Genomic DNA, 115,343 nt, shown 5'->3' with positions numbered 1-115,343 from the left:
TTGAAGCTGCCGTAATCGCGGCGCCGTCCTGTGGACTGGTTTTCGATGACACTCATGTCGGACCCCCTTGGGTGGTGTGATCCAGATAATCCGATCGGGGTACTCACGACCTAATCGGACCGCGTAGTGTTCTGCGCGTTATGAACGACGAAGAGGCCATGGCGGTTGCCCTCGAAGAGGCCCGCGCCGCGCTCGATCACGGAGACGTGCCGGTTGGCGCGGTGGTCTTGGTTGGAGGCGAGATCGTTGCCAGGCGCCACAACGAACGGCAGTTGACCGGCGACCCCACAGCCCACGCCGAGATCCTCGCCTTGCGCAACGCGGCCTCCGCAGTCGACGACGGGTGGCGCCTGACCGAGGCAACACTGGTCGTGACACTGGAACCGTGCGCCATGTGTGCGGGCGCAGCACTCAACTCACGCATTGCACGCGTCGTTTACGGCGCGGCCGACATGAAGGCCGGGGCGGTGCTGTCGCTGATGGGGATCGGCTCTGACCCGCGCCTCAATCACGAGTTCGAGGTCGTTCACGGCGTGCGTGCCGACGAATGTGCCGACCTGTTGACCTCGTTCTTCTCGGCGGCGCGCGAACAGCGCTAGACCCGATCGGTCAGAAACCGATCAGTGCCGCTACGCCGAACGCGGCGAACAGCAGCGCAGAGACCAGCCGAACGACCCGCGGCGACACCCGTGTCAGCAGTACCCGCCCCACCTGTGCGCCCACCATCGCACTGCACACCTCGCCCAGGGTTGCGCCAAGCCACACCGCAACCGGCTGGCGTTGCGCGGCCAGCGTGGCGGTGGCGATCTGGGTCTTGTCGCCCAACTCTGCGAACGCAATCGCGGTAGCTATGGCGATCACCGCAGAACGCCCCTTCATGGCCTTGGGCTGGTCGTCATCGTCGTCTTCTGGGCGTGCAACGATGGCCACCGCCACCGCCAAGAACACGACCCCGCCGACGATCTGCACCGGGCGCTCGGGAAACGCCACCCCCAAGAGCCCACCGACCAGCGCGGCGAACGCTCCAGCCGTTCCGAACCCCAGTGCCAACCCGGCCACCATGGTGCGTCTCGACACCCTTGCGCCGAACCCGGCCGCCAGCAGCTGCGTCTTGTCGCCGAGTTCGGCGACGAACATCACGGCGAATGCAGCCAGCAGGTCTGCGCCGAACGAATCCATCGCGACATGATCGCTCACGCTGCGCCAGGCGACCGACAGATCCGATGGCAGAAGTCGTTCCGCAGCGGCCTCAGACTCTTGTAGAGTCGTCCCCGGAAGGTTGCCAGAGCGGACGAATGGGGCGGCCTCGAAAGCCGTTGTGGCCTCCGGGTCACCGTGGGTTCGAATCCCACACCTTCCGCCACCAACCCCCACCTCGGTGGGGGTTGTTTCGCGTTTGCGATCCAACGCTCAAGAGCCCGGCAGAATCTGCCGAGACCACCGGAAGGCGATTGTTGGCCTTCAGCAGCCCAATCGGCCGCTTTGTGTGGTGAGACGAATACCACAGGCGATTTATTTCGATCCGCGTTGCGTTTTCGTAATCCTTTCGTCATCCTGACCGTTCACTAAGCAAAGAACAACCAGCGGGTAATCGAGCCGGACCGCAAGATGCGGCGGCCACCCGCGTGAATCCCGAAGCCGCGTCCGGTCGACATGAGGTCCCGAGCGCAGGCAAAGGAGCGTCATGCTGAAACCCACTCGCCCAGCCGTTCGCGCGCTCGCGTTCGTATTCGTGGCGCTCTTGGCCATCACCGGCGTGGCCGGCGTGGCCGGAGCGACGGTCTGGACACCCGAAACCGATCCGGTCACCGAACTCGACGGGGCCCCAGTTTCGGTTGCCGTTGCACAAAGCGGAGGTTCGTGGAGTGTCGACGCCGAGGGCGTCGTCGCTACCAGCGGTGCCGCTGAACACTTCGGCGATCTGGAAGGTGTCGACTTGGCCGCGCCGATTGTCGACATCGCAGCCACCCCGACCGACCGCGGCTACGTGCTGGCGGCGGCCGACGGTGGCGTCTTCGCATTCGGCGATGCCGTGTTCCACGGCTCGGCTGCCCCATACGGGCCCGTCTCGCCCATCGTGGGCATCGCCCTCACCCCAGGCGGCTACTGGCTGGCAGCTGCCGACGGCGGCATCTTCAGCTTTGGTGACGCGCAGTTCTACGGCTCGGGCGCAACGTACGAACTGGCCGCGCCCATCGTCGATATCGCAGCCAGCGACACCGCCGCCGGGTACCTGCTGCTGGGATCCGATGGCGGAATCTTGACCTTCGGCGACGCCCGCTTCGCTGGCTCGCTAGCCCATGCCTCAGACGAAACGGCGGTCTCGATCGCCGAGGTTGGCGACGGCTACTGGGTGCTGAACGAGTCGGGTCTCATAGAGACCGTCGGCGATACGCCCGCTGCCCCGCAGCCCAACATCGAGGTTCCGGCCTTTGCCACGGGCATCGCTGTGTCGGATTCGGGAAAGATCGCCGTGTCGGTCAGCCCCGCCGCACCACGGGTGGCCGAGATGACCCCCGCCGAAGCCTTCGTCGCATCGCTGCCCCCTGAACGGGTTGCGATCTGGGATGCCCTGGCCCACTGCGAATCGACCAGCCGCTGGGACATCAACACCGGCAACGGCTTCTACGGCGGAATCCAGTTCACGCTTTCGTCGTGGCGTGCCGTCGGCGGCACCGGGTACCCCCACGAGCACAGCCGTGAGGAGCAGATCTACCGCGGCGAGTTGCTGCTGGAGATCCAGGGCTGGCGCGCCTGGCCCGGATGTACCCGCAAGCTCGGTTTGCGCTGACGAGGCAACAAAACGTGTAGCCGGAGGCGAAGCGGTGGCATACACTGTCGCTTCGCACTTCGGTGCCCAGCGCCCGTAGCTCAATTGGATAGAGCATCTGACTACGGATCAGAAGGTTGGGGTTTCGAATACCTCCGGGCGCGCTGAGCGATTCTGACTGAGAGCCACCCTTCGGGGTGGCTCTTCTGTTTGTCACACCTCCCTGGAAAGGTCTCGAGAAGTCTGAATCCTCCTGCGCAGGTCGATGCCGAACACGATCCGCCTGTCCCGTAGCCTGGCGGTCGAGGGTCCGGCCGGCGGCCCCCTCCGAAATGAGTTCGTCGATGCGGAAGCCTTCCCGTTCGCTCGGTCCCCGGTTCGCTTTCGTGGTTGCGATCACGGGGCTCGTGCTGTGCGCAGCATGTGCGGACGCAGACCGCTCCACTGCGATCGACATGGTGGAGGATCTCCGGCACGCAAACGTCGACGGTGAGCTGTACGTCGCGACGAGCGCTGATGGCTCCTGCGACACCGACTGTCCGGCCCCTACGGCCAGCCGGGGCTGGCTGGTCGAGTGCGCTGACATCGACTCGGCCGTAGCCTCACTCACTGACGAGTTCAAAACCCGTGGCTTCTCGATGGACGGCGGAGACTCCTTCACGCAGAGCGTCGATGGGGTCGACGTGACCGTGGACGTATTCACCTACACCGACGCGAGCGAAGGACCGTGGCCGACCGAAGAGCCGTTCGTCTCGGCACCGAGCGACCTGGCCGATCGGTGCGCTGTGTTCGTGCTCGCCATGGCCTCGTGATCGGCTGCAGATCGTTCAGCGGTCGTAGCTGGCCGAGTTCATCATCTGCACGCCACTCCCACGAGGCCGATCCGTCCTGCGGGTCGATGCGTAGACCTGGCGGCACCTCGACCACTTCGCCGGTTTTCCTCAACTCGGCGAGACGACCTGCCGAAAGCAGTCGTATGGAGTCAGTAGGTGCCACGGGCGCCTCGACGCCGATTCGACGTCAAGAGCGCCTTCCGATTCAGAGTCTGGATGGTTGACGTCATGAGTACCGAGGAAATCCAAGTTCTTTCCATCACCGGCCCCAGCCGGTGGGCGGCCGACGGTGGCTACTCGGTCCGCTGGCGATACGGCGGGCGAGACCGGGTGCGTTCCTTCGACAACAAGGCCGAAGCTGCCCTGTTGAAGTCGAAGATCCAGGCCCACGCCGCAGGCGGGTCGCAGTTCGATCCCTCGACGGGACTGCCCCGATCGGTTGGCGTAGGCCTGGGGGATGTGATCGACATCGTGGCCTGACGCTGGATCGACCCGGGCTTTAGTCGTCGCAACGATAGTTGTTGTAACGTCTATCTCCGATTGGTTCGGCATAGACACGAGGTACGACGATGACCCCGTCAAGCGGCAACAACTCCACCTTCGACGTTGCCATAGTGGGGGCTGGTCCTACCGGCCTCGTTGCTTCGATACTGCTGGCACAACGGGGCCATTCGGTCGTTGTACTCGAACGCCAACCGGCCCCCTATCCCCTGCCGCGTGCCGTGCACTTCGACGCCGAAGTGGGCCGCATCTTCCAGTCGTGTGGCATAGGCGACGAGCTGAGAACCATCATCGAGCCCGCCGACGTCTACGAGTGGCGCAACGCAGAGGGCGTCACGCTGCTTCGGTTCGGCAACAGCGGCGACACACCGATCGGCTGGCCAGGCGGCTCGATGTTCTCGCAACCCCAGCTCGAGGCCCTGCTCGAGCGCCGAACGGGTGACTTCGACAACATCGTGGTCAGGCGAGGGGTCGAGGTGACGACGATCGAACAGGGCCATGACAGCGTCGATGTCGAAACTGCAACCGGCGACTCGATCGCGGCCCGCTACCTGATCGGTGCCGACGGGGCCAACAGCACCATCCGACGGCTGTTGGGCATCGACATGGTCGACATGGGCTATTTCTACGACTGGTTCGTCGTCGACATCATTCCCAACGAACATCGGGTCTATGACCCGGTGAACCTGCAGGTTTGTGACCCCGCCCGGCCCACCACGCTGGTTTCTGGGGGTCCCGGGCGGCGCCGGTGGGAGTTCATGCGGCTTCCGGACGAAGACCCGGCGACGTTCAACACCGAAGCCCACGCCTGGACGCTGCTGGAACCGTGGGACATCACGCCAGACAACGCGGTCATGGAGCGCTGCGCCGACTATCGATTCCACGCCAGATACGCGCAGCGTTGGCACGAGGGCAGGGTCTTCCTGGCCGGAGATGCCGCTCATCAGACGCCGCCATTCGCCGGGCAGGGCCTGTGCGCGGGCGTCCGCGACTCGGCCAACCTGGCCTGGAAGCTCGACCTGGTGCTCAACGGGCTGGCCGCCGAGAGCATCCTGGAGGACTACGACCGCGAGCGCATAGAGCCTGCACATGAGTTGATCGTTTTTGCGATGGAACTGGGGAAGGTGATCTGCGTGCCCGACCCGCAAGAGGCTGCGAAGCGCGACGCTGCCATGGCCGCAGCGGTGGGCGAGACGCCGACCTCGACGCGGCCACTGCCAGTTCCCAAGCAGGGGTGCCTGGCGACCGATACGGCCCTCGCCGGCCATGTCGCAGTGCAGGGCACGGTAGACGGCCGGCCCTTCGACGACGTCGTGGGCGCGGGGTGGCGCCTGCTGACTTCGGCGAACCAGGAGGTCGACCCGGGCGCCGCCCGCTGGTTCCAATCGATCGGCGGATCGGTGGTGGCGATCGACCCCTCGAACAGCATCCAAGCGCAGTGGTTCGAGGCCCACGGCATCGCGTGGTGCCTGGTGCGCCCCGACTTCCTCGTTTACGGGACGGCCGGCGAAGCCGGAGGTGGCACCGGGTTGATACAGCGACTGCGTGCAGACCTGGGCGCCTGACATGGCGGCCAGACGATCCAGCGCCAGAACCCCCGCCGACGAGCCGCAAGCGGTTCGGCTGGGCCGCGAGGTTCACCTGAACGTATTGCTTCTGGCCAACCGCGCCTATCAATCTATGGACGAGATCTGCCAGCAGGCCGGGATCACCCATCAGCAATACATCGCTTTGTGGGCCCTGTGCCTCGCCGACGACCCCGAGGCCGGAATTCCGATGAACACCATCTCCAACGGCCTCATCAACAGGGCCAGCGACACCACACGCATGGTCGATCGGCTGGTGAAAGCCGGCCTGGCCGAGCGGCGGCCCAGCAAAACCGACCGCCGAAGCGTTCTGGTGCGGGCCACTGCCGAAGGTCGGCGACTGTTCGACGAGGTGACACCCCTGGTTCAGGCCTTTCACGAACGCGAATGGGCCAACCTGAGCGCCGCAGAGACCAAAACCCTGAACGACCTGCTTGCCCGAGCGCTTCGCGGGTCATGACCGCCATCCGCTTCGTCACACGGCTGTTCGGCGCCATCGCAGTGTCGGGCTTTCTGGTGATGGCCGGGGTCGAGCTGTCAATCTCGGGAGGTTTCAAGGCGGTGATGTTGCCGCTGGGAATCAACGAGAACTCGCCTCGCGATCTGGCCATCGCCGAGACCTACAACCTCCGCGACGGCTTCTGGATGCGGTACCTACGGTGGCTGTGGGAAATGCTCGGCGGCGATCTGGGGACGTCGTCTAGATCCGGTCTGCCGGTCACCGACATGATCGTCCCTCGCCTGTCGATCTCGGGCGAGTTGATGCTGGTGGCAGTGATCGGTGCGGTGGCCCTGGCCATCCCGCTGGGGCTGTTGGCAGCGGCCAAGGCAGAGACTCCCGCCGGCCGAGCCATCGATGCGTTGCTCGGCATCTCCCAGACCGTTCCGGTATTCATCACTCCGTACTTCTTGATGTGGGTGTTCGCCCTGAAGCTGCAGTGGCTACCGGCGTCTGGCTGGGTGCGGCTGACCAACTCGTTCGGCCTGCATCTGCAGCACCTGGCGCTGCCCGCGGCGACCCTGATCTTCGCCGAGTTTGGTCGCATAGGCAGAACGGTACGTGCCGACACGGTCGAGGTCCTGAAGAGTGACTTCATCACCGCAGCAGCCAGCAAGGGCCTGAGCACGCGCTACCTGCTGCTGCGTCATGCGTTGCGGCCCGCTTCGCTGGGCTCGCTGAACGTCATAGGCATGAGCATCGGATCGCTGCTGTCCGGCGCGGTGATCGTCGAGCTGGTGTTCGGCATCGGCGGCCTCGGAATGCTGCTGCTGGAGGCATCACTGTCCAGGGATCTCTACCTGTTGCTCGGCCTGACCACCTACATGGTGGTGATCTACGTGTGCCTCAGCGCGGTGGTCGATGTCGCCATGAGGTGGGCCGATCCGCGCATCACGGTCTCCCGGCGGCCCAGCATGGCCGAGCGACTTTCTCGCTTCGGGTTGAGGCCGGCGACATAGCTAGTGTCGCGCCAAACGGGGAGGGCGCTCGAAGTGAGCTTCGAAACACTGCTGTATGAGGTCCAAAGCGGGCTCGCCCGCCTCACCCTCAATCGACCCGATCAACGCAACGGCATCACCAACCGGATGGTCAGGGAGATGACCGAAGCCCTCGAGACAGCTGCCACCGACGACTCGATACGTGTGCTGGTGCTGACCGGTGCAGGTCGATCGTTCTGCCCAGGTGCCGATCTGAACCACTTCACCGATGGTGGACCCGACGACACACTGCGGGCACAAGACTTCAGGGTCACTGCACTGTTGCACGAGATTCCGGCGGTGACGGTCGCCGCCATCAACGGTGCCTGCGCTGGTGCCGGCCTGGGTTGGGCGCTCGCCTGCGATCTGCGTGTGATGACCCAATCGGCCAAGTGCAATACGGCATTTCTGGACGTAGCGGTCGCAGGTGACATGGCGATCCCGTGGTCGCTGCCCCGCCTGATCGGGGCATCTCGTGCCAAGGAGCTGTCGTTCCTGCCGAGGCGCGTGACAGCAGACGAAGCTCTGTCGATCGGCATGGTGGCCAGGGTGTTCCCCGACGACGTGTTCAACGAGCAGACCGAGCAGCTGGTCCAGGATTTGATGGACAAGTCACCAACCGCCCTGAAGGGTCTGAAAGCCAACTACCTGGCGGCCGAACGAATGGGCCTGGCCGACTTCGTCGATTACGAGGCCGAGCGCCACCTGCGCATCGCGGCCAGCTCGGACACCAAGGAAGCCTTCCGGGCGTTTGTCGAGAAGAGAAAGCCGAGGTTCAGCTGATGACCTGGATACGTCTGCGCCAGATAGCACTGGTCGCCCACGACCTGGAACCCGTCGCCCAGGCACTGACCGATCATCTGGGCATAGAGGTGGCCCACAGAGACCCGGCGGTCGGCAAGTTCGGGCTTCACAACGTCGTCATGCCGCTGGGCTCGCAGTTCGTCGAAGTCGTCTCACCGACCCAACCGGGAACCGCCGGCGGCCGCCAGCTGGAACGTATGGGCGGAGACGGCGGATACATGGTGATCTGCCACACCGACGACCATCCTCCACTGCGCCAGAGGGTCGACGAGCTGGGCGTACGGGTGGTGTGGGAGAGCACGCACGAAGACGGCTACCGCCTGCTGCAGCTGCACCCTTCTGACACCGGCGGCTCGTTCCTCGAGATCGACTATCAGCCGGGCGGCGAAGACCCCATGGGGCCCTGGCACCCTGCCGGCGACGATTGGCAGCGCGTCTTCAACACCACCAAGGTGTCGGCGATGGTTGGCGTCGAGCTGAGGGTCGAAGACCCCGACGCGGTCGCTGCGAAGTGGTCTGCCATCACCAATCTGCCTGTTGAGCAGCGCACCATCGCACTAGACAACGCGACCGTGACCTTCGCCGAGGGCACGGGCGGGTTGGTTGCCGTGGACTGCGTCGGCGTCGACCCCGCCGTGCACACCATCGGTGGTGTCGAGTTCCGGGTCCGTCGAGCCTGAGGTACCGGGCCCCGTTGGTGGGTCAGGGCGTGAGGCCCAGCGAACCCGACAGCCTGTCGACAACTGCCGCATCGCCGGTGAGCAGGTCGGCTCGAGGTTGGCCGCGGCCACAAAAGGCCATGGTCAGCGCGTCGAGGTCGCCTTCGATCCTGGCAACGACCTCGCCACCGGACCCGATCTGAATCGGCTGGGTCGATTCGGTCGACCCCGTCCGCGCCACCTCTACAACGCCGTCGACACCCTCGAGCAGCTTGGGGATGGCCCTGCTCCAACCCAGAATCGAGCGGTCTAGCGCGATCTCCGCGGCCAGGCAGTCGACCCTGGCTGTCATGCCCAGAGCCCGCCTGATGTCCTGCTCGTGAGCCCACAGGTCGAACACCCTGATGGGCAGGGCCTGCGACAGAGGCGACTCGCCGAAGGGCCCTCGCACCATGGGGTCGCCCCCGGCTACAGCGGCCCTCAAACCCTCGATGCGCCGAGGCAAGAGACCCGCCAACTCATCTGCGATCGCCGAAACGGGCAAGCCCCGACGGATGTGGATGTGACGCTCCATGTACGCGTCGAAATCCTTCTTGACGTGGTCGAGCGGCGGCAGTTCGACGTCGGGTTCGGGGGCTCCGTTCAGCACCTGTTCGAGACCCACCATGTGGGCCAGATTGTCCTTGACAGTCCAACCCGGGCAATCGGTCGGCAAACGACCCTGTTCCTCGGTGATGGTTCGGGCCAGGGAAAGCGTCGACGACAAGACGTCTTCGACGCCATCGACCAGGTCGGCGTTGGAGAGTTCGGTCATCGGCCCATCTTGACACTCACACCGGCTCGACGAGCCAGTGGGCGGCCTCCTCGGTGCCAAACATCACGACATCGCCGACAGGAGTGGCCAGCGTGGTCGCTTCGACGTCGCGACCATCGACCCTGGTCAAGCGAATCATCTCGTCAGCGGGTGGGTATCCATAGACCGACGCCCCGTTCACCGACACAAAGCCGGCCAGATAATCAAGAGCTCCGCGCCGGTGGAACACCTCGGCCACGACCTCGAGGCCATAGGCCGCGTTGAAGATGCCGGCCGCGACCGTCGGCGCATATTTGGCCTCTTTGGTGTGAGGTGCAGAATCTGTGCCCAAGAAAAAACTCGGGTCGCCGCTGGTGGCCGCGGCGACCAGGGCATCTCTATCGGCGGCGCTGTTGATGACCGGCTTGCAGAACAGGTCGGGTTTCATGCCGTTGGCCAGCAGGTCGCCCCGCTCGCGCGCCAGATGATGCGGCGTGATCGACGCGACGACCTGGGGATGCTCAGCCACGAAAGCGATACCGGCCGCCGTCGATACGTGCTCGACAGTGACCTTCAGCTGCGGGTGGCGCCGACACACGGGCGCCAGCTCACGTTCGAGGAACGCGGCCTCACGGTCGAAGATGTCGACATCTGGATCGGTCGACTCGGCGTGCACCAAGAGCCTCATGTCGAGCTCGACCAGCGTTTCGAACAGATCGTCGAGCGTATTGAGCGTGCCCTTCGCCTGATCGGAGTTGGTGGTGGCACCCGGCGGATAGAACTTGACCGCCGAAACCAGCCCGTCGGCGTGCCCGGCCCGAAGATCGTCGAGGTCAAGTTCGGGCGAGGCAAACAGGGTCATCAACGGGACGAACGAAGTCTGTGGCCCCATGTGCTCGACGATCCGAGCCCGATAGGCGGCGGCCATGGCCACCGAACCGATCGGCGGGCGCAGGTTTGGCATAACCAGCGCGTACCGGAATCGCCTGGCCGTATAGCCCACCACCGAAGCCAACATCTCGTCGTCTCTCAGGTGAACGTGCCAATCGTCGGGCTTGGGAATGTCGATCGTGGTCACCAGCCGATCTTCTCACGGCCAAACCTTGAATCCGACCCCCCTTCATCCGTAGGAGAGGATGTGCTGGCAACCGCGCCAGAACAGACCTAGGAGCTTGAGGACCAGTGGGACGTAGGCCTGACCCAGAACGACGTGCCGAGTTGCTCGGCGACGTCGTGGGCTACCTGCTCGAACATGGTGTGCACCAGACCTCGCTCCGCCCGCTGGCGACCGAACTGGGGACCAGCACCTACACGTTCGTGTATCACTTCGGCTCCAAAGAGGAGTTGCTCGCCGAGGCGCTCGAGGAGATAGCGACCCGTCATGCAGCCGCGGTCGAGGGTCTACGCAAAGGCACCCTCGACGAATTCATCCTCAACTATTGGACGTGGAACCTCGAGGCCGACCGACTTCGCACCATCAGCGTCGTCACCGACGCCAGAAGCCTCGTGCGGACTCAGGGCGAGCTGTTCAGGCCCTTCGTGAGGGCTGTCACCAACGCTGTTCAGAGCAGCATCACCAGTCGCCTCGAAGCCCAAGGCCGATCGCCTGCCGAGTCGGCCGTGATATCGGTCGCCCTTCTGGGCGCCCTTGCCGAGTTGGCCACCGAGGACACTGAAGAGTTTCGGGTCGAGGCCGTGCAGCGCCTTGTAGAGCGGGTCGCCTGAGCTTCCTAGGAGGCTCAGCCGAACGCGATCAGACGTTCGGCCGGCGGCAGCGGGTTGTCGTCATCGGCCCACATCTGGGCGTACAGGACCGAGCCGTCCTGGCTGACCGAGTAGTTCCGAGGGCCGTCGATCTCGACCAACAGGTCGCCTTCGGGCGACAGCATCGACATCTCTGTGATGCGTTGCGAAAGGGTTTCGAGCTGTGTCTCGGCGGCCGTCTCAGACGGGTACACCGCGGCGACCAGCACGAATCGTCCCAGCTCGTCCACGCCGTCGCCCACCAAGACGGCCTGGGGGCGCTGCAACAGGTACTGGTCGGATCGCTGGCGGGCCAGATCGGGCACGAACGCCGCCAGCGAGGCGGTGAGCACGCCCGTGTACAGAAGCTTCTCGTCGGCCAGCTCGGCCAACACACGCAGTGGCGTGGCGTCGGCCAACGAATGATCTCGACCATCGATCGCGTCCAGCGCGTCGGTAATGCCGTCGCTCCAGCGAGCCCAAAGGATCTCGTCGGGCGTCACTGCAAGGCGCCGATGGTGGCCGACCGGACGCACCGGCGACATGCGCTCGAGGTCGATCCCGAAATCGCTTCCCCAGCCGAAGACCTGAACCCCCGCCACCTGCTGCGCCTCGAGCAGGTCAGACCACAACGGGTCTTCGGCAACCGCGCGTCCGATCGCCTCAGGATCGAAACGACCCCGGGCCACAGTCAGGTGGTGGCCGGCCACCCCGGCGCTGGCCACCTGGGCGAACGCGCGGTGGTCGAACCCCAATTCGGCGCGCATCTGGTCGGGATACGCACTGCGACCGAACTCGGCCAGTGGCCCGGCCGGAACTATGCCCGCCTCGGCCGCCAGATCGCCGAGGTACGCCAGCACCCGGGCGTCGGACGCCGAGGGCCCAGGGCGCTCGATGCCGAACGTCGAGATGGCCCTATCGAAGTCGACGACTGTCAGCGCGGCCCAACGTGTGTAGGACCGCAGCGGAAACGAAGCCAACAGCCCAAGCCAACTGTCGGCAGGCACCTGCGACCAGTCGCCGATGTCGCCGGCCGCTTCGGCCAGGGGCACCGCAGGGCTCGTTTCGAAAACCGCCCCGTCTAGCCCGGCAAAGGCTCGGCGGTAGCAATCGTCGAACACGACCTCGTTGGCCTGGTCGTAGTCGTACACGAACAGGCCGGTCGACGAGTCGTAGGCGGGCACGGTCATAGCCGCGCCCTCCGAGGCCATACACGACGCCAGGTCGGCCACTGCAGCCTCGTATTGCCCGAACGGCGCCCGCTGGTCGGTCGCATCCAGGGTCAGATCGGGACCCGACGGAGCCGACTGCCCGCTTTCGAGCCGCGGTTCGGTGGTGGGCACCGGTGGCGCCAACGAGGCACACGAGGTTGCCAACGCCACAAGCGCGACAAGCATGGGGATCGCTGTAGGGCGCGGCGCGTTCACCTCTGAACCGTCGACCACGTATGCGTGCAGGCAAGTCCGGCGACACGCCGCTACCGTCTGGCGCGTGAGCAGGGGCCTTGCCTACTACACCGCCTTGGACCCGACCCGGCCGTGGCCCGGCATCGAGCGCGACCCTCGGTTGGTCGCCGGTGCGCTGCAGTCGATGGCTGGCGCCGGCCGGGTCGTCCGACTCGACGCCCGGCTTGCTCGCCACCTGACCCCGGAGGCCTCGGCGGCTGCGGTGGTGGCCCTGGACCCGTGCCTGCTGACGACTCTTGGGGTGCGTGACGTGCTCGACACCGCGGTGCGCCTTGTGTACCCGGGTGGCCTGGTCGTCTACGAAGAGCCGATACAACCGGAGTCGGCCGGGCCCGAACCGCTGTTGGTCGACAACGAGCGGGTGCTGTTGTGGTCCAGCAATACACGAAGCGATCACGACCTGCGAATAGTCGAGTTCACCAACCGGGCCGCCGTCGAGGCGATTCCAGTTGTGCCAATCGACCTCGGCGAGGTCGGGCGGATCGCTGGCTTGCTGGGGTTGGAAGAGGCCGGTGCGTGGTCGAACTGGGCGTTCGAGCCCGAAGACGGCCGGTGGCGCATTTGTGCCCTACGTCGCGTGGCCTAATCACTACACAGCGTGATATTTCTTGCCTGCTGGGAACCGCAGACGACTGGACGAACGTCACAGAGGTCGACAACACAGTTTCGACCGATCGTCGGGAGGTCCGGCCATGCGCCGTTCTCACAGAATTCTCGCCGCAACGTTCCTTGCGTTCGCGACGGCAACCGCAGCATGCACCAGCGACGGTGAACCGTCGAGCGACGGCGACGCGACCCCATCCACCATCGACATCGGGACGCCTGGCATAGACACCCAGCTCATCTCGGCCCTGGCTGCGTTCGATTCGTGCGACGCATTCCTCGACCACATGAAGACCAACGCCCTCGAGGTCGTAGGTCCGTGGGGTCTCAACAACGGCTGGTTCGGTGGGCCGTTCATGGCCGTCGACGATGTGGCGATGGACGCCGCCGCTTCGGGCGAGGCCACCGGTGCGCCGTTCGCAGAGTCGGCTACAGAGACCACAGCAGCCCGCCAGGAGGGTGTCGATTTCAGCGGCACGAACATTCAAGAAGCAGGCGTCGACGAACCCGACCTGGTCAAGACCGACGGCTCGCGAATGCTGGTCATCGCAGATGGCACCCTTCACCTCCTCGACGTGACCGGCGACGTGCCGGTGCTGCTCGACTCGCTCGAGCTGCCGGCCGAAACCTGGGTATCGGAGATGCTGTTCGACGGCGATCGGGTGCTGCTGTTGGCCAGCGCCAGCCAGTACGAAGTGATGCCCATGGCCGACGTGCGCATAGGTATCGTCCCGACGGGCAGCCCCATCTCGACACTGATCGAGGTGGACATCGAGGGCACCCAGTTGACGACCAGCCGACGGCTCCACCTCGACGGCGCCCAGCTCAGCTCACGCCTGATCGACGGAGTCGCCAGAGTGGTCGTGCAGTCGGGCCCGGTCGGTTTCGAATGGAACTACCCCGAATACGGCGGCGACGGTCTGGAAGCCCAGCGCGACAACGAGAACGCCGAGCAGGTCGCGCAGGAGGCCAACCGAGAGCTGATCCGCAACTCGACCGAGGCCAACTGGCTGCCCTATTTCGTTCTGGAGGATGGTTCGGGCACAGTCATCGAAGAAGGCACCCTGGTCGACTGCAATCGTGCCTATCACCCCACCGACTTCTCGGGGCTGAACATGCTGAACGTCGTCACCATCGACCTCCGCGGTGGCGGCCTTGCCGCTCCTGACGCCGTGTCGGTGCTGGCCGACGGCCAGACGGTGTACGCCAGCACCCAGTCGTTGTATGTCGCAACGACCGAGTGGATCGACTGGTCGCAGTACTACGACGACCGTGGCGAGCAGATCGGCGAACCGCCTCGTACCTCGACGGCGATCCACCGCTTCGACATCTCAGACCCGACCCGCACCGACTATGTCGCCAGCGGATCGGTGCCGGGCACCGTGCTGAACCAATACTCGCTGTCAGAGCACGATGGCCGACTGCGAATCGCGACAACGCACGACGGCATGTTCTGGAGCGATGGCGACACCTCGTCGAGCTCGCTCTATGTGCTCGAAACCGTCGAAGGCCAAGACGGCGCCGAGCTCGACGTCGTCGGTCAGATAGACGACCTGGGCAAGGGCGAGCGCATCTTTGCAGTGCGCTTCATGGGTGACCTGGCGACGGTTGTGACATTCCGCCAGACCGACCCGCTGTACACGATCGACCTCAGCAACCCCACCGCACCGGTGCTGTTGGGCGAGCTGAAGATCAACGGCTACTCGGCCTACCTGCATCCGCTCGGCGACGGCCTGCTGCTGGGTGTGGGCCAGGACGCAACCGACGACGGGCGCACCACCGGAACCCAGGTTTCGCTGTTCGACATCTCAGACCGGGCCAACCCCACCCGGATCGCCCAATGGACGCTCGATGGCTCGTACAGCGACACCGAGTGGGACGCCCGGGCATTTCTCTGGTGGCCGGCAGAGCAGCTGGTCGTGCTGCCGGTGAGCTCATATGGCTGGAACGCCGAGTCCGAACAAGACGAGTCGTTCTTCGGGGCGATCGGTCTGCGGGTCAGCGATGGCACCATCACCGAGCTGGGAAGGGTGACCATGCAAGAACCCACCCGCATGCGTGAGTGCTATGGCCCAGAGGGCTGGTCAGTCGAACGGATCTACGACGACGGCCGCACCGAGTTGGTCGAGGCCTACGACCAGAACGGTCGCCCGGTAGACGAGCCCGTGGTGGGCGCGACGTCCGCAGGCGCCACCGGTGGCAGCGCAGACGGCACAGACGCACCCCCTGCCGACGAAGCCGCTGCCGCCGAAGAACCCCCAGCAGCCGAAACCGAGCCCAGACTCCCCGACGAAGAGCCGCCGATCAGCGACTGCTACACCTGGATCGAGAGCGACTGGCGGGCCCAGATTCAGCGCACCGTGGTGGTCGGCGACCAGCTGCATGCCGTAGCCCAGAAGGGCATTCTCACCGTAGAACTGGGTAGCTTCGAGGAAACAGGCCGGGTCGAGTTCCCGACCCGCCAGTTCTAGGAACTTCGCAGCAACAACAATCTGGAGGCTTCGATGGTCGGCGTCGGAATGTCCCTGGCGTCGACCTTCGGCGCAGCCCCTGCCGAGTTGCAGGTCGAGCGCATGCTGGGTCGCACCCGTGCGGGGGCTGCGGCCGGCCTCGACTTCTTGACCGTGGGCGATCACCACAACACCGCTCACAGCTATGTCCAGAACACGCCCATCATGGGCCGACTGGTCTGCGAGTGGGCCACCGATTCGAACCGGCCCATCGGGTGCCTGTTTCTACTGCCACTGTGGAAACCGTTGCTGGTGGCAGAACACGTTGGGACCTTGGCCGCCATGCATCCCGGGCGGTTCATAGTGCAGACGGGCATCGGCTGGGGTGAGGGCCAGTTCCGAGCAATGGGTGCGGTGTTCAACCGCCGAGCGGCCGACCTCGAGGAGTCGATTCGGGTCATCTCGGCCCTGTTCGACGGCCAGACCGTGTCGTCCCAGCGCCTGGGTATAACCGAAGCCAGCCTGGCCATGCGACCACAGAGGTCCGTGGAGTGGTGGATGGGCGCTGGGGTCGACGCAGCCCTCGAGCGGGTCGCACGATGTCGAGCCAGCCTCTATGTCTCGCCCGGTTCGCTCGAGAAGGCGACCGACACTATGACCCGCTTTGCCCGGGTCTGCGCCGAACGGGGACATCAGCCCGAGCGTGTGGTGGCGCGCCAAGACGTGATCGTCGCCGACGACGAAGCGTCGGCAAATCGACTGGTGAACGACCTGTTCGACAGGGGCTATCGGGGCATGACCCCGTCCGACGTCACGTTCGGCACGGTCGAGCAGGTCGCCGAGCGATTCGCCGAGTTGGGCCGGGCCGGAGCCACCGATATCGCAGTGCGCCAGCTCGCGGTGCCCGAAGAGCAAGCCCTGAGGTCGATCGAGTTGCTGGGGCACGTCAGGCGGCTGCTCGCCTGACCCGGCGAAGCAGAGCCCAGAGTAGGTACAAGCCATTCGGTCGGGCATGCTGTTCGCGTGACACAGGTCGATTGGCACGAGATACCAAGCCTGCGCCGGCCCCTGATGCTGGTTGCCTTCGAGGGATTGTTCGACGCCGGCGACAGCGCAACGTCGGCCCTGCGATGGCTCGCCGACCGCTACGACGCAGACCTGCTGGCCAGCATCGATCCCGAAGAGTTCTTCGACTTCCAGGAAACCCGACCCGAGGTGGCGGTCGGTCCCGGGGGCAAGCGCGAGATCTGGTGGCCGGCCAACGAGATATTGATGGCCCACACAGACTCGGCCCACGACCTCCTGCTGCTGGCAGGCGTCGAGCCACGCCTGCAGTGGCGTTCGTTCGCCGAATCGATCCTGGAGGTCGTGGTCGACACTTCGACCGAGATGGTCATCACCGTCGGCTCAAATGTCGGGATGGTGCCCCACTCGCGTTCGGCCCCGGTTCAGGGCAGCGCCACCGACCCCAAACTCGCTGCTCGGCTTGGCCTGTCGAAACCGACCTACGAGGGCCCAACCGGCATCGTTGGTGTCATGCACGACACCCTCGATCGGGCCGATGTTCCCGTCATCTCGATTCGGGCGTCGGTGCCGCACTATGTGTCGGGTCCGACCAACCCGAAGGGCCAACAGGCGCTGTTGCGCCGGCTCAAGGGGATACTTGGCCTCGAGACATGGCCCGAACGCCTCGACTCGACCGTCGGCGAATGGGAAGACCGCGTCGACGCAGCGATCGCCACCGACGACGAGGTGCTCGAGTACGTGAAGCGTCTGGAACTCGATGCCGACATGCGCGCACGAGATGAGGCAATTTCGGGCGACGATCTGGCCGCCGAGATCGAAAAGTTCCTGCGCGGCCAGCAGGACTGACCGGTTGGGCTAGCCCAGCACGTCGGTGGCTTGCTGGCGCAGCCAGTGATCTGCCAGAACCAGCAACACCATCGCCTCGACCATTGGCACAGCGCGAGGCAAGACACAGGGATCGTGGCGCCCCTTGGCCGCCAACTTGACGGCATTGTTCTGCCGATCGACGGTGTCCTGCTCGCTGAAGATGGTTGCGGTGGGCTTGAACGCCACCCTGATGACGATGTCTTCGCCGTTGGATATGCCGCCCTGCACCCCGCCGCTGTGGTTGGTGGTGGTGTGAGGACGCCCATCGGGGCCGGGCACGAACGGATCGTTGTGACTGCGTCCCGTCATCCGCGCGGCCGCAAATCCCGAGCCGATCTCGAAACCCTTGGAAGCCGGCAGCGACATGACCGCCTTGGCGAGTTCGGCCTCGAGCTTGTCGAACACGGGTTCACCCAGCCCGACGGGAACACCACGGGCCACACATGTGACGATTCCCCCGAGTGAGTCGCCATCTCTCCGGGCCTGCTCGATGGCCTCGGTCATGGCCGCTGCAGCTGCAGGATCGGGACATCGTGTCGGGTCTGCCTCGACCTGGTCCAGCGTCACCGCGCCCGCATCGACATCGGCGTCGACCTGACCGACGCTGGAGACCCACCCCAGAACCTCGACACCGCCGACCTGGGCCAACAGTTGGCGTGCGATCGCGGCGCCCGCTACACGGCCGATGGTTTCGCGGGCGCTGGCGCGGCCTCCGCCCTGCCAGTTGCGAATGCCGTACTTCGCTTCTGTGGTGTAGTCGGCGTGAGAGGGGCGATACACGTCCCTGACGTTGTCGTAGGCCCCCGATCGAGCGTCCTTGTTGCGCACCAGCATGGCGATGGATGTGCCAAGCGTGCGGCCCTCGAAAACACCGGAGAGGACCTCGACCCGATCGGCCTCGTCGCGCTGGGTAACCAGCCGGCTCTGCCCAGGCCTGCGCCTGTCGAGGTCGAACTGGATGGCGTCGAGATCGAGGGCCAGGCGGGGCGGGCAGCCGTCTACTACGACGCCGACGCCACCCCCGTGACTTTCGCCGAAGGTGGTTATCTTGAACCGCTGTCCGAACGAGCTTCCCGTCATCGACTGTGACGGTACCCGACGGTAGGGTCGACGAGATGAGCCATTGCTATTACTGCGGCAACCCGGCCCCACCCGACATGGGCTTGGGTGGTGTGGCGTCCTGCCCGACACACGGGCCGCTTTGGAAGCTGGTTCAGCAGGGCCCCACGGCGAACGTGATCGTCGAACGCGACGGCAAGATCTTGATGGTCAAACGAGCCCACGACCCCTACATCGATCATTGGTGCATTCCCGGCGGCTTCTCCGACTATGGCGAGCACCCCGAAGACACCGCAAGGCGCGAACTGAGCGAAGAAGCGGGTGTCCAGGTCACCCTTACCGGGCTGCTGGGGATATACGTCGCCCCCTATGCCCGACCCAGCGAGACCGACTGGATACAGACCACCGTGTATCTGGGCATCACCGACGACGATCCCACCGTGGGCGATCACGAGACGTCTGAGGTGGGCTGGTTCGACCCCGCTGACCCCCCGACTCCGACCGTGCCGTCCCACCTGGTGAGACTCGACGACTACTTACAGGGCAGACTGTGGCGGTGGACACACCAGACGGCAGCGGGCTCGATGGAGCCGGGCTGAAGCGGGCCTGAGCCTCGTGAGCTCGCCGGCGCGGACACCGATGGTGCTCGACACCGAGCCTGCTCAGCATCACGAGCTAGCCCCCGACCCACGAATCCGTCGCGGTGTGGTGGCCGCCATCATCCTCACGGCGGCGCTGGTGCTGTGGGCGATGGCCGCAGGCGGGAGCCACGAATCCGGCGCGGACGCGCCGACACCCACCACGACGGTCTCGACGACCACCTTTCCAAGCCAACCAGGCGCCGAACCGTCGCTGGCGGCGCCCGCGCCCGAGACCTCGATAGCCGACGCCGCAGTCGACGATGGTCCGGGCGCTGCCAACAGCTCGGCACCAGTCAACGCCGAACTGGCGGCCACGGGCAGCCCCGAGCTGCTCGCCGAGCATCCCACAAACAGCATCGTCGTCTTGTGGACGTTCGAGCAGACCGAGGTGGCAGTGGTGAACCTCGACGACGGTGCGGCGGCAACGCTGGACCTGACGACATTTGGCATCGACTCGGTCAAGACGCTGGTGGGAATGGCCACGGGCTTCGGGGTCGAGACCCGCACCGGCGTTTCGTGGTTCGACCCTGTCAGCGGCTCGTTTGCCGAGCTGACCCGGGGCGGCTCAGTACTGGCGTGGGGTGACGACGAGGTCTGGATATCGGGGCCCTACAACCAGGCACGGTCGTTTACCCCGCTGCGGGTCGGCCTGCAGGGCGACATCACCGAGCTGAGCACAGTGCCCGCAGGTGCGGGCCCCTTCGGGTTCGTCGGTGACGACCTGTTGGTAGGGGCCGGTCAAGCCGGAGGCGTATATAGGTCGACTGGCGACTCGTACCAGCGCATCTCCGACGGAGCACTCGTCGCCTGGGGCACCGACGGCGTGGTTGTCAGGGTCTGTGGCCAGACTCTCGAGTGCAACCTAGAACGCATCGACCTTGGTACCAGCGCCACGACGAGCTACGAAGTGGCCGAAGGGCTTGACCTCGACGGGCTGTGGTGGGTCGATCGGCCCACCTCGCCCGAACTCGACGCCCACCTGGCCATCTCGTCGGGTGCAGGGTCTCCGGTGATCTACGAGGTGGGCGAACGAACCGTCACCGAGCTACCGATCACCAGTGCACGTTCCGTCGCGTGGAGTGCCGCCAACCAGTGGCTGCTGATCGGGGGCGCCAACGAACTGCTCGCTTTCCACAGGCCCACCTCCACCATCACCCGGTTCGAAACCAATCTGGGTCTCGACCTACGGAGCACCATGCAGGTGGCAGTAGCTCCGGCAGCGTGAGCCGCGCACCTGTACCGTCAGAACTCGTGGATGCATTCGAGCTGATCGAAGAATGGCCGGTGGAGAACGTCGCTTCTGTCGTCGTGCACCGAGACGGCCGACGGTGGTCAAGCGGAGACATCGACAGGCCCTTCGCCCTGGCCTCGGTGACGAAGGTGTTGACGGCCATGGCGGTCATGGTCGCCGTCGAGGAGGGCACGGTTTCGCTCGACCAGGCGGCGGGGCCACCGCGCTCGACCGTTGCCCATCTGCTGGCCCATGCCTCAGGCCTGGCGCCCGACCAGCGGAGGCTGCTGACAGAGCCGGGCCGCCGCCGCATTTACTCCAACGCCGGCTTCGAGATGGTGGCCGAGGTGGTCGCCGAGAATTCTGCGATGGAGTTCTCCACCTACTTCGACGAAGGCATTTGTGAACCGCTGGGTCTCACGAACACGCGAATGGCAGGTTCGCCCGCACACGGGGCGACGGCCTCGGCCAACGACATCGCCGCAGTGGCGGGCGAGTTGCTCGGCGTCACCTCCAGGGTGCTTGCGCCCCAGACCATCACCGAGATGACCCAGCCCGCGTTTGTGGACCTGCCGGGCGTTCTGCCCGGCTACGGCATCCAGGATCCCAACAGTTGGGGTTTGGGGGTCGAGATTCGCTCGACCAAGAGCCCACACTGGACGGGAGCTCACAACTCGCCCGCTACCTTTGGTCACTTCGGGCGAGCAGGAACCTTCGTCTGGGTCGACCCCGAGGCAACCGTCGCCTGCGTGGTGCTGACCGATCGCGAGTTCGGCGAGTGGGCAATGACCAGGTGGCCCGCGTTCAGCGATGCGGTGCTGGCCCAGTCCACAGCCTGAGGCAGTGCGCGCCGACACATTCTTTACGAAATGATGTCGAAATCATGACGTAGCTGCTCAAGTCGACCAGGTGTCGGGCCGATTGATCCTGTGAACCAGGGGATTCAGGCCACAAGCCGCACCCGCGCAACACACGACGAAACTGCGAGTGTGTTACGTTTGGGTGACGGCGCGGCCTTTACCCGGGATGTTCCCGAGGAGGTGACAGTGGACCGCGCCGACGCCAGACACCTGTTGAGGCGCACGGCATTTGCCGTGAAGGCCGAGCAGATCAACGAGATTGCCGGCCTCAGCCGCAACGCCGCGGTAGATCTGCTGATGGACTTCGGTCCCAACCCGCCCGCCATCGCCCCACCCAGCGTCCTCGACCCCGAGGGCCGTCGCTGGGAACAACACCGCGATCTGGCCCTGTGGTGGATCGAGCGGATGCGCACCGTGCCCCGACCGCTTCAGGAGAAGCTGGCTCTGTTCTGGCACGGACACTTCGCAACCTCTGCCGAGGACGCCTACTACGCCTTTCACACCTGGGACCAGAACCAGCTGTTTCGCAACCATGGCATGTCCGACTACCGCCACCTGGTTCACCAGATGGCCATCGGCCCCGCGATGTTGGCATACCTCGACAACTACCGGAACAAGGCGGGCAACCCCAACGAGAACTTCGCCAGAGAGCTGCTGGAACTGCACCTGTTGGGGGTGGGCAACTACACCGAACAAGACATCGTCGAGGTCGCCAGGGCGTGGACCGGCCACATGCTCGACGACGAAAAGCACCACTATCAGTTCCAGGCCTACCACCACGACTATCGCAACAAGACGATCTTCGGCATCACCAAGGACTGGGATGGTCCCGGCGTGATCAACGAGATCCTCGACGGCTCGAAGAAGCAGACCGCAGCGCGCCACATCTCAAAGTCGCTGTTCGAATTCTTCGCCTACCCCAACCCCGAACCCGCTGTCGTCGATCGCCTGGCCAACGAGTTCATTGCAGGCGGGCTCCAGATCTGGAAGCTGGTGCGGGCGATTCTGCAGAGCAACGAGTTCTGGTCGGCCCAAGCCAGAGGCGCCCTGGTGCGCACTCCCATCGACTTCGTCGTTCAGTGCATGGTTGGCGCCGGCAGCAGCACCGACGAAGCCAGGCCCGACTGGTGGCTCGAGACGATGGGGATGGCGCCGTTCTACCCACCCAACCCTTCGGGCTGGGGCGCCAACGAATACTGGGTGTCCTCAACAGCGGCGTGGGCCAAGGCCGACTTCGTACGCCACCTGACCTGGAAGACCACCAAACGAAACCATCTGGCCGAGGTAGCCCAGATCGGCGCCAAACAAGCGGTCGAGCTGATGCTGTCATTCTTCGGCATCGAAGACGCGTCGGCTCAGACCAAGGCGGCCCTCGAGAACTACCTGTACGCCGAGCGCGCCACCTGGGAGTGGCCACAACACGCCAACCTGCTGACCCTCACCATGCTCAGTCCCGACATCCAGGTGGCGTGATGGCGACTACCCAACAACCTCGATCATCCCACCACCCCGGAGAGCCACGATGAACGCCGAACCCGAGTTCGAGGACATCCAGGCCGCCCTGTCGGCGCCGCTCGACACCACCCCTTCGGGGCTCAGCCGTCGCCGATTCCTGCAGATGGCTGCCGTGGGCGGCGCCATCGCAACCGTCGGCCCAACACTGGGTCGATACGAGGCCATGGCGGCCGCAGCCCAACCCCTCGGTGCCGGCGAGGGAGTGCTGGTGCTGGTTCAGATGGGCGGAGGGAACGACGGCGTCAACACCGTCATCCCGGTCAGCCAGAGCGGCCGCTATCGCGATATCCGCGGGCAGCTGGCCATCGACGAAACCACCATGCACCACATCGGCGGCGGGGTCGCTCTGCATCCAGCCCTGTCGAACATCCGCTCCCGCTGGGATTCGGGACAGGTCGCCATCGTGCAGGGAGTCGGCTATGCAAACCCGTCGCTCAGCCACTTCGACTCGATGGCCCACTGGATGCACGGCAAGGCCGGCAGCGAACCCAACGAGGCTCCCAAAGACGGCTGGATCGGTCGCTGGCTCGACGGTCTGGGCAACCAGCGTTCGGAACTCGAGGCGGTGACCTTCGAGAGCTCGGTGCCTCTGCACCTCCGCGGCCGCCAGTCAACGGCCGTCGGGTTGTCGGCCGGCGGGGTCGACTTCGGCATCAAGACCGCAGACGACCACCTGCGGATGTACGACGCGCTGCGCGAGATGGCCCAGGGCAACTCGTCGCGAGGCGCGTGGGCCGACACCATCGCCGACTCCACGATCAGCTCGCTCGAACTCGCCAGACAGCTGGCGCCCGCGTACGAGGGCAACGGGGGCGGGTCTGGATTCGAACGCCAGATGGACAGGGCGGCAAGGCTGATCAACGCCGATGTCGGGGTGCGTGTTCTGTCGACGTCGCTCGGAAGCTTCGACACCCACTCGAACCAGGCGTGGCAACACAACGACCGCCTCGGCGACCTCGATCGCGGAATCCAACGCTTCTTCGACACCCTCGACCCTCGGTTCGCCAGTCGTGTCACGGTCATGACCTTCTCGGAGTTCGGGCGCCGACCCGAAGCCAACGGATCGATCGGAACCGATCACGGCACCGCCAGCGTGTCGTTCGTGATCGGTGCCAACGTCGCCGGGGGTCTCGTCGGGGTCTACCCGTCGTTGTCCGACCTGGACAACCGAGGCAATCTCAAACCCTCGGTCGATTTCCGCTCGCTGTATGCAACCGTTCTCGACTCGTGGATGGGAGCAGACAGCAACCAGGTGCTGGGCGGTCGCTTCGAGTCGCTGCCCCTGTTCTTGTCGGGGCCGGGCTCGGCCTCGTTCGAACGCCCCGCGCCCACGCCAGGAGCCTCACAGGGCTATCTGATGGTCACCGACACCGGCGGGGTCTACAACTTCGGCAACAAGCCCGCCTTCGGCGGTTCGCTGGGGGGCACCACCACCGGGCTGGCGCTGAAAGCGGCGGGTGACGGCTATTGGCTCTGCCGCCAGGACGGTTCGGTTGAAGCCTTCGGAGCGGCGAAACTGCACGGCTCGATGGCCGGCCACGACCTGGCAGCGCCCGTGGTCGACATGGCCGCCCATCCATCGGGCGAGGGTTACTGGCTGCTCGGTGCCGACGGAGGTGTGTTCGCATTCGGAAACGCCCCCTTCTACGGCTCGACCGGCAACCTGCGTCTCAAACAACCCGTCGTCGGAATGGCCGCCCACCCCAACGGCAAGGGCTACTGGTTCGTCGCAAGCGACGGAGGCGTGTTCGCATACGGACAGGCCGGCTTCCACGGCTCGACCGGCGCCATGACACTGCGCAGACCGGTGGTCGCCATGGCCCCCACCAAGAGCGGCCGCGGATACTGGCTCGTCGCCGACGACGGCGGTGTGTTCGCATTCGGCGACGCCGGCTTCTTCGGCTCGACCGGCGCCATCAACCTGGCCAGGCCCATCGTGTCGATCCAGCCAACCCCGACCGGCAAGGGCTACTGGCTGGCCGGCGACGACGGCGGAGTGTTCGCATTCGGCGACGCCGGCTTCCACGGCTCGCTCGGAAACCGGACCATCCCAGGCCGCGTCATCGGCATCACCGGCTGACCGCACAACCCACGGGAGCAGACCTACAGGTCTGCACAACACCCACGGGAGCAGACCTACAGGTCTGCACGACACCCACGGGAGCAGACCTACAGGTCTGCACGACACCCACGGGAGCAGACCTACAGGTCTGCTCCGACTCTGAAGATGGCGGCGTCGGCCTCTCGCGGCGCACAGTTCGCCTGCCGACAAACAGCCTCCTGCAGATCGGTGCCCTGCAGCCCCTGATTGCGGAACCGTATGGCCGTCCAGTGAAGCTCGTGACGGCGCGACCGACCATTGCCCATCGAAGACATGCGTTGTACACGGCGCGCTCTCTCGACGATCACCGCCAGAGCAGCTACCGCAACGGCCCCGAGAACGACCACACCCAATACAACGCTGAGGGTGGTTGAAGTACCCATAGCGCCCTAGGTTCTAGCACGCGCAGTGGTCGAGTGGCCAGAGGCAACGTATTGGGCCACGATTGGGCCCCATGATCGAGATAGCCCCCCTTGAAGCCCTGCAGAAACGACCCGGAGTCAAGTGGCAGAAGTTCAGCCCCGATGTGCTGGGCATGTGGGTGGCCGACATGGACTTCGCGGTGGCCGAGCCCATCATGGCCGCCCTGCGATCCGTTCTCGACACCGGCGACCTGGGCTACACGGTTCCGGCACTGTCCCAGAGCATCCGCGACGGCTTCGCCGATCGAATGGCCGGGCGCTATGGCTGGAACATCGACCCCGCCGATGTCGTGTTGACCCAAGACGTCATCCAGGGCATCCAACTGGTTCTGCAGAACTGCCTCGAGCCCGGCGCCGGCGTGGCGATACAGACGCCCATCTACCCGCCCTTCCTGTCATCGCTCGAGACCACCAACTGCCGGCTGGTCGACAACCGGTGGATCCGCAACGGACAGGACTGGGTGCTCGACGTCGACGCACTCGAAGACTCTTGCCGCCGCGGAGAAGTGCAGGCGATCTTGTTGTGCAACCCCCACAACCCCATCGGGCGCGCCTTCCGCAGAGCCGAACTGGAAGAACTGGCCCGGCTGGCGAACCAGTACGACCTTCTGATCCTCAGCGACGAGATCCACGCCGAACTGGTTCACCCAGGCAACGAACACATCCCCATAGCTTCATTGAACGAAGACGTTGCCAGCCGTACCGTCACCTACTCGTCGGCCAGCAAACCTTTCAACCTGGCCGCGCTGCGACTGGCGCAGATGCACACCACGTCGCCGCGCATCCGAGCCGCCCTCGACTCGATGCCAGACCACAGCCTTGGCGGCATGAACGTCTTTGGCATGGTCGGCACTGCTGCGGCCTGGAACCACGGCGACAACTGGCTCGAATCGGCGATGGGTCAACTGACCGCCAACCGAGATCTGCTGAGTGACCTGCTGGCACAGCACATACCAGACATCGACTACGTGAAGCCCGAAGCCACCTATCTGGCCTGGCTCGATTGCACAGCCCTGGGGCTCGGCGACGAGGTGTCGAAGTTCTTCATCGACCACGCTGGGGTTGCGTGCAACCGGGGCCTCGACTTCGGCCAACACGGCGCCGGCTGCATGCGTATGAACCTGGCCACGTCACCCGAGGTGATCAGCCTCGCTGTGCAGCGCATGGCCGAGGCCCTCGATAGGCACAATCAAGACGCTCGCTGATCGGGGGCCGCCCCGACCACCCCCTTCGAGCGAGCCTGCCAACGCAACACCAGCGGGTAGCCCACCAACCCCACGGCTGCGAAGGCGAACCACTGGACGGCATAGGCCATATGCGGGCCTGGGTCGAGTGGAGGCGGCGCCAGAAGCCTTGCCGCAGGGTCTGGCGGGGCCGTGTCGACGATCTCGACATAGACCGGAGCCAGCTCGATATCGCTCTGCTGGGCGATGCGCGGCACGTCTACGCGGTTGAGGGTCGTCAACACGCCCTCGGATGGGTCCGTTGAACCCCAACGGCCACGCTGCTGCGAGGCTCGGATGCGCCCCAGCACTTCGGCCCGTTCGGCCGGAGGTGCCACCGGGGTTCGGTCGACTGCCTCGCAGCTGGCCAGGTCAATCCAACCCCGGTTCACCACCACAGCGAAGCTCTGGCCGTCTGGCTGCAACAGACCCAACACATGACATCCCGACTGGCCATTGGACGACCGGTTGCGAACCGCCAGCGGTTCGCCCAGCCAGCTGCCCGAGAACAGAACCGACCGATACTCGGTGTCGTCGGGGTCGGCCGTTGCCAGATCGGCACCCGTCAAGGGGCTCAGGGCAGAGCGAGCCTCGACGTTGCGGTTCAGGTCGGCGCGCCACTGATGGCGCGACAGCTGCCAGAAGCCGGCCGCAACGAATCCGACGATCAACACCAGTGCGAGTACGTGGCCAGCGATCCACCGGGGAGTCAAGGCAAACCGATACACGGCCAGACGGTACCGGGCCGCGTTCTCGCTGCAACCGCTAGCTTTCGGCGATGTGGAACCCGACGTCGTCGCCCAGTCGCTTTGCGAGGTGTGGGAGAGGCTCGTCTCGTGGATGCCGGGCGGACGATTCGACCGCTTGGCCGCAGGCTCGCTGTTCTCCACCGACTCGCCGGCGCCCGACCTGCAGGGCCCGCTGGTTCCGGTTGCAGGTGCGGACCTGACGACAGTCGAATCCGCCAGGCGGCTGGTGCGGACCCAGCACCGGCCTCTGGCCATCGAACTGGTCATCGGAGCCACCAGCCTGGACGACCATCTCGAATCCGAGGGCTTCGAGCGCATCGCAAGCAGAGCGCTCATGTGCACCGACGCCGCCATTGGTTCGTCGCATCCCAATGCTCGTCGCGCCACCGACGCCGACCTAGACACCGCTGTGCAACTGCAGGCGGCCGCGTTCGAGATGAGCCTCGACTCCGCAGCCTCGTTGTACGGACCCGGCTGGATCGACACTGCCTCGAGCCACATACTGGTCGAGGTCCAGGACCGTCCGGTGGCGATGGCGACGGCCCACCCCACCGAATACTCGATAGGCATTTTCGGCGTGTGCACCCACCCTCGACATCGACTCAGCGGCCACGCCACGGTCGCGGTTCGGGCCGCCGTGGCCAGCGTCGCTCGACACGACGACCCAAGACCTGTATGGCTGCACTGCGACCCGGGTCTGATCGGCGTCTACGAAACCATGGGGTTTGCGACAACCGGCACCTGCGACGTATTCGTCGAGACCCATGTCTAGGCGCTCGGGCATGCGAACCCTGGCAGCGCTGGCCGCCCTGACAATTGCCGCAGCCTCATGCTCGGGCGGCACCACCGTGCTCGACGCCTCGGCCGCGCAGACCACCACCACAGCTGCACCAACGACCACCACCACAGCGCCGACGACTACAACCACAACGCAGGCTCCGACAACGACCGAGCCGCCCACCACGACCACCACCGAACCGCCGCCCTTCCAGTGGACGCTGATGGCCGGCGGCGATGTGCTGATGGACCGCACCGCGCCTGCCGGCATCGACCCGTTCGTAGGTCTGCAACCACAACTCGCTTCTGCGGACCTGGCCATGGTCAATGTCGAGATGGCCATCTCCGACCGAGGAACTGCCATCGCCGGCAAGCAGTACACGTTCCGTGCCCCACCGGCCGCGGCTCAGATCATCGCCAACGCCGGAATCGACCTGGCGACCGTCGCCAACAACCACGCCCGCGACTTCGGCACCGACGCCTTCCTCGACACCATGAACCTGCTGACCGACGCGGGAGTAACCGTGTTGGGCGGAGGCCAGAACGACACCGAGGCATACACACCCAGGGTCGTGACCCTCGGCGAACCCGGCCGCGAGATCGACGTGGCTTTCATCGCCGCGTCGCTGATCATGCCGTGGGGGTTCGGCGCCACACCCAGCCGCGCTGGTATTGCCGATGGCAACGACCGCAACCGGGTGCTGGCCAATGTCAGGGTTGCGGCCGAGTCGAACGACATCGTCATCGTGACGCTGCACTGGGGCATCGAGCGAAACACTTGCCCAGAGCCCACGCACCAGACCTTCGCCCAGCAGCTCCTAGAGGCCGGTGCCACCGCGGTGATAGGTCACCATCCCCACGTGCTGCAGCCGGTCGAGTTCGCCGACGGCAAGCTGATCGCTTACTCGCTGGGCAACTTCGCTTGGCATCCGCGCACTTCGATAACCGCGGACACGGGAATCCTCGAGCTTCGTTTCACCGACACCGAACTGACCGGCTACGAGTTCCACCCCCACGTCCTGGGGGCAAACGGGGCGCCCGAGCCCGTCGACAGCGGGGTCAGGTTCGACCGGATAAACCAGATCGTCTCGGGGCAATGCGAGCTGCACGACCCGCCGCCTGTGACAACCGCACCCAACACCACGACCACCACGGCGGCCAGCAGCACCACGACCACCGTCGACACAACGACGACGACACCGACTACGACGACCACCACTGCGCCTACCAGCACCACGGCCGTGACGACCAGCACCGCCCCCTGACCGGCAGCGGGCCTAGCTGACCAGGTCTACGGGGGCGAAGTCGCCAGATGGTTCGATACCGAAGATCTGGCAGGCGAACACATACTCGGCCTCGACGGCCCTGATGATGGTCTCGGCACGGCGGAACCCGTGCGACTCGCCCTCGAACATCAGCAGTGCATGGGGAATCGAACGCTCGGCCAGAGCGTCCGCCATGGCTCGGGCCTGATTCGGCGGCACCACCGGGTCTTCGTCGCCCTGAAGGATCAGCATCGGGGTAGTCAGCAGATGGGTGTGGTGAATGGGCGAACGCTGGCGGTACAGGTCGGCACGCTCGGGATAGGGCCCCACCAACCCATCGATGTACCGGGCCTCGAACTTGTGGGTGTCGTGGGCCAGCGCCTCCAGGTCGCCGATGCCATAGCGGCTGATGCCCGCGGCGAATGCGTCGTGGAACGTGAGTGCACAAAGTGTGGTGTAGCCGCCGGCGCTGCCGCCCTTGATGACCCACCGCGCTGGATCGACCAAGCCGTGGTCGGCCAGGTGGCGCGCCGCGGCGATGCAGTCTTCGACATCGACCACGCCCCATTGACCGTCGAGAGCCCGCCTGAACTCGGTGCCGTAACCGGTCGAGCCGCCATAGTTGACGTCGACGACGGCAAACCCGCGCTGGGTCCAGAACTGTATGGCCAGATTCAGCCCTGCTCGAGCTGCGCTGGTGGGTCCGCCGTGGCTGAGCACCACCAGCGGCGCGAGCTCGCCCTCGGGTGCCGAGGCAACCGTCGAGCGAGGCTCGTAGAACAGTCCGTGAGCCGTGCGGGTGCCGCTGGTAAAGGTGATGTGGCGCGCGGGCGATACGTCGCCCGGGCCCAACACGGGGTCGACCCGCACGACGGTCTGCGTTGCCCCCGCGGCATCGATCACGAGGACCTCGCTGGGCCGCAACGCCGAGGACGCACACACGACTACCCGACCGGCTCCGGCTGGAGCCATCGAATCGAACGCAAGCCGATCACAATCGACAAGCTCGAGGTGGCCGTCGACGATGCGGGCAAGGCGCTCTGTGCCTTCGATCTGGGCGATGACGAACAGCTGGTCGCCGTCTGTGCAGATGGTGCACATACCGAACACCCACGGCGGGACCCCGAGGTCGCACTCGACGTCGACCAGGGCCGAGTAGCTGTTGGGGGCGTCGATACGGTGCGGCAGCCAGTAGCCGGTCGGGTCGGTGATGGCGTGTAGCTCGCCGCCTATCCAGATCGGCTGCTGGGTTGACCACCCGGTCAGCATCACTGTGTCGACCAGGCCTTCGCCCGACAGGTCCATGACCCGAAGCTCTGTCTCGTCCCAGGGCATGTTCGGATGGTCCCAACAGATGTACGCGATACGTAGACCATCGGGGCTGGGGCGGGGGCTCGAGTAGAAGTCTCTGCCCGATGCCAGCGAGGTGACTTCACCGGAAGCGGTGTCGATAACCACCAGATCGTTGACCGGCTCGGTCCCGCCTGCGCCGTGCGTCTCACGAACGGCCAACAGGCCCGTGGGCGCAGGCGTCAGATCGCCATAGCGGACCGTGTCGTCGCCCTCGGTGAGCTGAACAACCGTGCCGTCGAGGCCCGCGAGGTAGATGTTCTGATCGGCGTTGTTCACATAGGCCACCGACGAGTCGGCCAGGACGGTCCACGACCCCCCGTCGTACTCGTGCACCCGCGACCTGACGTTCGACCCAGGGGGCGTCACCTCGGTGGTAGCACCGTCAGGTGTGCGGGCAACCACGACTCCTCGGCCGGCCTCCGCTGGGCGACCTTCCCACCACAACACCCGCCCCGACTGGTCCAGACGAGCTCCTCCCAGCCTTGTTCCTGCTGCCGCTACCAGCCGAGGGGTGAGGTTGGAGGGCCAACTTCCGTGAGGTTCGATGGTCTTCATGGGACCTCTTTCCGGCAATTTTGAATACTCATTCAACTATGACGCGCGTGCAAAGGATTTTCTCGTTCGACAGGTTGACGCTCTGTTGAAGACTCCGTATGCTGCGACCCGTACGCATAACGAAGCCGTCAGGTTTCGTGCCGACACAGGTGTGCGCTCCGGATTTCCCACCGGTCCGAGAGCGCCCGCAGGTGGGCGGAGGGAGGACCCACCGACTCCCTCCGCCCACCGCCTTTTTCGGCCGAGTTCGAGGCAATCAGAGGCCTCACTGGTCGGTGCGGGCCGCCAGGTCCGACACCACCTTGTCGACCTCCACCCGTGCCCGCTCGATGCGATTCCTGCACACATCGATGAGGGTCGCGGCACGGGCCACCTTGTCCGACAGCCCATCGATATCGAGCTGATCGCCCTCCAGCGCTGAGATGATCGCCTCGAGCTCGGCGACCGCTTGTGCGTAGCTGACCGCCTGGTCGTCGGGGCCGTCGGCGGCGTCGATGTCGGTCATTGGTCCTCCGGTTGTGCGGTGTGCTTGTTCCTGGGCGCGGTGCTGACCGTCTGGGCGGTCAGGTGGCCATCGAACAGCTCGACGGTCACAGCCGAACCTGTCTCGGCCTGATCTATCGACTTGATTACCCGGCCCTGCTGATCGCGCACGATTGCGTACCCCAGAGCCAGGGTTCGATCTGGGTGCACCGCGCGCACCAGGCTGGCGGCGTGATTCAGATTGGTCGACGCGGATTCGAGCTGGCGCCGAGATGCGGCTGCGAGCTGGCCGGCGCTGCGTTGGACGTCGACGGTGGCTCTGTCGAGACGGCCCTGAGCCAACACCTTGACCGTTCCGGCGGTGCGAGCTGTTGCAATGGCAACCGCATCGAGCACGCGGGCGCTGCTGCGCTCGAGCCGACGAATCTGCGAGTCGAGGTCGGTTCCGGCTCTGAGCACCGTGGAACCCGCGACACGTCCAAGCCGCCTGGTGTCGGCTTCGAGTCGCTCTTGTTCGCGGCCCAGGCGTTCGTCGAGCGCTTGGCGCAGGCGCACACCCGCGTTGTCGATTCGGTCGAGGAAGGCCCGTACGTGGCCGACAAGAGCGCCGGCACACGCGGTGGGGGTCTTCAGCGAACTGTGAGCGACCTCGTCGGCGATCGAACGATCGATCTCGTGACCTACCCCCACCAGCACGGGCACCGGGCAGCCGGCGATGGATCTGGCCACGTCGCCGTGGTCGAACGCGATGAGGTCTCCCTTGGCTCCGCCACCACGCACCACCGCAACAACGTCGACGTCCATCTGGGCCACGTACTCGACCGCTTGCGCGATGGCGACGTGGGCGTCGGCTCCCTGCACCCTGGTGTGGGCCAGCAGCACCGAGAAGCGAAATCCGCTGGCCTCGAGCTCGTGCACGAAGTCGTGGTGAGCTGCGCTGTCTTGGCTGGTCACCAGCCCGATTCGCAGCGGCACCAGCGGGAAGGGCCTGGCCTTGTTGGCCTCGAGCAGCCCTTCGGCAGCGAGCTCTCGCAGCACCGCATCGCGGTCGGCGGCGAGCTGACCCAACGTGTGCCTGGGGTCGATGGCGTTCATCAGGAACTGCACCCGACCCTGTGGCGGGTAATAGTCGAGGCGGCCCCGAACACGAACCTCGAGACCATCGACAAGGCGCAGGTCGCCTACACGTTTCAGCACGGCCTCGATGCCGCGCAGAGGTCCGCGGAAGGCGACGATGCCGAGCTTTGCGTCGGTTCCCGTGCCCCTGGCGCCCGGCTCGATCAGGTCGAAGTACATGTGGCCCGCGGGCGATCGGCGCAGGCCCTGGATCTCACCGCGAATCCATAACTCGTCTGGGAAGCAGGCCTCGAGGGCTGCGCCCACCCCAGAGCAGACCTGATCGACCGTCCAAGTTCTGACCGTCACGCGGTGGTCCTCGACACGAACATCTGGACAGTCTGCACGCTGGGTGAGACGCCGACGGGAATCACACCGGTTTCGGCTCGGAGCGCTCGAGCGTGCGGTAGAGGTCCTGATAGAGCCCGCCTCGCTGCATCAGTTCTTCGTGCGAGCCACGTTCGACGATGCGCCCACCGTCGACCACCACGATCTGGTCTGCGGTCCTGACGGTCGACAGGCGGTGGGCGATGATCAGCGAGGTGCGTCCGGCCAGGGCGGTTTCCAAGGCCGTCTGAATCAGCTGCTCGTTCTCGGCGTCGAGATGGCTGGTGGCCTCGTCGAGGATCACGATGGCCGGGTCCTTCAGAAGTGTCCTGGCGATGGCCAGTCGCTGCTTCTCGCCACCCGACAAGCGGTAGCCCCGCTCGCCGACGACGGTGTCGTAGCCATCGGGCAGGGCGGCTATCACCTGATGGATCTGGGCCGCCCTGCACGCCGATTCGATCTCGGCGTCGGTGGCACCTGGCCTCGCATAGCGCAGGTTCTGGGCAACCGATTCGTGGAACAGATGTGGGTCTTGGGTCACCACACCCACAGCCGAGCGAAGGCTGGCCTGGGTCAGATCGCGAACGTCGACGCCATCGATCGACACCGAACCCTCGGTGACGTCGTACAGGCGCGGCACCAGCGATGCCAGGGTGGTCTTGCCTGCGCCCGACGGCCCCACCAGGGCCACCATCGAGCCCGGGGCGACATCGAGGTCGATGTCGTGAAGCACCTGGGCACCAGCGGCGCCGGGTCTCGCCGCCTGCATCAGCGAGTTGGGGGCCGATCCGGCCGACTCGTAGGCGAAACCAACCGCCGAGAACGAAACTGCGCCCTTTGGGCTCACCAGGTCGATGGCTCCGGGGCGATCATCGATGAGCCGGGGCATATCGAGCACCTCGAACACCCGCTCGAACGAAACAAACGCCGTCATGATGTCGACCCGAGCGCTGGTGAGGGCGGTCAGTGGGCGATAGATGCGACCGACCAAGAGGGCGAAGGTGACCAGGGTGCCCGGCTCGAGCGAACCCGAAATCACCAGCTGCCCGCCAATCCCGTAAACCAGCGCCGTCGCAATCGAGCTGACAAGCCCCAGCGCCAGAATGAAAGTACGGCCGTACATGGCCGATGTGACGCCCAGGTCGCGAACCTTGGCCGCACGGGTGGAGAACCCCTGAACCTCGGCATCGGGGTCGCCGAACAGCTTCACGAGCTGGGCGCCGGACACGCCGAACCGTTCGGTCATGATCGTGTTCATGGCCGCGTTCTCGTCCATCTGTGCCCGGGTCAAGCGCTGTTGAACGCGGCCCACCCGCTTGGCGGGGGCGATGAACAGCGGCAGCAGCACCAACGACAACAGGGTCAGGCGCCACTCGATGAGCGCCATCGTTATGACCGTCGAAGTCACCGTGACCACGTTCGACACGACCTGTCCCAGGGTGCCTGTGACAGCCCGCTGAGCGCCTACGACGTCGTTGTTTAGCCGCGATACCAGCGAGCCGGTCTGGGTGTGGGTAAAGAAGCTGATCGGCATTCGCTGGACGTGATCGAACAGGGCGACCCGCAGGTCGTGGATCAGGCCCTCGCCCACCCGTGCCGACAGCCACCGCTCGACCAGGCTCAGCGCCGCGTCGGCGATCGCTGCCACGACCACGATGATCGAAAGGGTCGTCACCAGGCCCCGATCACGGTTGCCAACGCCCTCGTCGATGATTCGGCCGAACAGGATGGGCGGCACCAGCTGAAGCAGGGCTGCCGCGACTATCACGATTACGAAGCCGATGATCTTGGCCCGGTACGGGCGAGCAAACACCCATGATCGACTGGCCAGCGACCGATTGAAGCGGTGTCCCTGGACGCCGGCCGGGTCGTGACCCATCGCGTGGTGTGGTCCCATTCGCATGCCACGAAGGCTAGGGACTGATAGCTGCGCCCCTCACCCTCAGGGCTCCTGACCTGCTCGCTTGGCCTCGTACATGGTCTCGTCGGCCGCTCGCCAGGCATCGTCCAGGGTCGAGTGCTCGGATCTGATCGCGACACCCACTGCCGCATCAACTTCGGCGTGTTCCAAGCGCTTGCCGAGAATCTCGGTGACCCTCTGGGCCGAAATGCCCTCGGTGTGGGTCATCAGCACGCCGAACTCATCACCGCCCAGCCGCGCGACGAAGTCCGACTTGCGAAGCGACGAACGCAGCACGGCCGCAGCGCGCACCAGATACTCGTCGCCGGCGTGATGGCCGTGAGCGTCGTTGATGTCCTTCAGGTCGTTGATGTCGACAACGGCGACCGCGGCCTCCAGACCGTGCCTGGCACACCGCGACTCTTCACGGCCCAACATCTCGGACCAGTAGCGCCGGTTGCCCAGGCCCGTCAGGTCATCGGTCAGCGCCAGGCGCTCGACCTCGCGCATCTGGGCTTCGAATGCCAGAGTCGTGGCCAGCATGTCCGCGTGGCCCGTCGCCAGTTCCTGGATCATGGGCAGATCGCGACGCGGCACCGGGTCCAGAACCACCAAAGCCCTCTGTTGACCCTCGACCATTGGCAACGCGACCACAACCGCACACGAAACCGCGAGCGACCTTCCAGACAGGGTTGTCAGACGCTCTGGGCTGTTGCGAATGTCGGACAAGAGCCAGCGAGACGGCTCTTCTATGACCTCGCCGGGCCGCAGCCGAAAGCCGAAGTCTTCTACGAACTCGACCTCGGCTCCCTCGTCGACCAGCCTGACCGCGGCTACCGTCTGCACGTCGGTGGCGACGCGCAACTGCCGAAGCAGTTGGCCACAAGCCTCGTCGAATCGTCGAGCCTGGGCATCTCGGGGCCGGTTCTGGCGCATTAAGAATCTGATCGGCACTGCCGACGGAACTATGAAGCAACACATCGCGCCGGGTAAGGGTGAATCTCCTCCCGACACAATGCGATCGGAGTGAATTCGGTGGGACTCGCACAAGGCTCTGTGGCCAAGATCTCGATTCGTGTAGCACTGCTTGCTGCGGTGTTCTCGGTCTTCGCGGCCACAGTGAGGTCGTCTACCCAAGACGTTGCGGCCGCCAACGGATTGCAGGTAGACGCCAGCTACGTGTACCGCCTCGACACCGAGGCGAACCTCACGGTCGAGGCCACGTTCGACCTGAAGAACGTCAAACCCAACAGCCGTTCGGGCAACACGATTTACTCGTACTACTTCGATGGCTTTGCCGTTCCGCTGCCCGACAACGCCGTCGACGTGGCCGTCACCGACGGCACCAACGACCTCAGCTTCGAGGTAATCACCGAAGAGTTCGAACCCGAAGACGGCGACGAGTTCGACGACGGAGGCGAGTTCACCTATGCCAGCGTCAGGTTCCGCCGCAACCTGAACTATGGCCGGACCACGAAGATCGTCGCCACCTACCGAATCGAGGGCTCCGAACCCCGCGCCGAGTTCATCGATCGGCTGAATCCGGCCTACGCCCTCTTCGGAGCCTGGGGGCTGGCCGACCCTGGACGACTCGACGTCACCATCGAACTGCCGGCCGGGTACGAGATCGAGACTGTCGGCAACTACATGCCGATGAACACCACCGAGGACGGCGGCCGTCGATATGTCGCAGAGGACATCGAAGACCCAGACGACTTCTTCGTGACCGTCATCGCCCGCAACAACGAAGCCCTCGTCGCGACCCCACTCGACGTGGCCGACTCGCAGGTCACCATCCGGTCGTGGCCAGGCGACGACGAGTGGCAGCAGTTTGCAGAGCGCAACGTCACCGAGGGCATACCGGTTCTCGAGAAGCTGGTAGGGCTGCCCTGGCCCGAGGACGAACAGTTCGAGATCCTGCAATCTTCCGAGCCGAACTTTCACGGCTATGCCGGCTGGTACGACTCCGAAGAGGGGCAGATCATCATCGACGAGAGCCTCGACACGCCCATCTTCTTGCACGAGCTGTCGCACGCTTGGTTCAACGACAAGCTCACCGAGGATCGCTGGATAACCGAAGCGATGGCCGACGAGTTCGCCAGGCTGGCTGCCCTCGAGCTCGACGAGGATGCCCCGGAACCGGACAGGCCCAAGGATGGCTACAAGAACCGCTATCTGAACACCTGGTCGACTCTGACCCGCGGCGAGGACGCCGAGGAGTGGGGATACACGGTCTCGGCATGGGTCATGTTTCAGCTGAGCGAAGACGTCGGCGCCGAAGCCATGGACGACATCGCGGTGGCACTGTTCGAGGGCACGGCGGCCTATCCCGACGAAGACGGCGACGGACGCTCGCTGGTCGACGTCGACTGGAAGCGACTGCTCGACGTGGCCGAGAACATCGCGGGCGCAGAGGGCTTCCAGACCGTCCTTTCCGACTGGGTATTGCTGAAGGCCGAGGAAGACCTACTCGCCCAGCGCAACGAAGCCCAGGACGAGGTCGAACGGCTGGCCGAGGCCGGCGGCGACTGGTTCGTTCCCAACGGCCTGCGCAACCGGCTCGAGACCTGGGAGTTCGACGACGTCGAGCGACTGGTCGAGGAAGGACTGGCGGTCCTTGCCAGCCGCGACGAGCTGGCCGACCGGTCGATCGCTGCTGGGTTCGAAGACCCTGCGGTCGCCGAGGGCCTGTACGAGCGGGCATTCCACAACTATTCGGCATCGGAGAAGAAGCTGGCCCAGTGGCTCGAGGCGATTGGGGTGGTCGAGTCGATCACCGAACGGCACGCCATCGAGCCTTCGCTGGTCGAGCAGATCGGCCTGTGGGGACAAGACCCCGACGCCGAGTTGCTGGAGGTGCGCGACGCGTACGAGGCAGGCGACCTCGACCTGGTCGACGCCGAGGCCGCTCAGCTGCGCTCCCTGCTGGACGACGCCGACGAGGTCGGGGCCTTCCGGGTCAAGGTCGCGGCCGCGATCGCTGGCGCAATCCTGCTGCTGGTCATCATCTTCATCGTTCGCAGCGTGCTCAAGCGTCGCCGCCGCAAGCGCTTCGACGCCTGGCGTCGCGAGCTCGACGAAAAGCTGCCAGATCTGGAGCTGACGGGGGTCTAGGGTTCGGCGGTGCCGACGCCACAAACCCTGTTTCTGTTCTCGGGTGCAGCCCTGCTGTTGTTGCTGCTGCCCGGTCCTGCAGTGCTGTACGTCGTCGCCCGCGGCGCCACCCAGGGCCGCAAGGCGGCGTTGGTGTCGGTCGCAGGCATACACGTCGGCACCCTGGTGCATATCACTGCGGCCGCCGTGGGGTTGTCGGCGCTGATCGTGGCTTCGGCCAAGGCCTTCGCAGCCATCGAACTCGCCGGCGGCGCCTATCTGATCTGGCTCGGCATCAAGTCGCTTCGCAAGCGCCCTGGCTCAGAACACGTCACCGTCGCAACACCGTGGAACATGCGCAGGGTGTTCACCGACGCCGTCGTGGTCAACGTGCTGAACCCCAAGACGGCCATCTTCTTCCTGGCTTTCGTTCCCCAGTTCGTCGATGTCGAAGCCGGCCACACAACGGTGCAGCTGCTGATGCTCGGTGCGACCTTCATCGTGCTCGGCGTCATCACCGACGGGGCCTACGCGCTGGCGGCGGGTTGGATCAGCGGGCGTATCTCGACGTCTCCTCGCGCCGAACGGCGCAAGGACGTCCTGGCCGGCACGTCGTACCTGTTCCTCGGAGTTCTGGCGGCTGTAGGCGGCGCACGCACCGCCACTTCGTGATGCGCTTCGAAGACCTCACCCGAGACGACGTCGAAGAGGTTCGGGAGCTCATCTTGGCCGGCCTGGCCGACCATTGGGGCGAGGTCGACCCAGCACTGAATCCAGACCTCGACGACATGCTGGCGTCGTACTCGAACGGGCGCACTGTCGTCGCTAGGTCAGACGACGGGCGCATCATTGCGACGGGTACTGTGATCCCCCGCGACGACACGGCGGCCGAGATCGTGCGAATGTCGGTGGCCACCCACGCCCGGCGCACCGGACTGGGTCGAGCGCTCGTCGAAGAACTGGTCGCGACATCCAACGGCTGGGGCGTCGCAAGGGTGATCCTGGAGACGACTTCAGCGTGGACCGACGTGGTGGCGTTCTACCTGTCCTGCGGGTTCCACATCACCCACACCGCCGACAGCCCATTCGGCGAAGACACCTGGTTCGAACGCCCCATCGCCTGACGTCTCGGCAGGCCGCAGCGCCTCAGCGATCGGAAAGCTCATGTGCTACTAGAACGACCCGCTCGGGAGGGCCGCTGATGATGTCCCGAGCACTGATCACGACATCGTCCGGAGGGTTCCGATGTCCCGGAGACATCACATGGCGGAAGTGATGCGATGGCCTTCGAACCTGAGCTGGTCCGACCGGACGATGGGGCTTCGGCAGCTCTGGGCATCACTCCGTGGTGGTCGGCGTGGCGAGCTCGACCGGAAACGTTTGGAATTCACTGACAATAGGGACAGTGGCGAGTCCGGCTTGGTATGAGCCGCCGTCGATGTAGTCAGGGACTTCGATTCGAAGTTCCAGTCGGGGATCCGATCGCGGACCGAGCGTCGCGCGGGCGCTCACATTGCCTTCGTCGTCAGCTAGTTCGAGCCAGGCTTGGATCACATAGGAGGATCCATCGAACAGCTCGCCGGTTCCGACCGCGGTAAGGGTTCGTCCTTCAACGGCGACCATGTCAGGGCCTGGAGGGGTCGGGACTGGCAGGTCTGTCTTGGTGAGGGTGGTGGAGAGCATTGATTCGAGGACGTCGCTGTGCCCGCAGTTGACGTCGAGCTTGTAGTTGCCCGCAGGTGCTGAGTCGGGTATCCACAGACGGATCGTGCGTCCGGCCATGTCGTTGGGGTAGGAGTGGGAAATGGCAAAGTACATGCCGTCGGCAGGCTCTCGTAGCGACACTCGGGCTCGGACTCCGCCGCCGTTGCGGTCGCGACAGAGGGTGCCGATTTCGATCTGGATTGGCTGGCCGTTTGAGATGGTGGCGCCCGAAGCGAGTCGGGTCTCGGAAGCATCTGGTTGGGTGGTTGTGACGGTTGCCTGGTCAGTTTGATCTGAGGTGCACGCGACACAGACCATGCTGATCGCTGCGAGCACTGTCCACCGTGCGTGTTTCATGGCAGGACGGTAGCGCCGACGCGGTCAACGGGCCGGTCGCCGGCCGCGCCGAACGCGCCGAACGGCGCAAGGACGTCGTGGCCGGCACGTCGTATCTGTTCCTCGGAGTTCTGGCGGCTGTAGGCGGCTACACCCCCCGGGACGGCAAAGTCAAGGCACCCCAAGACCCGAGTTCGAAAGAGCAACAACCGCCCCACCTCGTATCCAGCACCCCAAAACGTCAACTGACCAGGGGTGAAGACCCCTGGTCAGGACGTGGCGGAAGTCATGAGATGTCTTTCGAACATCGCGTGACCGCTGCGTGGGCTGATTCCGAATACGCGGATGGCCGTAGGGCGGCGATGGGTTCAGCTGGAAGGTTCTGGTTGGGCGGCGTCTTGGTGGAGCGTTTCCCAGTCGGACCGGATGAGGGTCATGCTTGAGTCTGTCTCGGTGGATTCGAGGCGAACGGAGCCTTCGGTTGTCGTCACGGTGAGGCGTTCGGTCATGAACGTGTTCACGACGTCCTCCTCGTTGTTCACCACCTCCCCGCAGTCCTCAGCCTCGGTACTTCCACGTTGGTCGATGATCGACGGATCTTCGTTGGCGCGAACACTATGAGCCTCGTTGCATCCGACGCCCCAGCGCATCGAAAGGCCACTCTGCATTTCGACTCGGAGCTCGCGTCCGCCGGCCGGTGACCACGGCGCGCCGTTGATGATGACCTGCTCGACTACGTATCGGTGGCCCCACACTGATGCTGCGTCCGCGACCCTCGAGGTTGATAACGACGGCGCCGGCGGATCGACCTCGGGTTGTGCCGAGTTTGAGGTGCAAGCCGCCAGCAACAGGGCTACTGCCAGCGCCAGGCCTCGGTTCATGAACAGGGGCCCCATTCTTGGTTCTGGCGGGAGATGATGCGCACGTTGGTCTCGGACACGTTCTTGAAGTAGTCGACGACCCACGTCCACTCGGCTTCTCGATCGGAGGCGTTGTGAACCCGGTTCGACCAGTAGGACAGCCCGTCCGGATCGGCAGCACGCCCGAATGCTGACCAGTACAGCCGTCGCACTCGGCGTTGCGCCGCGGTAAGGGTTGTCAGGGGAATGTCGTCGCGCAGCTCATCCGACTTCATGAAGAACTCGATCTGGAACTTGGCGTTCGAAGTGCACGAGCCTGACGAGTACTGGCTGACCCATCCGTTAATCTCGCCGACGTTCGGTCGCCGCTGGAGTGCTGTCTGGTAAAGGCCGGCGATGAAACTCTCCCGCAACGTTATGGTGAAGTTGCCTGTACGAACCGCCCAGCCGCCGTAGTACAGCGGGATCCGATCAACCCGAGGGAAGAACCCCCATCGTTCGCCGAAGCTAGCCAACGGTGAACCGACACTTATGTTCGCCACGGTCGCTACGGCCCGGCTGGAGTCGTTCCGCTCGGTCACCGAGCCACCCGAGTCGCCTGGTGCCACACCAACTTGGTTGCCGTTGTGGGCGAAGTCAATCTCCAGCCACCCGAACGTGTTGTTGTTGGTGAACGCAGCATCAGTGATGATCCCGCAACGCCGTTCCAGCCGGAGGCGCGCGGACACGCACACTTCAAGACCCTGAGGCGGGCTCACCCGAAAGCCGGTGACGGGGCGGTTGCCGTAGTTCTGATCGCGAAAGTAGGTCGGGACGAGCGAGTCACTGTCAGCGTTCTCCGTGGCCCAAATGTCGTGGAACCCGTCGTTTCGTTTCGCGCGTGCAGAGGTGAAGTTCGGAGCGACGGCTTGGTTGCCGGACGTGATGGTGTCGGGACCGATCAGTCCGAGCCGGATGAACGTTCCCGAACAGTGTCCCGCTGTCGAGATCGCACGATTGTTACCGTTACGGAGCACGAACCCCGAAGAACATCCATTGTTCAAGATACGCATCCCACCCTGAACGTTCGGACACCGGTCTCTGCTCAGGCAGTACGCATCAACCACAGCCCGGTATTCGACGGCGCTCAACTCGACTGGCACACGATCCATTGGATCGGTGAGTGATCGACGTGCTGTTTCAACGGCCGGGCCGCCTCGACTCGCAGCCTCGCTCGCAACCTCCATGCCGTCGGGGGATGACAACTCCACGCGGACGCCGTATTCCCCGACACGGATCGCGTCAACCTCGACACCGCGACCAAACGCCTCAGCGGGAAGCTTCTGAATCGCCTCCACGAGAGGCACCAAATCACTGCGACTAAACGCCGATTCATGCACGGAGATTCCTTCGCCAACCGCTCCGAACCATCCCTCGCGCATCCACACGTCAAGAGCAAGCCGGCGCTCATCTATACGACCCACCAGGTAGGCGTCATCGGCAGCCAACCTCGTGTGTTCGTCAAGCAACCGCTCCCGCTGCACCTGCCACCGCTCATAGTCACCAACCTCGTGGGCCAGCAACGGCATATCAAACCTGGCTTCACGAGCCAGAACCTCAACCCTCTCCTTCAAGCTCAGATCCTCAGCCCGCAACGGAGGCAGATCATGCTCAGCCCGCCGCTGCGACCAAGCCTCCCAGTCGATGTCGGCGACGAGCTCCTCGTACACCTCATCTTCAGACATGAAGATGTCCTCCGGGACATCTTCCGGCTGCCGTGCGTCGCTCGCAACCTCAGCAGCCGTCGACGGCACGGCCAACACAGCCGCTCCCACCAGACAAGCCACCATCACCACACCAGAACGCAACCACCTCATAGTCGACTCCCTCCGTAGACGATCTGTGAGGCGGACCGTACACACTTCGTTGCAGAAGTCCAGCGCAATCTACGAAGCAGCAATCAACAGCAGTTGACCTGAGACCCGTGAGTTGATCCGGTCGCTATCGGAGTTCTTGCCCCATGATGGGGTGGAAGGGAACACCGAGATCATGACCAGCAGGAAGCGGCGTCGCCATACGCCTGAGCAGATCATCCGAAAGCTCGCGGAGGGCAACAAACTGTTGTCGGGCGGGATGACGATCGAGGACGTGTGCCGCGAGTTCGGTATCGCCGAGTCGACGTGGCACCGCTGGCTGTCCCAGTACGGCGGGATGAAGGCCGACGATGCGAAACGCTTGAAGGAGCTCGAGTCTGAGAACGCTCAGTTGAAGAAGCTGCTGGCCGAGGCCGAGTTGGACAAGGCGATGCTCAAGGAGATCGCGTCGGGAAACTTCTGACCCCGAACCGTCGTCGTGACGCAGCTCAGATGTGTCAGGACCGGTTCGGGGTATCCCAACGCCGTGCATGTCGTGTGGTCGGCCAGCCTCGTTCGACCCAGCGGCTTGCCAAACCGGTGCCCTGCGACGAGGAGGCCGAGCTGCGCGAGTGGCTTCGTGCGTTCTCCAAGCGTCGGCCCCGTTGGGGATGGCGAAGAGCGGCCAAGCAGCTACGCCGCGACGGCCACCGGGTCAATGACAAGAAGGTCCGGCGCCTGTGGCGAGACGAGGGCCTGCGGGTCCCTCAGCGTCGCCGCAAGAAGCGTCTGACCGGTATCGGCACCCATGTCGGGGCCATGTGTCCAATCGTTCCGAACGCTCTGTGGGCCCTCGATTTCCAGTTCGACACCACCGTGGATGAGCGAACCATCAAGATGCTCAACGTGATCGACGAGTACACCCGCGAAGCCTTGTCGATCACCGTGGACCGCAGCATCGATGCGGACTACGTCGTGGCTGTCCTCGATCGGCTGGCTGTCGAACGCGGTACCTCGCCGGCGTTCGTGCGGTTCGATCACGGCCCCGAGTTCGTCGCCAACGCGGTAGCGGACTGGTGCCGATTCACCGGAACAGACTCCGTGTTCATCGACCCCGGATCGCCATGGCAGAACGCCTGGATCGAGTCGTTCAACGGACGCTTCCGTGATGAACTACTCAACCTGTGGCACTTCGACAGCCTGCTAGAAGCCCGTGTCCTGATTGAAGACTGGCGCAACGACTACAACGCAAACCGGCCACACACCGCCCACGGCGACCACACTCCAAACGAGTTCCACCTACAGTGGACCAACCAACACCAGACCACCCTCCGATAGCGACTGGACCAACAAACGGGTCCCTTTCACAGTCACCGCGGCCGAGGATCGGGTTCGAAAGAGCGACAAGCACCCGCACGCGTCCGAGCAGTCCCAAAACGGTCACTGACCAGGGGCGAAGCACCCCTGGTCAGTGCGTGGCGGAGAGGATGGGATTCGAACCCACGGTGGCTTGCACCACAACGCCTTAGCAGGGCGCCCCATTCGTCCACTCTGGCACCTCTCCGCCTAACAGCCTGGCACAAGATTCGGCCGATCGAAACCAAGTTCGAAATTCATCCGACCAGTCTTTTGGCGGCATCGACAGCGATGCCGACGGTGGTCGCCTCGACGTTGGCGGCCGCGTGTTCGTCCGGGGTCTCTTCGCGGGTTCGGTTGACGAGAACACCCGCGACGCAAGCGGCGCGCAACCCCGAGCTGGCGCACATCGTGAACAGGGTCGCCGCTTCCATCTCGTAGTTCAGGACGCCCATCGACTGCCACTCGGCCAGGCTGCCTCTGAATCGGGAAACGACCCGGCCACTGAACGTGTCGTACCGCTCCTGTCCTGGATAAAAGGTGTCAGACGAAGCCGTGACACCGACGTGGGGCTCGATCCCCCGGGCCCTGGCCGCCGCGACCAGCGCGGTTACACACTCGAAATCGGCCACCGCCGGGAACTCGAGGGGGGCGAAGTGCTGGCTGGCCCCGTCCAGGCGAACTGCGCCCGTCGTGACGATGACATCGCCGGGCTCGATGTTGGGCTGGATGCCACCGGTGGTGCCAACCCTCAGAAAGGTCCGCACGCCGAGCTGAGCCAGCTCTTCCACAGCGATGGAGGTCGACGGGCCACCGATACCGGTAGAGCAGATGACTATCGGCGTGTCGCCCAGCCATCCGAGCATCGAGTTGAACTCACGAACCGACGCCAGTTGCTCGTAGCGGTCGGTGTGGGCAGCGATTGCGGGCACTCGAGCCGGATCGCCTGGCAAGAGCGCCAACGTCGCCCCCTGCAACATCGATGCGGTCAGTCCGAGGTGGAATACGTCTGCCATGAACCGAACGGTAGTCCCAATGGCCCGCTGACTACTCTCGGACGGGTGAGCGATGTGTCTGGCCTTGGCGTCGACTGGGCTTGTTCGATCGCCGTCGATGTCGGCGGCACCTTCACCGACATCGTGGTGTCGGACGACAGCGGTGCTCTTCACGTGGCCAAGAGCCCATCTGTGCCGAGCGACCCGTCGCGGGGCGTGCTGGACGCCGTGACCCTGGCCGCCGATCGCCTCGGAATCGATGCGACCGAACTGCTGGCCGGCTGCAAACGATTCGTTCATGGCTCGACGGTGGCAACCAACGCCGTTCTCGAGGGCAACCTGGCCAAGGTGGGGCTGATAACCACCGCCGGCTTCAGGGACGCGCTGGAGATCCGGCGTGGACTTCGCGAAGACCAGTGGGATCACAGGGCACCATGGCCTGCCGTGCTGGTGCCTCGCGACCTGCGGATCGGCGTCGGCGGTCGCGTCGACAAGGCGGGCGAAGAACTCGAGCAGCTCGATATCGCCCAGGTGGAGGCAGCACTCGATCGCTTCGAAGGCGGCGACGTCGAGGCTGTCGCCATATGCCTCCTGCACAGCTACTGCAACGACCGCCACGAGCGCACTGTCGCCGAGATGGCGCGCACGCGATGGCCGGGAGCTCTCACCACCGCATCACACGAGCTCGTTCCCCTGATGGGCGAATACGAGCGCACCTCGACCAGCGTGGTGAACGCGGCCCTGGTTCCAAAGGTCGGTGGCTATCTTCAACGCCTGGCCGACCGGTTGACGGCGATGGGGCTGCGCGTTCCTCTGCTGTTGATCCAGTCGAACGGCGGCACCGTGCCAGTGGAGGCCGCGGCCCGTCGCCCGGTAGATCTGGTGCTGTCAGGGCCAGCAGCGGTGGGCGGAGCCCTCGATCGCGCAGCCAGGGGAATCGGTTCGGGCGCGGCCGTCAGCATCGAGATAGGCGGCACTTCGTGTGACGTGGCGGTGCGGGTAGAAGGTTCGATTCCCGTCGTCGATGGCCTGCAGATAGGCGGCTATCACCTCAACATTCCCGCCGTCGACGTTCACACCGTGGGCGCCGGTGGCGGCACCATCGCAACCGTCGATGCGGCAGGTCTGCTGCGCATGGGCCCCCAGGGTGCTGGTGCCGACCCCGGACCCGCCTGTTACGGGCGTGGCGGCATCGCACCCACGGCAACCGACGCCCACCTGCTGCTCGGCAGGCTGCGCCCCGGCCCCTATGCAGGAGGCTCGATCGAACTCGATGCAGACCTTGCCCACCAGGCCATCACAGCTGGCGTCGCACAACCGCTGGGCACCAGCGCCGAGGTGGCCGCCCAGGGCATGCTGACCCTGCTCGAACAGCACATCAAGCACGCTGTCGAAGTTCTCACCATCGAACGCGGCCGCGACCCGCGCTCGATGACACTGGTTGCCGCAGGCGGAGCCGGCGGCCTGCACGCCGTCGCCGTGGCCCGGGCGTTGGGCTGCGCTCGGGTGGTCGTGCCGGCTGAGGCCGGCGTGTTCTGCGCCATCGGCATGTTGCACACCGACCTGCGCCGCGACAGTTCGCGAACCCTCACCGGTTCGCTCGACACTCTGGGCGCCGAAGGCATTGCAGCCGCCCTGTTGGCACAACAGGCCCAAGCCGAAGATCTCGCCTCGACCGAGTGGGGTCACGACGTCGAGCGAGCGTGCGACTGGTTCGTCGACCTCCGCTATCCGGGCCAGCTCTGGTCGTTGCGCGTCGCTGTGGGCGCAGACTCCTCCACAGCCGACATCCGGCGCTCGTTCGAGACCGAGTACGACCGCCTCTACGGACACATCCAGCCCCAGGGCGTGCTCGAGGTCACGTCGATAGCGGTCGTGGTTCACGGGTTCACGGCTGCGCCCGTGGGCGAACCCGAACCGTCCTCACCCTCGGCGGCCCCCAGGCCGGCCGGGTTCCGTCGTTGCTGGGTCGACGCTTCCACAGGTTGGGCCGACCTGGCCGTCTATGAGGGCCACGAGCTGGTGCCCGGGGTTTCTCTCGATGGCCCGCTGATCGTCGAGGCGACGACCACCACGGTGCTGGTCGGCCAGGGCGACAGACTGAACGTCATGGCGGGCAGTGACCTGGAGATAGTGCTGCGATGAACGATCCCGTCCAGATCGCGCTGGTTCAGGCCCGCCTCGACCATCTATGTCGCCACATGGGTTGGGTCATGACCCGCACGGCGCGCAGCCCGATCTTCAGCCAGAGCCACGACTTTTCGTGTTTCGCGACGAATCGTCACGGCGTGCTCGTGTCCACCGCAGACGGAATACCAATCCACACCGGTGGTGGTGGGTTCGCTGTTCGTGCCGTCATCGACCACTTCGGCGACACCATCGCCGACGGCGACGTGTTCTTGCTGAACGACCCGTACGAGGCCGGCGGCAACCATCTGCCCGACTGGGTGGTGGCCAGGCCGGTGTTCACCCAGGGACAGCTGATCGCGTTCTGCTGCAACCGGGCCCATCAAAGCGACATCGGCGGCGGCGCGGCGGGCACCTACAACCCCGAAGCCCGCGAGATCTATCACGAGGGCATCCGCATACCCGTGGTGCGCCTGGTCCACCAAGATCAGGTCAACGACGATCTGTGGCGCCTGCTGCTGTTGAACTCACGCACGCCCGAGCTGCTCGACGGAGACCTCAGGGCGATGCTGGGATCTACCCGGATCGGCGCCGGACGGGTCGTCGAGCTGGTTGATGATCTCGGTCTCGATGTGGCTCTGGCGGCCTTCGACTCGGTGTGCGACCACGCCGACAGGGTGTTCCGGACGCTGATCTCGGCCCTCCCCGATGGCACTTGGACGGCAACCGAACACTGGGAAGACGACTGCTTTGGCCCAGCAGATCTGAAGATCGAGATGGCGTTGACCATCGCCGCCGACCAGGTCACAGTCGACTTCACCGGTACAGACGACCAGATCGCTGGGTTCAAGAACAGCGGCTGGGTCAATACGTGGAGTGCGGTGTCGATGGGGCTGGCATCGTTCTTCGACCCCGATCTGCCGCGCAACGAGGGCACGTTCAGGTGCGTCGAGATGATCGCCCCCGAGGGTTCGATCGTCAACGCCAGGCCCCCTGCCCCGATGACGATGAACACGGTGATACCCGCGCACGAAATCGTGCACCTGGTGTGGCGCTGCATGGCTCAGGCCGACCCGTCCAGGTCGCTGGCAGGGTGGGGCAAGAACATCTTCGGCGTGACCGCGGGACACGACGGTTCGAAACCGTTCGTGATGTACCACTGGAGCGCCGCAGCCGGAGGCGGTGCGACGCCAGCGCGTGATGGGTTCAACCAGATCGGCCACCTGATAGCGCTCGGAGGTCTGAACCTGCCCAACGTCGAGTTCGCCGAGTCTCAGTATCCGGTGATCTTCCGACGCCAAGAGTTCCGCTGCGACGGCGGTGGTCCTGGCACCTTTCGCGGCGGCACGGGCATCGAGTACGAGGTCGATGTCCTGGCGCCCGCCAGATGGTCGTTTCGCGGTGAGGGTGTGGGTTCGCCCACCGGTTGGGGCGTCGACGGGGGCGGCGAAGGCGCGGGCGGCGAGATCCTGCTGTACCCGTTGGACGACCTCGAAAGCGAGCCGTTCGTGGCTCCGAAGTACGGCTTGCAACAGTTCGGGCCTGTGCGGATGGTGTCGCGCTCGCCGGGCGGCGGCGGTTGGGGCGACCCGAAAGGGCGAGACCGCGAACTGGTCGAACGCGACCTGCGCGACGGTGTGATCTCGCCCGAGGCGGCTCGAGACGTCTACGGCCTCGACAGCTGACCCACAGCCGACACGGCGTCGATCAGGCGGTCGACCATCTCGTCGAGCTCGACGTCGGTGACCGACAGCGGAGGGCCCAACATCACCGCGTCGCCGGTGTGACCATCGACCGCCGAGGTGCACGGGTAGATGGTCATCCGCCGCTCGAAGCAGGCTTCCACCACCGCCTCGGCGACGCGCTGCGACCGGTCGAATGGTGCCTTCGTTGACCGGTCGGCCACGAACTCGACACCGGTCATCAGGCCGATGCCACGTATGTCGCCGACGTTGGGATGATCGCCGAGGGCTTCGCTCAAACGCATACGGCACCTGTCGCCCTTGGCAGGAACCTGTTCGACCAGCCCTTCGGACCTCATCACGTCCAGCACGGCCCCGGCGACCGCCGCACCGATCGGGTGATGAGACCACGTGAAGCCGTGCACGAAGTTGCCGGCGTCCGCGACGGCGTCGTAGACGTCGCCCGAGGCCAGGCACAGGCCCAGCGGCCAATAGCCGCTGGAGGCGCCTTTGCCCGAGGTGACGATGTCTGGTCGCAGGCCCCAGTGTTCGGCGGCGAACCACCGACCGGTGCGGCCGAATCCGGTCATGACCTCGTCGAGAACCAGCAAGATGCCGTGGCGCCTGCACATGTCGGCGATGGCAGGCCAATAGTCGGGTGGCGGCACCGAGGCCGCCAGGGTGGCTCCGCTGACGGGCTCGGCGATGAACGCGGCCACGTTGTGGGCGCCCGCCTCGACGATGATGCGCTCGGTTTCGGCGGCGATCTCGGCGCCGGAGCGGTCGTCTCGGTACGGGTGTGCCATAGGCACGCGCAGGGTCTTGCCGATCCACGGTTCGTATCCACTGGCCAGGGCGCGCCTGTCGGAGGCATCGAGCACCCCCCTGGTGTTGCCGTGGTACGCGCCCTCGCGGGCAGCGATCAGGTGCCGGTCTTCGCCCCGGGCCAGGTGGTACTGGCGCGCCAGCTTCAGTGCCGTCTCGTTGGCCTCGCTGCCGCCGCTGACTGGGAAGACGCGCACCCCGTCGACCGGGGCGATCTGGGCCACGGCATCGGCATAACGCTCGAGGCTGGGCGCCGCGAACTGTGTGGCGTGTACATAGTCGACGCTGGCCGCCTGTTCGGCCATGGCTGCAACCACCGCGGGGTGGCCGTGGCCGACCGAGTTTGCGATGGCACCGGCGGCGCCGTCGAGGTACTCGTTGCCGTCGGCGTCGGTGATCACACACCCGCGGGCTCGCACCGCCTGGGGGCGACCGATCGCCCGCTCGAAGACGTGTCCGGTCACGAGAACTCCGGAGTGCGACGCGGGTTGTTCATCGCGCAGATGCTACGACCCGAAGGTCGCGTAGGCCCTAACGGTGAAGGTCCCTGCCCCTTCGATCTTGGGCGGAACCGCTGTGAACGTGAAGCCGGCGGTTGGCAGCGCGTCCAGATTCGTCAGGTGTTCGACGATCGGTATGCCCGCCCGCAGCAGCGTCGTGTGCACCGGCCGCCGCCGGTCGTCGGTGCTGTCGATATTCAACGAGTCGATGCCCACACAAGCGACTTCGGCGGCGACCAGTGCCTCGGCAGCCGAGGCCGTCAGATACGGATGGGTCTCGGCGTATGCCGGGGTGTTGAAGTGGCGCGAGTGACCGGTGCGGATCAACACCGCATGGCCGGCGAGCCCGTTGAGTTGTGAAGGGTCGAGATCGATCTCTCGACCGGTCGTATGGCTGAAACACACCGCCGGAACAGCTGCCACTCGCTCGAGGGCTAGTCCCGTCAGGTCGTGACCGTCGGCGAATCGATGAAACGGCACGTCCAAGTAGGTGCCGGTGTTGGTGCAGATGTGGATCATCCCGATCTGGAAGGTCACACCCGGGCCGTAGGCCTCCTCGGCCTGCTCCCTGCTCAAGTGGGTTGCGATCTCGGGCGTCGGCAGTCCCGGGTAGGTGGTCATGCCGTCGCTGATCACGTGGCTCAAGTCGATGTGTGATGCCATCTGCGAAACCCTACGGGTCGACTCGACGTGGCTGCGGCATCAGCGCTTTCGAGGGCGAGCATCAGGTCTTCTGGCTCGGCTTAGTAGCCTCCGGCAAAGGGGGAAGACGATGACGACCAACGGATTCGCTGGGTTCTATCTCGAAACACGCAGCTATGCCGAGACCGCGGCCTTCTGGGCCCGACTCGGCTTCGAGAATGTGTTCGAAACCGATCACGGCTCGGGTCAGTGGGCCCATCCGTCGGGCGGTCCCTACGTGTTCATCTCGGAGCAGGCCGAGGGCGAATTGGCGACACATCCAATAATCGATGTGGCCGATTCAGCTCAGATCGGCACAGGTTTCGACTACGTGCGGCCGTTCACGCCGCAACACTGGAACGTCACCGAAGCCATCGTGCGCGACCCGGACGGCCGCAACGTGAGCCTTCAAGCACCACTGCCAGCGGGCGAGGCCGCTCCCGATGCCGAGGCTCACCACGCAGAGAAGTACGGATCGCACTAGCGCACCGCATTTCGCTCGGTCGCGGCGCTCCCGTCCGTATCGGAGACCTGCCGGGTCTTAGCGCGGCCGAGCGCCTCGAACTGGCGTCGGCAGACCTGGATAGGTGGTCAATGCCGTCACTGTTCACGTGGCTCAAGTCGATGTGTGATGCCATCTGTGAAGCCCTACGGGTCGACTCGACGTGGCTGGGCGTCCGCGTTTTCGAGGGCTCGCATCAGGTCTTCTACATCAGCGACCTGCAGCGGCACCTCGAAGACAACGGGACGCAACTCGAAACGCGCTGGTTCGCCACGTGAGGCCATCACCATTTCGGCGATGACGGCTGCTTCGTCGGGCCCCGTCATGCCCGAGACCACCATCTCCCCACCGAAGCTAGTCGCATTAATGGTTGGCGCCATACGAACCACGCCGTCGAGCACAAGCGCTATCTGATGCCCGAAGTAAGTCTCAGCCATCGCGTCAAGGGCTTTGGCACCTTCGACAGTCAGGCTCACCAAAACGAACCACTGACCGTTGTCGGCGGCCTCTGCGTCGGCGATGATGCGCCCATCCAACTCTGTAGGTGCGAGCGCGTATACGAGGTTTCCGTCCGCGGAGATCGCTATTGCGGGGTCGTCGGGACCGTATTCGCCCTCCAACAAAGCCGCAAGCTCGTCTGAGGCGACGCCAAGCGACGCCGGCGCAGGCACCATCGGATCGGCGGATGTCGTGGTGACCAACGTCGTCGACGAGGATGTTTGAGCCATCGTCTCGACCGAGTCACCGCTAGTTGCGCACCCGGCGAGCGCCAGAGCCGACCACACCCCCACCCACACGAGTTTTGAGAAGCGCCCTTCCGAAGCATCACTCGCCCACCGCACACATGTGAGTGTGGCAGACAGGGAGCGGGCCCATCCAAGCAGGTGGTCCCCCGGCACAACTCAGGGCTCGGCAGTTGCGCCCAACGAGAAATCCTCATGTCCGAACCACAGGGGTGGGCCAGACTCTGCGCTATGACTCTCGCCGATCACTGGCCTTTGTTCGGTCTGCGGATCCGCACGCCGCGGCTGGAGCTGCGCGTGCCCAGTGATGAAGACCTCGTGGAGCTGGTGGAGTTGGCCAAGGCAGGGATTCACGACCCGACGACGATGCCATTCACCACGCCGTGGACCGACGTGCCTTCTCCGAGGTTCGAGCGAGAAGCCCTTCAATACTGGTGGCGCTGCCGAAGTGACTTCTCCCCCGAGAGTTGGGATCTTGCTCTGACGGTCGAGCACGATGGCGAATTGGTCGGCATGCAGAACCTGAAAGCCAAACGCTTCCCCACCCTTCGAAGCGCAGAAACGGGCTCGTGGCTGGGCAGCACTCACCAGGGCAACGGAATTGGCAAGGAAATGAGGTTCGCCATGCTGCACTTCGCCTTCGAGCATCTCCAGGCCGAAGAGGTGACCAGCGCGGCCTACGTCGACAACGTGGCCTCGCAAAGGGTGTCGCTCGCCACAGGCTACGAACCCAATGGCCGGACGCTCGAGGTGCGACGTGGCGAACCCAGCGAGCAGATCCGCTATCGGATAACCCCGCAACGGTGGGAGCAACACAGGCCCCACTTCGCAATCCGAGTCGAGGGTTTCGATGAGTGTCGGGAGATGTTCGGACTCGGCGGGGTCGCTCGCTGATTGCTGTCGGGGCGTCCAACTTCGCCCTAGCCGAGGTAACTAGTGCGCATGTGGGTAGCTGGCCCCGTGGCGTTTGCGGTGGCATGGGATGCAGCGGAGGTCTAGTTCGTCGGTGTGGGTGCGCCGTGTGTGTTCCCAGGCTGGGTTGTGGTCGTATGTGAGTAGTTCGTTGCGGCCGCAGTCGATGCAGGTGCGGTCTCGTTCCTTGACTACGCGTTTCTGTCGTTTGGTGGGGAGGCGGCGGCGTGTCGAGGCGTTGACGGGGTTGCGTTGTGCGTCGTGGATGAGGAGTCTGATGAAGGCTTTGTCGAGCAGTGCGGCGATGGTTGATTCGGTGATTGGTGTTCCGTCGTCGAGGGCGCAGCCGTCGCTGCGGGCGTGGAGTACGACTTCGTAGTGGACGCTGTTTTGGGTGGTGCCGCCTGTGCCGTTGATGATGCGGGCGAGGGCGTCGTGGCGTTGTTGTGCGACGGTTGGCCAGTTGCCGTCGGGTTCTCGTCGTAGCTTGCCTCGCATCAGTTCGGCGTCGATGGCTGCTTGGAGTGCCCCGCCGATGAGGCCGTTTGTCCGGATTGTGGTGGTGCGGGTTCCGTCGGCGTGGTTGCGTATTCGAACTGAGCGGTCGCGTTGGTGTCGTGCGTCGATGACCTCGCCTGGTTCGTTGGCCATCGTCCACGCGGCGATCGCTTCGGGGAGGCTTGCGGCGGGGACCCGTTGGGCCAAAGCGAGTAGGTCGGTTTCGTTGTCGGTGGTGAGGTAGCGCGTGACGACTTGGATCTTTGCGTAGCTGAGTCGGCCTTCGGCGAATGCATTCGCGGACGGATGAAATGCGCGTAGAGCGCGGCCGATGCGTATCCATTCACGCACAGTGGCCGCGGCGACATCGAGGCGGTCAGCGAGCCAGTGCGCGGCTGAAGGCGCGCCGTGGGCGATCCACACTGGCCCGTCGGCGAAGTCGGCGGCGCCCATACAAAGGTCGAAGTGGCCGCGTGAGATCCGGCGGCCCAGTTCGACCAGCCCATCTGCCGCTCTTGTCTGTGTTGCCAACTCTTCGACATCGACGATCATTTCACTGCTCCCACCCGTCGTTGGTGACCGCTTTTGGCGTACGCCAAAAGCGTATAGAGGGGGTGGGACAGTCACGAGAAGACCAGAAACGACACGGGTAGTGGTGTTGTGGCCTCAAAGGGTGCAATCCATCCGTCCGCCAACGTGTCTGCCTGCCAAGGGGCTCAACGGCTCGGCAACTTGTCGTGGCACAGCCCCGGTCGACTAGCTGAACGGTTCCGCGATCGCGAGTACCACCGAGACTGCGAGTAGTACCGCAGGCCACACGCGGAGCGGAATGAAGAAGAACGAGCTGGCCGAGGGGTGAATCGCGAACTCTTCCAGGGTGTCGACATCTCGTACGCGTCGACTCTTGGCCGGTTCCAGCTTGTGCCGCACCATGAAGATGATTGCTGCGGCGGCCGCACAAGCGACCGCCATCGGCCATCGATGATCCTGGTAGTAGCCGGAATCGTTCGTGAGCGCCTCGCTGGCAAACTCAGCGAGAACCAGACAACTGAATCCGACCACTGCGACGACCCAGCCCCGTCCTTGCCAAATGATCATGCCCGAACCCCAAGCGCCCTCGACGTGGCAAACACCTTGGCGGAGAGAGGGGGATTCGAACCCCCGGAGCCGTGAGGCTCAACGGTTTTCAAGTTCGTGCCCGCACTCTCGCCGAGATGGCTCGCTGGCAGCGTCTGCCCAGGTCAGCAGCTATTTCTGTCGAACTCGAACATAGCGCCGATCGACCGCTGATGCCCGCTATTCGCCCTTGGCAGTGTTAGCCCAGTGTTATCGGCGGTCCGGGGATGGGGGTGCACACTGTTTGTGCACCGCACTAGTGGCTACTCACCCGATGCACCATCCACTGCACCGTCACCCTCCAGGTCGCGGAGTTGCTGTCGGAGCGCTGCCACTTCCTCGACAAGCTTTGGAACGAGTTCTCTCGCCGCAGCGATGAACATCGCGTTCTCGTCCCACCGGTCATCCTCGCAGGACACGTACCGGGGTTCCTGCACGAGTGTCGCAGCAATCATCTTGGCGCTGTCGTAGCCATCGCTGAACGCCCTGGTGCCATCGACCGAGCGCTCGGTGGCTACACCGATCAGGTTCATGAAGTGCGTGTCGTCGGCGTTCACCTGGAACCAGGGTCCAGGCGTTGCTCGATCACACAACCACAGAGTGTCAGCCAGGTCCCGATCCACCGGCATCCCCAATCATCGTGTTTGAGAAACTGTGGCCGGTTCAGCGACGCCAATCAACTGAGTTGCCGCCTTCGCGTGGTCGAGCACGCCGATATTGGCGGCCGCAGAGGGGTTGGTCGCCCGGGGTAGGTTGCGAGATGTTCGATCTAATTCCGATCAAGTCTGGAGCCTTCTGATGGAAGACGAGGCAATGGTCACTGCCGCTGACGAAGTCGCCAGGCTTGTGGTCGGCGAAGAAGACCGTCGAGAGATGCGTCGGGATGCGTCCCTCATGCTTGCCCTCAGGTGGCCGACTTGGCGCGCATGGCACCGAAAGCCGCCGAGCAGAGATTCCCCAAGTTGAGCAGGCACCGCTCCCAAGCGACGCGACGAGTGATTCGCTGGCTGCTGGTTCTTGCCGCGGCCCTGCTGCTCGTTCTTGCAGCAGGCGATCTTCTTCGGGTCGCGGAGCACAACTGCCCACTTCCGCTTAGCTTCGAGGTCAGTCGAACCGAGCTCGTCTCTCGACAACCCTGGCCGCCCCGAGCCACCTGCCGCTATTTCTACGAGGACCCTGACGGTGTGGCGTTCCTCCCGCCGTCAACACACGAATTCAACGCAATCTGGGGCATCAGGTTCGGCGCCGCGGCGGGCGTCATGCTCATCATCGCTCTTGCTCTCGGCAAGGGCAGGGCAGAAGTGCCGGATACTCAAGCCCGCGCTACGAAACCACGAACCGAGACTTCGGGCTAGTGGCCGAGGCGAAGTAAGCACACGCAGCGGAAAGGGGGCGATGGCCGAGACGGCCTCGGTGCAGACCCCAAGCCTGGCTGATAGACGGCCTACCTCTCGATCGTCTGAAATACGCGGGGGTTCCAGTAGAGGCGGTCGTAGTTGGCGTCGTTGTAGGGCTCGAGAAGGCCCAGGTCGACCAGCGCGGTTATCGCGTTGCGGTTTGCCTGGTTCGACCTACCTGTTCGACGCTGAGCATCTGCTACAGACAGGATTGGGTATGCGATGAGATCGTCAGCGATTTCGACCGCGAGGCGGGCTCGTGGGCGGGCGGTGCGGACGGTATCGCCGATCTCGTCCCGCAAAGAGAGCAACCGCATGATGCGATCATGCCCTGACCGAGCTTCGGAGGCGACCGCCTCGGCAAAGAATTCGATCCATGGTGCCCATTCCCCGGTTTCACTGACCGAGAACAGGTGATTGCGGTACTCGTCGGCTCGTTCCTCGAGCCACGGAGAAACCGCCAGGACTGGTGACCGAAGCGCCTCCTCCCGAAGCATCTGGAGGACAGCAATGAGACGACCCAGACGACCGTTGCCGTCGGTGAAGGGGTGCAACGTCTCGAACTGGTAATGGGCGAGGGCGACCCGCGCTATGAGCTGAATCTTCGCTTGTGCGGCCGAATCTGTTAGCCAGTCGATCCACCGTCGGAACATCGCATGTAGCTGGTCTCCGGGGGGTGGCGGGACGAACCGGGCTTCGGAGACCCGACGATGTTTCGCGCCAATGAACACTTGGTTCTCACGGATCGAGCCGGCCTCTGGTCCGTCCGATGGCGTTCCTCGAACGATCTCGGCCTGTAGCCCACAGATCATGCTGAGTGTGATCGGACGGTCGGCGACCCAGGCGAAAGCGCTGTCTGCCGCTCGGGTGTAGTTCATTACTTCGCGGACGGTGGGCGTGATCGCCGGGCCGTCGGCGGACTCCGGGATCGTCTCGGCGGCGAACAACTCCGTCAGCTCGGCGTAGGTTCCCTCGAGCGCCGACGTGCCGATTGCCTCTCGCCTGGTCGCGACGCGGACAACGAGCTGGGGCCGGGGAATCAAGCTGGCTGCTGCATCAAGTCGACCTAGTTCGGCTGCTGCATCGCTGACAGCCATCCACGTGCTGCCCGGTAGGTCAAGCTCTACCGGAAGGTCGTCGGGGATGAACGCCTCGACCTCGTAGTCCTCGCCGAAGCGAGCGTCGTGACCAACGATCGGTACAACGCTTCCGATAGGTGAACCACCTAGCGATCTCATGAGACTTGGATTGTAGGATCCCAAATCCAAGTTTCGCGCGCAAAACTAGGAATTACAGCGACGCAATCCTAGGTTGGTGTTGTCGATCCGGCCCGGTGCTTCGCTGGCTCGGCGATCCGGAGGATCTCCAGCTGTATCTCGGCGCTTTCGGTAGTTACCGGAAGGTGGGTGCCGTCGTCGGATTCGGATGGGAGGGCAAGGTCGGTTCTGCGCCGTCCATCTACGCCTGGCAATGCCGTGGTGGATGGCCGAGGATGCTCTTGAGGGTTCGACTGTGATCGGAGGGAGGGGGAATTGTCGTGGGTGAGGTCGTGTTCTTGTATGTCGATGAGCATCATTCCAGGGCTCGGTCTGGGGTGACGGCACTGATTCTGTCGCCTTCGGACGTGGTCGCTGTCCGTGAACGAGTGCTAGCGGTTCATCCTGCCGGTCCACTACCGGAGGTGACGCAGCGAGACCGTAGGCTCGCTGTTCCCGAGGAGCTTCACCACACATCGTTCCTGCGATCGCATCCTGACTCAGTGAAGCTCAAGGTGTTGAGCGACCTTGCCGACGTCGTCATTGACCTGGGCATCGACGCTCTTCACGTCAGCTATCGCAATGCCGGCAGGATCCACGACGACCGTTCTGAAGCGGGCAAGATCAGTATCGGGGCCGGCATGCTTCACATGCTCGACCGGTGTCTGCGCTCGAGGCCAAGCGCTCTCGTGTTCCCGGTGATCGATGCGGGACTTGGAGCAGATGGCCGCTTGAACCCCGGATTCGCCACTGCTGCTCCACGGATGGCAATAATGCTCCTTCATGTCACGGTGGCTTCAAGACTCGTCGATCCGGCCAGTAGCTCGCTCTTCGAACCTCAGCGACTTGGGGACTCGATGTTTGTCGACAGCGCCGAATCCCCGGCGATGCAACTATGTGATGTCATCGGTGGGCTGCTTCGCGTTGCTGACACCGTCCAGGGTCAGACCTCGGCGAGTCCGTTCATGCAGCGCCAAGCCGAGATCGCGGATCGGCTTGTGTCCGCTGGTCGAGTTGATGCCCACAACATCGAATGGTCAGCAGACACCAATCTCGGGTAGCGAGCTCCGGCCTGTTGTGTGGGTAGGGTCGAGCCTGTGAGCTTTGACCTCTACTTCGTCGAAAGGCCCAAACCCGGCGCCGGATGGGGCGACGTCATGGATGGCCTCGAGGCGGCAGCTGCCGAGGATCGGGACCCAACAGCCGAAGACCTCGAGCTGTGGGATCGCATCGCAGCCGCAGTGTTGCCCGTGGTCCCCGAGGCAGAGCTCTTCGAGCAGGACCGGTCGAGATTGCTCGACGACGGCAATGCCGTGCAGCTGCACATGGCCCCTGGCGAGATCAGCCTCAACACGCCCTATTGGTTCGAAGGTGAACAGGCCAAGCAGGTCATCGAAACGCTGCGAACCGTCGCCATGGCGATCGAGAACGCCACCGGTCTTGTCGCCTACGACCCCCAGGCCGATATGGCCTTCCTGGACGGCGGCGCCGAGGCCGCCAGCCAGTCGTTCGATCAGGCGCATCACTTCATCCGCGACGAGCTCGGTGCTCGGCCACCCGACTCATCGAAGAGGCCATGGTGGGCGCTCTGGAAGCGCTGAGCCAGCAAAGGCACGCAACCGATGAGTCCATAGTCGTGTCCGCAGAAACAGGCGTCACGGGCCTCCAAGAAACGACGCGGCGTGAACCCGAACCAGTAGAAATCGCAGGGGAGACGTACTGAACTTCACGTGCTGGACGGGCCGGGCAGGATTCATGACACTTTCGTACTTGGGTTCGATCGGGTGCTCGATTCGACAGCTTCGCTGGATGCGCTTTGCGCAACCAGCAAGTCTGTGCCGGTTATTTCGAGCTGGTTTGGTGCACTGTCCTCGTACCGATCCTTCCGGTGGGCGGGCAGGAGCGCTGGCCATCACCTTGCGGCTGTAGGGCTGGCCAGGTCGATACTCGTCAAAGAGCGCATGCTCCTTGTCGCGTCTCGTCTCACGGATGCACCTACCAAAGGTAGGGTCGCCCGACGCGCGCACGATGACCGACTTCTGACGATCGCTGACGTAGCCGAGGTGCTCGCCGTCGAACCCCGGTTCGTGCGCAGGCTCGTTCAAGAGCGACGCATCGCGTTCCACAAGGTCGGTAAGTTCGTCCGGTTCGACGCCGGCGACGTCGCCGAGTTCATCTCCGGGGGCCGGGTCGCCGCCGCCAGCGATGTCGACCGACCCAGCAACTAGGTCGCCGCTCAAATCAGCTCAGCCGCAGCGTCTCGATCACGATTAGTGACCCTGTAGCCCTCGAATCCCACAGTGATCGATCCACCATCCATCGCGTCGGCATGGCCAACGCGAACGGGCCTCGACTCAGCTCGCAGGATCCGAACTACAAGACCGATGGTGACTGCAGTGCACCCTTGCCAGTGTTGAGTCAGTGTTATGGGCCCTCCACCGGCGCCCTCGACGTGGCAAACGCGTTGGCGGAGAGAGGGGGATTCGAACCCCCGGAGCCGTGAGGCTCAACGGTTTTCAAGACCGCCGCATTCGTCCGCTCTGCCATCTCTCCGTCGACGAGGCTACCGAATCCAGCACCACCCGCCGAGCCCCTTTCTCGACAAGCTCACCCTGCCGGGCGCACTACTCTGCGCCTGGTGACCGCTCCCCGCAATCTCGTCGTCGTCGGCGCCGCGGCCGGCATCGGCCGTTGGCTGTGTCGTCACGTCTTCGCGTCGATGCCGTGGCAGCGGGTGATCCTGATCGACACGGCCCAATCGCTGGCCTCGATGCAGAACGACGACTGGGAGTTCGACCAGGCGCCGACTCTGACCAGCATCGCCGACGCTGTGACGGTGGCCGACCTCGACATGCCCGCGACCGCGGTGTGCCTGGCCGTTCCGCGCACCGAGGTCGAGTCGGTCGCGGCCCGAATCGTGCCTGCCGTCGGGTCCGATGCGGTTGTGTTCGACACATCGTCGGAGAAGACCCAGGCACTGGGCGACATCCGCTCTCACGCCGCGAACCGAACCGTCTTTGGCACCCACCCGTTGTTCAGCCCGCAGGTTCGCACGCTGGATGGGCAGACCATCGTCATCACTCCAGACGCCGAGCAACCAGAGGCCCACTCCTGGCTGGCCGAGGCCATCGAGGCCGCCGGCGGCATCATCAAGATCGCCACGCCCGACGAGCACGACCGAGTCATGGCCTACGTCGAGACGATGTCTCAGCAGGTGCTGCTGGGCTTTGCGGGCGCCCTCGCCGACTCGGGCCTAGACCTCGAAACCGACTTGTGGCCCAACCGCACACCACTGTTCGAAACCCTGCTGGGGCTTGCCACCACAGTGCTCGCCGAGTCCCAAGAGGGCTACGTGCATTCGCGCCAGACATCCGGCGATGCCACCCGAATCCGCAGCGAGCTCGGCGCCGCCATCGAACAGATAGGCACCGACGACATCCTCGAGCGTGTGGCCAGAACCCGTGACGGCTTCTCGGGTTCGTTGTTCGACACCGTGCAGTCGACCTCGACCGCGGCCCTGGCCGCGGTTCAGGCCAAGAAGGCCGAGCTGTCTCGCCACCATCGCACCCAGAGCCTCGTCGGCATCATTCCGGTCGAGCGCCCAGACACCTTGCGGGTAGGCCGCATCGAAGCCCTGAGCCCCACGATGGTGACGCTTGAGGAGCTGATGTTCGGCGACGCCGGCGAAGCCGTGCTGCTGGACGGCGTCGGCGAGGCCAACGCCGCCAAACTCGGGCGAAGCGGCAAACCCAAGACCACCCGTTTCGGGTTGGGCCGCATAGACGTGGTCGCGGACATCGAGCTCGACGCCGTGCTGAACAGGTGGCTGGCCTTCGTGCGACGAGACGTGCGGTTCCTCGTTCCAGAGTCGATCGCGGGCGCCGGTGTGTTGTCGGTGGTCGCCGAACAAGGTCACGTTCGCAACTGCGAGGTCGTATCCGAGGTGGTGCGAACCGGCCAGCGAGCGGTGGTGATACGGCTCGAGGTGCGCGCGGACAAGGACGTCGACGCCATGGTCGAAACGCTCCGCGAGCGGGTCAGCATCGCCTACGCCTGGCCACGAGGACTGGCCCTCACCGCGGGCGACCTGGCCGACGACGCAGTTCGATACCTCGGACCGACTGGCACCTTTTCAGAGGCCGCGGCCGAGCAGAGCATCGAAGCGCTTGGGCTGGTGGGGGCCACGACGGTGCCCGTGGCGAGCTTCGACGACGTGATATCGGCAGCGGTCGAAGGCCGGTTGGGAGTGGTGCCTGTAGCCAGTTCGGCCTCGGGCCTGGTCGAACGCACCGCCACCGCGCTTCTGGAGGCAGGCCCCGAGGTCACCGCAGCCGGCGTGGTCGACGTCGCCGTGCGCTTCGACGCATACGTACCTGCGAGCCTCTACCTGAACGAGATGCGCGGCGCCCGCGTGTTCAGCCACCCGCAAGCCTTGGAACAGTGCAGCCGATTCATCAAGCGCTGGGGACTGGAACCCGTGCCGGTGGGCTCGACCGCCGAGGCCTGCGACGCGGCGGCCACGGCTGGCGACGCGGTGGCCATCGCCCGGGCCGGCCTCAAGCTGCCTCCGGCGTTGAAGGTCGCCGAACGAGAGGTCGACGACATCGCTGGCGCCCTGACCCGCTTCCTCGTGATCGGGCGCAACGGCTCGTTCGGTGACCTCATCGGCGGCTCTGATCCGACGCTGCGAACGTTGTGGATCGCCCGCAACCGGGCACTCATCGACGGCCTCGTCGACGATGTGGGCCCTGCATTCGACGAGGTCATCACATCGCCCAGCGGCCAGGTGCTGCTGGTGACCAGCCGCGAAGAGCAGCCCGACGGCCCGATGCCAGATGGGCTGCGCACGCTGGGCCGGGTGCCGTGGACGCCACGCACACCGCTGGTGCGCCTCGGCGGCGAACTGCCAGGCGTGCGCCACGACATCAAGAAGGGCTGAGTTCAAGCGGTACGAGGCGGTCCGGCGCTGGTGAAGTTGGTGCCCTCAGGATCGACCGCCCAGGCCGCTTCTGCGCCCCAGGCATCGTCGTAGACGACCTCGTGCAGCGGACGCCTGCGCACCGGACCATGACTGCCGGCCGGCACGCCGAGTGTGATGGTGGCCGATATGACCGTCTGGTCTGGCAGGTCGAACAGCTGATGCAGCTCGTCTCGAACCACCCCGTGCCAGCCGGTTAGCACCCCGCCATAACCAAGCGCCCGAGCGGCCAGCAACAGGTTCTGGCACGCCGGGTACACAGACGCACCCTCGAACGGTGTGGCCTCGCGATAGCGGTTGAGGCAAACCAGGATCACAACGGGAATCTGTTCGAAGTTGTCGACGTAGTGCTGCATTGTCGCCGCCATGCGGGCCTTGGGCGACGAGCGATCGACGCCGCTGCCGGCGGTGTACCCGTCGGTCGAGCGCTTCTCGTTCCAGCCGGCCCTGAACGACTCGCCCAGCAGTCGTTTGGCTTGGACGGCCTTGGGACCATCGCGCAACACCAGGAAGCGGAACGGTTGTCTGTTCGAGCCGCTGGGAGCCCTGGTTGCGTACCAGAGGATCTTCGAGAGGTCTTCGGCCGGAATCGGATCGTCGGTGTATCGGCGTATGGCTCGGGTGGTGGCCATGCCCTCCAACAAGCCGAGTTCGTCGGGTGAGTCGCTCATTGGCCGCTGGTCTCCTCGAGTATCTCGTCGAGCTTCAAGATGTCGTCGGATAGCACAGCGCCGACGAAGCGGCCGCTGCCATCGGTGACCGGAATCTTCTCGACGTCTTGCTCCTCCATCACCTCGGTGGCCTCGCGCAATGTCATCGACAGGCGCGCCGGCCTCACCCGCCGCATGATGGCGGACACCGGCGTGCTGTTCCATTGGTCGCGTTCGATGGTCGATGCGTCGTGCACGCTGCACATGCCCAGGTATCGCTCGTCGTCGGCGACGACCACATCGGTCTCCTTGCGGAGCAGGGCGTGGTTCCAGACGAAATCGTTGATGGACGTGTCGGGGCCGATGGTGTCGACATCGGTGCGCAGCGCCGAGGTGACCGGCAGGCGGAACCGGCGCTCGAGGTGACCAGACCGGGTCGCCCGCTGATACGACGAAACCGAGGCGCCACCAACAAATACCTGCGACACCGCCACCGCGACGAGGCCCGGCACGACGAAGGCCGTGTTGCCCGTGGACTCGGCTACGAACATCACCGAGGTGAGCGGCGTGCGATAACCCGCACCCAGGAAGGCGGCCAGACCGATGAACGGGTAGAGGCTGATGGCGGTGGGATCACCCAACGCCTCGCCGACGATACGCCCCGAGATCAGGCCGAAGATCGCAAGGGGGATGAACACCCCGCCCACACCGCCCGCGCCGAGGGTGACGGTGGTGGCGACCATTCTGATGCCGAGCAGCAGCAACAACAGCCCGATGCCATGGTCGGGTTCGAGGACCCAGTCGAGGATGTTCTCGCCCGCCGATGGCCCCATCGACATGGGTCGCTCGTAGAGCCAGTCGCTCAGCAACACCAAGCCGCCCAAGATGACCGCACCGCCCGCAACCCGCAGGTACCACGGCTGTTCGGCCGAGATCTTCTTGGCCACCTTGACCATGCGCGAGAAGATCAACGCTCCGGCGCCGGCCATCAACCCGACCAGGGCCGCACCCCACAGTTCGGTGCTGTCGAACCTCAACAACGTCTCGGCTGCCTCGGGGTCGCTGACCAGGCCGGTGATGCGGTCGGCCGAGAAGATCTCGTCGGTGCCGAAGAAGGCCACGAAGGTCACATAGCTGGCGGCCGAGGCGATGAGTGCAGGCAGCAGGGCACGACGGGCGACGTCGCCCTGGTAGGGCGACTCGAGGGCGAACAACACGCCGGTTGCAGGCGTCTTGAAGATGGCGGCAACACCAGCTGCTGCACCTGCGACCATCAACGCCTTGCGATCCTTGTCGCGGAACAGGCGCCGCAAACGGTGCTGCACGGCGGCGCCCACGGTTGCACCCGCATAGATCGAGGGACCTTCCAGACCCAGAGCACCACCGCCGCCGATGGTTGCCGCGCCCGCCGGAAGCCGAATTGGCAGGTGCTTCGAACGGATCCGCGGCTTTCGGTCGTGGTAGGCCGCGATGTACTCCTCGGAGGTGGCCGGCGACAAACCTCCGCCCACGACCCTGAGGATCAGCACCGCCACCAACAAGCCGGCGCCGGGCGAGACCGTTCTGACCCACAAGGGAGCCTCGAGCACGCGGTCGAAAAGGAGGTGAACCGCGACGAACTCGAGCCCAGAGACGATCAGACCGGTGAACACGCCAACAGCGGCGTATGCGGCGAATCTGAATATTCGGTCCTTCACGAACGGCTCCTCGACGGAATCGGCCCTGAAGATTGTCGCATTCCGCCAGTGTGGCGGCTGCACCGTACGATCAACGCCATGAGCGAGGATCGTTTCTATTTCCGTCAGCTGCTGGCCGGCAGAGATTTCGCCACCGACAATCCGCTGGCGGTTCAGATGGTCAACTTCATCTATCTGATCGGCGACCGGGCCACAGGCGAGGCGGTAGCTGTAGACCCGGCCTACGACATCGACGGCCTGCTCGACATCGTCGACGCCGACGGGATGCAGCTGACCGGTGCCCTGGCCACCCACTATCACGCCGACCACATTGGCGGAGCGATCTTCGGCCACGAGATCCAGGGTGTCCATGAGCTGCTCGAAAAGCGCGGCGTGAAGGTGCACATCCAACGCGACGAGAAGGAGTGGGTGAAGAAGTCGAGCGGCCTGAGCGACACCGACCTGGCCCTGCACGACAGCGGTGATGTGCTGAAGGTCGGCGAGGTCGAGATCGAGCTGATCCACACGCCGGGCCACACACCCGGAAGCCAGTGCTTCCTGGTTCGTGGTCACCTGGTGTCGGGCGACACCCTGTTCGTGGACGGCTGCGGCCGGACCGACCTACCTGGTGCCGACCCCGAGCAGATGTACGAGAGCCTGCACCATCGCCTGTCGAAGGTGCCAGACGACTGCGTGCTGTTCCCGGGTCACCGATACTCGTTCCCCTCCAGTTCGACGATGGGCATGACACGCGAGACGAACTTCGTGTTCAAACCAAAGACGAAGGAACAGTGGCTGATGATGTTCGGAGCTGCGTGATGGCGCCGACCATTGCCCCCATCGTGTCCCCGGACGACATCCCACCCGGCGCGGTGATGTGCGACGTGCGCTTCTACCTGGACGGCACCGACGCCAGGGCGGCCTATCGGGCCTCGCACATCCCGGGCGCCATCTTCGTGGACATGGACGCCCACCTGGCGTTGCCGGCATCGCCAGAGTTGGGCCGCCATCCCATGCCGTCGGCCGAGGCCTTCGCCCAGTCGATGGGCGGCTTGGGAATCGGGCACGACACCGTCGTCGTGGCCTACGACGACCGCGACGGAATGGGTGCCGGACGCCTCGTGTGGATGCTGCGGATTCTGGGATCGCCCGCCGCGCTGCTTGATGGAGGGCTGCAGGGCTGGAGCGGCCCGCTGGAATCGGGCACCAACCAGCTGGACCCGGTCGACCATCCGCCGCGGCAGTGGCCGCAGGCCAAGATGGTCGACGCCGACGAGACCGCCCAATTGGCCCTGGCCGACAACGCCGTGGTGCTCGATGCCAGAGCACCCGAGCGCTATCGGGGCGAGACCGAGCCGATCGACCCGAGGGCGGGTCACATACCGGGGGCTGTCAACGCGCCCTTCTCGGCGAACCTGTCGGAAGGCCGTTTCAAGGACGCTGCCGCGCTGGCGGACGGTTACGCACGATTGGGCGTCGAACCTGGTGCCGACGTCGTCGTGTACTGCGGATCGGGCGTCAGTGCCTGCCACAACCTGCTGGCACTCGAGAGCATCGGCATCGATGCCCGCCTCTATCCCGGCTCGTGGTCGCAGTGGTCGAACGACCCCAACCGGCCTGCGGCGACGGGCTGAGCCCGGCGTTCGCTAATCGGCGTCGTCGGGGCGCTCGGCCCGGATGATACGAAACGACTGCGCCATCACGGTGCTGTTGGGAATGAGCCGCGTGTTGTCGCCGGTGTCGAGCTCGACGGCGGTGCTGTGAACCGCGACAACCCGGCCCGAGTATTCGTCCAGTTCGACGAAGTCGCCCTCGTTCAGCATCGAGCGCAGGGCGCGGGCGGCCGCAACCTCGCCCGAAACCGACCGACCACCCAGCCCCACCAAGAGGGCAGCGGCGAGGCCGATGCTGAACAAGCCGGCAGCCACCGCCAGGTTGACGATGGTCGTGTCCAGACCGATCTGGCCGGCGGCCAAGATCACGGTCATGGTGAGAATTGCAGCCTTGACCACGCCCGGAACCACTCGCTGCAACGAAGCTGACGCGCGAGCCAGGGCGGCAGACACAGCCGAGGCGGCCAGCCCAGCCGCCGTGTTGCCGACGATGAAGACGATGAGACCGGCGATGAGCCTGGGCAGATAGTCGACGGCGTCTTGGGGCAGGGTCTCGAGCGAATCTGGATTGACTATGCCGAGCGCCGTGATGAGCCCCACGACGACAGCGATCCAGAACGCAAGGTTCGCAAGCGGGTCGGCCAGCCGTCGCATGAGTTCGGGGCGCGATTCGGATGCAAAGACCCGGCGAACGACGATCGCAGCAAGGGCGCCGACGACGAACCCGCCAACTATGGCGATGATCACCGCGATCCATTCGTTCATCTGATTCTCCTGGTGCAGCCGCCGGTCATCGGCGCGATTCGGGGTCGGGTGGGTCGATCAAGATCTTGGCAGTGCGGAAGCCCGAGCCCAGCACCTCCAGCAACAACTTCAGGTCGCGCTTGGCCAACATGGCAGCTTCGATGCGTGTCTCCATACGCCGTTCGAGACCCGGCTCGGGTTCCAGCACAGCGGCCAACGCCGAGCCGACATCGATCTGATCCTCGGCAATACGCTCGATCTCGTCAGAGCAGCGCATGCAGCTCTCGACGTGGCGCTCGAGGTCTTCGTCCAACTCGTCGTGGGTGAACCACTTCTCGAGTCGCGACCGGGACGGATGGAAGAGGCTCATGGCTTCCACTCCCCTAGCGCCGAAGCCAGCGCTCTCCTCGCCCGCAACAATCTGGTCTTCACAGTAGGCAGCGGAACACCCAAGGCTTCCGAGATCTCGTCGTAGGAGAGTTGTTCTATCTCACGCATGACGACGATGGAACGTGACAGGTCGTCGAGGCCGCCCAGGGCGTCCTCGAACTCGCGCAGCGCCTCGCGGCCCTGCACCCGACTTTCGACCGTCTCTCGGGTCGGTCGCTCTGGCAGCTCGGTCGGCTCTCTGAGCACGTCACGCCTGCGCCTCAGCGTGCTGATGGCGGTGTTGTGGGCAATGCGCAACACCCAACTCTTCAGCGAAGATTCCCCTCGAAAGCTGGGAAGTGCCTGCCACGCCTTTATGAGGGTGTCCTGGGTTACGTCTTCGGCCAGGGCCGCATCGCGCACGATCGACAACGCGACCCTGTAGATAGCCGCCGAATGCTCGGTGACCAGGGCCTGTAGGTCTGCGGGTGCCGGGACCCCAGCCGCGGTCGCTGGAGCACTCTCACGATCGCCTTTGGCATCGGGGGTGACCTTTGACACTGATCTCTTCTCGACCTTCCCCAGCAGGGGCTTCGGCATGGGCGCCAGGCGTACGAACATCATCGCCTGCACGTGGTTGTGACGTCGAGCATCGGTGAAAAGTCGCGTTTTGCCGCGACTTCTCCAATCGACGGCGAGTCCTCGCCTTCGAGACACGCAACCACAAAGGAGCCACATCATGTTGGCAATCAGTTTCACCGAGGGCATCGAGGATGCCTGGAACGACGTAGCGACGTTCGTGCCGAAGCTCGTCTTCGCTCTGGCGATTCTGCTGGTCGGGTGGTTCGTCGCGAGGGTCATTCGCAAGATCGTTCATCGCGCTCTGACGAAGATGAACTTCGACGGAGTGGTCGACCGCAGTGGGCTCGGCACCTACATCGAGCGTGCGGGCTGGGCCGACTCGGGCCTGCTGCTCGCCAAGATCATCTACTTCGGTGTGATGATCATCGTTCTGCAGTTGGCCATCGGCGCCTTCGGTGACAACGCGGTTCAGGATGTCTTGAACGACCTGCTGGCGTTCATACCCAAGGTGTTCGTGGCGCTGATCATCATCGTGTTGACCGGAGCGGTCGCAAACGCGGTGAAGGGCTTCGTCAGCGGCGCCCTCAGCCACCTCAGCTACGGAGGGTTCGTCACCCAGGGCATAACGATCGCCATCTGGGTCATCGGCGGATTCGCGGCGCTGGACCAGATCCAGATCGCCGAGGACATCGTCGACACCCTGTTCACCACCGTTGTCGCATCGCTCGGCGCCATCATGGTCATCAAGTTCGGCGTAGGCGGTATCTGGGCAGCTCGCGACCGCTTCTGGCCAGCCGTCTACGACAAGGTCAGCGAAGCCAACGACGACTGAAGTCGCCGCGGTGGGCTCGGCCCCACCCGACACGCCCGCGAACGCCTCGGCACCACCCCCGGCCGGGGCGTTCGCCCGTTTTGTGGGCGGCTAGCGTGGAACCCCTACGACAGTGAACACGGACATGAACTCGATGCGCATCATCGGGCCCGGCAGGGCTGGTCGGTCTCTGGCCTTGGCGATGACCGAAGTGGGCTGGGATGTCGCAGACATCGTCGGCCGCGGCGGCCCACTCGCGTCTGCTGCCCAGGGGGTGGACGTTCTGGTGGTCGCCACGGGCGACGATGCCGTGGCGACCGTGGCCGGATCGGTCGACCAGGTGGACACAACCCTGGTGGTTCACCTGTCGGGCTCGCTGGGCCTCGACGTGCTGGCTCCTCACAAACGCCGTGCGTCGATGCACCCATTGATGACGCTGCCCGACCCCTACACCGGCAAAGGTCGGCTGCTGTCGGGCATCGCATTCGCCGCAGACGGAGACCCCGCGGTAGCCCAGGTGATCGCAGCGCTGGGGGGCGAAACGCTGAACGTCGACCCCGCCGATCGGGCGCTGTATCACGCCACGGCTGCCATAGCGTCGAACCATCTGGTCGCCCTGGCAGGTCAGGTTGAGCGGCTCGCCGCATCGATCGGTGTTCCGCTGCACGCGTACCTGGCCTTGATGGCCGCTTCGCTGGAGAACGTCGAGCTGGCCGGGTCGGCGGCCCGGGCCCTGACCGGCCCTGCGGCGCGGGGAGACCTCAATACGATCGCTCGACACTTGGCCGCTTTGCCGGCCGGCGAAGTCGACACCTACAAAGCAATGGCTCGCGAAGCGATGAGATTGGCCGGACGCGACCCAAACCTCTTGGAGGACACACAGTGATAACCGTTCACACCATCGCCGAGGTGCGCGAGCTGCTGGACGGGCACCGTGCCAAGGGGCGAAGCATCGGGTTCGTACCGACAATGGGTTATCTCCACGACGGTCACGCGTCGCTGATGCGCGCTGCGGCCCAGGACAACGATGTGGTCGTCGCGTCGATATTCGTCAACCCCTTGCAGTTCGCCGCCAACGAAGACCTGTCGGACTATCCCCGAGACATCGAACGCGACAAGGCGATATGCGCCGAAGCCGGCGTCGATCTGGTCTTCGCCCCGACGGTCGAAGAGATGTATCCGGCACCGGTTCAGACCGTCGTGGAGGTACCGACCATGGCCGCCCGATGGGAGGGCGCAACTCGTCCCACGCACTTTGCGGGCGTGGCGACGGTGGTGACGAAGCTCTTCTCGATCGTGGGCTCCTGCAGCGCGTACTTCGGCGAGAAGGACTTCCAGCAGCTACAGATAGTGACGCGCATGGCCGCCGATCTGTCGTTGCCGGTGCGCGTGGTCGGCTGCCCGATCAGGAGGGAAGATGACGGTTTGGCGATGTCGAGCCGCAACATCTACCTGGGCGCCGACGAGCGAAGGGCAGCGACGGTTCTGAGCCGGGCACTGCGCCTGGCTGTGGAGGCGTTTCGCAACGGTGAGACGAGCGGTTCGGCGCTGGCTCAGCTGATGGCGGCCGAAGTCACCGCAGAACCCCTGGCCGAGCTGGACTATGCAGCCGTGGTGAATCCAAACGACATGTCGCCGGTGTCTGAGGTTGGCGAGGACGACCGGCTCATCATCGCCGCCAAGGTCGGGGCTCCCCGCCTGCTCGACAACATGTCCCTGCGCGGCTGACACTGCGAATTACATTCCTGTGGTTTGATTCGCCGGTTTGGTAACTTCCGGACATGGAAGGGGCTGTTGAGCTGGGCGCCGCGCGCTGGGCTCAGCCGTCGTTGTTCGACGACCAGACCTCCGCCCCCGAACTCGACGGGTGCACGTGGCGACAACCCCAGTCTTTCCAGGCACGAACCCTCTTCTCCGAGCGCGCAGATGCCGAAGAAGAGCACATGAGTTCGGACCCTCAGCCGCAGAACGAAGTGAACGAAACCCCTAATCGGTTCCCCTGGGTGGGCGAGTCGAAGGGGCGGCACAGCGAACTGCTGGAGGTCGATGAATCGTCGCCGTTGCTGGCGCGTGCCTTCAGGGCGAGCCGCGCCGGCTGAGACTCAGCGGCCGAGTCGGCGTTTGGTGATCGTGATGGCCGTGGTGCCGTCTTCGGCCACAGCGCGATCGACACGATCGCCCAACAGGTGCAACATCAGGTCTTGTTCCCCCGACTCGTGCTGATCGGCGACCATGGCCGTCGAGCTGTGCACACGGAGCTTGATCTCGTCACGATCGATCTCGAGCCCCACCGAGATCTTCGCATCGGGTCGGCCGCCGGTTCGGGGTGTGGTCAGTTCGGCGAACGCCAACACCACATCGCGCGCTATCGCTGAGTGAACACCCTCGGCGTCGAGGTGATCGGCGATGATACGACGCGCCGACGCCAACTCTTCGTCCGAGGTGCCGCACGTAAAGTCTTCGATCACCGCCACAGTCTGCAACCATACGACGTTTGACGCCACGGTTTCAGCCAATCGACACCGTGCGTACACTCGACCTGTGGGTCAGGTGCTGAACATCGTCATAGCGGTGCTGTTCTTCGTGATGGTCTACACCGTGGGCGTCAGAATGATGGCCTCTTTCAGCCGGGCCCAGCCACCACCTCCGCCCATCGGCGAGCTGCGCAAGGTGAAGATGACCTTCCAGTGTTCGGTGTGCGGAACCGAGGTTCGCATGACCCGAGCACCTGTGGACGAGCCCATGGGCCCCAGCTGCTGCATGCAAGAAATGGACCTGGTCAGTCGTTCTGACGTCTGAGAATGGCCAGGCCGAACCGGCTCAGTTATCCACAGGATGTGAGTAACCCTGTGGGGTAACTACATCGGTGTGATTTCGGCCGGGCGACGCGACAGCAATCAGCGCCAGCGGGTGGCCAACATGATGCCGGCCAAGACGAACCCAAGCCCGACCAGGAGCCACCAGGTGCTGGCCGCGCCCGGCAGCCAACCCAGGTAATTGGAGAAGATCACCGCCACACCCAGGGCAAGGCTGATGCCCATCGCTACGGGCAGCCAGCGAGGGCTTGGTGGAGACGCGGCGGGCTTGTGGCCCACCTCGTAGTCGTAGCCGGCAGGTCGCGTGCCCTTCGGGGTCACCCGCCCGGGCTTGTCGAACGATCGAGACATGGGTTCGAGGATACGCGAAGACCGACGACTTGCCGTTCGCTCAAGGAGCGGTGGTGGTCGTTGTTGTCGTGGTCGTGGTGGTGGTGGAGGTCGTCGAAGTGGTGGTGGTCGAGGTAGTCGTGGTCGTAGGTGGCTCGGTAGCCGCCTTGCCGATGAGGATCACGACCTCTTGACCTACGAACGACTCGGTACCCGGTTCTGGCCTGATCTCGACGACCTGGCCGTCGTTCTCGTCGCCGAACTCGAGCGGGGTCTCTTCTCGGCGAACCTCGAAGCGAGCCTCCTCGAGACGGGCCTGGACAACGTCGGGGTTCGTGCTGCCGATCTCTTCGAGGCTGGGGATAATGACCGGCTCGGGGCCCTTCGAGACCACCAACTTGACCAGCGAATCTCGCTCGACCGAGGTTCCTTCGGCCGGATCGGAGCGGATGACCACCCCAGACTCGACGTCTTCGGAGAACTCCTCTTCGATCTCGTCAGTGAGTTCGGCACGAGCTATGGCAACCCTGGCGTCACCCACCGTGAGCCCAACCACGGGCGGCACCTCTACCTCGCCGACGCCCAACGAGACGACGATCTCGATTGTTGAACCGCCGGGTCGCTGCTCGGTGGCAGAGGGTGACTGGCTGATGACCTTGTCGACCTCGATCTCTTCGTCGGTGCGCTCGGTTATGAGCACATCGAACCCGATGCCGCGCAGCTGGTTCTCGGCCTCGATGCGATCGAGCCCCACCACGTTGGGGACATCGAGCAACGTCGCCCCAGCCGAGGCCAGGATGACGATCTCTTCGTCCTTGTCGATGACCAGACCCGAGCGCGGATCCTGGCTGAACACGATGTTCTCTTCGACACCGTCGCGCTCTTCGAACTCGACCCTGATGTTCTCGAAACCCAGTTCTTCGAGCTGAGCCTGCGCTATCTCCCAGTTGGAACCGATGAGCGAAGGCACCCTGGCCGTGTCGACGGTGGTGGTCTCGGACGACTCACCGGGCTCACCGTCGTCGGTGCCCAGCAATGCCTGAGCCAGGAAGAACAGCACCACTGCCAGGCCGATGAGGGTCAGCAGCAGGATGGCTATCCACAGGCCGGTGCGCGGGGGCGAATCGTCGTACGACGAATAGCCGCTGCCCACAGGGGGCATCTGAACAGGTGGAACCTGTTGGGTCATCGACGGCGCGGCGGCCACCGGCATCTGAGGAACGGCCACCGTGGCGTCGGCCGGTGGCGGCGTCGGGTTGTTGGGCAGCGCAACGGGCGCTACCGCCGGCGCTCCGGACGCCACGACCCGCGGAGTCTCGCCCGTGCGATAGCGGCGCAGGTCTGCGCGCAGCTCTTCCGCGCTGGCGTAGCGATCGTCGGGCTGCTTGGCCAGGCCGTGTAGGACGATGGCCTCCAGCGCCGGGGGCACATCGGCGTTGTACTTCGCCGGAGACGGCACAGGCTCTTGAACGTGCTTGTAGGCAATCGACACAGGCGTGTCGCCGGTGAACGGAGGCCCGGCGGTGAGCATCTCGTACAACACGACCGCCAGCGAATAGACATCGCTGCGAGGGTCCGCGGGGCGCCCCTGGGCCTGCTCGGGCGACAAATAGGTTGCCGTGCCCATGACGTTGCCGGTTTGGGTGAGGCTGTCGTTGGCGTCGGCGCTGAGAGCCCTGGCAATGCCGAAGTCGGTTACCTTCACCTGCCCTGACGAGTCGATCAGCACGTTTCCCGGCTTGATGTCGCGGTGCACGACGCCGTTGCGGTGCGCGAAACCGAGGGCTGCGGCGATGTCGATGGCGACATCGGCGGCGCGGTCGGGATGAAGCGGACCCTCGGACCGGATGATCTCGGCGAGCGAGCGGCCTTCGACGTACTCCATGACGATGTAGTACGTGCCGAGCTCCTGGCCCCAGTCGTACACACCGACCACGTTGGGGTGGTTCAGGTTGGCAGCTGCCTGGGCCTCGCGGCGGAAGCGCTCGACGAAAGCAGGATCGGTGGCGTACTCGGGGAACAGGACCTTGACCGCGACCGGCCGGTCGAGCAGCTGGTCGCGCGCCAAGAACACCTCGGCCATGCCACCACGGGCAATGCGCCGATAAAGCTCGTATCTCCCGCCGAAAACGGGCCGCTCGGTGTTGCTCATCGTTTGTTCTCTGTGCTGGCGGGGCCTGGGCGACAGTTGAGCGAGCCTACCGGTGCAGGTTCGCCCATCAAGTGCAGCCCCAAGGATGCCGCATCGGGCGGCGAATGTAGATCAATTGGTCAATTCCGCGGTGTCGCGCGCGCATCGAGGGCCTCCAGGGCGGCCCTCAGCACCTCGCGTGCTATCGGTCCGGCGTCTGCCCCACCGGTCAGTTCACCTGTGGTTTCGTCGCCCTGGAGGAACACCGCCACGGCTACGCGAGGCTCCTCGACGGGTGCAAAGCCGATCATCCACGCATGGGTGAAATCGCCGTCGCCGGCCTCGGCCGTGCCGGTCTTACCCGCGACCGTGACCCCCTCTATCTGCAGATTTCGGGCCGACCCGCTGGCTGCCACCACCGCCATCATCTGCTCGAGCTGCACAGCGGTCTCGAACTCGATGGGCGTCGCAGCCACCTTGGGACGGGTTCTGGAAACCACGGTGCCGTCGCTGTCGATCACACGATCGACGATGTGGGGCTCGAGCATGACCCCGTCGTTGGCGATGGTGGCCGCGACCAGTGCCATCTCGAGAGGGGTCGACGCGACCTCGAACTGACCGATGGCCGACTGTGCCAACAGCGGCAGGTTGTCGTCGTAGAACCCGGCGTCGGGAATGACCGACTCGACCACGCCATCGATCTCGAGGTGGGGCGTGGAGTTGAACCCGAACGCCTCAGCCATGGCCACCAGGGCGTCTGCGCCCAGCTGGATGCCCAGCTCGGCGAACCCGGTGTTGCACGAAACCCTGAGCATCTCGGTGAGGTTGCCGCCGCAGGTGCTCTGGCCGAAGTTGGTTATGGGCCGGTCGGTCTGGGGTGCCACGTACTGGTCGGTGACCGCGAACTCTGGTTCGGTCGGCGTTACCAGGCCGGTCTCGAGCGCCGCAGCCGAAGTGACGACCTTGAAGGTCGACCCGGGCGGATAACGCTCTTGGAAGGCGCGCGACCGCATCGGGTTCTGGGGGTCGGTCACCAGTGCGAAACGGTCGTCGGCCGCCTGCGACAGGTCGTGGGTCGACAACAAGCCAGGGTCGTAGGTCGGCCACGAGTACATGGCCAAGATGGCGCCCGTCTGGGTGTCGATGGCCACCGCGGCGCCGTTGCGTTCGGCCATGGCGGCTTCGGCGATGCGCTGGACCGAATGCTCGATAGTCAGGTGCACGTCTGCGGTGCGGGTGCGTTCCACGAACAGGTCGGACAGGCTCTTGATGTCGATCTGGCGATCGGTGCCGGCCAGCTGAGAGTTGAAAGCCGACTCGATTCCCGTTGCACCGTAGTTGAGCGAGAAATACCCCGTGATGTGTGAATAGAGCTCGGCGTACGGGTACTGCCGCAGGCGCTCGAGCTGGGTGTCGACATCGACCGTCTGGGCCACGACCACACCATCGGCGGTGACGATCGATCCGCGCGGCTCGCTGAACTGGCGCACCACATCGCGGGTATTGGCGGGGTTCGACCGGTATTCGTCGTCCTTGACGAGCTGCACGAAGTTGAGCTGGATGAACAGCAGGGCATAGAGCCCCAACAGCACCCCGGTGATGCGTCGGATGCGTAGGTTCACGACGCACCCCGTCGTGACAGCCCGGGAAGCCGACGGCGCGGCGAGGGTTCGCTCGACGATTCGTCCGAAATTCTCAACAGCAGGGCCAGCAACACGTAGTTGGCCAGCAGCGACGAACCGCCATAGGAAACGAACGGCAAGGTGATGCCGGTGAGGGGCATCACCCTCAGTACGCCGCCGATGATGATGAACGCCTGAAGGCCGATAATGACGGTGAGGCTGGCCGCCAGCAGGGTGCCGAACTCGTCACGGGCGCGAACGGCGATGCGCAGCCCAGCACCGATGAACAGCAAGAACCCGATGATCACGGCGGTGGCCCCGACAAAACCCAGCTCCTCGGCGATGACCGCGAAGATGAAGTCGGTTTCGCGTGCCGGTATCCGGTCGGGCGAGCCGAGCCCCGGACCCGTGCCGGTGAGCCCGCCCGACGCCATCGCAAAGGTGGCCTGCACCAGCTGGTAGCCCTCGCCAGTGGGGTCTTGCCACGGGTCGAGCCAGATGCGAACCCGCGACTGCACGTGGTCGAACATCGCCCACGAGGCCAACGCACCGCCCACGAACAGGCCACCGCCGACACCGAGGTACCAGCCCCTGCCCGTACCAACCCACACGATGACGACGAATGTCGAGAAGATGAGCAGCGACGAACCCAGGTCGCGCTCGGCCACCATCACCATCAGCGAGGCGCCCCAGGCGACCAGCAGAGGACCCAGGTACTTCAGATCGGGCACGACTATCCGCCAGATCCGTCGAGTGCCCGTGGCCAGAAGCTCGCGCTTTTCGACCAGATAGCTGCTGACGAAGATGGCCAAGGCCAGCTTTGCCGCCTCGCCCGGCTGCAAGCTGAACGGGCCGAGCTTCACCCACAGCCGGGCCCCGTTGATGGTTCTGCCCAGCCCGGGCAGCAGCGGCGATAACAGCAACACAAGCCCGGCCAGCGCGAAGGTCCAGCGATACCGGGCCAGGACGTTCGTGTCGTGTACCACGGCCAGGGTTGCGACGAAGGCGACGATGCCCAGCAAGGTCCACTGGGCCTGGTTGGCGGCGAGATCGGGGTTGAGCCTGACGATCATCGAATAGCCCAACCCGTTTAGCAGCGCCGCGAGCGCCAGCAGGGTGCCATCGGCCGAAGGCGCAAACCATCGAACAGCCAGGTGCGCAGCCACCAGCAGCACCAAGACCTGGGCCAGGAACGGGATAACCGTGGACGGGGCGGGGGTGTCGCCGGCGACGGCCAATGTGTATGTACCCGCGGTGATGAGGACGGCGAGGAGGATCAGCCCCAGCTCGGTGGTGCGTTGTCTGCTCACTGGCCCTGTGGCCGTACGCCTTCTATGAAGGCTCGCGCGGCTTCGAGGCTGCTGACCTCGACCACGTCTTCGATTTCGGCCACCGTGGCATCGGGAAGCTGCGAGCGGTAGATGCCGGACCCCTCTTCGAGGGTGCGGTCGAACCACAACACGCCGCCCTCGCGTCCCTGATAGATGACGACCTCGTCGCCCGCGAACCCCACGTGGTACGCGCTGCGCGCATACCAACCGGTCAGCCCAAGGCCGCCGCCAATGATCAGCAACACGAGAGCCACACCGGCGAGGTGACGCCACGTGACCGCCAGCGGGGCGTTCCAGCCCTTGGCGTCGGCGCCCTGGGGCTGGGACGGCTGGTCGTCGGGAACCGAGAAGTGCAAGCCGGGCTCGGGGCGCGGCACCGGAACCACTTCTGTGGGGTCGGGCACGGTTGGCTCGGCGAGACTCGACCCGTCGGGAACTGCGGGCGCCTCGGCCGTCTCCTGTTCGACCGCCGTAGGCGCCGGCTGCCCGCCGGACCAGGGCAACGGCGAAGCGCCGTCGTGTTCGGGCAGGTCGAAGGTGGCCAGGGGGTTGGATCGCTCGGTGACGATAGGCAACTCGTCCTCGCTGACGGGCGCCGAGAACAAATCGTTGGTGGTTGGCACGTCAGCGGGCGCCTCGATCGGCAGTTCGACGGTGGGTTCGCTGCCCGAGACCGGCACGAACACCCCGGTATCGAGCGAGTTCGCCGAGCCACTGGACTCACCGGCGATCGGCTGGGATTCGACCGATTCGCCCTGGGCGGCGTCGCCTTCGTCGACCGCGGTTGCGGGGGCCGGTTCGGCATCGATGTTCACCACTACGACTGTGATGTTGTCTCGGCCGCCGGCGGCATTGGCCTGCTCGATCAGCAGCTTGGCCACCTCGGAGGGGTCGGCGTTGGAGGCGACGATCGAGCCGATCACCGGGTCGCTGACCTCGTTCACCAGACCGTCGCTGCAGAGGATGTAGCGATCGCCGGGCTCTGGGCTGATCTCCCACGAGTCGACGTCGACTTCTTCGCCCACCCCGATGGCCCTGGTCAACATGTTGCGATACGGATGGGTCTCGGCCTCCGTCGGGTCGAGCTGCCCTCGGCGCACCAGCTCGGCGACGTACGAGTGATCGTCGGTGAGTTGCGACAGAGTGCCCTCGCGCCACTGGTAAACGCGCGAGTCGCCGACGTTGACCAGGGCGAGCTTGGGATCGGCGCCGCTTCCGATGACAGCGATGGCGGTGACCGTTGTGCCCATTCCCATCAGCTCTGGATTCTTTTGGGCGTACTCCCACACCGCTGCGTTGGCCCCGACGACCCCCTCGACCAGGTCTTCGAGCTCGGCGTGCTCGAGACCCGACATGGCCCGCACCGCAATTCGAGACGCGACCTCGCCGCCTTGGTGGCCACCCATCCCGTCGGCGACGACAAAAAGACCATGGTCTGCGAACAACGCATCCTGGTTGGCCGACCGAACCCGGCCCGCATGTGTGGCACCACCCCACGACAGCCGCAGCCGACCGCTCACTGTTTCGTCCTCTGGGTCATCGACTCACCTCGAATACGGTCGCACCGATCTGCAACCTGTCGCCTTCCTTCATCACCGTTGGTCGACTCACCTTCTCGCGGTTCAGGTAGGACCCATTGGTGGAGCCCAGATCTTCGACGAACAGTTCACCGTCTCGGCGAAAGATCCTCGCGTGTCTCTGCGACGCGTAGGTGTCATCCACGGTTATCTCGCAACCGGCCGCCCTGCCGAGGTGAAGCTCGTCGCCTATTACATGCACCCTGCCGGCCTGATCGGCCGGAGCGATGATGACCAGCCGGCCAAGGCTCGAGCGCACCTTGCGCTGGCGGGGAGTCCGCTGTTTGGGCGCCCTGGCGGGCCTCACCTCTGTCCACACGGCATGCACCACCCTGAGGAAGAAGATGTAGATCAGTGCAAGCAGGCAGATGGTGAGGATGCGGATGAGCGTGGGCGACATCAGCTGGCCTCGAACCGGATCTCTCGGCCACCGATCTCGATCACGTCCAGATCGGAGAGGAGATGATCGACCACCGCGTAGTGGTTGACCCTGGTGCCATTGGTCGACCCCAGGTCGGTCAAGCGATAGCCCGAGCCGCTGGGCCTGATCTCGGCGTGGCGCCGACTGACCCTGGGGTCGTCGATCTGGACCTGGCAGCCGGCCTCACGACCGATCGTCAAACCGGCTCCCAGCGCCACCCGGTTTCCGTCGGCGAACATCAGAGAACCGGGCCCGTGCTCGTGGGCGGCCTCGAACGCAGCCGTGACCTCGAACCGGCCCTCGCGGTACCCCTGGCCCTGAACCAGCGTCACGACGACGTTGCCGACGAAGCGGTAGCCACGTTCGCGGGCGTGGGTGCGAGCCAGCTCGGCCAGCTCGGCGGCAAGCGCCGCCTGCATCATGGCGAAGCGATCCAGATCGGTCGTCGACAACCACACCGTGAAGGCGTTGGGGGCGGTCATCGTGCCGTTGACATCGAGCGTGCGTTCGTCGTCGACAACCCGGATGAGCCTGCGCCCGATCTCGACGGGCTTGACCGAGCCGCGAAAGGCGCGGGCGAACCCACCCTCTACGAGCCTTTCCAGGCGTCGCTCGAAACCCCGCATGACCATTGGCTGGAGTGTACGCAGCCATGACGCCTCGACCGGTTGCGCCTGATCGATGCGAATTCGCCGAAACCGTGTTCTCAAACGCCGACGAAGGCGCTACTGTTTGCCCGCACTCGCGCGAGTGGCGGAATTGGCAGACGCGCAGGCTTCAGGTGCCTGTGCCCGTAAGGGTGTGAGGGTTCAAGTCCCTCCTCGCGCACCACCGAGATCGGTTTCATATCTCCGACGCCCGAACCTGCTTGGTTCGGGTTCTGTCGTTTTGGGCCGAAATCGGCCGCAACGGGCGCCCGCTGGCGGCGAAACTGGTGGCGATGGAACGCCCTAGCGACAACAAGCCCTCCAACGCCGCAGTCGCCGAGTTCCTCGGGCGCTATCACGGCCGGCCAGTCGACGGCCTGGAGTCGTTGGGTGGTGGATTCTGGTCGGCCGCATACGGTTATCGCGTCGGTCTCGACGAGTTGGTTCTGCGGATTGGCGACACGCCAGATGGCTTCCTGGCCGATCAGAGGGCCATGGCCTGGGGTTCCGAAGCCCTGCCGGTGCCCGATCTGATCGACGTCGGGCAGGCCTTAGGGCGCTGGTTTGCAGTCTCTCGACGACACCACGGGCGATTCCTCGAAGAGGTCGCCGCCTCCGAAGCCGCTGTTCTGGGGCCGACGGTCGTGGGGTTGCTGGCGGCACTGCGGGGCGTTCGCCGCGATCAGGCGGAGCAGACGCAGCCGGCGAAGACAACGTTGTGGCATGACTGGCTTGATTCCGGGTTGGCCGACAGGCCAGGCAGCCACACCGCCGGATGGCGAGACAAGCTCCTGGCCAAGCCTGCCGCAACCGACGCGCTGGTCGAAGCCGAGCGGCGAATCGTCTCGTTGTTGGAGGCATGCCCCGACCGGGGACAGTTGGTCCACTCGGATCTGCTTCACTACAACGTCCTGGTCGCGGATGGCGCCGATGCGGTCACTGCCGTCTTCTCATGGAAGTGCTCTACCTGGGGCGACAGCGCGTATGACCTGGCCTGGTGCACCTTCTGGGGCCGCTGGCACGAGGGAATCGGCGCCCTAGACCTGTGGGATCGCGTCGTACCATCGTTGGGACCGCTCGAGGCTGCCGACATCGAAGCACGCCACCACGCCTACGAACTGCACATCGGCGCCAGCCACCTGGGCTGGTTCGCGACACTCGGCGACGACGAGATGCTGGCCTGGACCACAGCCCAGCTGGACGAGATATTGGAGCGGGGACCCTTGCGGGTCAGGCCCTGACGCCTGGTCGCCCTACCCAGACCAGCGCCGCCGATATCAGCCCATAGCCGAGGTAGGCCACCGCCATGGGCGAGACCGTGTCGACGATGCGGGCGTCGAACACCGCGGCCAGCAACGATCCACCGGCCATGGTCATCAGGCCGATGACGCCCGAAGCCGTGCCCGCCTGGGCCCCCATGGGCTCGAGAGCGATGCTGAAGACCGCTGGGCCGAACGGCACCGCAACGAGGTTCATCACCCCGACCCCGACGGCCCACACCCACCAATCGGGGCGCCCGTCGGCGGCGAACACCACCATCAGGTTGACCAGGGCCACAGCCACGAACGCCATAGCCGACGCCTCCAGCACCCGGGCGGCTCCAAACCTGGCCATCAGTCGGTCGGACACCACGAACCCGGTCGCCAAGAACAGGCCCGATACCGAGAAGACCCACACGAACAACTCTTCGCGCTCGAAGATGACGTCCATGATCGGTTGGCCGCTGCCCAGGAAGATGAAGAAGGTTGCCTGGTTGAACACCAGCGCTAGCGCGGGCACCACGGTGGCCCTGGTGGACACCACTGTTCGAAAGGCAGCGATGGTGGGACCGAACTTGAGGGGCCTGCGGTTCTGCTCGGAAAGTGTCTCACCGAAGCGCCTGGTCCACCCGAGAACCAGCACTGCGGCCACGGCGCAGACGAGGAACACTGATGGCCACGGGGCTACGGCCAACAGCGCAGCTCCCAGCAGGGGTGCCGCTACTGGCCCCACCATGAACACGGCCATCACGATGGACATCACCCGAGCCATCTGATCGCCGGTGTAGAGATCTCGAGCGATAGCCGAGCGCAACAGGGCGGGCGCAGCGGCGCCGAGTCCCCAGACGAATCGGGCCACCAGCATCACGCCCAAGGTCGGCGACATGGCGCTGGCCAAAGCCCCCAACGAGTAGAGACCCAGCCCGGCTGTCATGGCGGGCGCGCGACCAAACCGATCGGCGATTGGGCCCCATAGGGGTTGACCGATTGCCATTCCCAGGAAGTAGGCGGTGATGACGAGTGTGATGTCGTTGGATGCGGGATCCAAACCCAGGTCGGGACGCATCTCGTCGAAGGCGGGAATGATGATGTCGATGCCGAGTGCCAGCAGCGATCCCGTGAGCGCCAGATAGGCGATGACGTGAGAGGTCGATCGCTGATGTACTGAACCGGTCGAGCGCAAGAGCCGAAGGGTAACTGGCGCACCAGCCGGGGTGCCTTGAATTCGACCCCACCCGGTGACACCTTGGAGGCTCGTGACCACAGTCCGTCGCTCCCGATATCTACGACTGCTACGTCATGTGGTCGCACTTGCAGTGCTCGTCGCATGCGTCGCAGGCGTCATCGGCGCGCCAGCCAGAGCCGACGAGAAAGACCTCGAGGAACTGCGCAAAGAACGCGAGGCCCTGGCCGAGCAGCGCGCCGTGCAGGCCGCGTCTGTCGACGCGGCGGCCGCCGAGTTCGAAGAGGTCACCGAAGCCCTCGACGTTCTGAACAACAACGTCGAGAACGCCGAGGCTCGCTTGGCGGCGGCCCAGCAGGCGCTCGATGACAGCAAGCTTGCCCTCGAGTCGATCGAGCAGCAGGAAGCCTTCGTCAAAGAACAGATGGCGCTGACCGAGGACGGGCTCCAGGAGCTGGCGGTGCAGTGGTACGTCGCTGGCCGCGACACCGAGGAGCAGAGCGCCTATGTGGGGCTCGATGCCGCTACGCCCACACAGGCTGCGGTGAAAGAAACTCTCTTCCGCGTGCGGCTCGGCCAAGAGACCAACCTGTTCGACCGCATGCGCGAGCTGACCGACGATCTCGATCTGCTGGTCGAGAACCGGGCCAGGGCGGTCGAGGAGGCGGCCCAGCGTGAGGTCGTGATGGAGGAGCGGCTGGTCGAGGTCGAAGCGTCTCGCGACCGGCTCGAAGAGTTCGCGGCCGAGGTTGAGGCCCGCCTCGACCAACGTCTGGCCGAAGCGGCCTCGCTGGAGGCGCTCGACGCCGAGTTGGCCCGCAAGATCCGGGCCGAGGAGATCGAGATCGCCCGCAAGCTAGAGGAAGCGCGTCGGCGCGAAGAGTTGGCACGACGGGCGGCCGCGGTGCCCAACATCGTCGGCGAGGGCGAAATCGTCACCGTCGGAGGCATTCGCATCCACCAGTCGATCTCCCAGAATCTCGCCAACCTGCTGCAGGCCGCAGCGGCTGACGGCATATTGCTGGGCGGCGGTGGCTATCGCACCTCGTCATCGCAGATAGCGCTGCGTCGGGCCCACTGCGGCTCGAGCGACTATGCGATCTATCAGATGCCGTCTTACCAGTGCCGGCCGCCCACCGCCCGACCCGGATTCTCCAACCACGAGCGCGGGCTTGCCGTCGACTTCACCGCCAACGGCCGAGCCATCACCAGCCGCAGCACAGCGGCCTTCCAGTGGCTTGCGGCCAACGCGGCCAGATATGGGTTCTACAACCTGCCTTCAGAGCCCTGGCACTGGTCGGTCAACGGCCAGTAGCAGCCGGTCCCGGCTACGCCGTACCTGTCAACGGAGCAGGCTCGAGGGCAGCAGCCGCGCAACGGCCGACAGCACGCCGATGGCTCCAGCACCGGGTTCGTCGTGTCGTTCGAACGTGCCCACGGGCGAGTACGACTCGCTGTCTGTGGGGTCGTGGCCGTCTTCGAGCTTGAACGAGCCCCACCACACGTTGTCGGGAGCTATGACGGCCCCGGCGACACACGCATAGTCGAGGTGGCGCCCGGGCAGGGGAACTATCTGGTGCCCGGTCACCTCCTTGGTGAAGCCGAACCGCCGCCTGGCGTCGATCTCGGTGACAGGACAGATCCCCGCCGCCTGCAGCACTGCATCCAGGACGGGAGCCAGATGCTGATCTGGTACGCCCGCAAGACCGGCGCGCGACAGGCTCAGCACAACCTGCTCGCGTACGGCGGCCAGGGTCAGGTCGAGGCCTATGACGCGAAGGTCGACCTCCAGGGACATGCCCACCCGCCGGACGTCTGCCCACACGTTGCTGGCCCACCACAGCGCCTCCAGCAGCGGTCCGCGCCGGCCACGTTCCATCGCGGCAGCACGGCTTCTGGACTCGTCCATTTCGCGACGCCGCTCGAGGCCCAAATCCACCAGTGCCTGCCTCTCGCAGCCCGGGCACAGGTTGGTCGAGTCCTCAGAACCCGCCACTTCGGCCAGCCGGAACCCGGCCTGGTGGACCTCGCACACCGCCTTGCCGCAATTGGCGCACGGCACGGCGTGGGGCCGCCGGCAGTAGGCGCATGCCAGCTCGGGAAGTGCTTGGGAGAACGGGGTGTAGTCGATGGCAGAGCCGAACACGCAGTGGCTATCGGCAGCTGTGCCGGGTGCGTTGCGTGACGATCTGGTGACGATTGATCAAGGACGCGGGCAGATCAGGGCTTGGCACGCGTCTTGCGCAGCAATGGTTCTGCGATGCCGAGAGAGCGGTCGGCAAGGCGGAAGACCCGTCCCGCAGCACCGGGTGTGTTGCCGTCGACAAGATTGCCCATCACCTGCAGGGTGACCTTGGCGATGGCGTCGGTGCCGACGGCCATTCGAAGGCCCGAACGCAGTATCCACGGATGGCCGATCAGCAGCGAGAACCGGCGCCCGGTTCGCAAGAAGGCGTCGAAGCGCTGACCCACCTGCCGGTCGTAGCGTTCGAAGCAGGTCACCGGGTCTTGTGCGAACAGGTCGGCGGCGAGCATTCCCGATTCGAGGGCGTAGTCGATGCCCTCGCCGTTCATGGGGTTGACCAGGCCTGCAGCATCACCCACCGCAACCCAGCCCGGTCCGTGCCGGCGCTGGACGCTCATCGGCAGCCGCCACGCGCGCGGCCTTTCGAGAAACTCGCCGATCTGCCATGACTCTCTGACCAGGTCTGCGTACGAGTCGACGAGGTGGTTCAGGTTGAGTTTCTTGAACCCCTTCATGGTCGACAAGGCTCCGACACCCAGGTTGACGGTGCCGTCGCCTGCGGGAAACATCCAGCCATAGCCGGGTACGGCGACGCCGTGCCGGTCGCGCAGCGTAAGGCACGCCTCGATGTGGCGATCGGTATGGCGCGGCGACTCGACATAGGTCCGAATGGCCAGCCCGAAGGTCTCGTCCTGGACCCGGACGGCGCCAAGCATGCGGCCGGCATCTCCGGTGGCACCGGCCGCAAGAACGACCATGTCGGCGTCGACCGAATCGGCGCCGAAGCTGACCCCGACCACACGCTCGCCCTCGAAGCGTGGCAGGGCCTCGGTGCCGTACCTGATGTCGGCACCGGCCTTGGCCGCGTGCTCGATGAGGGTCGCATCCAGCCGTCGACGAGGCCACACGGCTCCGTGGTCTGGAAACAGGCCGCCGGGCCAGTCGAGTTCGCGCTGAACCTTGCCGGCGATCATCCGCAGACCATCGATGTGGTGCGCATCGGCGTATGAGATGTCGAGCTCTTCGAGGGCCGCGATGGCCCGGGGGGTCAGGCCGTCGCCGCAGACCTTGTCGCGCCCGTGCAGGCCCTTCTCGAAGACCACCACCTTGAGACCCGCACGAGCGGCACGCAGCGCGGTCGCCGCTCCACCGGGGCCGCCTCCGATGACGGCGATATCGACCTTGTTCACCCTCAAATCCTGCCCGGGTTCGGGCCGATCCGAAACCTGCTCAGAGGAATCGCAGTGGATCGATGGTGACCGGGTCGAGACCGGCCTCCACCGCATCTCGAGGCACACCATGCCCCAGCAGCAATGACACCGCACAGGCGGCGGCTCCGGGTGCGCTCTGGATGCCGGTGCCTCCCTGTCCGCACATCCAGAAGAATCCTTCGCGGTCACCCCATCCGATGACCGGGTGCTGATCGGGGGCGAAGGTGCGCAGCCCGGCCCAGGCGGTGCGAACCGTGCGCAGTTGGGGCAACAGGTAGGGCTGGGCTATTTCGATAGTGCGCGCGACGTCGATCTCCTCGTGGCGGACATCGCAGGGTTCGACGGGTGTCTTGTCCATCGGCGACAGCAGCAACTGCTCGCCCGACTCTGGCTTGGCATAGAAGTCTGCGGCCGAGGTGTCGATCATTGGCCCACCCCGCACTCCTGGCGCGGCGACGGTGAAGGCGGTGCGGCGCTTGGCGACCAGGCCTACCTTGCTGACGCCTGCAAACTCGGCGACGACATCACCCCATGCCCCCGCTGCGTTCACGACCGTCGGCGCCGAGAACCGTCTTTGCGGGGTGTCGACAGTCCATGTCTTGCGCACGGTGTCGAGGGTCAGGGCCTCGCAGTTGCGCACGATCTCGACACCGTTACGGCGCGCCTGGCGCACATATGCCTGATGCAGGCCGGCGACGTCGAGATCGAACACCTCTTGCTGGTAGCGCCCTGCGATGATGAGGCGGGGATCGACCCACGGAACCAGCTCGACGATCGCGTCGATATCGAGCTCCTGAACCTGGGTGAGGCGCGAGTTGGCGATGTCGGCGCTGACGTCCTCGGGTTCATGACCTTCTACGTCCAGCGTCACCAGCCCGCGGGGCTCGATGAACGGCACCTCGGAGAAGTCAGGGTCGGGCTGGGCAAGCGTAGACACCCCAACCGAGGTCAGCGCCGAGAACGCCGAGCCGCCGAGCCCCTCGAGCAGGACGGCTGCCGAACGGCCGGTCGAATGGTGCGTGAGGCTGGACTCGCGCTCGATGACAACGACCTTCAACTCTGGCGGCAGCGTCGCCGCGACGCTGATACCGGCTATACCGCCACCGATGACCACAACGTCGACTGCACTCACCGATTTCTGCCCCTCTTGCCGGTCGGGTAGCTTCGCGAACCGTACGCCAGAGAATGAGGATGCGCCATGACAGGGCTCAAGACGGCAGGACCGGGCGATTTCGATCTCCGCATGTCCGACGAGGTCGTTCCGCTCTATGAAGCGGTGAAGAAGTTCATCAAAGAGGTGGTCGACCCCGGGTCCGAGGAATTCCACAGGCTGGGCGAGAATCGACCCGAACGCTGGAGCTACACCGACGAGCAGCTTGCGGTGCTCGAAGGCATGAAACAAAAGGCCCGCGACGCCGGCCTTTGGAACTTCTTCCTGCCTGACGCCCACACCGGCGAAGGCCTGTCGAACCTCGACTATGCCTACATCGCAACCGAGTTGGGCAAGAACCCGCTGGCATCCCAGACCATGAACTGTGCAGCCCCCGACACGGGCAACATGGAGGTTCTCGAGCGGGTAGGCACCCCAGAGCAAAAGGAGCAGTGGCTCAAGCCGCTGTTGGCCGGCGAGATCCGTTCCGCCTATGTCATGACCGAGCCCGACGTCGCCAGCTCCGACGCCAAGAACATCCGCTGCAAGGCAGTTCTCGACGGTGACGAGTGGGTCATCAGTGGTCAGAAGTATTTCTCGTCCGGCGCCGGCGATCCGCGATGCAAGATCATGATCGTCATGGTGCGCACCAACGAAGACGCCGCACCCCACCTGCAGCAGTCGCAGATCCTGGTGCCCAAGGACACGCCCGGTGTCGAGATCGTCGGGCCCATGACCGTGTTCGGTGACGACGATGCTCCGCACGGCCACATGCACATCAAGTTCCACGACGTGCGAGTTCCCAAGGAGAACATCCTGCTGGGCGAGGGGCGCGGCTTCGAGATCAGCCAGCTGAGGCTGGGCCCGGGCCGCATCCACCATTGCATGCGTTCGATCGGTGCCGCCGAGCGGGCCCTCGAGTTGATGGTCGACCGGGCCACCAAGCGCGAGGCGTTCGGCAAGAAGCTGGCCTACCTGGGCGGCAACATGGAGATGTTCGCCAAGGCCCGTATCGACATCGAGGCCATGCGCCTGATGGTTCTGCGTGCCGCCAAGGCCATGGACGTCCTGGGCAACCAGGAAGCTCGGGTGTGGGTCAGCGCCGTCAAGGCGATGGTGCCCATCCGCTGCGCCCAGATCGTCGACCAGGCGATCCAGATCCACGGTGCCACCGGCATCACCCAGTGGACACCGCTGGCCGACATGTACAAGAGCCAGCGCACGCTGCGCCTGGCCGACGGCCCAGACGAGGTCCACTGGTTCGTGGTCGGCCGCGCCGAGGTCAACAATCACGTGCCGCTGGACTGGGTGCCCGGCGAAGAGATCATGCACAGCCAGGTGTTCAGCGGGCCCTGATCCGACCTGGTCGGCTCGCCGACTCATCCGCACGAAAGCCGCGGGCATCGCGCCCGCGGCTTTCGCCGTTTTCAGGGTCGATCAGCCGGCTACGGCAGCGATCGCGACGATCGGGGTTTGGGTTTCGGTATCGCCGAGCGAGCCGAAGAACGGGTGATCCGAGAAGTTGAACACCCCACCGTCGGAAGCCACCATCAGATACCCATCACCGAATGCGACCATGCCATTGACGGGTTCGTTCAGATCGACTCCGGGCAGCACCTGCGGTATCGAACCTCTGAACGTGGCGTCGCCGAATGCGAACACCCCTCCGTCGGATGCCACGAGCCAATAACCCGAGCCCGTCGGGGTGGGCACGACACCGACGACAGGACCATCGAGTGTCACTCCGGGCAGCACCTGCGGGACCGAGCCGTGGAAGCGGGCATCGCCCAGTGAGAACACCCCACCGTCGGAACCGAGCATGTAGTACCCATATCCACTCGGTGTCGGAGTCGAGTCGATCACCGGACCATCGAGTTCGAGGTGCTCGACACCGCCGGCATCGAACGCGTCTCCGAAGACAATCGCTCTGCCCCTGTCCGTGAACACCCAGTAGCCCAGGCCTGTCGGTGTGGCGCTGATCGCAGAGACCGTCTCGCCCGGAGCGAGCGACTCGAGAGCCACATCGCCGATCTCGGGAGCGTCGCCGAACTCGCCGATGGAACCGTCGGAGTTCAATGTCCAGTAGCCACCCAGCGTGGAGGTCATGGCAAGGTCCACCACCTCTGCGCCTGTCGCAGCCTGCGACAGGTCGACCGCGTCGCCAAAGCCATGGGTTTCGCCGCTCGATTCGAGCATGAGATAGCCGTCGACGGGCGCACGATCGACCGACAACCAGAGGGCGGCGGGAGTTTGCGCGGAGCCGGTGGACCAGGTCGCAAGCAGATCCGGGCCAGACCCGGCCGACAGGGCCGGCGCACGGGCGTCCGAGCCGTCGTCGTTGGCCAGGTGCGACACCTCGACAGGAGTCTGAGCGACACCGTCGCTGACGGTGTTGACCCGTACCTCCCACTCGGTTCCCCACGTGAACAAGTCGTCGAAGGCAGAACTGCGAGACCCTGACCAGGCGATGACAAAGCTGCCCGTGTTGGGCAGCCAGGCAGCCACCGGGTCCTCGGCATAGAGGTCACCGTTGTCTGCCGTGTCGGTCGAGACGGCAAACGGATCGCCGATCGCCCCCCAATCTCGATCGAAAACGCGGGCGAAGATGTCTTGGGGACCGGTCGTGCTAACGCTGTCGTCGAAGGCGGAATAGGCCACCAGGTATCCGCTGGAACCCACGGCGACAGCCGGGGACCCGACCGCGGGCCCGCCATCTCCGGTCGGACGCACATCGGTGACACGGATGGATGGCAGATCACCGACTCCGTCGGTCGCGAACGTGCGCGAGAAGATCTGATGCTCCCACGCCTGATGGTCGAACTCGGGAGGCTGGTCGATCAGGTCTTGGGCCGACCAGACGACCACGAAGACGCCTCGCACCGGATCGAAGGCGACATCAGGGTCAGCAACGGTGTAACCCAGGTCGGTTTCGCCATCGGGACCGGTGAAGCTCACCTGGAATGCGGGCCCGAGAGCAACCAGGCCCGAGTCGACGATGCGGGCGAACACCTCAGCGTCGGAACCCGCGATGGTCGGATGGTCAGCGTTGGCCACCCACACGATTGCGATTGTGCCCGTTGCCGAGTCGACGGACATCGAGGGCACGCCCTCAACCGAGTGAACCGTGTCCGAAGCCGGGAAGTCGGGCGATACCTGGACCGGATCACCGGCCACCGCACCCGAACGACCGACGGATCGGGCCCACACGACCTCGCCGTCAGACCATGTCAACACATAACCCTCACGGGTCGAAACCACATCGAGTCCACCAACCGCCGAACCGGTCGAGATTGCCTGAATCTCTGCGAGTTCCGAACCGCGAATGATGCGCCCGCTCACGGTGCCATCCTCGTCGAGCCAGACGACAAGACGGTCACCGGTGATCGGATCGACCGCGGTCTTCGGGGCAGTCGCCGTGGTGGCGTCGCCTAGGGCAAACTCGTCCGAAGAGGGAGCGATGCCGGCTGCCCGGGCACCGCCGAGCACGAACACCACCGCTAGGGCCAGAGCGAGAATCGCCGATGGAATCCCAGCGGACCTCGGGCTGCGGTCGGTGCACCTCATCTGCGACCTCCTCGCTTCGTGTGGAGGCTGTTTTCCGCCCTGATCAAACAACGAATCGAGCCAAGTCGTCCAGGGTCGAACGTCTGGTCAACACACAGAGTCGCGAGACGATCGGCCAAAAGCCCTCATGTTGACCACACTGGCCGTCGACCAGAACATCTGGCCCGGAACTGGAGCCACGAACCGAGTCGGGAGACCAAGCAATGCGCAAGTTTGCAGCGATCATCACAGCCGGAGCCCTGGGGCTGAGCCTCGCGGCATGCGGGGACGACGGCGGCGTCGATACCGACGCTCTGAAAGACGACCTCATGACCGACCTGCAGCTGAGCGCAGAGCAGGCTGACTGCGTCATCGAGGAGATCGGCAGCGATGCGGACGTCCTGTTGAAGATCATCCAGGACGAGAGCTACGAGCCGAGCGAGGCCGACATGACGAACCTGGACCGCGTCGGCGACGAGTGCGGCCTCAGCTGAACCAGTAGAGGGGCTCGCGCATAGGTTGTGGGCCATGAGCCGCCTTCAACCCGTAACGCCAGACGCCGCTACAGCCGAACAGCTCGAGGTGTGGAACAGCATCGTTGCCACACGCGGCAGCGCCGATGCTCTGACGGCCGCCGATGGCGGCCTGATGGGCCCGTTCAACGCCATGGTCTCGAGTCCGGTGATCGGCCGCCAGATCGCCTCGTTGGGCGCGGCGGTGCGACGCAAGAGCAGCTTGCCCGAAAATCTGCTCGAGCTGGCCATCTGCACGACGGGTGCCCACTGGCGGGCGAACTTCGAGTGGTGGGCGCACCGGCGCCTGGCGCTGCAGGCCGGGGTTGGCGACGACGTGCTCGACTGCATCGAGCGTGGCGAAAGCCCCCGGTTTGCAGACGACGCCGAGGCGGCCGTGTATGGGTTCGCCAGCGAGATGCTGAGCAGCGGACGGGTCAGCGACGACGCGTGGAGCGCCGCGCGACAACACCTCGAAGAGCAGCAGGTCATCGATCTGGTCTCGACCGTGGGTTACTACTGCCTCATCTCGTGCATGCTGAACGCCTACCAGGCCCCCTTGCCCCAGGGCGCAGAGCCGGTGTGGCCCTACTGACCGGTATCCGACCGACCTGTACCCAGCAGGTGACCGAGGGCCAGCTCCACGACCACCCCTGGCCTATCGAACAGCACGCCATGACCTGCATGTTCGACGACCTTTAGCTCGGTCGCGACCGCGCGGTGCTGGAAGCCCGCCAGCGCCCGGCGACTAGAGGCCAGGTTGGGGTCGTGGTCGCCGGTGATCAGACGCGTCGGCGCTGTCACTCGCTCGACGAAGGGCATCAGGTCGTGGTGCAACCTGGTGGCGGCCATGGCTCTGAGCATCTCGTCGGGGTCGTCGTGGTCGAACGAACCTTCGGGTTTGGGCGTATCGATCAAGCCTGCGGCCGCCCGCATCTGCCTGGCGGCCAACACTCCGGCCCGTTGGGCATCGGGGTCTGCGGGGTCTATGCCCAGGTCGCTCAGCACCAGGCGCCCTACCAGTTCGGGCTGCAGGGCTGCCGTTACGAGAGCGACCCGAGCCCCCCACGCCATTCCCCACATCGACACGCGATCGAAGCCGTGGTCGGCGCAGATGTCGCCGATGTCTTGGCAATAGTTCTCGAACGTGTACTGATCGGCCGGTCCGGCCGGACTGCGTCCTGTGCCCCTGATGTCGTGACGCACCACGGTGAAATGCCTGGCGAGGTCGTCCACCACGTGGTCCCAAGACCGCACCGTGCATCTGGCACCGTTGATCAGCAAGAGGGGTGGGCCCGAGCCATCGAGCTCGACGTTGAGCTTCATACCCGGGTTCTAGTCCAGCGGGGGCGCTGTGTCAGACTCCACGCATGGGGGAACTGGACGGTAAGACGGTCGTCGTAACCGGAGCGGCCAGCGGCATCGGCCGATCGACGGCGCTGGGATTCAACAGTGATGGGGCCACCGTCGTGGCCTGCGACATCAACGAAGACGGCCTGTCTCAGCTGGACGACGGAATCATCACCGCCCGCGCCGACGTCAGTGTCGACGCCGACGTTCGGGCGGTGGTCGACCTGGCGATGGCTCGCACAGGAAAGATCGACGTGCTGATCAACAACGCCGGCTATGGCTTTCGACGAAACATCGAAGACCACGCCGACGGCGAGTTCGAGCACCTGGTGGCAGTACACCTCTTCGGGTGTATCTACGGGATGCGTGCGGCGATTCCGATAATGCGAGCGCAAGGGCACGGCCACATCATCAACGTGATATCCCGGGCCGCCGAAGCCGGCGCGCCCGCGAACGCGGCCTACGGCTCGGCCAAGGCGGCCATGTGGGCCGCCAGCAGATCGGCGGCAGCCGAACTCGAAGGCACGGGTGTGCGGGTGAACATGCTGTTCCCCGGCATGACCAACTCGTCGATCTGGGGCAAGGACATGCCGGGCATGCAGCACCCCGATGAGGTTTACCCCCACGTCCGCTACGTGGCGACACTGCCCGATGACGGGCCCACCGGAACCGTGTTCTACAAGAGCCAGCCCTATCAGATGTTCGGCGACAACTCGGCTCTGCTGGAGGCCGATCGTGCTGAAGTGGCCAGTCGTGCCTCGCAAGCGGGAGGTGCCAGATGACTTCGTCGACCACAGCCTTCGACGCGACCACGCAGTGGTGTGGCTCGGTCAACACCCGCCAACTGCTTATCGAAGTCGACGACGAACTGGTCGTAGAGCAGTACTGGCAGGGCGCAGACGCGACATCCACCCAAGACTGCGCGTCGATACAGAAGTCGGCGACCGCTGTGGTTCTGGGACAACTGGTCGCCGAGGGCATCGTCGACCTGGGCGCACCTGCGGCCGATTACCTCGGATCGGGCTGGACACGCCTGGAGGGCGAGGCGGAACAAGCCATCACCGTTCGCCACCTGATCACCATGTCGACCGGTCTCGACGAGTACTTCGACTTCGATGCCCCGCCCGGCACCCACTGGTACTACAACAACAATGCCTACCACCGGGTCAGGCGACTGCTCGAGCTGGCGACCGGCCTCGACTCGAACACACTGTTCACCCAGCGGCTGTTCGGCCCCCTGCAGATGACCAACTCGTCGTTTGTGCCACGGCCGGGCAGCGAAGATGCCGACGGGTGGCCTCAGTCAGGTCTTCACACCTGCGCCCGCGATCTGTGGCGTTTCGGGCGTGCTGTTCTGGATCGCGCCGATCTGGGTTGCAGCGACGCGTTCTTGGACGAGATGTGCTCGCCTTCGACGACCATGAACCCTTCCTATGGCTACCTGTGGTGGAGGCTGGGCGGCTCCAGCGCTGTAATGCCGGGCAACCCGCCAGGGCGACCCGTCGATCCCAGGCACTCGTTCGGACGCATCGAGATCGATCGTCCGATCGCACCAGAGGCACCCGCCGACACCGTCGCCGGGTTCGGGATGGGCGACCAACGCCTGTACCTGATTGCGTCGGCCAACGCCGTGGTGGTGCGGCTGGGCCTACCGCACACCGAAGACCCTTCTGGTGGCTCGTTCGATCGCGAGTTCTGGTCGCGGTGCCGACCCGAGATCGAGTCGTACCTCCCCTAGGGTCGAACTCGTGACGTCAAGGGGGCGACCATGTTCATCATCCGGTTTCTTCGGGGTCTGTTCTCGAGCAAGGGCCAGGTAAGCACGAGTTCGCCCGTGGCGAAGCGGCTTCGCGAAGCCATCGGGCCGCTGTCCGGCGGCAGCGCGGCCGGCGGCAGGATGACGGGCAGCGCCGTGTACAGACATCTCGAGCGCAATTCGGCCACACCCACAGCAGACGAGAAGGTTCGGCGCGACGACTAACGTCTCGGGCATGGCCCTCGACCCAGACATCCTCGAAGATCTCATCGCCACGACACGCAGGTTCGTCCGCGAGCGGATCGTTCCGCTCGAACTGCAGGTGGCCCGCGAAGACGCCATACCCGAGGACCTCATCGACGAGATGAAAGAGTTGGGGATGTTCGGCCTGACCATCCCCGAGGAATATGGCGGCCTGGGCCTCAACACCGAAGAAGAGTGCAAGGTGGTCATGGAGCTGGGCTGGACGTCGCCGGCCTTTCGCTCGGTCATCGGCACCAACAACGGCATCGGCTCTCAAGGGCTGGTCATGGACGGCACCGAGGAGCAAAAGCAGGCGTGGCTGCCACGCCTCGCCGCAGGCGATGTCGCTTCATTCTGCCTGACCGAACCCGAGGCCGGCTCCGACGCCGGCAGCGTCAGGACCAGAGCGGTCGCCGATGGCGACGGGTTCGTCATCAACGGCTCGAAGCGCTACATCACCAACGCCACCAGGGCCAGCCTGTTGACGGTGTTCGCCCGTACCGATCCTGATGCGCCCGGGGCGCGCGGCGTGTCGGCGTTCCTGGTTCCTGCTGATGCACCCGGCGTCAGCCTGGGTGCACGCGAAAAGAAGATGGGCCAGCAGGGAACCCATGTGTGCGACGTCATCTTCGACGATGTGCACGTGGGTCCCGAGGCCCTGCTCGGCGGGCCCGACAAGCTGAACAAGGGCTTCCTGACGGCCATGAAGACGCTCGACCGCGGCAGGCTGCACATCAGCGCCCTGGCCTGCGGCACCGCCGAGCGCCTCATCGACGAAAGCGTCCGCTATGCCGTCGACCGCAAGCAGTTCGGCCAGCCAATAGGCGAGTTCCAGCTCGTGCAGGCCATGTTGGCCGACTCGCGGACCGAGGCGTACGCAGCCACCTGCATGGTTCTCGACGCCGCTCGCCGCCGCGACCAGGGCGAGAACGTGCAGACGCTGGCCAGCGCATCAATGCTGTTCGCCACCGAGATGGTGGGCCGCGTGGCCGATCGGGCCGTGCAGATCTTCGGCGGCGCCGGCTACATGGAGGAATACGGCATCGAGCGCTTCTACCGCGACGTTCGCCTGTTCCGCCTGTATGAGGGCACCAGCCAGATCCAGCAGATCATCATCGCCAGGAACATGCTCAAAGAGGTCGGCTGACCCGGGCTGAGACCCTAAACCACTAGAAGTGGCAGAACCTCACCCAAGGCGATAATTTCGTCTGCTGCGGTCGAGGCGGTCACCTCGGGTGCGGCACTGCACTATCTAACGATTCGTCTTTCCCATGCCGACGGATCGCGGTGAGCACAATGCCAATCGCGCGCTGGAACCACGCCCAGGTCGACAGCAGCCAGCCGAGAAGAGGCCTGATAGCCCTCATCTGCGTCGCCGTCATGGCGACCCTGGTTGGCGCGCACGATCTGCGAACTGCGTCGGCGGCCCCCGGGCTGGTGCCAGAGCAGGTACGCACCGATCTTCCTGTGGTGGTCGACGGAACGGTCACCGACATCGAGCAGGTAGGCAACCGGATCGTCGTTGCCGGCACGTTCACCCAGGTACAACCGCAAGCGGGCGGGGCGACCGTCGACCAGCGCTACCTGTTCGCGTACGACATCGACACGGGCCAGTTCGACGAAGGGTTCCGGCCCCAGTTCGACAAAGACATCGAGCAGATCGCGCCCGCGCCCGACGGATCGGGCATCTATGTCGTCGGCAGGTTCTCGACCATCGATGGTGTCACGAAGCGCAAGATCGCAAGACTGAACGCGGACGGCTCGCTGGACCAGACGTTCACCGCAAACGCCGACGCCAAGGCCACCGCGCTGGCTCTGACCCCCGACGGCTCACGACTGTTCGTCGGTGGCCAGTTCACACAGATCAACGGCGAACCAAGGGCCGGTATGGCAGAACTGGATGCCACCGACGGCAGCGTCGACCCCGGTTTCACGCTGGGCATCGAGGGAGGCATCGGCGTTGGTGGTGCCCTTTCGGTCAAGGGCATGGCGGTCACCCCCGACAGCCGCTCGCTGGTGGTGCTGGCACCGGCCCGATTCATCGGCGGCGAAGAGCGCTACGGGCTAGCCAAGATCAGCATCCAGGGTGACGTTGCCAAGATGCAGAAGTGGCGCACCCGGCTGTTCGAAGACAACATCGGGCGTGCAGGCGGACAGTTCTGGCTGCGCGGTTTCGACATGTCGCCCGACGGGACGTTCTTCGTGGTCACCACCTCGGGTGGCGACCGGCCTCCCACAAACGACGTGGCGATACGTTTCCCGGTGCGCGGAAACGGCTCCGACGACGTTCAGCCCGATTGGATCACCCGCAACTTCGACTCGACCTACTCGGCTGCAATCGACGACGACGTCGTCTATATCGGCGGCCACTTCCAGTACACAGAAGCCCCCGGCGCCACCGATCCGTACCCCGGCGACCCAGACCGCTCTTACGGCTTCGGCGGCGACCAGGACGCCAGCGTCCCGGGCGACCAGGTCATAGCCCGCAAGCAGGTGGCCGCCCTGGACCCCGACACCGGTCAAGCGTTGGGCTGGAACCCCGGTGCCAACGGATTCAACGGCGTGTACGCCCTAGAGATCATCGACCGTGGGTTGCTGTTGGGCCACGACGGCAACATCGTCGCCGACCGAGCGGTGGGCAGACACGGCTTCTTCGACCGGGCCCAACTGCCAGACGACGACGTCGAACTCGACACGACCATCGTTTCGCCGCTGACCGGCCAACAGTTCGACCAGGGATCGACGGTGACCATCGGCGGGCTCGCATCGTCGCCCGCCGGGGTCGACCGGGTTCAGCTGACGGTTCTGGACCTGAACCGCGACGTCTGGCTGCGGCCCGATGGCACGTGGGGGTCATGGGCAGGGCTCGACGCCACGCTCGGCGCGGCCGGAGACAACCAGACCGGTTGGACCATCGACATCACACTGCCGGAGACCGGCACCTACGAACTGAAGGCCAAGACCTTCGACCGGGCAGGTGACAAGGACCCGACGGCCCCGACCATTCGTCTTCGGGCCGTGTCGGTTGCCCAGGACGAACGACCCGAAACCCGCGTGGTCCAGACGGTCGTCGCCGACCCTCCGGGCAACGTGATCTCGTACCGTGGGACGGCCACCGATGACCGGGGTGTGCAGTCGGTCCGGGTAGAGCTGGTCGACCTTGACGACGGCCGCTATCTGCAGCCCGACGGCACCAAGGGCAACTTCCACGCATTCGACGCTGTGGTGGACGAACCTGGCGCGACGGGAGTCAACTTCACGTTCGAGGCCACTGTGCCCAACGGCAACTGGAGGGCCTACTTCATCGCCATCGACAGCGCCGGTCAGCGCGACCTGTCGGCGGCATCGTCTACACAGCGGATCGCTGTTGGGGACGAGGCGCCCACGCTCATCTCCATCGACAGCCCAACCGCCAACGAAGAAATGACGACCGGCTCGCCGTTCACCGTCTCGGGCACTGCCGTCGATGACAGAGCCATCAAGCGGGTACAGGTACGGGTCCTCAACGTCACTACAGGCCAGGGTCTGCGAAGCGACGGCACCATCGGTGAGCCCGACGGCACGGTCACCCACGTCGGAGCCGTGGTGGCAAACATCGACAGCCCCGAAACCACATGGTCGCTTGCCGTGCCGGGGCTTCCCCCTGGCCGCTGGCAGATCAACGCCTACGCAGAGGACGCCTCGTTCCAGAGAATCTCGATCACGCAGTACATCTATGTGACGGTGCCAGGCACGGCTCTGCCCGACGTCTTCATAGCCACGCCGACCGCCGGCAACATCGACGGGCCGGCCCTCGGCGCAGCAGGTCGAGCAACCGACGACCGCGGCGTCGAGCGCGTCGAGGTCGGCCTGTACTTCTACGGCGACGACGTCAACCGTGCCGGCTGGCTCGATGCCGACGGCTCGTTCGCCAACCTGCCCCGCTGGAGCGAGGCCGTGCTTGCCGAGCCCGGCAGCACCTCGACCGATTGGTCGTTCAGCCGCACACTGCCCTTCGAAGGAAGGTGGCAGGTGCGGGTGCGTTCATGGGACGACGCCGGTCAGCCTAGCTGGAACTATCGCACGGTCGTGGTTGCATACTCGCCAAACGACCTGCCCCCGACGCTCGAGTTGGAGAACTTCGCAGACGGTGCCGTCGTAACACCTGGGCCTCTGCTGCTGAACGGGGTGGTCCACGACGACGTGGCCATCGACTGGGTGCGCTTCTACGTCAGGCGCGCCTACTGGAACGAAGGCCCCAACCCCAACGACCAGTTCACCTATGCCGGCTGGTTTAACGGCTTCGTCACCCAGCCGGGCGGCACGAGGTCTAACTTCACCATCTCGACAGAGGATCTGCCCAGTGGTGCTTGGTTCATCCTGGTCGAAGCTTTCGACGCCGCAGGCAACCAGTCCGAACGGCTCAGGGTCAACTTCACGGTCGAGGTACCAGACAACCAAGCACCCCAGGTGACGGTCAGCAGCCCGGCTCACAACAGCATCGACACGCCGGCTCTCACGTTCGAGGTCGGCGGCACTGCCAGCGACGACCAGGGCGTCTCGGCCGTCGAGTACGTGGTGTACGACTACCAGCAGACCGGATACCTACTGGATGACGGATCCGTCACCAACGAGCCGCGCCTGGCCGTGCGCACGCCGACCCTCACAGATCCCGGAGCAGGCACGACCGCGTGGTCAGACACGGTCACGGTGCCGGCCGACGGGCGCTATTACGTGCAGTCCTTCGCCTATGACACCGACGGTCAACGCAGCCTCACCCAGCGATGGGGTGGCAGCCTGTCTTCGTTCTGGGTGACTCCGGGCGACGCACGACCGAGCGTCGCAATCGTGTCTCCGGCCAACGGAGCAACGGTCGATCCGCTGGTGGTCGATGCATCGGCCAGCGACGACCGCGGGGTCGATCGGTTCGAGGTTCTGATCCGGGATGCAAACAACTCGACGGTGGGACTTCGCCTCGGAGGAGAGATAGGCCAGAGCCCCCAGTGGATTCCCATGACCAACGCAACCGGTCTGGGAACAACAGCCGCAAGCGCAACCTTCGAGGTCGACCGTCCCGCAGGGTCCTGGCGGGTATTCGTCAGAGCCTGGGACGACAGCGGCAAGGTCACACAGACCGGTTCGATAGTGGTCCAGGTTCCGTAGATCCCACGCAACAGATTCGTTGCGGGACATATCTGTTGTGCATATGCTTGTGGCAGGAGGATCCCATGGCCGAAGCTATGCAGTACCAGCAAGATCTCAGCCGTCGGGCTCAGTCGCTGGCCGAGGTGCTGACCCAGTCGGGTCTGGCCTCCATCGTCGACGTCAGCAGGTCATCGGTCAGTCGATGGGTCAGCGGAGAGGACACGCCCAAGGGCGCCAACGCCGCAGCGGTGCTGGATCTCGACTTCATCATCGCCCGCTACGCGCTGACGTATCCGACGGCCACGTTCCGCGACTGGTTCATGTCGCCCAACGCGTTCCTCAACGGCGCAATACCAAAGGACGTACTGCAGCTCGAAGGGCCGGGCCGGGTCATCGACGCGCTCAGTTCGGAGATTGCCGGTTCGTTCGCGTGAGGGCCTATCGCATCGCGCCATGGCCCACCGGTGGCACCACCAAGCACCTGTTCCAGTCGCTCGAGGCTGTGCGAAGTGGTCAACAGTCGGGGCGGTGGGACAACTCGCGCCTGTACGGGGCGCTTTATCTCGCCTTGTCGCAAGCGGGGGCGGTGGCCGAGGTGCTGGGCAACCACACGTTCTGGACCGACTCGTTGTTCGACTCCCCCGCAACCGGCCTTCGCCGCCACCTGCTGACCATCGAGGTCGACGACGCGGTGATGCGGTCGGTGGTCGATGTCGACGACCCGCGTTTCCTGCAGGAACGAGGCCTGCGACCGTCGGAGGTCGCCGGTCGGGCAAGGGCCCGAACACGCACCCTGGCCGCAGACCTGTTCAGCGAGGGCGCCGCCGGTATCCGCTTCTGGTCGTACTACCGCCCCGAGTGGACCAACTTGGTGTTGTTCGTACCCCCGCTGCAGCCGTCGGACGTTCACGTGACACAAGCCGAGCCCATGTCTGTGGACATGCCCTGTGTGGCCGCCGCCTCCGAGATGTTGTGCCGGGTTGTGACCCCGGCGTGATCGCTGGCTAGCGTCGGCGAGATGGCAGGTCCAGACAGCTTCGACGTGTTGATCGTCGGTGCCGGTTTCAACGGCCTGTACCAGCTCTACCGCCTGCGCCAAGAAGGGTTCTCGGTTCGCCTGGCCGACGCCAACGGTGGACTCGGTGGCGTGTGGTGGGCCAACAGGTACCCGGGCGCCAGGGTCGACTCGCACGTGCCCAACTACGAGTACTCGATAGAAGCGGTGTGGCGCGACTGGACTTGGCAAGAGCGCTTCCCCGGTCGCGACGAACTGGTCGCCTACTTCGAACATGTCGACCGGGCACTCGACCTGGGTCGCGACATCGACCTGAACACACGTATCGAGTCGGCGTCGTTTGACCCGGAAACCTCCCGGTGGCAGGTCTCGGCCGGCGACAAGACCTACGACGTCCGGTTCCTGCTGATGTGCACCGGGTTTGGCTCGAAGGCCTACGTGCCCGACCTGCCGGGGTTGAGCGACTTCGAAGGTGCCTGTCACCACAGCGCCCTGTGGCCCGCCGATGGTGTCGACTTCACCGATCGGCGGGTGGGCGTTGTCGGCACCGGTGCCAGCGGCGTGCAGGTGGTGCAGGAAGCGGCGCCAAGCGCTGCCCACCTGAAGGTGTTCCAGCGCTCGCCGGTACTGGCGCTGCCCATGCAGCAACGACGTCTGTCGGTCGGCGAGCAGACAGCCGCCAAGGCCGACTACCCCCAGATCTTCCGTCGGCGCAACGCTCCACCGGCCAGCTTCGCCGACATCGAACGGCGTCCCGAGAGCGCCCTCGAGGTTTCGGACGACGTCCGCAATGCAGTGTTCGAGCAGGCGTGGCAAGAAGGTGGGTTCCATTTCTGGGTGGGTACGTTCAGCGACATCTTGTTGAACGAGCAGGCCAATCGCCTGGCCTATGACTTCTGGCGAGACAAGACGAGGGCCCGAATAGTCGACCCAGAGGTGGCCGAGCTGCTGGCTCCGACCGATCCTCCCTACCCGTTCGGCACCAAGCGACCATCGTTGGAACAGGGCTACTACGAGTGCTTCAACCAGAGCAACGTCGAACTGGTAGACGTGCGGTCGGCGCCGATAGTGGAGGTGAACCGAAGTGGCCTCAGCACCGCCGACGGGCGCTTTCACCCGCTCGACGTGCTGGTTCTGGCGACCGGGTTCGATGCGAACACCGGTGGGCTCACCTCCATCGACATCCGCGACGTCGACGGACTCAACCTCGCCGAACGGTGGGCGCACGGGGTCGACACTCACATGGGTGTTGCCGTGGCGGGGTTCCCCAACATGGCGATGCTGTACGGGCCCCAGAGCTCGACCGCCTTCTGCAACGGTCCCGTTTGCGCCGAACTGCAAGGCGAGTGGATGGTCGACTTCTTGAAGCACATGCGGGCCAACGACATAGACCGCTTCGATTCGACCCCACAGGCGGGCGCTGACTGGACGGCCCACCTGGCCGACGTTGCCGAAATGACCCTGTTCGGCAAAGCCGACTCTTGGTACATGGCTGCCAACGTTCCGGGCAAACGGCGCCAGCTGCTCAACTATCCGGGCCCAGACGCCTACCTCGACCGGCTACGACGCTGCGCGGCGAACGGCTACGACGGATTCGTCTTCTCCTAGGTGCGGTTACGCGCCGCCCGACATCGCGCCGAGCGTCTTGTCGACGATGGGCGTGAAGTCGTCGGGCCAGTCGTAGGGAGCGTCGACGATGACACCAGCCTCGGTGACCGAGTCAAACAATGCCAAGGCGTCGTCGAGGATTCGCCGCTGGTGTACAGCATCGCCCGGCGGCCCGAACGGATTGCCCATCGGGTAGTTGACGAACAACGACCTGGGCGGGCGTACCAGGGCTGTCAGATCTCGTCCGGTCGAGACCAGAACCGTCGGGATACCGGCCTCTTCGACCACACGCGCTACCAGACCCACGGTCTGGTGATCGAGCGGTCAGGCGGGCACCAACAGGGCGAGGTCGACATCGTCTCTCTTGAGTTGCTGTACCCAGGCGGGTGCGACCTCTTCGATCAGCTGGGTGCGCTTGTAGATGCGTCCCATGAACCCGCTCCACAGACGGGGCGCGACCTCGCCGACGGTGCCGTCCGCGGCCGCTTCACGCAGCCGATCGATGGGAAACACGCAGTTGATGTCCTCGCGTGCCGCGTCGACGTCGTAGTAGCTGTCGTGCACCTGGAACGCGCTCGATGCCTCCTCAGCAGAGATGTCGTCGAGGCGGAAATCGTTGCGAGCGTATGGATCCCAGGCCGCATCGCAGGCACGCGACACCCCACCCGAGGTCAGCAACGTCACCCGAGATTCAGACACCGGCTTGGTCAGCGGGGTCAGGGGTGCGGTTTCGTTCACGGTCCACACGTATGGCGGAAACCCCTGTGCCGCATAGCGGGCATTCAATCGATCGACGTAGCGAACAGGCTCCATGGGCCGAGTCTTGCACCCGGGTGCGGGACCGACCGCATCTTTGCGGCGACTAGGCGAACAGAGGCGCAAGCTGCGACGTGTCGGCGTATTCCTCGATGCTGACGATCTGTTCTTCGTCGTCGAATCGCACCACAACGCACACGTCGATGGTCACCTGTGTTCCCGCCGGGTTCGTCAGCGTCACATCGTGTTGTTCGACCGACGCCGTGTCGGTGGTGACCCTGCGGATATTGCCGTACGACACTCGCAGTCGCGGTTGCCAGTAGGCCTGATCGATCATGTCCAGCATGTCGTCGAGCCCAACGGGCGGCGATCCGTTCTGGCGGGCCCAAAAGCCGTCGGCGCAAAGAGCCCGCACGTCGGCGGGGTCCTGGCGGGTGAACGCCCCGAACAGGGCATCCATCTTCGAGTCGAGATCCATGGTCGGACGCTAGACCCACACCTGCGCGAAGTAGCGTCGCGCGCCGCTCAGGTGACGTTGGTGATGGCGCCCTTCTCGGCTCCCTGGGCGAGTTTGGCGTACTTGGCGAGCACGCCGGTGGTGTAGCGAGGCGTTGGCGGACCAGCCCACCGGGCGCGCCGTTGCTCGAGTTCGTCATCGCCGACCAGCAGGTCGAGGGTGAGGGTGGGAACGTCGATGCGGATGCGGTCGCCGTCTTCGACGAAGGCGATGGGACCACCGTCAACGGCTTCGGGTGCTACGTGACCTATGCAGAACCCCCATGTGCCACCCGAGAACCTGCCGTCGGTGATGAGGGCCACGTCGCCGCCGCGGCCTGCGCCTTTCAGCGCACCTGTGATGGCGAGCATCTCGCGCATCCCCGGGCCGCCCTTGGGGCCCTCGTAGCGAATGACGATGACGTCGCCAGGCCGAATCTCGCCGCCCATCACGGCAGCCATCGCGCCGTCCTCACCGTCGAACACCCTGGCCGGACCTTCGAACGACCGCTGTTGTTTGCTGAGGCCGGCGACCTTGACCACGGAACCCCTGGGTGCCAGCGATCCGGTGAGAATGTTGAGACCGCCCTCGTCATTGATGGGGTTCGAGACCGTTTGCACGACGGTGCCGTCGGGAGATGGTGGATCTATGTCGGCGAGGTTCTCGGCCATGGTCTTGCCGGTGATGGTCATCTCGTCACCGTGCAACAGACCGGCGTCGAGCAGATGCTTGAGCACAACCGGTACACCGCCGATGCGGTCGAGGTCGGTCATGTGGAACTTGCCGCCCGGCTTCATGTCGGCAAAGTGGGGCACCCGAGCGGCGACCTTGTTGAAGTCGTCGAGTTCCAGCTGAACGCCTGCCTCGTTGGCGATGGCCAGGAGATGCAGGACGGCGTTGGTCGACCCGCCCAGCGCATTCGCGACGGCGATGGCGTTCTCGAAGGCGCCCTTGGTGAGGATGTCGCGGGGCCGCAGACCTGTTTGCAGCATGTTCATGACCGCCTCGCCGGCCCGACGCGCGTCGTCATCACGGCGGCGATCGACGGCCGGCGGCGAGGCCGACCCCGGTCTCGACAACCCCAGCGCCTCGCCGATCGAACTCATCGTGTTGGCCGTGAACATCCCGCCACACGCACCCTCGCCGGGGCATGCGTTGCGTTCGATAGCGGTCAGTTCGGCCTCGGTGATGGTGCCCGCAGCACATGCGCCCACGGCCTCGAACACCGACGTGATGTCCAGTGCCTGACCGTTCAGGTAGCCGGGCAGGGTCGAGCCGTTGTAGACGAACACCGCAGGCAGGTTGAGGCGGGCTATGGCCATCATCATCCCGGGCAGCGACTTGTCGCATCCACCGGTGGCGACCAACCCGTCCAGCCGCTCGCCATGGACCACGGCCTCGACCGAGTCGGCGATGATCTCGCGCGACACCAACGAAGCACGCATGCCCTCATGGCCCATCGAAATGCCGTCGGACACGGTGATGGTTCCGAACTCCAGAGCCACTCCGCCTGCGCTGCGCACGCCATCTTTGGCCGCCGCGGCCAGCCGCCTGATCGACAGGTTGCAAGGCGTTATCTCGTTCCAAGCCGACGCGACGCCGATCTGGGGCTTGTCCCAGTCGTCGTCGGTGAGGCCGACGGCACGCAACATGGCCCGAGAGGCAGCCTTTTGGACCCCGTCGGTTACGTCACGCGATCGAGGCTTGATGTCGATGGGGGTGTCGCTGGCGTTCATGCATCGAGGCTAACGGCCCCCAGGGGTGCTCGACCGGTCCGCGGCCGAAGCGATCGGCGAGATCGCGGACCCCACCGGCGTGGCACCCCAACGCCCACCGCTGCGACGTTGGCACAGACGATCATCGCCATTCCCAGCCATTCATGAGCCGAGGGAACCTGGGCCAGCAGCACCATCCCGCTGAGGGCCGCAAGTCCTGGCTGCATGCTCATGAGGACACCGAACAGCTTGGGTGGCACGGTTCGCAGCACCGTCAGATCCACCGCGTACGGAACCACCGAGGACAACACCCCAGTGCCGATGGCATAACACAGGGCTGGCCCCCACAGACGCCCGTGCCATGCCAGTTGAACCAGCACGGGCGTGTAGATCACCGCCGAGATTGCGGTGGCGACCGCAGGTGCCTGAAGGCCCTGCACCCGGCTGCCAACGACTCGGTTCAGCAGGATGTACGCGGCCCAGCACCCGGCCGCGAGCACCGCCAGCGCGAACCCCACAATGTCGGAAGAGCCGTCGGGCAGCACCAGTATATAGACACCTGCCGCCGCAAACAGTGCAATGGCGAGGTCGCGCTTGCTTCGCGACGCCAACAGCGACACGGCCAGGGGGCCGAGGAACTCGAGCGTCACCGCCAGCCCCAAGCCGACACGAGAGATCGCGGCGTACAACGAGAGGTTCATCGTCGACAGCACCGCGGCCAGCAACACAACTGGACCGAACTCTCGGCTGGTCCAGCGGGCCACCGGAGGTCTGGCGATAGACCACAGGGTGACCGATGCAACGATCTGGCGAATCCCGACCACCCCGGCAGGGCCCATCACCGGGAAGGCGTGAGCGCCAAGGGCCGCGCCGACCTGGTTGCTCGCTCCGCTGGCCACCAGGCGCACTACTTGGCCCCGCAAGTCACTTCGACTGGGTTCGGTCATCGGGTGAAGTATCGGGTCACCTGATTGATGCGTCCAATGCCTATTCGACACCAATTGATACGGTTGACGTATGGACTTGGAGCTCCGTCATCTTCGGGCGTTCGTGGCGGTGGCCGACGATGGGTCGTTCACGGCTGCTGCCGAACGGCTCCATTTCTCGCAGGCGACCGTGTCTCGTGCAGTTGCCGGTTTGGAGGCCGCTGTCGGGGGCCGGGTTCTGTGGCGAACCACTCGAGAGATCGGCCTGACCCCTCTGGGCCAGCGCATCCTTGGACCTGCCCGGCGCATTCTGGACGAGGCTGCATTCATCGCCCATGCGAACGAGCGCAGCGACGCCGACATTCGTATCGGCTATGCGTGGGCTGCACTGGGCCGCCACACGATCGATCTTCAACGACGCTGGACGGGTGAGTTCCCCGGCTCGGAGCTTCGATTCGTGCAGTCGTCGACCCCGACATCGGGCCTGGCCGAGGGCGAGGTCGACGCCGCTGTATTGCGCAGGACTGTCGACGACGAACGTTTCGAGGCTGTATTGGCCGGTGTCGAGCAGAGATTCGCCGCCCTGTCGACCACCGACCCTCTGGCCAGGCGCCGCAGCATCACCTTGGCCGACTTCGCGGATCGGGTGGTGGCGATCGACGACCGCACAGGCACGACAACGATCGACCTGTGGCCCGCCGATTGTCGCCCCTCACGAACCAGGGTTGTTCACGGCATTGAGGACTGGCTGACACTGATCGCCGCAGGTCCGGCAATTGGCATCACGGCAGAGGCAACAACCCACCAATACCCCCGCCCCGGCGTGAAGTATCGGCCGGTTCGCGACGCACAGCCGATTCCGGTCTGGCTGGCGTGGAGACGCGACGACCCGCCCGCCAACATCGACCAACTGGTTCGCCTGGTGTGCGAGGCATACACCAGGGCCTGAGCGCCGCAGTGTTCAGCGCGGTGCCAGGTCGGGGCGGAATTCCTTGGTGAACTTGCGGCGCTCCTGGTCGGGGATGACCATCGAGCGCCGGCGGGTCATGTCGAAACACAGATCGACACCCTCGATGACCGCCAACACGTCGCCCGTGGAGGTGTCGTAGGCCCAACTGATGTCGCGCTCGATCTTCTCGCCGACTTCGATGGTGGCGCTGAAGCTCTGGATCGGCGTGCCGATCGGCACCGGCTCGGGCCTGACCCACAGACGGGACTCCATCACAACGAAGGCGTAACGGCCCCCGTCTGGCAGGGTTCTGACCCACTCGCTGATCTCGTCGAGGCGCTCTCCGCCCCAAATGAGGTTGTTGGCCAACCAAGTCGGGACCGTGTCTGCGCCCATCGTGTCTTCGAGGTCGACCGTACGTGGACGGCGCACGGCGAGGCCGCTCTCGATCAACTCGTTCAGTGGCGGCGCGCTGGCCAGGCCGTCGGTCTCCAAGCGCAGGCTGCGGGGGCGCCCATAGTCGGGGAGGTCGACTTTGGGACCATCGGGTGACGGATGGTCGAGCTCGTGAACGAACGTGGCTGCCAGGTCGTTGTCGGCCCGGTTGCGAAGCTCGTGATATATCCGCAACCGGTCGCTGCCGCCGATCAGGCCACTGCGGACCTCGAGCTGGTTGCCCAGCATCTGCTCGTGGTGGTGGCGGGTATAGGCACTGCGCAGCTTGGGTTCGTCGAAGCCCATCTGCTGGCACATCGAGCGGGTTGCCGACATGGCGTTCATGCCGTAGTAGCGGACGTTCATGTGGCCGAGGTCGTCGATCTGGTCCTCGATCACCGTGCTGGAGTGGGTGACGGTCAACTGGGCGGGGGGCAGATTCACGCCGCACAGTTTGGCGCCCAAAGCGCACCATTGGCGACGCCGGCACGATCTGGAGGCGGGTTCTCACCCGATACCGGGGCAAAGCAGCCTCCAGATGGCGTCTCCGCGGGGACGCCTTTCTTCAGGCGAGGGCGTCGGCGAAGGTCTCGAGAGCGACCGTTGCGAAGGCGACCATGTTGCGCGATCGGTCGTCGTCGCCGGTGAGGTGGTGCCTGGTGACCGTCGACGGACCCCAGATTCCCACCCAAACGTGACCGGCGGGATCGCCGTAGGGGTTCCCGGAAGGCCCGGTGGCCCCACCCTCACCGATGCCCCACGTGGCACCCAGTCGGCGGGCAACCGACTCGGAGAGATAACGAACGAACGGCTCGCTGGCCCCGCGCAGGCCTGGTGGGGTCTCGATCTCGCCCGAGAGGAACCCCCGCGTCGCGTGCTGGGTATAGATGATCGACCCGCCGCGGAAGTACGCCGAGGCGCCAGGTCGAGCCAGCAGGGCCGTCGAGATCAAGCCCCCGCACGAACCCTCGGCAACGGCGACGGTCTCGCCCCGTTCTACGAGGCGGTCGCCGATTCGAGCACCAAGTTGCAGCAGTTCGGAGATGTCCATCGCCCGAGACTACGCAGCCGACTCTGTCGGCCAGGGAACGTTAATGTTCGCTTCAGGCTCCTGCTTAGACTGCCGAGCTGAAGGGGGCTTCGAACATGACGCGACGCAGGGCACTGGTAGTAGGCGGGACGGGCCCCACCGGTCCGGCCATCGTCAACCGCCTCTTGGCGGCAGGCTACGAGACCACCATCTACCACTCCGGGGCCCATGAGGTCGACTTCGATCGCGACGTCGAGCACTTGCACGGCGACAACCGCGATGGCGACGACATAGCGGCGAAGCTCGCTGGGCGAGAGTGGGAGGTCGCGATCTTGACCTCGGGACGACTGCGGGCCCTGGCCAATGAACTGGCCGGCAGATGCAGTCGGCTGGTTGGCATCACTGGTCAGCCGGTGTACCGGGGCGCCGTGGTCCCTACGCCTGAGGGTTTGATTGCTCTGCCGGTGCCCGAGTGGGCCGAGCGCCAAAGCGACAGGCCTGACTACACCGGGAAGGTCGCCGCGGGTGAGGACCAGCTCATGCAACAGCATGGTCGTGGCGATTTCGAGGCGGCCATCGTCCGATATCCGGGCGTCTACGGGCCACGCGGACCGCTGGCGCACGAATGGGCGGTAGTGAAACGGGTACTGGACGATCGACCCGCCATGATCATGCCCGGGGCCGGGACGTCCTACTTCCAACGGGGCTACGCGGAGAACCTCGGTCAGCTGGTATTCCTTGCCGCGACCCGGCCCGAAGCAGCGGGAGAGGCGTTCAACGGAGCCGACGAGCGAGTGCTGAACGCCCGTCACGTAGCGCAGTTGATCCTCGCTGAGCTGAACCACGAGATGGATCTCGTGGGCGTCCCCGCCGAGTTCTGCCGGGGGTTCTACCCGCTGGCGCAGAAGTCCAGCCTGATCCTCGACATGTCCAAGGCTCGAACCCTGCTGGGGTACCGCGACGTCGTCGATCCCGAGACAGCAACTCGTCTCACCGCCCGCTGGCTTGCCGAGCACCGACCGACCGATGTGGCGCCCGCCTTCGCCGGGAGCTTCGACTATGAGGCCGAAGATCGGATCATCACATCCTGGAAGGCCGCAACCGCCGATCTCGCCTGACTACCGGGCTCAGACGTTAGGGCCTTCGGAGCGAATGCGTTCTACGTCGGCCATGGCATCGCGCAAGCGGTCGATCCAGTCGCCCTGATGCTGGCCGACCAGGCGCACGCACCAAGCCAGCGCGTGTGATCGCGACCTGGCGACCCCCGTCTCTACAAGGGTGTCGAGCACCAGGCGCTCGTCGATGCGAAGCCTTGTCATGACCGGAACCGATGTGGTCGTGAACCGCATCTGAACATCGCCGATCTCAACGGCCCACGAGACCTTGCGCTGCCAGAAGTCCTCGGCCGCGAGGGCTATGGAGATGCGATCGGCCTTGGTATCGGCACGGAACTTGGTGGCCACCGCCTCGTGCTCGGCGCGCCCGGCGTCGCTGCCGGTTGCCAGCGACCCGACCACCAAGATCTCGTCCTTGTCGACCAGCGTTCGCACCGGAGCCGAGAACCAGCCCTCGGGCACTCGCCTGTTGAACCAGGCGGCGACTTCATCTGAAAGCGAGTTCTGCTCGTTCATGGAGGGCCTCCGGGGCTCGGCCAGTGGAATCTTGGCTCGTATATCTACAATTACATGATTACATCATTACTTGGCAAGAGACATTGCCGCGGAAGGAGCCATCCGATGACCTCGACGAAGTCCCAGATTCTTCCCGTCCTTCCCCTCCCGAACGGCGTCGTGTTGCCCGACATGGTCGTCACCGCCGCCCTCGAATCCGAAGAGGCGCGCCTGGCCGCCGAGTCTGCGACCGAAGGCAATCTGTTGCTCGTGCCCCGGATCGAAGGGCGATTCGCTCGGGTTGGCGTGGTGGCCCGCATCGAGAACACGGGCAAGTTGCCGGACGGTACTGCGGCGATCACGCTTCGAGCCGAACGGCGGGTTCGTGTCGGCTCGGGTGTTGTCGGCTCGACCAACGCGCTCTGGGTCGAGGCCGAGACGGTCGAGGACCGACCCATCACCGACACCGACAGAGCGCTGGCCATCAGCTACAAGGCAGCGGCGACAGCCCTGCTCGAACGCATCGGCGGAGCGCGCATGGCTGCGGCGATCGACGGGATCGACTCGCCAGGTGCGCTGGCCGACTCGATCGGCTACTGGCCCGAGCTCAACCTCGATCAGCGGCTTGAGCTGCTGGAGACCATCGACGTGGGTGAACGGCTGAAGAAGGCCCTGAACTGGGTCGAGGAAGCTCTAGCCGAGGTCAAGGTGCGACAGGAGATCAATCAGAGGGTCACCGGTGAGCTCGACGACGCGCAGCGCAAGGCGGTGCTTCGGCGCCAACTACAAGCGATCAGGGCCGAGCTCGGCGAAGACGGCGAAGACGGTGACCAGTTGGGCGAACGCCTCGCGGAGCTGGAACTTCCCACAAACGTCCGCGAGGCGGTCGACAAGGAGCTCGCCCGCCTCGAGCGCATCGGTGACGAATCGATGGAGGCGTCGTGGATCCGCACCTGGCTCGAGGTGGTGGCCGACATCCCGTGGTCCGAAACCGACGACGAGCGCATCGATCTCGCCGAGGCACGCCGCATTCTCGACGCCGACCACACGGGTCTGGAACAGGTGAAGGAGCGACTGGTCGAACACCTGGCCGTACGTAAGTTACGGAGCGAGCGCGGCGTGTCGACCGAGGGCCGCAAGCACGGAGTGATCCTGACACTTGTGGGCCCGCCGGGTGTTGGCAAGACCAGCCTGGGCGAATCGGTGGCCAGTGCACTGGGTCGCAAGTTCGTGCGCATGGCTCTGGGCGGAATCCGCGACGAGGCCGAGATACGAGGTCATCGGCGGACCTACGTTGGGGCACGGCCCGGGCGTCTGGTCAGGGCGCTGACCGAGGCCGGCTCAATGAACCCGGTGATCTTGCTCGACGAGGTGGACAAGGTCGGCGGTGACTGGCGTGGTGATCCTTCGGCCGCACTTCTCGAGGTGCTCGATCCAGCCCAGAATCACTCGTTTCGGGATCACTACCTCGAGTTCGAGCTCGATCTATCAGACGTTGTGTTCATCGCCACCGCCAACGTGCTCGACACGATTCCCGGCCCGCTGCTCGATCGTATGGAGATCATCGCGCTCGACGGGTACTCCGAACACGAGAAGGCTGCGATCGCCAAGACTCATCTGCTGCCGCGCATCCTTCAGCGAAACGCGTTGCGAGAAGACGAACTGGTGCTCGAGGACGGCGTCGTGGGTAGGGTCGCCGCCGACTGGACCCGCGAGGCGGGTGTTCGCCGCCTCGAGCGACTGCTCGACAAGCTGGTGCGCAAGGCGGTGACACGCCTGGCTGCCGGCGAGTCGGCGCCGATCCGGATCGGTGAGGGTGATCTGCGCGAGATCCTCGGCAACGCCGTTCCGCGCGACGAGACGGCCAATCGAATCGATCGGCCAGGAATCGCAACCGGTCTGGCTGTCACGGGCGCCGGCGGCGACGTCTTGCTTGTGGAGACGGCCATCGTCGATGGTGACGGCGAGCCGCTGCTCACCGGCCAGCTGGGCGATGTGATGAAAGAGTCCGCGGCAATAGCTCGCTCCGTTGCGTCGTCAGCCGGCGAGAGCTTCGGTGCCTCTGCTCGCGACGGGCGGCTGCATATCCACTTCCCGGCCGGGGCGACCCCAAAGGACGGCCCTTCGGCCGGCATCACGATGACGACAGCCCTGGTCAGCCTGATGTCGGGCCGCAAGGTGAGGTCGGATGTGGCTATGACAGGCGAGGTGAGCCTGGGCGGCAGAGTGCTTCCGATCGGCGGGGTAAAGCAGAAACTGTTGGCCGCCCACCGATCCGGAATCGGCACCGTCGTACTTCCCGAGGGCAACCGCGGCGACGTCGACGATGTGCCTTCGGAAGTGGCGGAACAACTCGACATCCGCTTCGTTTCCAGGATCGAAGACGTACTCGAGGTGGCTCTGACGCCTGCCACCTAGGCCCGCTGGCCAACCGCAGATGCAGGAGCGTTGCGCGGAACGCAAGACGCCAACGACCGCGGCGAAGGCCTTGGTCGGATTTGTGGAGCTGATGGGACTCGAACCCACGACCCCCTGCTTGCAAAGCAGGTGCTCTAGCCAGCTGAGCTACAGCCCCTCACGGGAACCACGATGGTACCGGACTGTGCACCCACATCGCGCAGATCTGGCTCAGGTCGACGGCGTCAACTTCCGATGGAGGGGCATGGTTCGTCCCGCTCTCGCCATCCGCCGCCACTGGCACCGGTTGACCACGCTCAGCGCCGAGCGTGGGGAGGAGTTCATACCGATCGACCTCGAGGCGATATTGAGCAGCCTCCAGTTGAACCAACGCCAGAACCTGGCGCTGCTGGTGGCCTGCCACCAGAGCGCCCGACCCGTCCGCGTCAGCGCGTACGGGGCCTGAGAGAGGACCTGGCGACCGACCCTAGAGCGGGTCGGCGGCCTTGTCGGCGTCGAGCTGACGCCAAGCCGCATTCCTCAGTTCGGCGTCCGACCAGATGTCGATGACGGTGCGGGCCAACGCCTTGGCCCCGTCGACAACGGCCCGGTCTGCTGCCTCTGACGCCGCCGCAGCTGCGAACGCCCGCTCGTGAATGGCCACACCCTCGGGCGCCAGGGCGATGACCGGGTGAATCGAAGGAAAGTTGCGGCTGACCACACCCATGTCGGTGCTGCCGAACACGTTGCCCGTGGCCGGCCCAGGACGAACTGGGCTTCGACCGATCGACTGTGAGTTGGCCACGTATCGCTCGACCAGCACGGCATTGTCGAGCACCTGCGAGCCGATGCGAGGCTCGGTCATTTCGACCTGGCAACCGGCCGCCATGCCACCGGCCTCGAGGCAGGCGATCATCCGAGGCAACAGGTCCTTGACCGACGAGACCGACGCGCCCCTGCACACCCATCGGATCGAAACCCGCTCGGGAATGACGTTGGACCTGGTGGGCACCTCCTGGAACGCACCGTGAATGCGCTGGTCGGGAGCCATCTGCTGACGCAGCGCGCTGATGTTGTTGTAACCGTTGATCGCCGCGTCGAGTGCGTTGCGCCCGAGCCAAGGTGCTGACGCGGCGTGCGAGGCGTGGCCGTGATAGGTGACCAGCACCACGCCCACAGCCAGGGTGGTCATGCGGTCTAGTTCGCGGTCGCCCGGATGCACCATGAGGGCCGCGTCGACACCCTCGAACGCCCCGTCGTCGAGCATGAGCCCCTTGCCGTTGCCGCCCTCCTCGGCGGGCGTGCCGAGCAACCGCACCCGGCCACCGGCCGCCTCGGCCAACGCGGCCGCCGCCAACCCGGCGCCGAGACCCGCAGTGGCGATGACATTGTGGCCACACGCATGGCCGATGTTCTCGAGGGCGTCGTACTCGCAGCAGACGGCCACGATGGGGCCCTCGGAACCAGCATCGACCCTGAAAGCGGTGTCGAGCCCGTGGGCGTGCCGAACCACCTGCAAGCCCTCGGCCGCGATGGCGTCAGTGAGCACCTGATGGGCATGATGCTCTTCGAACATCAGCTCGGGATGTGCGTGTAGGTCGTGGCTCAGCTCGACCAGCACCGGCGCCAAACGGTCGACCTCGGCGTCGGCCCTGGCCTTCAGTTCTTCGACCGATGCTCCGGCCATGGTGCTAGTCCTCCTCGTAGGCGCGCCAGTCTTGGCCGCCTCCGTGAACGTTGATCTTCTCGCCGGTGACATACCCGGCCTCGGCCGAGACGAAGAACTTGACGACCCTGGCGATGTCTGCGGGCGTACACACATGGCCGAACGGCATTATGCGATCGAGTTCGTTGATGTCGTCGACGCCCACGACCGCCTTGGCCAGCCGCGAGCCCATGTCGGTGGCGACCAGACCAGGTGCCACCACGTTGACGTGCATGCCATGCGGCCGTTCTTCTTTGGCCAACGTGAACGCCAACGACTCCATGGCCGCCTTGCCCATCGAGTAGGGGGCGCCGTTGGCGCCGTGGCTGAGGGTGGCGACCGACGAGATGAACACCATGTCGGAACGTGGGTTCTCACGCATGTACGGAATGGCGACGCTGGCCAGATGGTGTGGACCCAGCGCATGGGTGGCCATGACCCTCTGCAACTCGGCGGCGTCGGTCTTGACGACGGGCAGGCCCCGGCTGGCGATGCCACCGTTCTGGATCAAGATGTCGAGCTTGCCGAAATCGGCAACCACCTGACCGACCATGCGCTCGTTGTCTTCGGGTTCGGTGACCGACCCCTGATAGGCCTTGGCGCGGCCCCCGGCAGCCTCGATGGCAGCCACGGTTTCGTTGGCCGCCTCTTCGTCGCGTCGATAGTTGACAGCTACCGCGGCACCGGCCTGGGCCAGCATCTCGGAGATTCCCCGCCCGATGCCACGACCGCCTCCGGTGACCAGAGCTACGCGCCCTTCGAGACTCATCGACTACCCCCAGACTCGTCTGACAACTGACCGCCGAACCTAGTGGCGTTGGACACATGGGAATAAATGACGCGACCAATCGGCTGGCAGTAGCGTCCCAGCGGGGACCTCACAAGGAGACACGAAAGAAAATGAAAAACCTGCTCGCCGAATTCCGCGAATTCGTTGACAAGGGCAACATCGTCGACGCCGCCGTCGGCCTGATCCTGGCGTTGGCGTTCAAGCCAGTGGTCGATTCGTTGGTAAACGACGTCATCATGCAGGTCGTCGCTGCAATCTTCGGACAGCCCGACTTCTCGGCGCTGTCGATCCACTGGGGTGACCCCGTCAGCGTCGACGAGTTCGGTCGCACGATCTATGACGGTGGCCAGATCTTCTACGGCAGCTTCATCAACACCGTGATCTCGTTCCTGATCATCGCGTTCATCGTGTTCTTGATGGTCAAGGCCTACAACAACTTCAAGCGGTCCAAGGAAGAAGAGGCTGCCG

112 protein-coding genes and 6 tRNA genes (2 of these 118 only partly in view) are annotated in these 115,343 nt (G+C 65.1%); 61 read left to right on the top strand and 57 right to left on the bottom strand.

Features of this window, described 5'->3' with window-relative positions:
• Positions 1-56, bottom strand: partial view of a TauD/TfdA family dioxygenase gene (locus tag R2770_12790; protein MEZ5281334.1) — the 5' end (the start) only. Its footprint begins 820 nt before the window's first position; 56 of the gene's 876 nt are visible here — the first part of the coding sequence; it begins with the start codon at positions 54-56; its stop codon lies off the left edge, out of view.
• A gap of 84 nt (positions 57-140) precedes the next feature.
• On the opposite strand from R2770_12790, the gene tadA reads away from it, so the two are divergent.
• Positions 141-599: a tRNA adenosine(34) deaminase TadA gene (gene tadA, locus R2770_12785; GenBank protein ID MEZ5281333.1), complete on the top strand. Its 459-nt coding sequence runs from the start codon at positions 141-143 to the stop codon at positions 597-599.
• A gap of 10 nt (positions 600-609) precedes the next feature.
• On the opposite strand, the gene R2770_12780 is transcribed toward tadA, so the two are convergent.
• A complete protein-coding gene (locus R2770_12780) occupies positions 610-1,179 on the bottom strand; it encodes a TMEM165/GDT1 family protein (protein ID MEZ5281332.1) in 570 nt (189 codons plus the stop codon).
• Positions 1,180-1,273: 94 nt separating this feature from the next.
• Here R2770_12780 and R2770_12775 point away from each other — a divergent pair.
• The 10 genes from R2770_12775 to R2770_12730 all read left to right on the top strand — a co-directional run bounded on the left by R2770_12775 (position 1,274) and on the right by R2770_12730 (position 8,650).
• Positions 1,274-1,363 (top strand) — tRNA-Ser (locus tag R2770_12775).
• A 321-nt stretch (positions 1,364-1,684) separates the two neighbouring features.
• Positions 1,685-2,791 carry a transglycosylase family protein gene (locus R2770_12770; protein MEZ5281331.1) on the top strand — a complete coding sequence of 369 codons (1,107 nt, stop codon included), beginning with the start codon at positions 1,685-1,687 and terminating at the stop codon, positions 2,789-2,791.
• Positions 2,792-2,860: 69 nt separating this feature from the next.
• Positions 2,861-2,934 (top strand) — tRNA-Arg (locus R2770_12765).
• A 180-nt stretch (positions 2,935-3,114) separates the two neighbouring features.
• Positions 3,115-3,582, top strand: a complete 468-nt coding sequence (locus R2770_12760; GenBank protein MEZ5281330.1) for a hypothetical protein — start codon at positions 3,115-3,117, stop codon at positions 3,580-3,582.
• A 249-nt stretch (positions 3,583-3,831) separates the two neighbouring features.
• On the top strand, positions 3,832-4,083 hold the full coding sequence (locus R2770_12755) for a hypothetical protein (GenBank protein ID MEZ5281329.1): 252 nt from the start codon (positions 3,832-3,834) through the stop codon (positions 4,081-4,083).
• An 89-nt stretch (positions 4,084-4,172) separates the two neighbouring features.
• Positions 4,173-5,669, top strand: coding sequence for a bifunctional 3-(3-hydroxy-phenyl)propionate/3-hydroxycinnamic acid hydroxylase (locus R2770_12750; GenBank protein ID MEZ5281328.1), 1,497 nt, complete (start codon positions 4,173-4,175; stop codon positions 5,667-5,669).
• The gene (locus tag R2770_12745; GenBank protein MEZ5281327.1) at positions 5,650-6,150 is read left to right on the top strand and encodes a MarR family transcriptional regulator; all 501 of its coding nucleotides are present in this window, start codon (positions 5,650-5,652) and stop codon (positions 6,148-6,150) included. Before R2770_12750 ends, R2770_12745 begins: the two co-directional genes overlap by 20 nt.
• A complete protein-coding gene (locus R2770_12740) occupies positions 6,147-7,148 on the top strand; it encodes an ABC transporter permease (protein ID MEZ5281326.1) in 1,002 nt (333 codons plus the stop codon). The genes R2770_12745 and R2770_12740 overlap by 4 nt, the downstream gene beginning before the upstream one ends.
• Positions 7,149-7,181: 33 nt before the next feature.
• Positions 7,182-7,949 (top strand): enoyl-CoA hydratase-related protein, encoded by a 768-nt coding sequence (locus R2770_12735; GenBank protein MEZ5281325.1) that lies wholly within the window; start codon positions 7,182-7,184, stop codon positions 7,947-7,949.
• On the top strand, positions 7,949-8,650 hold the full coding sequence (locus R2770_12730; protein MEZ5281324.1) for a VOC family protein: 702 nt from the start codon (positions 7,949-7,951) through the stop codon (positions 8,648-8,650). Before R2770_12735 ends, R2770_12730 begins: the two co-directional genes overlap by 1 nt.
• Positions 8,651-8,672: 22 nt before the next feature.
• Here the strand turns inward: R2770_12730 and R2770_12725 are convergent, their stop codons facing one another.
• Both R2770_12725 and pyrC read right to left on the bottom strand, forming a co-directional pair.
• On the bottom strand, positions 8,673-9,443 hold the full coding sequence (locus tag R2770_12725; protein MEZ5281323.1) for a maleylpyruvate isomerase family mycothiol-dependent enzyme: 771 nt from the start codon (positions 9,441-9,443) through the stop codon (positions 8,673-8,675).
• A gap of 16 nt (positions 9,444-9,459) precedes the next feature.
• Positions 9,460-10,500, bottom strand: a complete 1,041-nt coding sequence (gene pyrC, locus R2770_12720) for a dihydroorotase (GenBank protein ID MEZ5281322.1) — start codon at positions 10,498-10,500, stop codon at positions 9,460-9,462.
• Between the two features lie 104 nt (positions 10,501-10,604).
• On the opposite strand from pyrC, the gene R2770_12715 reads away from it, so the two are divergent.
• Positions 10,605-11,147 (top strand): TetR/AcrR family transcriptional regulator, encoded by a 543-nt coding sequence (locus tag R2770_12715; GenBank protein MEZ5281321.1) that lies wholly within the window; start codon positions 10,605-10,607, stop codon positions 11,145-11,147.
• A gap of 14 nt (positions 11,148-11,161) precedes the next feature.
• Here the strand turns inward: R2770_12715 and R2770_12710 are convergent, their stop codons facing one another.
• A complete protein-coding gene (locus R2770_12710) occupies positions 11,162-12,562 on the bottom strand; it encodes a hypothetical protein (protein ID MEZ5281320.1) in 1,401 nt (466 codons plus the stop codon).
• Between the two features lie 94 nt (positions 12,563-12,656).
• Here R2770_12710 and R2770_12705 point away from each other — a divergent pair, with 94 nt between their 5' ends.
• The 4 genes from R2770_12705 to R2770_12690 all read left to right on the top strand — a co-directional run bounded on the left by R2770_12705 (position 12,657) and on the right by R2770_12690 (position 17,556).
• The gene (locus tag R2770_12705) at positions 12,657-13,217 is read left to right on the top strand and encodes a hypothetical protein (GenBank protein ID MEZ5281319.1); all 561 of its coding nucleotides are present in this window, start codon (positions 12,657-12,659) and stop codon (positions 13,215-13,217) included.
• A 106-nt stretch (positions 13,218-13,323) separates the two neighbouring features.
• Positions 13,324-15,705: a beta-propeller domain-containing protein gene (locus R2770_12700; GenBank protein ID MEZ5281318.1), complete on the top strand. Its 2,382-nt coding sequence runs from the start codon at positions 13,324-13,326 to the stop codon at positions 15,703-15,705.
• 33 nt (positions 15,706-15,738) lie between these two features.
• On the top strand, positions 15,739-16,650 hold the full coding sequence (locus R2770_12695; GenBank protein MEZ5281317.1) for an LLM class flavin-dependent oxidoreductase: 912 nt from the start codon (positions 15,739-15,741) through the stop codon (positions 16,648-16,650).
• Positions 16,651-16,707: 57 nt separating this feature from the next.
• On the top strand, positions 16,708-17,556 hold the full coding sequence (locus tag R2770_12690; protein MEZ5281316.1) for a PAC2 family protein: 849 nt from the start codon (positions 16,708-16,710) through the stop codon (positions 17,554-17,556).
• Between the two features lie 9 nt (positions 17,557-17,565).
• On the opposite strand, the gene aroC is transcribed toward R2770_12690, so the two are convergent.
• Positions 17,566-18,657: a chorismate synthase gene (gene aroC, locus R2770_12685; protein MEZ5281315.1), complete on the bottom strand. Its 1,092-nt coding sequence runs from the start codon at positions 18,655-18,657 to the stop codon at positions 17,566-17,568.
• Positions 18,658-18,692: 35 nt separating this feature from the next.
• Here aroC and R2770_12680 point away from each other — a divergent pair, with 35 nt between their 5' ends.
• From R2770_12680 to R2770_12660, 5 genes are all read left to right on the top strand, one after another.
• Positions 18,693-19,235, top strand: a complete 543-nt coding sequence (locus R2770_12680; protein ID MEZ5281314.1) for an NUDIX hydrolase — start codon at positions 18,693-18,695, stop codon at positions 19,233-19,235.
• Between the two features lie 16 nt (positions 19,236-19,251).
• A complete protein-coding gene (locus R2770_12675; GenBank protein MEZ5281313.1) occupies positions 19,252-20,502 on the top strand; it encodes a hypothetical protein in 1,251 nt (416 codons plus the stop codon).
• Between the two features lie 26 nt (positions 20,503-20,528).
• Positions 20,529-21,347, top strand: coding sequence for a serine hydrolase domain-containing protein (locus R2770_12670; GenBank protein MEZ5281312.1), 819 nt, complete (start codon positions 20,529-20,531; stop codon positions 21,345-21,347).
• 207 nt (positions 21,348-21,554) lie between these two features.
• Positions 21,555-22,841 (top strand): DUF1800 domain-containing protein, encoded by a 1,287-nt coding sequence (locus R2770_12665; protein MEZ5281311.1) that lies wholly within the window; start codon positions 21,555-21,557, stop codon positions 22,839-22,841.
• 49 nt (positions 22,842-22,890) lie between these two features.
• Positions 22,891-24,963: a DUF1501 domain-containing protein gene (locus R2770_12660; protein MEZ5281310.1), complete on the top strand. Its 2,073-nt coding sequence runs from the start codon at positions 22,891-22,893 to the stop codon at positions 24,961-24,963.
• A gap of 122 nt (positions 24,964-25,085) precedes the next feature.
• Here R2770_12660 and R2770_12655 read toward each other — a convergent pair whose 3' ends face one another.
• Positions 25,086-25,367: a hypothetical protein gene (locus R2770_12655; protein MEZ5281309.1), complete on the bottom strand. Its 282-nt coding sequence runs from the start codon at positions 25,365-25,367 to the stop codon at positions 25,086-25,088.
• 71 nt (positions 25,368-25,438) lie between these two features.
• Here R2770_12655 and R2770_12650 point away from each other — a divergent pair, with 71 nt between their 5' ends.
• A complete protein-coding gene (locus tag R2770_12650; protein ID MEZ5281308.1) occupies positions 25,439-26,611 on the top strand; it encodes a PatB family C-S lyase in 1,173 nt (390 codons plus the stop codon).
• Here the strand turns inward: R2770_12650 and R2770_12645 are convergent.
• Positions 26,596-27,357 carry an SURF1 family protein gene (locus R2770_12645; GenBank protein ID MEZ5281307.1) on the bottom strand — a complete coding sequence of 254 codons (762 nt, stop codon included), beginning with the start codon at positions 27,355-27,357 and terminating at the stop codon, positions 26,596-26,598. The genes R2770_12650 and R2770_12645 overlap by 16 nt on opposite strands.
• Before the next feature lie 52 nt (positions 27,358-27,409).
• On the opposite strand from R2770_12645, the gene R2770_12640 reads away from it, so the two are divergent.
• On the top strand, positions 27,410-28,150 hold the full coding sequence (locus R2770_12640) for a GNAT family N-acetyltransferase (GenBank protein MEZ5281306.1): 741 nt from the start codon (positions 27,410-27,412) through the stop codon (positions 28,148-28,150).
• Between the two features lie 10 nt (positions 28,151-28,160).
• Positions 28,161-29,420, top strand: a complete 1,260-nt coding sequence (locus R2770_12635) for a CapA family protein (protein MEZ5281305.1) — start codon at positions 28,161-28,163, stop codon at positions 29,418-29,420.
• Positions 29,421-29,432: 12 nt separating this feature from the next.
• Here the strand turns inward: R2770_12635 and R2770_12630 are convergent, their stop codons facing one another.
• The 5 genes from R2770_12630 to R2770_12610 all read right to left on the bottom strand — a co-directional run bounded on the left by R2770_12630 (position 29,433) and on the right by R2770_12610 (position 36,090).
• Entirely contained in the window at positions 29,433-31,328 is a 1,896-nt protein-coding gene (locus R2770_12630) for a S9 family peptidase (protein MEZ5281304.1), read from the bottom strand.
• A 265-nt stretch (positions 31,329-31,593) separates the two neighbouring features.
• Positions 31,594-31,833: an exodeoxyribonuclease VII small subunit gene (gene xseB / locus R2770_12625; GenBank protein MEZ5281303.1), complete on the bottom strand. Its 240-nt coding sequence runs from the start codon at positions 31,831-31,833 to the stop codon at positions 31,594-31,596.
• Positions 31,830-33,236 carry an exodeoxyribonuclease VII large subunit gene (xseA, locus tag R2770_12620; protein MEZ5281302.1) on the bottom strand — a complete coding sequence of 469 codons (1,407 nt, stop codon included), beginning with the start codon at positions 33,234-33,236 and terminating at the stop codon, positions 31,830-31,832. Before xseA ends, xseB begins: the two co-directional genes overlap by 4 nt.
• A 61-nt stretch (positions 33,237-33,297) precedes the next feature.
• A complete protein-coding gene (locus R2770_12615) occupies positions 33,298-35,157 on the bottom strand; it encodes an ABC transporter ATP-binding protein (protein ID MEZ5281301.1) in 1,860 nt (619 codons plus the stop codon).
• A gap of 39 nt (positions 35,158-35,196) precedes the next feature.
• Complete coding sequence (locus R2770_12610) at positions 35,197-36,090, bottom strand: GGDEF domain-containing protein (GenBank protein ID MEZ5281300.1); 894 nt, start codon at positions 36,088-36,090, stop codon at positions 35,197-35,199.
• 99 nt (positions 36,091-36,189) lie between these two features.
• Here R2770_12610 and R2770_12605 point away from each other — a divergent pair, with 99 nt between their 5' ends.
• Genes R2770_12605 through R2770_12595 form a run of 3 tightly spaced genes read left to right on the top strand, consistent with a single transcriptional unit; the run spans position 36,190 to position 39,371 of the window.
• Positions 36,190-38,268 (top strand): hypothetical protein, encoded by a 2,079-nt coding sequence (locus tag R2770_12605; protein ID MEZ5281299.1) that lies wholly within the window; start codon positions 36,190-36,192, stop codon positions 38,266-38,268.
• 9 nt (positions 38,269-38,277) lie between these two features.
• Positions 38,278-38,919, top strand: coding sequence for a LysE family translocator (locus R2770_12600; GenBank protein ID MEZ5281298.1), 642 nt, complete (start codon positions 38,278-38,280; stop codon positions 38,917-38,919).
• On the top strand, positions 38,919-39,371 hold the full coding sequence (locus R2770_12595) for a GNAT family N-acetyltransferase (GenBank protein MEZ5281297.1): 453 nt from the start codon (positions 38,919-38,921) through the stop codon (positions 39,369-39,371). The genes R2770_12600 and R2770_12595 overlap by 1 nt, the downstream gene beginning before the upstream one ends.
• A gap of 214 nt (positions 39,372-39,585) precedes the next feature.
• Here R2770_12595 and R2770_12590 read toward each other — a convergent pair whose 3' ends face one another.
• From R2770_12590 to R2770_12580, 3 genes are all read right to left on the bottom strand, one after another.
• Complete coding sequence (locus R2770_12590) at positions 39,586-40,287, bottom strand: hypothetical protein (GenBank protein MEZ5281296.1); 702 nt, start codon at positions 40,285-40,287, stop codon at positions 39,586-39,588.
• A gap of 368 nt (positions 40,288-40,655) precedes the next feature.
• Entirely contained in the window at positions 40,656-40,937 is a 282-nt protein-coding gene (locus R2770_12585; GenBank protein MEZ5281295.1) for a hypothetical protein, read from the bottom strand.
• Positions 40,938-41,164: 227 nt separating this feature from the next.
• Positions 41,165-42,994 (bottom strand): hypothetical protein, encoded by a 1,830-nt coding sequence (locus R2770_12580; GenBank protein ID MEZ5281294.1) that lies wholly within the window; start codon positions 42,992-42,994, stop codon positions 41,165-41,167.
• A 181-nt stretch (positions 42,995-43,175) separates the two neighbouring features.
• Between R2770_12580 and R2770_12575 the strand changes: the two genes are divergently transcribed.
• Positions 43,176-44,317, top strand: a protein-coding gene (locus R2770_12575; GenBank protein ID MEZ5281293.1) for an IS3 family transposase whose coding sequence is annotated in 2 segments (ribosomal slippage) — positions 43,176-43,446 and positions 43,446-44,317 — 1,143 coding nt in all. Because the reading frame shifts where the segments join, the coding sequence is not laid out codon by codon here.
• Positions 44,318-44,455: 138 nt separating this feature from the next.
• Here the strand turns inward: R2770_12575 and R2770_12570 are convergent.
• Together R2770_12570 and udp are read right to left on the bottom strand one after the other, a co-directional pair.
• Positions 44,456-44,543: transfer RNA gene (locus R2770_12570), tRNA-Ser, on the bottom strand.
• A gap of 49 nt (positions 44,544-44,592) precedes the next feature.
• Positions 44,593-45,351 (bottom strand): uridine phosphorylase, encoded by a 759-nt coding sequence (udp, locus tag R2770_12565; GenBank protein ID MEZ5281292.1) that lies wholly within the window; start codon positions 45,349-45,351, stop codon positions 44,593-44,595.
• A 45-nt stretch (positions 45,352-45,396) separates the two neighbouring features.
• On the opposite strand from udp, the gene R2770_12560 reads away from it, so the two are divergent.
• Positions 45,397-47,475: a hydantoinase/oxoprolinase family protein gene (locus R2770_12560; GenBank protein ID MEZ5281291.1), complete on the top strand. Its 2,079-nt coding sequence runs from the start codon at positions 45,397-45,399 to the stop codon at positions 47,473-47,475.
• Positions 47,472-49,142 (top strand): hydantoinase B/oxoprolinase family protein, encoded by a 1,671-nt coding sequence (locus R2770_12555; GenBank protein ID MEZ5281290.1) that lies wholly within the window; start codon positions 47,472-47,474, stop codon positions 49,140-49,142. The genes R2770_12560 and R2770_12555 overlap by 4 nt, the downstream gene beginning before the upstream one ends.
• Here the strand turns inward: R2770_12555 and R2770_12550 are convergent.
• On the bottom strand, positions 49,124-50,428 hold the full coding sequence (locus R2770_12550; GenBank protein ID MEZ5281289.1) for an aspartate aminotransferase family protein: 1,305 nt from the start codon (positions 50,426-50,428) through the stop codon (positions 49,124-49,126). The genes R2770_12555 and R2770_12550 overlap by 19 nt on opposite strands.
• Positions 50,429-50,470: 42 nt before the next feature.
• On the bottom strand, positions 50,471-51,127 hold the full coding sequence (locus tag R2770_12545; protein MEZ5281288.1) for a cyclase family protein: 657 nt from the start codon (positions 51,125-51,127) through the stop codon (positions 50,471-50,473).
• A gap of 109 nt (positions 51,128-51,236) precedes the next feature.
• On the opposite strand from R2770_12545, the gene R2770_12540 reads away from it, so the two are divergent.
• Positions 51,237-51,629, top strand: a complete 393-nt coding sequence (locus R2770_12540) for a hypothetical protein (protein MEZ5281287.1) — start codon at positions 51,237-51,239, stop codon at positions 51,627-51,629.
• Between the two features lie 164 nt (positions 51,630-51,793).
• On the opposite strand, the gene R2770_12535 is transcribed toward R2770_12540, so the two are convergent.
• Positions 51,794-52,375, bottom strand: a complete 582-nt coding sequence (locus tag R2770_12535; GenBank protein MEZ5281286.1) for a hypothetical protein — start codon at positions 52,373-52,375, stop codon at positions 51,794-51,796.
• A 246-nt stretch (positions 52,376-52,621) separates the two neighbouring features.
• On the opposite strand from R2770_12535, the gene R2770_12530 reads away from it, so the two are divergent.
• Positions 52,622-53,284: a GNAT family protein gene (locus R2770_12530; GenBank protein ID MEZ5281285.1), complete on the top strand. Its 663-nt coding sequence runs from the start codon at positions 52,622-52,624 to the stop codon at positions 53,282-53,284.
• Between the two features lie 39 nt (positions 53,285-53,323).
• Here the strand turns inward: R2770_12530 and R2770_12525 are convergent, their stop codons facing one another.
• The 5 genes from R2770_12525 to R2770_12505 all read right to left on the bottom strand — a co-directional run bounded on the left by R2770_12525 (position 53,324) and on the right by R2770_12505 (position 58,354).
• A complete protein-coding gene (locus tag R2770_12525) occupies positions 53,324-54,352 on the bottom strand; it encodes a hypothetical protein (protein MEZ5281284.1) in 1,029 nt (342 codons plus the stop codon).
• 204 nt (positions 54,353-54,556) lie between these two features.
• Positions 54,557-54,898 (bottom strand): hypothetical protein, encoded by a 342-nt coding sequence (locus R2770_12520; protein MEZ5281283.1) that lies wholly within the window; start codon positions 54,896-54,898, stop codon positions 54,557-54,559.
• Between the two features lie 281 nt (positions 54,899-55,179).
• On the bottom strand, positions 55,180-55,473 hold the full coding sequence (locus R2770_12515) for a hypothetical protein (protein ID MEZ5281282.1): 294 nt from the start codon (positions 55,471-55,473) through the stop codon (positions 55,180-55,182).
• Positions 55,474-56,360: 887 nt separating this feature from the next.
• Positions 56,361-57,551, bottom strand: a complete 1,191-nt coding sequence (locus tag R2770_12510; protein ID MEZ5281281.1) for a Fic family protein — start codon at positions 57,549-57,551, stop codon at positions 56,361-56,363.
• A 518-nt stretch (positions 57,552-58,069) separates the two neighbouring features.
• The gene (locus R2770_12505; protein ID MEZ5281280.1) at positions 58,070-58,354 is read right to left on the bottom strand and encodes a hypothetical protein; all 285 of its coding nucleotides are present in this window, start codon (positions 58,352-58,354) and stop codon (positions 58,070-58,072) included.
• Between the two features lie 312 nt (positions 58,355-58,666).
• On the opposite strand from R2770_12505, the gene R2770_12500 reads away from it, so the two are divergent.
• Positions 58,667-59,170: a hypothetical protein gene (locus R2770_12500; protein MEZ5281279.1), complete on the top strand. Its 504-nt coding sequence runs from the start codon at positions 58,667-58,669 to the stop codon at positions 59,168-59,170.
• A 360-nt stretch (positions 59,171-59,530) separates the two neighbouring features.
• A complete protein-coding gene (locus R2770_12495; GenBank protein ID MEZ5281278.1) occupies positions 59,531-59,797 on the top strand; it encodes a helix-turn-helix domain-containing protein in 267 nt (88 codons plus the stop codon).
• A gap of 237 nt (positions 59,798-60,034) precedes the next feature.
• Here R2770_12495 and R2770_12490 read toward each other — a convergent pair.
• Positions 60,035-60,122: transfer RNA gene (locus R2770_12490), tRNA-Ser, on the bottom strand.
• 85 nt (positions 60,123-60,207) lie between these two features.
• On the opposite strand from R2770_12490, the gene R2770_12485 reads away from it, so the two are divergent.
• The gene (locus R2770_12485; protein MEZ5281277.1) at positions 60,208-62,508 is read left to right on the top strand and encodes a prephenate dehydrogenase/arogenate dehydrogenase family protein; all 2,301 of its coding nucleotides are present in this window, start codon (positions 60,208-60,210) and stop codon (positions 62,506-62,508) included.
• A gap of 2 nt (positions 62,509-62,510) precedes the next feature.
• Here R2770_12485 and R2770_12480 read toward each other — a convergent pair whose 3' ends face one another.
• Together R2770_12480 and R2770_12475 are read right to left on the bottom strand one after the other, a co-directional pair.
• Entirely contained in the window at positions 62,511-63,218 is a 708-nt protein-coding gene (locus R2770_12480; protein MEZ5281276.1) for a nitroreductase family protein, read from the bottom strand.
• Complete coding sequence (locus R2770_12475) at positions 63,215-64,894, bottom strand: chloride channel protein (GenBank protein ID MEZ5281275.1); 1,680 nt, start codon at positions 64,892-64,894, stop codon at positions 63,215-63,217. The genes R2770_12480 and R2770_12475 overlap by 4 nt, the downstream gene beginning before the upstream one ends.
• A gap of 78 nt (positions 64,895-64,972) precedes the next feature.
• On the opposite strand from R2770_12475, the gene R2770_12470 reads away from it, so the two are divergent.
• Together R2770_12470 and R2770_12465 are read left to right on the top strand one after the other, a co-directional pair.
• Complete coding sequence (locus R2770_12470; GenBank protein MEZ5281274.1) at positions 64,973-65,692, top strand: MBL fold metallo-hydrolase; 720 nt, start codon at positions 64,973-64,975, stop codon at positions 65,690-65,692.
• Entirely contained in the window at positions 65,692-66,507 is an 816-nt protein-coding gene (locus tag R2770_12465) for a sulfurtransferase (GenBank protein MEZ5281273.1), read from the top strand. The genes R2770_12470 and R2770_12465 overlap by 1 nt, the downstream gene beginning before the upstream one ends.
• A 12-nt stretch (positions 66,508-66,519) precedes the next feature.
• Here R2770_12465 and R2770_12460 read toward each other — a convergent pair whose 3' ends face one another.
• From R2770_12460 to R2770_12450, 3 genes are read right to left on the bottom strand one after another with little or no spacing between them, the layout of a single operon-like run.
• A complete protein-coding gene (locus R2770_12460) occupies positions 66,520-67,251 on the bottom strand; it encodes a hypothetical protein (protein ID MEZ5281272.1) in 732 nt (243 codons plus the stop codon).
• 25 nt (positions 67,252-67,276) lie between these two features.
• Entirely contained in the window at positions 67,277-67,600 is a 324-nt protein-coding gene (locus R2770_12455; GenBank protein ID MEZ5281271.1) for a hypothetical protein, read from the bottom strand.
• Positions 67,597-68,223 carry an RNA polymerase sigma factor gene (locus R2770_12450; GenBank protein ID MEZ5281270.1) on the bottom strand — a complete coding sequence of 209 codons (627 nt, stop codon included), beginning with the start codon at positions 68,221-68,223 and terminating at the stop codon, positions 67,597-67,599. Before R2770_12450 ends, R2770_12455 begins: the two co-directional genes overlap by 4 nt.
• A gap of 115 nt (positions 68,224-68,338) precedes the next feature.
• Here R2770_12450 and R2770_12445 point away from each other — a divergent pair, with 115 nt between their 5' ends.
• The 4 genes from R2770_12445 to R2770_12430 all read left to right on the top strand — a co-directional run bounded on the left by R2770_12445 (position 68,339) and on the right by R2770_12430 (position 71,091).
• Entirely contained in the window at positions 68,339-69,013 is a 675-nt protein-coding gene (locus R2770_12445; GenBank protein ID MEZ5281269.1) for a hypothetical protein, read from the top strand.
• Between the two features lie 124 nt (positions 69,014-69,137).
• Entirely contained in the window at positions 69,138-69,878 is a 741-nt protein-coding gene (locus R2770_12440) for a DUF2520 domain-containing protein (GenBank protein MEZ5281268.1), read from the top strand.
• Positions 69,875-70,720 (top strand): pantoate--beta-alanine ligase, encoded by an 846-nt coding sequence (gene panC / locus R2770_12435; protein MEZ5281267.1) that lies wholly within the window; start codon positions 69,875-69,877, stop codon positions 70,718-70,720. The genes R2770_12440 and panC overlap by 4 nt, the downstream gene beginning before the upstream one ends.
• A gap of 53 nt (positions 70,721-70,773) precedes the next feature.
• Positions 70,774-71,091, top strand: coding sequence for a hypothetical protein (locus tag R2770_12430; protein ID MEZ5281266.1), 318 nt, complete (start codon positions 70,774-70,776; stop codon positions 71,089-71,091).
• 3 nt (positions 71,092-71,094) lie between these two features.
• Here the strand turns inward: R2770_12430 and R2770_12425 are convergent, their stop codons facing one another.
• The gene (locus R2770_12425; GenBank protein ID MEZ5281265.1) at positions 71,095-71,460 is read right to left on the bottom strand and encodes a hypothetical protein; all 366 of its coding nucleotides are present in this window, start codon (positions 71,458-71,460) and stop codon (positions 71,095-71,097) included.
• A gap of 73 nt (positions 71,461-71,533) precedes the next feature.
• Between R2770_12425 and R2770_12420 the strand changes: the two genes are divergently transcribed.
• Complete coding sequence (locus R2770_12420; protein MEZ5281264.1) at positions 71,534-71,791, top strand: hypothetical protein; 258 nt, start codon at positions 71,534-71,536, stop codon at positions 71,789-71,791.
• Positions 71,792-71,889: 98 nt separating this feature from the next.
• On the opposite strand, the gene R2770_12415 is transcribed toward R2770_12420, so the two are convergent.
• The 7 genes from R2770_12415 to R2770_12385 form a co-directional block, all read right to left on the bottom strand.
• The gene (locus R2770_12415) at positions 71,890-72,159 is read right to left on the bottom strand and encodes a cell division protein CrgA (GenBank protein ID MEZ5281263.1); all 270 of its coding nucleotides are present in this window, start codon (positions 72,157-72,159) and stop codon (positions 71,890-71,892) included.
• Between the two features lie 40 nt (positions 72,160-72,199).
• The gene (pknB, locus tag R2770_12410; protein ID MEZ5281262.1) at positions 72,200-74,290 is read right to left on the bottom strand and encodes a Stk1 family PASTA domain-containing Ser/Thr kinase; all 2,091 of its coding nucleotides are present in this window, start codon (positions 74,288-74,290) and stop codon (positions 72,200-72,202) included.
• Positions 74,291-74,409: 119 nt separating this feature from the next.
• Positions 74,410-75,891 carry a penicillin-binding protein 2 gene (locus R2770_12405; protein ID MEZ5281261.1) on the bottom strand — a complete coding sequence of 494 codons (1,482 nt, stop codon included), beginning with the start codon at positions 75,889-75,891 and terminating at the stop codon, positions 74,410-74,412.
• Entirely contained in the window at positions 75,888-77,201 is a 1,314-nt protein-coding gene (locus R2770_12400) for an FtsW/RodA/SpoVE family cell cycle protein (protein MEZ5281260.1), read from the bottom strand. The genes R2770_12405 and R2770_12400 overlap by 4 nt, the downstream gene beginning before the upstream one ends.
• Complete coding sequence (locus tag R2770_12395; protein ID MEZ5281259.1) at positions 77,198-78,742, bottom strand: Stp1/IreP family PP2C-type Ser/Thr phosphatase; 1,545 nt, start codon at positions 78,740-78,742, stop codon at positions 77,198-77,200. The genes R2770_12400 and R2770_12395 overlap by 4 nt, the downstream gene beginning before the upstream one ends.
• 16 nt (positions 78,743-78,758) lie before the next feature.
• Positions 78,759-79,199, bottom strand: coding sequence for an FHA domain-containing protein (locus R2770_12390; protein MEZ5281258.1), 441 nt, complete (start codon positions 79,197-79,199; stop codon positions 78,759-78,761).
• Positions 79,199-79,852, bottom strand: coding sequence for a DUF3662 and FHA domain-containing protein (locus R2770_12385; GenBank protein MEZ5281257.1), 654 nt, complete (start codon positions 79,850-79,852; stop codon positions 79,199-79,201). Before R2770_12385 ends, R2770_12390 begins: the two co-directional genes overlap by 1 nt.
• Before the next feature lie 112 nt (positions 79,853-79,964).
• Between R2770_12385 and R2770_12380 the strand changes: the two genes are divergently transcribed.
• Positions 79,965-80,051: transfer RNA gene (locus R2770_12380), tRNA-Leu, on the top strand.
• A gap of 109 nt (positions 80,052-80,160) precedes the next feature.
• The gene (locus tag R2770_12375; protein ID MEZ5281256.1) at positions 80,161-81,108 is read left to right on the top strand and encodes a phosphotransferase; all 948 of its coding nucleotides are present in this window, start codon (positions 80,161-80,163) and stop codon (positions 81,106-81,108) included.
• On the opposite strand, the gene R2770_12370 is transcribed toward R2770_12375, so the two are convergent.
• Positions 81,098-82,309 (bottom strand): MFS transporter, encoded by a 1,212-nt coding sequence (locus R2770_12370; protein MEZ5281255.1) that lies wholly within the window; start codon positions 82,307-82,309, stop codon positions 81,098-81,100. The genes R2770_12375 and R2770_12370 overlap by 11 nt on opposite strands.
• Positions 82,310-82,382: 73 nt before the next feature.
• On the opposite strand from R2770_12370, the gene R2770_12365 reads away from it, so the two are divergent.
• Positions 82,383-83,624 carry a D-alanyl-D-alanine carboxypeptidase family protein gene (locus tag R2770_12365; GenBank protein MEZ5281254.1) on the top strand — a complete coding sequence of 414 codons (1,242 nt, stop codon included), beginning with the start codon at positions 82,383-82,385 and terminating at the stop codon, positions 83,622-83,624.
• Between the two features lie 27 nt (positions 83,625-83,651).
• Here R2770_12365 and R2770_12360 read toward each other — a convergent pair whose 3' ends face one another.
• The 3 genes from R2770_12360 to R2770_12350 form a co-directional block, all read right to left on the bottom strand.
• On the bottom strand, positions 83,652-84,455 hold the full coding sequence (locus tag R2770_12360) for a hypothetical protein (GenBank protein ID MEZ5281253.1): 804 nt from the start codon (positions 84,453-84,455) through the stop codon (positions 83,652-83,654).
• Positions 84,456-84,529: 74 nt separating this feature from the next.
• Positions 84,530-85,744: a geranylgeranyl reductase family protein gene (locus R2770_12355; protein ID MEZ5281252.1), complete on the bottom strand. Its 1,215-nt coding sequence runs from the start codon at positions 85,742-85,744 to the stop codon at positions 84,530-84,532.
• Positions 85,745-85,784: 40 nt separating this feature from the next.
• Positions 85,785-86,897 carry an FAD-binding oxidoreductase gene (locus R2770_12350; GenBank protein MEZ5281251.1) on the bottom strand — a complete coding sequence of 371 codons (1,113 nt, stop codon included), beginning with the start codon at positions 86,895-86,897 and terminating at the stop codon, positions 85,785-85,787.
• A gap of 66 nt (positions 86,898-86,963) precedes the next feature.
• On the opposite strand from R2770_12350, the gene R2770_12345 reads away from it, so the two are divergent.
• Positions 86,964-88,271 carry an acyl-CoA dehydrogenase family protein gene (locus R2770_12345; protein MEZ5281250.1) on the top strand — a complete coding sequence of 436 codons (1,308 nt, stop codon included), beginning with the start codon at positions 86,964-86,966 and terminating at the stop codon, positions 88,269-88,271.
• Between the two features lie 81 nt (positions 88,272-88,352).
• On the opposite strand, the gene R2770_12340 is transcribed toward R2770_12345, so the two are convergent.
• A complete protein-coding gene (locus R2770_12340; GenBank protein MEZ5281249.1) occupies positions 88,353-90,479 on the bottom strand; it encodes a hypothetical protein in 2,127 nt (708 codons plus the stop codon).
• A gap of 203 nt (positions 90,480-90,682) precedes the next feature.
• Between R2770_12340 and R2770_12335 the strand changes: the two genes are divergently transcribed.
• Both R2770_12335 and R2770_12330 read left to right on the top strand, forming a co-directional pair.
• The gene (locus R2770_12335; GenBank protein MEZ5281248.1) at positions 90,683-90,952 is read left to right on the top strand and encodes a hypothetical protein; all 270 of its coding nucleotides are present in this window, start codon (positions 90,683-90,685) and stop codon (positions 90,950-90,952) included.
• A gap of 34 nt (positions 90,953-90,986) precedes the next feature.
• Complete coding sequence (locus tag R2770_12330) at positions 90,987-91,565, top strand: hypothetical protein (protein MEZ5281247.1); 579 nt, start codon at positions 90,987-90,989, stop codon at positions 91,563-91,565.
• Here the strand turns inward: R2770_12330 and R2770_12325 are convergent.
• On the bottom strand, positions 91,559-92,296 hold the full coding sequence (locus R2770_12325) for an alpha/beta hydrolase (protein MEZ5281246.1): 738 nt from the start codon (positions 92,294-92,296) through the stop codon (positions 91,559-91,561). The two genes, R2770_12330 and R2770_12325, sit on opposite strands and share 7 nt — an antisense overlap.
• A gap of 44 nt (positions 92,297-92,340) precedes the next feature.
• On the opposite strand from R2770_12325, the gene R2770_12320 reads away from it, so the two are divergent.
• The 8 genes from R2770_12320 to R2770_12285 all read left to right on the top strand — a co-directional run bounded on the left by R2770_12320 (position 92,341) and on the right by R2770_12285 (position 102,066).
• Entirely contained in the window at positions 92,341-93,102 is a 762-nt protein-coding gene (locus tag R2770_12320) for an SDR family oxidoreductase (protein ID MEZ5281245.1), read from the top strand.
• Positions 93,099-94,058 (top strand): serine hydrolase domain-containing protein, encoded by a 960-nt coding sequence (locus R2770_12315; GenBank protein ID MEZ5281244.1) that lies wholly within the window; start codon positions 93,099-93,101, stop codon positions 94,056-94,058. The genes R2770_12320 and R2770_12315 overlap by 4 nt, the downstream gene beginning before the upstream one ends.
• 30 nt (positions 94,059-94,088) lie before the next feature.
• The gene (locus R2770_12310; protein ID MEZ5281243.1) at positions 94,089-94,301 is read left to right on the top strand and encodes a hypothetical protein; all 213 of its coding nucleotides are present in this window, start codon (positions 94,089-94,091) and stop codon (positions 94,299-94,301) included.
• 10 nt (positions 94,302-94,311) lie between these two features.
• Positions 94,312-95,466, top strand: coding sequence for an acyl-CoA dehydrogenase family protein (locus tag R2770_12305; GenBank protein ID MEZ5281242.1), 1,155 nt, complete (start codon positions 94,312-94,314; stop codon positions 95,464-95,466).
• Between the two features lie 149 nt (positions 95,467-95,615).
• A complete protein-coding gene (locus tag R2770_12300) occupies positions 95,616-99,461 on the top strand; it encodes an Ig-like domain-containing protein (GenBank protein ID MEZ5281241.1) in 3,846 nt (1,281 codons plus the stop codon).
• 65 nt (positions 99,462-99,526) lie between these two features.
• Entirely contained in the window at positions 99,527-99,877 is a 351-nt protein-coding gene (locus tag R2770_12295) for a helix-turn-helix domain-containing protein (protein ID MEZ5281240.1), read from the top strand.
• Entirely contained in the window at positions 99,874-100,440 is a 567-nt protein-coding gene (locus tag R2770_12290) for an RES family NAD+ phosphorylase (protein ID MEZ5281239.1), read from the top strand. The genes R2770_12295 and R2770_12290 overlap by 4 nt, the downstream gene beginning before the upstream one ends.
• 21 nt (positions 100,441-100,461) lie before the next feature.
• The gene (locus R2770_12285; GenBank protein ID MEZ5281238.1) at positions 100,462-102,066 is read left to right on the top strand and encodes an NAD(P)/FAD-dependent oxidoreductase; all 1,605 of its coding nucleotides are present in this window, start codon (positions 100,462-100,464) and stop codon (positions 102,064-102,066) included.
• 6 nt (positions 102,067-102,072) lie between these two features.
• On the opposite strand, the gene R2770_12280 is transcribed toward R2770_12285, so the two are convergent.
• The 5 genes from R2770_12280 to R2770_12260 are packed head-to-tail and all read right to left on the bottom strand — an operon-like array spanning position 102,073 to position 105,980.
• A complete protein-coding gene (locus tag R2770_12280; GenBank protein ID MEZ5281237.1) occupies positions 102,073-102,372 on the bottom strand; it encodes a hypothetical protein in 300 nt (99 codons plus the stop codon).
• 18 nt (positions 102,373-102,390) lie between these two features.
• Positions 102,391-102,879: a glycine/sarcosine/betaine reductase selenoprotein B family protein gene (locus R2770_12275; protein MEZ5281236.1), complete on the bottom strand. Its 489-nt coding sequence runs from the start codon at positions 102,877-102,879 to the stop codon at positions 102,391-102,393.
• 49 nt (positions 102,880-102,928) lie between these two features.
• Positions 102,929-103,300 (bottom strand): nuclear transport factor 2 family protein, encoded by a 372-nt coding sequence (locus R2770_12270; GenBank protein ID MEZ5281235.1) that lies wholly within the window; start codon positions 103,298-103,300, stop codon positions 102,929-102,931.
• A 47-nt stretch (positions 103,301-103,347) separates the two neighbouring features.
• Positions 103,348-105,054 (bottom strand): dihydroxy-acid dehydratase, encoded by a 1,707-nt coding sequence (gene ilvD, locus R2770_12265; protein MEZ5281234.1) that lies wholly within the window; start codon positions 105,052-105,054, stop codon positions 103,348-103,350.
• Positions 105,051-105,980 (bottom strand): EamA family transporter, encoded by a 930-nt coding sequence (locus R2770_12260; protein MEZ5281233.1) that lies wholly within the window; start codon positions 105,978-105,980, stop codon positions 105,051-105,053. The genes ilvD and R2770_12260 overlap by 4 nt, the downstream gene beginning before the upstream one ends.
• 70 nt (positions 105,981-106,050) lie before the next feature.
• Between R2770_12260 and R2770_12255 the strand changes: the two genes are divergently transcribed.
• On the top strand, positions 106,051-106,908 hold the full coding sequence (locus tag R2770_12255) for a LysR family transcriptional regulator (protein ID MEZ5281232.1): 858 nt from the start codon (positions 106,051-106,053) through the stop codon (positions 106,906-106,908).
• Positions 106,909-106,920: 12 nt separating this feature from the next.
• Here the strand turns inward: R2770_12255 and R2770_12250 are convergent, their stop codons facing one another.
• On the bottom strand, positions 106,921-107,787 hold the full coding sequence (locus R2770_12250; protein MEZ5281231.1) for a thioesterase family protein: 867 nt from the start codon (positions 107,785-107,787) through the stop codon (positions 106,921-106,923).
• A 121-nt stretch (positions 107,788-107,908) separates the two neighbouring features.
• The gene (locus tag R2770_12245; protein MEZ5281230.1) at positions 107,909-108,394 is read right to left on the bottom strand and encodes a CinA family protein; all 486 of its coding nucleotides are present in this window, start codon (positions 108,392-108,394) and stop codon (positions 107,909-107,911) included.
• A gap of 95 nt (positions 108,395-108,489) precedes the next feature.
• Here R2770_12245 and R2770_12240 point away from each other — a divergent pair, with 95 nt between their 5' ends.
• Positions 108,490-109,491, top strand: a complete 1,002-nt coding sequence (locus tag R2770_12240) for a hypothetical protein (protein ID MEZ5281229.1) — start codon at positions 108,490-108,492, stop codon at positions 109,489-109,491.
• A 9-nt stretch (positions 109,492-109,500) separates the two neighbouring features.
• Here R2770_12240 and R2770_12235 read toward each other — a convergent pair whose 3' ends face one another.
• Positions 109,501-110,004 (bottom strand): hypothetical protein, encoded by a 504-nt coding sequence (locus R2770_12235; protein MEZ5281228.1) that lies wholly within the window; start codon positions 110,002-110,004, stop codon positions 109,501-109,503.
• A 105-nt stretch (positions 110,005-110,109) separates the two neighbouring features.
• Here R2770_12235 and lon point away from each other — a divergent pair, with 105 nt between their 5' ends.
• Entirely contained in the window at positions 110,110-112,401 is a 2,292-nt protein-coding gene (lon, locus tag R2770_12230) for an endopeptidase La (protein ID MEZ5281227.1), read from the top strand.
• An 83-nt stretch (positions 112,402-112,484) separates the two neighbouring features.
• Here the strand turns inward: lon and R2770_12225 are convergent.
• Positions 112,485-112,558: transfer RNA gene (locus R2770_12225), tRNA-Ala, on the bottom strand.
• 27 nt (positions 112,559-112,585) lie between these two features.
• Between R2770_12225 and R2770_12220 the strand changes: the two genes are divergently transcribed.
• Positions 112,586-112,846: a hypothetical protein gene (locus tag R2770_12220; GenBank protein MEZ5281226.1), complete on the top strand. Its 261-nt coding sequence runs from the start codon at positions 112,586-112,588 to the stop codon at positions 112,844-112,846.
• A gap of 21 nt (positions 112,847-112,867) precedes the next feature.
• Here R2770_12220 and R2770_12215 read toward each other — a convergent pair whose 3' ends face one another.
• Positions 112,868-114,067: an amidohydrolase gene (locus R2770_12215; protein ID MEZ5281225.1), complete on the bottom strand. Its 1,200-nt coding sequence runs from the start codon at positions 114,065-114,067 to the stop codon at positions 112,868-112,870.
• Between the two features lie 4 nt (positions 114,068-114,071).
• Positions 114,072-114,854 (bottom strand): SDR family oxidoreductase, encoded by a 783-nt coding sequence (locus R2770_12210; protein ID MEZ5281224.1) that lies wholly within the window; start codon positions 114,852-114,854, stop codon positions 114,072-114,074.
• Positions 114,855-114,985: 131 nt separating this feature from the next.
• On the opposite strand from R2770_12210, the gene mscL reads away from it, so the two are divergent.
• A protein-coding gene (gene mscL, locus R2770_12205) for a large conductance mechanosensitive channel protein MscL (GenBank protein MEZ5281223.1) crosses the window boundary here: on the top strand, positions 114,986-115,343 show its 5' portion. 62 nt of this gene lie beyond the right edge of the window; only the first 358 of its 420 coding nucleotides appear in the window; it begins with the start codon at positions 114,986-114,988; its stop codon lies off the right edge, out of view.

Source organism: Acidimicrobiales bacterium (genome assembly GCA_041394185.1).
Classification (GTDB): Bacteria; Actinomycetota; Acidimicrobiia; order Acidimicrobiales; family Poriferisodalaceae; genus JAAETH01.
This window is presented reverse-complemented; position numbering and strand designations above follow the sequence as displayed.

Coding starts and splice junctions, on each gene's coding strand:
- R2770_12305 (MEZ5281242.1), top strand. CDS start 94,312: ATGGCCCTCGACCCAGACATCCTCGAAGATCTCATCGCCACGACACGC.
- R2770_12345 (MEZ5281250.1), top strand. CDS start 86,964: ATGACAGGGCTCAAGACGGCAGGACCGGGCGATTTCGATCTCCGCATG.
- R2770_12505 (MEZ5281280.1), bottom strand. CDS start 58,354: ATGAAGGAGCATTATTGCCATCCGTGGAGCAGCAGTGGCGAATCCGGG.
- R2770_12495 (MEZ5281278.1), top strand. CDS start 59,531: ATGCTCCTTGTCGCGTCTCGTCTCACGGATGCACCTACCAAAGGTAGG.
- R2770_12275 (MEZ5281236.1), bottom strand. CDS start 102,879: ATGGAGCCTGTTCGCTACGTCGATCGATTGAATGCCCGCTATGCGGCA.
- R2770_12255 (MEZ5281232.1), top strand. CDS start 106,051: ATGGACTTGGAGCTCCGTCATCTTCGGGCGTTCGTGGCGGTGGCCGAC.
- R2770_12680 (MEZ5281314.1), top strand. CDS start 18,693: ATGAGCCATTGCTATTACTGCGGCAACCCGGCCCCACCCGACATGGGC.
- R2770_12455 (MEZ5281271.1), bottom strand. CDS start 67,600: ATGAGCCTCTTCCATCCGTCCCGGTCGCGACTCGAGAAGTGGTTCACC.
- R2770_12340 (MEZ5281249.1), bottom strand. CDS start 90,479: ATGAGGTGCACCGACCGCAGCCCGAGGTCCGCTGGGATTCCATCGGCG.
- pknB (MEZ5281262.1), bottom strand. CDS start 74,290: ATGAGCAACACCGAGCGGCCCGTTTTCGGCGGGAGATACGAGCTTTAT.
- R2770_12375 (MEZ5281256.1), top strand. CDS start 80,161: ATGGAACGCCCTAGCGACAACAAGCCCTCCAACGCCGCAGTCGCCGAG.
- R2770_12385 (MEZ5281257.1), bottom strand. CDS start 79,852: ATGGTCATGCGGGGTTTCGAGCGACGCCTGGAAAGGCTCGTAGAGGGT.
- R2770_12695 (MEZ5281317.1), top strand. CDS start 15,739: ATGGTCGGCGTCGGAATGTCCCTGGCGTCGACCTTCGGCGCAGCCCCT.
- R2770_12725 (MEZ5281323.1), bottom strand. CDS start 9,443: ATGACCGAACTCTCCAACGCCGACCTGGTCGATGGCGTCGAAGACGTC.
- R2770_12465 (MEZ5281273.1), top strand. CDS start 65,692: ATGGCGCCGACCATTGCCCCCATCGTGTCCCCGGACGACATCCCACCC.
- R2770_12655 (MEZ5281309.1), bottom strand. CDS start 25,367: ATGGGTACTTCAACCACCCTCAGCGTTGTATTGGGTGTGGTCGTTCTC.
- R2770_12595 (MEZ5281297.1), top strand. CDS start 38,919: ATGCGCTTCGAAGACCTCACCCGAGACGACGTCGAAGAGGTTCGGGAG.
- R2770_12520 (MEZ5281283.1), bottom strand. CDS start 54,898: ATGATCATTTGGCAAGGACGGGGCTGGGTCGTCGCAGTGGTCGGATTC.
- R2770_12530 (MEZ5281285.1), top strand. CDS start 52,622: ATGACTCTCGCCGATCACTGGCCTTTGTTCGGTCTGCGGATCCGCACG.
- R2770_12555 (MEZ5281290.1), top strand. CDS start 47,472: ATGAACGATCCCGTCCAGATCGCGCTGGTTCAGGCCCGCCTCGACCAT.
- R2770_12235 (MEZ5281228.1), bottom strand. CDS start 110,004: ATGAACGAGCAGAACTCGCTTTCAGATGAAGTCGCCGCCTGGTTCAAC.
- R2770_12610 (MEZ5281300.1), bottom strand. CDS start 36,090: ATGCGCCAGAACCGGCCCCGAGATGCCCAGGCTCGACGATTCGACGAG.
- R2770_12335 (MEZ5281248.1), top strand. CDS start 90,683: ATGCGCAAGTTTGCAGCGATCATCACAGCCGGAGCCCTGGGGCTGAGC.
- R2770_12615 (MEZ5281301.1), bottom strand. CDS start 35,157: ATGCGAATGGGACCACACCACGCGATGGGTCACGACCCGGCCGGCGTC.
- R2770_12415 (MEZ5281263.1), bottom strand. CDS start 72,159: ATGTCTCGATCGTTCGACAAGCCCGGGCGGGTGACCCCGAAGGGCACG.
- tadA (MEZ5281333.1), top strand. CDS start 141: ATGAACGACGAAGAGGCCATGGCGGTTGCCCTCGAAGAGGCCCGCGCC.
- R2770_12650 (MEZ5281308.1), top strand. CDS start 25,439: ATGATCGAGATAGCCCCCCTTGAAGCCCTGCAGAAACGACCCGGAGTC.
- R2770_12525 (MEZ5281284.1), bottom strand. CDS start 54,352: ATGATCGTCGATGTCGAAGAGTTGGCAACACAGACAAGAGCGGCAGAT.
- R2770_12390 (MEZ5281258.1), bottom strand. CDS start 79,199: ATGTCGCCCACGCTCATCCGCATCCTCACCATCTGCCTGCTTGCACTG.
- R2770_12630 (MEZ5281304.1), bottom strand. CDS start 31,328: ATGAAGACCATCGAACCTCACGGAAGTTGGCCCTCCAACCTCACCCCT.
- R2770_12330 (MEZ5281247.1), top strand. CDS start 90,987: ATGAGCCGCCTTCAACCCGTAACGCCAGACGCCGCTACAGCCGAACAG.
- R2770_12270 (MEZ5281235.1), bottom strand. CDS start 103,300: ATGGATCTCGACTCGAAGATGGATGCCCTGTTCGGGGCGTTCACCCGC.
- R2770_12635 (MEZ5281305.1), top strand. CDS start 28,161: ATGCGAACCCTGGCAGCGCTGGCCGCCCTGACAATTGCCGCAGCCTCA.
- R2770_12585 (MEZ5281295.1), bottom strand. CDS start 40,937: ATGCGCTGGGGCGTCGGATGCAACGAGGCTCATAGTGTTCGCGCCAAC.
- R2770_12470 (MEZ5281274.1), top strand. CDS start 64,973: ATGAGCGAGGATCGTTTCTATTTCCGTCAGCTGCTGGCCGGCAGAGAT.
- R2770_12285 (MEZ5281238.1), top strand. CDS start 100,462: ATGGCAGGTCCAGACAGCTTCGACGTGTTGATCGTCGGTGCCGGTTTC.
- R2770_12780 (MEZ5281332.1), bottom strand. CDS start 1,179: ATGGATTCGTTCGGCGCAGACCTGCTGGCTGCATTCGCCGTGATGTTC.
- R2770_12315 (MEZ5281244.1), top strand. CDS start 93,099: ATGACTTCGTCGACCACAGCCTTCGACGCGACCACGCAGTGGTGTGGC.
- R2770_12480 (MEZ5281276.1), bottom strand. CDS start 63,218: ATGAGCGACTCACCCGACGAACTCGGCTTGTTGGAGGGCATGGCCACC.
- R2770_12540 (MEZ5281287.1), top strand. CDS start 51,237: ATGACGACCAACGGATTCGCTGGGTTCTATCTCGAAACACGCAGCTAT.
- R2770_12510 (MEZ5281281.1), bottom strand. CDS start 57,551: ATGAGATCGCTAGGTGGTTCACCTATCGGAAGCGTTGTACCGATCGTT.
- R2770_12730 (MEZ5281324.1), top strand. CDS start 7,949: ATGACCTGGATACGTCTGCGCCAGATAGCACTGGTCGCCCACGACCTG.
- R2770_12660 (MEZ5281310.1), top strand. CDS start 22,891: ATGAACGCCGAACCCGAGTTCGAGGACATCCAGGCCGCCCTGTCGGCG.
- R2770_12445 (MEZ5281269.1), top strand. CDS start 68,339: ATGTTGGCAATCAGTTTCACCGAGGGCATCGAGGATGCCTGGAACGAC.
- R2770_12535 (MEZ5281286.1), bottom strand. CDS start 52,375: ATGGCTCAAACATCCTCGTCGACGACGTTGGTCACCACGACATCCGCC.
- R2770_12215 (MEZ5281225.1), bottom strand. CDS start 114,067: ATGGCCGGAGCATCGGTCGAAGAACTGAAGGCCAGGGCCGACGCCGAG.
- R2770_12260 (MEZ5281233.1), bottom strand. CDS start 105,980: ATGACCGAACCCAGTCGAAGTGACTTGCGGGGCCAAGTAGTGCGCCTG.
- udp (MEZ5281292.1), bottom strand. CDS start 45,351: ATGGCAGACGTATTCCACCTCGGACTGACCGCATCGATGTTGCAGGGG.
- R2770_12300 (MEZ5281241.1), top strand. CDS start 95,616: ATGCCAATCGCGCGCTGGAACCACGCCCAGGTCGACAGCAGCCAGCCG.
- R2770_12760 (MEZ5281330.1), top strand. CDS start 3,115: ATGCGGAAGCCTTCCCGTTCGCTCGGTCCCCGGTTCGCTTTCGTGGTT.
- R2770_12210 (MEZ5281224.1), bottom strand. CDS start 114,854: ATGAGTCTCGAAGGGCGCGTAGCTCTGGTCACCGGAGGCGGTCGTGGC.
- R2770_12770 (MEZ5281331.1), top strand. CDS start 1,685: ATGCTGAAACCCACTCGCCCAGCCGTTCGCGCGCTCGCGTTCGTATTC.
- R2770_12320 (MEZ5281245.1), top strand. CDS start 92,341: ATGGGGGAACTGGACGGTAAGACGGTCGTCGTAACCGGAGCGGCCAGC.
- R2770_12245 (MEZ5281230.1), bottom strand. CDS start 108,394: ATGGACATCTCCGAACTGCTGCAACTTGGTGCTCGAATCGGCGACCGC.
- lon (MEZ5281227.1), top strand. CDS start 110,110: ATGACCTCGACGAAGTCCCAGATTCTTCCCGTCCTTCCCCTCCCGAAC.
- R2770_12755 (MEZ5281329.1), top strand. CDS start 3,832: ATGAGTACCGAGGAAATCCAAGTTCTTTCCATCACCGGCCCCAGCCGG.
- R2770_12450 (MEZ5281270.1), bottom strand. CDS start 68,223: ATGATGTTCGTACGCCTGGCGCCCATGCCGAAGCCCCTGCTGGGGAAG.
- aroC (MEZ5281315.1), bottom strand. CDS start 18,657: ATGACGGGAAGCTCGTTCGGACAGCGGTTCAAGATAACCACCTTCGGC.
- R2770_12325 (MEZ5281246.1), bottom strand. CDS start 92,296: ATGAAGCTCAACGTCGAGCTCGATGGCTCGGGCCCACCCCTCTTGCTG.
- R2770_12710 (MEZ5281320.1), bottom strand. CDS start 12,562: ATGCTTGTCGCGCTTGTGGCGTTGGCAACCTCGTGTGCCTCGTTGGCG.
- R2770_12750 (MEZ5281328.1), top strand. CDS start 4,173: ATGACCCCGTCAAGCGGCAACAACTCCACCTTCGACGTTGCCATAGTG.
- R2770_12430 (MEZ5281266.1), top strand. CDS start 70,774: ATGGAAGGGGCTGTTGAGCTGGGCGCCGCGCGCTGGGCTCAGCCGTCG.
- R2770_12740 (MEZ5281326.1), top strand. CDS start 6,147: ATGACCGCCATCCGCTTCGTCACACGGCTGTTCGGCGCCATCGCAGTG.
- R2770_12310 (MEZ5281243.1), top strand. CDS start 94,089: ATGTTCATCATCCGGTTTCTTCGGGGTCTGTTCTCGAGCAAGGGCCAG.
- R2770_12295 (MEZ5281240.1), top strand. CDS start 99,527: ATGGCCGAAGCTATGCAGTACCAGCAAGATCTCAGCCGTCGGGCTCAG.
- R2770_12545 (MEZ5281288.1), bottom strand. CDS start 51,127: ATGGCATCACACATCGACTTGAGCCACGTGATCAGCGACGGCATGACC.
- ilvD (MEZ5281234.1), bottom strand. CDS start 105,054: ATGAACGCCAGCGACACCCCCATCGACATCAAGCCTCGATCGCGTGAC.
- R2770_12440 (MEZ5281268.1), top strand. CDS start 69,138: ATGAACTCGATGCGCATCATCGGGCCCGGCAGGGCTGGTCGGTCTCTG.
- xseB (MEZ5281303.1), bottom strand. CDS start 31,833: ATGACCGACATCGACGCCGCCGACGGCCCCGACGACCAGGCGGTCAGC.
- R2770_12240 (MEZ5281229.1), top strand. CDS start 108,490: ATGACGCGACGCAGGGCACTGGTAGTAGGCGGGACGGGCCCCACCGGT.
- R2770_12460 (MEZ5281272.1), bottom strand. CDS start 67,251: ATGAACGAATGGATCGCGGTGATCATCGCCATAGTTGGCGGGTTCGTC.
- R2770_12700 (MEZ5281318.1), top strand. CDS start 13,324: ATGCGCCGTTCTCACAGAATTCTCGCCGCAACGTTCCTTGCGTTCGCG.